The sequence below is a fragment of the Streptomyces spinoverrucosus genome (genome assembly GCF_006539505.1).
GTDB classification, from domain to species: domain Bacteria; phylum Actinomycetota; class Actinomycetes; order Streptomycetales; family Streptomycetaceae; genus Streptomyces; species Streptomyces spinoverrucosus.
In genome coordinates, this window is the sequence record NZ_BJND01000026.1 from 55,326 (window position 1) to 167,937 (window position 112,612).

The window sequence follows — 112,612 nt, forward strand, 5'->3', positions numbered from 1 at the left end:
AGGTCACCCTCAGCTTCACCGAGGCGATCGAGGGCGCGACCGTCCCGCTCAGGATGTCCTCGCAGGCGCCGTGCAAGGCCTGCTCCGGCACCGGCGACGCCAACGGCACACCGCGCGTGTGCCCGACGTGCGTCGGCACCGGCCAGGTGGCGCGCGGCTCCGGCGGCGGCTTCTCCCTGACCGACCCGTGCCCGGACTGCAAGGGCCGCGGCCTGATCGCGGAGAACCCCTGCGAGGTCTGCAAGGGCAGCGGCCGCGCCAAGTCGTCCCGCACCATGCAGGTGCGCATCCCCGCCGGGGTGTCGGACGGCCAGCGCATCCGCCTGCGGGGCAAGGGCGCACCGGGCGAGCGGGGCGGCCCGGCGGGCGATCTGTACGTCGTCGTGCACGTCGACGCCCACCCGGTGTTCGGCCGCAAGGGCGACAACCTCACGGTGACTGTGCCCGTGACCTTCGCGGAGGCGGCCCTCGGCGGCGAGGTGCGGGTGCCCACCCTGGGCGGCCCACCGGTCACCCTGAAGCTGCCGCCCGGCACGCCCAACGGCCGCACCATGCGGGCCCGGGGCAAGGGCGCGGTCCGCAAGGACGGCACCCGCGGCGATCTGCTGGTCACCGTCGAGGTGAGTGTCCCGAAGGACCTGACGGGGAAGGCTCGTGACGCGCTTCAGGCGTATCGCGAGGCGACCGCGGGCGAGGATCCGCGGGCGGAGCTGTTCCAGGCCGCGAAGGGAGCATGAGTCAAGCCATGGACACCAACGGCCGTCGACGCAACCCGTATGAGCTGACCGAGGAGACCCCGGTCTACGTCATCTCGGTGGCGGCCCAGCTGTCCGGCCTGCACCCGCAGACGCTGCGCCAGTACGACCGCCTGGGGCTGGTGTCTCCGGACCGCACGGCCGGCCGCGGCCGCCGCTACTCGGCCCGCGACATCGAACTGCTCCGCCAGGTGCAGCAGCTGTCGCAGGACGAGGGCATCAACCTCGCCGGCATCAAACGCATCATCGAACTGGAGAACCAGGTCGCAGCGCTGCAGTCCCGCGTCGCGGAGCTGCAGGCCGCGCTGGACGGTGCGGCGGCGGCGATGCAGCAGCGCGAGGCCGCCGTGCACGCCTCCTACCGGCGCGACCTGGTGCCGTACCAGGAGGTACAGCAGACCAGCGCGCTGGTGGTGTGGCGGCCGAAGCGGCAGCAGTCGGACTGACACCCGACGGCCGGGCTGACAGCAAGTGCCGGAACGGGTGCAGCATCCTGACAGCGATCCGTCTTCAGGTGCTGCCTCGGCGCTGGCAGAGTCATGGGCATGGAAAACAGGGGGAACACGCAGAAAACGTGCATCGGCAACGCGGTCAGGAAGGGTTTTCCGGCACTCGCGCTGGCCCTGCTCGTCACACTGCCGGTGAGTACGGCGGTGACCGTCCAGGGCGGGCCGTCGGTCCAGCTGTCGGTCAACGGATGGCAGTGAGACGGACGGGATGACGGATACGGAGTTCCAGGACCTGGTGCTGGTGCGCAGACCGCCGGGCACCGCGCCCGCCGCGACCGCCCTGGTCAGAATCCTCGGCAAGCTGCCCGAGGGGTGGGACCGCTCCTGGCGACTCGACGAGGACGGGGGCCGGATCCAGCTGCGGATCCGGCCCCCGGCCGGTTCGCCCTCCACGGCCGTACGGACGTGGCTGACCGAGGCCCTCGGGGACCCGGCACTGCGCGCCTGGGGCGCCGAGGAGACGGGCTGACCGGTGGTCAGATCCAGCGCCGTTCCCGGGCCAGCAGGGCCGCGTGCGCGCGGTTGCTGGCGTTCAGGGTGCGCAGGACGTTGGCCACGAGCCGGCGGTAGGTGCGCAGGGAGACGCCCAGTTCGCGGGCGCCTATCTCGTCCTTGGTGACGCGGCACATGGACTTCAGGACCTCCAGCTCCATGGGGGAGAGGGAGACCTCGTCCGGGGCCGGGTCGCCGAGCAGCCGGTCCAGGTCGGTGGCCTGGTCCCAGATCTTCTCGAACAGGGCCAGGATGCTGGCGACCAGCCCCGGTTCCTGGGCGACCAGGGCGCCGCGTGAGGTGTCCGCGGGGTCGGCCGGCACCAGGGCGGTGTGCCGGTCGTAGACGAGGACACGTTCGGCGATGCCCGGCGCGGCCCTGATCATGGCGCCCTGGGCGCTCAGTTCGCGCAGGTAGGCCGCGGTCGCCGGATCGTCCAGCGCCTCCTTCAGGACGACGCTGCGGATGCGCACACCCCGGCGCAGACAGCGGCTGTCCAGCGGCCGCGCGTGTTCGATGTTCTCCGGCGTGAGTGCCTGGTAGGGCTCGACCGAGAGGATCTCCTCGCGGGCGAAGAAGGCGAGATCGTCGATCCGGCCGCGGATCTGCGCGAGGTCCGTCATCCGCTCCACGCCGCCGCCCGCGGACGAGTGCGCGCCCTGCTCCGCGCGCAGCTCCTCGACCAGATGGCGGGGTCTGGTCACCTGCTGCAACTCGTGGTGCAGCTCGCTCAGTCTGCGGTCGGTGAGCAGTCCGACCGCGATCTCCGGGTCCGCCGCCGTCAGGGTGCCTTCCTGGCCGCCGGCCCGCAGCACGCCCAGTCCGGACAGGCGGTCCAGCGCGGCCCGGATCTCCGGCTGCGGCGCGTGGAACAGCAGATGGATGTCCTCCGTCGTCGTCCCGGGATTCCTCAGGAAGTGCCGGTAGACGCGCTCTTCCAGGGCGGTGAGCCCCAGCAGCCCCATTCTCCCCTCGTTCTTCATCCTTCCCCCGTGGTCCTCCCGTACTGCGCGGGACGGTGGAGGCGTCGCCGGGCACGGCTGGTCAGGCCGCAGCGATGCGGAATCCACCGAAATGATCAAGACACAGGGTAATGCGTTGGTCAAGACCCCGCCGCCGTCGCCCGGCAGGATGGTGCCGCCCCCGGTGCAGCAAGCTGCTGCCCGCGAAGCCCGCCCGGCCGCCCGGCTCTTGGCAGGCTGGAAGCCGTCGGACACCAACCGACACGGACGCCGGTTACGAGCCGACACAACACGACACGTCCGGACACAACCAGGGGGAAACACATGGCTGTTGTCGTGCAGGAGCACGCACCCGACTTCACCGCGCTCACCGACCGCGAGCGAGAGGTCCTGCTGCTGCTCGCCACGGGAGAGCAGAACCGCCGGCTCGCCCGCCGCCTCGGCATCGCGGAGCGCACCGTACGGGCCCACACGGCGAGCATCGTGCGCAAGCTGGCCCTCACGTCGCGGTTCGAGGCGGCGATCGTCTCGCACCTGTACGCGGACGACATCCGGGGCGCGCGCGGCTGACAGCCACGCCCCGCGGACACGCCAGAGCCCCTTCGGTACGGCACCGGAGGGGCTCTTCGTCGTGCGTGGCGCGGCCCGGGTCAGCCGGGGATCATGTCGCCGGCCGCCTCGATGGCGAGCATCCACATCGGCTGGGCCCCGGTGCCGAACGCGGCGGCGAGCGCGTAGCCCAGGGCCGCGTCCAGGGCCTCGTACTCGACGCCTTCGCGCCACTCGGCCAGCACATGCCCGTCGCCGTCGGAGGTGAAGTCCCCGATGTGCTCCTCGCCCCGCAGCAGGCGGCTGCCCGGTATGGAGTCGGGGACCAGGCGCCAGGTGCTTCCCGCGTGCCGGACGTCGACCGCGAACGAGCGCCGGGTCAGCCGCCCCTTCGCGGGGACGATCTCGGCCTCCTCGCCGTCGACGGTCAGTGTCAGCAGGCTCCCGTCCCGGGTGCCGATGGGCGTGTGGTCGTCGCCCTCCGTGCCGTCCTCGCGGTAGAGCTCGATCCGGGGGACGCGCTCGCCCTCGACGACGACCTCGCCCAGCTCGGTGTCCAGGTGGACGGTTATCGTGCCGAACCGGTCGTCCTCGGCGACGGTTTCCCGGACGGGGTCCTCTTCGGGGTCCTCGTCCCACTCGTCGTGGTCGTCGTGATCGTCGTACGCCTGCGTGTCATCGGGCCTGTCCTGGTACTCGTCGCGCTCGTCCTTCTTGGCGAGCGAGGTCGCGGGCGCCGGGTCCTTCGGCATGCGTCTTCCTTTGCTGTGCGGTTCTGACGGGTGGTCAGTACGTCAGGTGGGGGGAGGGCTCAGGCCCCCATTGCGGTCAGCTGGGTGGCCGCGAGATCCCGGTACAGCTCGTCCCTGTCCAGGAGTTCCCCGTGCCGTCCATGGTCGCGCACCCGGCCGCCGGCGAGCAGCACCATGTGGTCGGCGGAGGTCACCGTGGACAGGCGGTGGGCGATCAGGATCACCGTGCAGTGCTCCGCGGCCCGCTCCACGGTGTGCCGCAGGGCGGTCTCGCTCAGGCCGTCGAGGTGGGCGGTCGCCTCGTCGAGCAGCAGCACCTGGGGGCGGCGCAGCAGCGCGCGGGCGATGGCCAGGCGCTGGCGTTCGCCGCCGGACAGGGCGAGGCCGCGGGCGCCCACATGGGTGTCGAGGCCCTCGGGGAGCCGGGCGGCGAGCGAGTCGAGCAGGGTGTCCCGCAGTACCCGCTCGACCTCCTCGTCGGTGGCGTCGGGGGCGGCGTACAGGAGGTTCTCGCGGAGCGTGCCGGCCAGCATCGGGGTGTCCTGCTCCACGTAGGCGATCCGGCGGCGCACCTCGGCGCGGCTGAGCGTGGTGATGTCGGTGCCGTCGAGCAGGACACGGCCGGAGTCGACGTCGTAGAACCGCTGGAGCAGCGAGAAGACGGTCGTCTTGCCGCTGCCGGAGGGGCCGACGAGCGCGGTGACGCCCCCGGCCGGGGCGGTGAGGCTGACGTCGTCCAGGGTGGTGGCGCGGCCCTGGTAGGCGAAGGTGACGTTCTCCAGGGTGACCCGGGGCGGCGGGCCGGCCGGGCGGGCGGGGGTGACGTCCACGTCCGTCTCGATCTCCATGCGCTCGACCTCCTCGATCCGGGTGAGCGCGCCGAGGCCCTGCTGGAGCGAGGTGGTGCCGCCGACCAGGGAGAGCACCGGGCCGCCGAGGTTGAACAGGTAGAGCAGGAAGGCGATCAGCGCCGCCAGGTCGAGGGTGCCGGTGGCGACCAGGGCGCCGCCGAAGCCGATGACCGCAAGGAACGAGGCCTGCACGACCAGCGCCGAGAGCACCGCGATGGTGGCGTGGTAGCGGGCGCCGGCCAGGCCCGCCCGGTAGGCGTCCTCGGCGGCCGCGACGGCGCGCGCGGTCTCCGTCGCCTCGCCGCCGTTGGCCTTCACGGTACGGGCGGCGCCGAGCGAGCGGTCCAGGGCGGCGCCGATCTCGCCGACCGACGTCTGCGCGCGTGTGGTGACCCGGCGGATCCGCGGCATCACCACGCCCATGGCGACGCCGACCACCAGCAGCACACCGGAGGTGATGCCGAGCAGCGGCAGGCTCGTGATGCCCATCAGGACAATGGTGGCCAGCAGATGGACGCCGCCGTCGAGCAGTTGGATGACCCCGCTGGTCGCCGCGTGCTGCACGAGCGTGCTGTCGGAGGTCACGCGGGTCGTCAGCCCGCCGGGCTCGGTCCTGTCCAACTCGCTGGTGCGCAGTCGTATCAGACGGTGGATCAGGCCCCGCCGCACATGCAGGACGACCTTCTCCGCGGTGCGCTCGCTCACCAGCGCCTGGGTCCAGGTGAGTGCGATCGAGCCGGCCAGCAGGGCCAGCATCAGCAGGATCTCGTCGCGCAGGCCCTTGCCGGTCATGAGCGCCGTGAGCGCCGACTCGACGACCATCGGCTGGGCCAGCCCCGCCGCGCTGCCCGCGAGGGTCAGCACCAGGACCAGCAGGAGGACGCGCCGGTGCGGGCGCGCATGGGCGAGCAGGGCCCGAAGCGGCGGCCGGGGCGCGGGCCGCGGGGCCTGGGTGGTTGATGAGTCAGGTGTGTTCACCCTGTTCTTTTTACGCGGGCGGGCGGGCGCGGCGGTATTGGCGGTTGCGGCAATGCCGGGTATGGCAATGCCAGTTGCGGTATTGCCGGTTCCGGTCATGCCGTAACTGACAATAGCGGGCGGCCTTTTCAGTGAGCCATATTTCTCTCGTCCGCCGCGAACGGCAGCGGACAGCGGCTGAAAAGCGAAACAGCGGAACAGCCGTAATCCACTTTCACAAGGGAGAGACCCATGCAGTCCACGCAGAACGAGAAGGACCTGTTCGAGGGCTACACCGCCTACACCTCCGCCGAGGAGCTGGGCCTGTACGACGGCAAGGACGCCGCGCCCGCGTTCAGCCCGACCATCCCGTGGGCGATCCGCGCGACCATCATCACGGCCCGCTCCTCGCAGCAGTGCGCCGCGGCCCTGGGTTCGCTGACCGCCAAGACCATCGAGAAGAAGTGCTGACCGGACGCACCGCTCAGTGACCCGCGGGGAGGGGCCGGTGCCGGCCACCGGTCCCTCCCCGGGCAACACCCCACCGAACGTCCGGGAGGAGGACGGTCATGGAGGTCCCGGACCCCACAGGTGTCGCGGACCCCGGCTTCCGGCGGGTGCTCCTCGTCGGCACCGGAGCGCTCAGCGTGGCATTTCTGCCCTTCTGGACCAACTGGCTGAGCAACACCTTTCCGGAGATGGAGAAACGGGTCGTGCTGACCCGTTCGGCCCGTCGTTTCGTCTCGGCGGACGCGATTTCCGCGCTCTCGGGAAAGGACGTTCTCACCGACGACTGGAACGAGGCAGGCCCCGGCGCCGCGCCGCACGTGGAACTGGCCCGCTGGCCCGAACTCGTCCTCGTCCACCCGGCCACGATGCATTTCCTGAGCCGCTACGCGCTCGGCCTCACCGACACTCCGCTGCTGTGCGCCCTGCAGTCCACCTCCGCGCTGGTCGGCGTGGCACCCTCGCTGCCGCCCGGCGCCCAGCACAGCCCCGTCGTCCAGGGGCACCTCGACACCCTGCGGGCCCGCCCCGGCGTCGTCGTCGCGCCGACCGTCCCCGCGGTCAGCGCGAGCACCGGGGAGACCGAGGACGGGGGCGCGGCCCCGCTGTCGGAGCTGATGGGGCTGTGCGTCGGCGCGTACGCCCGGGCCCGGCGCGAGGAGGCGGCGGCGTGAGCGCGGTCGCCGAGTTCGCCACCGGGCTCCAGGTCACGCGGGTGCGGCGGACTCCCGACGGACGGTACGAGTGGTGGCAGGGGCCGGGGGCGTCCGCCTCCGCCCCGCCGGCCGCGCCGCTGGCGCCGTACGTCCCCCGCCACACCTCCGGCGCCGACCTGGTCGTGCCGCGGGCGTCGGGCGGCGGCCTGGCGCACCTCGCGGACGGCCCGTACTCGGCCGCCGCCTGGCTGCGCGATCCGCGTCCGGCGGTACGGCAGTTGGTGGCGCACGCGCTGGCCGCGGCGGGGACCGCACTACGGGAGCTGCACGCGGTCCCCGTACCGGACACGGCGGGCGTGCCGCCCGCCCTCACACGGCTGCGGGCGTTCCTCGACGGCGACGGCACCCCCGCCCCGGCCCTCGCGCGCCTGCGCGAGCACGCCGTACGCGCCTGGGGCCCCGCCCGCGTCGAACGGCTCCGCTCCTGGTGCGACGACCTGGCCGGGCCCGGCGGCACCGTCCTCGTGCACGGCTTCGCCTCCCTCGGCGCGCTGATCCCGCCCCTGCACCGGGGTCCGGTGGCGCTGCTGACCGGGGAGGACCTGGGGGCCGCACGGCCCGAGCTGGACCTGGGCTGGCTGCTGGGGGACCTGGCCGAACTCGGCTGGGCCGTACCGGGGTCGGAGGCGTTCGGCGGGCCGGACCTGCCGCGGGTGCTGCTCGACGCGTACGGCCCGGGTGCGGACCGGGAGCCGGCGGGGCGGGCCGCCGTCGTACGGATCGCCGCGCACATGCGGGACTTCGCCGCGTACTGCGACTGGAGCGACGAACTCACCGACTACACCGCCTTCATCGCTGACCTGATCGACGAGGAGGGCCGCCGCGCGGTCCCCGGGGGAGCCACACCATGACCACCACCACGACCGAACGGCCGCGTACCCGGCAGCGCTACCGGCCCACCGAGCTGGACACCGTCCCCGCCGTGAGCGCGCTGCTTCAGCGGCTCGGGCTCGGGCGGTTCGACCCGGAGGCGGTCACCGCGTTCGGCGGGCGCAACGACAACTGGGCGGGGCCGACCACGACCGGCGAGCAGGTGTTCGTCAAGACGGTCGCCCCGCTGCCGGACGACGGTGTCTGCCCCGAGCTGGAACGCGCCCTGAGCTTCGAGGAGCTGGCCGGGAGCCTGCCGCCCGGCTCGGCGCTGCGCTCGCCCGAGCTGCTCGGCGCGGACCCGGCCGCCGGGGTGACGGTCCACCGGCTGGTGCCCGGCGCCCGCTCGGGGGCCGAACTCGCCCTCGACGGCGAGTTCGACGAGGAGCTGTGCCGCGATGCCGGGCGGGCCATCGGCACCCTGCACGGCCTGGGGGCCGTCGACGGCCTGGACACGGGGGAGGCGCCGCTGCCGCCCCTGAAGTGGCTGAAAGCCCTGCCGTGGAGCGCCGTCCAGGAGCGCAGCATGGCGCAGATCGCCGCCTGGCAGCTCGTCCAGGACGACACCGAGGTGGTGGCGGCGCTGCACCGACTGCGGGACGCGGAGCGGACCGTGCCGCGCACCCCGGCCCACTGCGATCTGCGCTTCGACCAGTTCATCCGGGCCGAGGAGGGGACAGGGGAGCTGTACCTGGTCGACTGGGAGGAGTTCCGCCTCGCCGATCCCGCGCGGGACGTGGGCGCGTTCGCCGGGGAGTGGCTGTTCCACGCCACCTACTCCGTGTTCGCGCCGACGGAGGCGGCCCCCGGCCGGCGGGAGGACAGCGCCGGTTTCGGGCTGACGCACGAGGAGATCGTGGCGCGCGGCTCGGCGAGCCTGCGCCGGCATCTGCCCCGGATCGCCGCGTTCTGGCAGGGCTACCTGGAGTGCCGGCCGCTCGGCCGTGCGCTCGACGCCGGGCTGCCCGAGCGGGCCGCCGCGTACGCCGGATGGCACATGTACGACCGTCTGATCGCCACCGCCGAGTCGCACGCGACGCTCAACCCGGTCGCCCGCGCCGCCGCGGGCATCGGCCGCACGGTCCTGCTCGACCCGGCGTCGGCCGCGCGGACGCTCGGGCTGAGCCTGACGGAGCCTGCGGGCCCCTCGGGGCCGCTTAACGCCTCCGCCGCGTCGGCTTCTTCGGCCGTCGTGAACGCCTCGGCGGCCGTGGCCACCGCGTACGCCGTGAACGCGGTGAACGCCTCGGCCGATTCGGCCACGTCAGCTGCCGCATGCGCCGCGAGCACCGCGAACGCCGTTGAGTCCTCGGCCGCGTCGGCTTCTTCGGCCGCCGTGAACGCGCTGGCCACGTCGGCCTCTTCGGCCGTCGCGCAGGCCGTGAACGTCGTGAACGCCTCGAACGCCTCGAACGTCTCGAACGGGAGCAGCAACCGATGACCCTCCCCCTGTTGGACTCCCCGGTGCCGGGCGCATCCCCCGTCGCCCGGCACCGGGGGCTCGCGCCGCGGCTGGTCGCCGCGCTCGGTGCCGTGTCCGTCGCGCCGGGCGCCCGCGAGGCCACCGTCGCCGGGCGCCCGGTCAGCGCCGACAGTCCGCGCGACCTGCGCGGCCGGCTCACCAACGCGCTGTACGAGGAACTCCACGCCGGCCGCCACCGGGGCGGCGCCCTCCCCGACGGGCCGCCGCCACGCCGCACCCTGCGCGACCCCGCACTGGAGCGCCGGCTCTCGGCCGCCGTGCCGCACACCACCACCCCCACCCGGGGCCGGCTCGTCGAGGTGCTCCGACGGCCGGACGGCGACCAGCTCGTCGTACGCCTCCCCGAGGTCACCGCGCGCGTTCCCGCCGACCGGCTGCTGAGCCCGGCCTCCCCGCCCGAGCCCGGCGAGTACGTCGAGCTCGCGCTGGAAGCCGCCCGGCCCGCGCTGTCCCCCGGCTTCTTCTACGTCATGGGCTCCCGCCCGCTGCCCCGCCCCGCCGGTGCCGTACGCCGCCTCTTCCTGCACGCGCGGGACGCGGACGCGGCGGTCGTGCTGTGGGGCGCGGCGCTCGGGGCGTTGGAGGCGGCCGAGGCCCGGTACCACGCCAAGGTGCTCTCCGATCCGCAGGACTTCCCGCGCCGGGACGCCGTCGTGGTCTACCTGCACGGTGACCACCGGCCGGGCGAGCGCGCGGTCGCGGCGGCCGTGGCCCCGCACGCGGGCACGCTCACCGGCATCGACACCTCGGTGTTCACCGACGAACTCGCCCCGGGCGTCGCCGCCGCCTGGGACCCGCAGGACCCGCGTCCCGGACAGAGCGGCATGAGCTTCGGCCAGCACCGGGCCTTCGCGCTGGCGTCCGGGCTGATCGAGCACGCCCTGGCGGCCGACGCATCGGCCGACGCCTCCGGCGCACGTACCCGTGAGGAGTACGTCGTACGGGCCTTCCACGAGGCGGGAATCGACCCGCTGCACCCCCAGAACAACCTCGACACCCGCCCGGGAGACGGCCGATGACCACCACCGCCCCTGCCGCCGATACCGTCGGCGGCCTCGGTACCGCGCTGACCACCGCCTACAGCGACGCGCTCGCCGAGGTGTACGACGAGATCTACCCCAGCACCCCGGATCTGGAGGACATCGCCGACTTCCTGCTCACCCTCACCGCACCCGGCGCGAGCGTGCTCGAACTCGGCGTCGGCACCGGCCGAGTGGCGTTGCCGCTCGCGGACAAGGGCTTCCAGGTGTACGGCGTCGACTCCTCCGAGGGCATGCTCGCCCGCCTCGCCGAGAAGGACTCCGAGGGCCGGATCACCCCCGTGCACGCCGACTTCGCCGCCCTCGACCTCGGCCGCACCTTCGACGTCGTCCTCGCGCCCTTCAACTCCCTGTGCTGCGCGGTCGCCCCGGACGAGCAGATCGCCCTGATGCACGCGGTGGCCCGGCACACCGCGCCCGAGGGCCATGTCGTCATCGAGACGTTCGACCCCAGCGACTACCACGTCCAGAAGAAGAACGAGATCAGCACCTACCCGATCCCCGGGCGCGGAGCCATGATCGAGTCCATCGGGGTGCTGCCCGCCTCGCAGAACATGATGGTCCACAACACCCTGTTCCTCGACGGAGAGCCCCCGAAGTCCGCGACCACGGTGATGCGGTATCTGTGGCCCAGCGAACTCGACCTGCTCGCCGGCATCGCCCGCCTGGAGCTGTCCGCCCGCTACTCCGGCTGGCGCGAGCAGCCCTTCGACGGCGGCGACAGCCGCAAGATGTGCGTCTCCGTGTACCGGCCGCTGTCATGAGCGTCCCGCTGGTCGTCGAGGAGCTGCCCGGGCGCGGGCTCGTGGCCGTGGCGCTGACCGTGGGCGCGGGCGGTGACGACGATCCGCCGGGGCGGCACGGCATGGCCCACCTCGTGGAGCACCTGATGTTCCCGCGCGGCGACGAGGGCGACGCGGGCCATGTGGCCCTGGTCGAGGAGGCGGGCGGCATGTGCAACGCCGAGACCCACCGCGACCACACGGTCTTCCACACCGTCGTCCCCGCCGACGCCCTCCCCGACGTGCTGGCCTGGGAGGCCCGGCGGCTGCTGCGCTTCGATCCGGCGCCGGCGACCGTGCGCTCGGAGGCCGCCGTCATCGCCGAGGAGATCCGCGCGGCGGACGCCGGCAACCGGCTCTGGGACATCGTGCTCGCCGCGCTCCACCCAGGCGCGCGCGACGCCTACGGCACGACGGAGGAGCTGCGCGCGGCGACGGCCGGGGAGGCGGAGGCCTTCTTCCGGCGCCACTACAGGCCCGGGCGGGCGGTGCTGTCCGTGGTCGGGGACGTGACGGCGGGTCGGGTGGCGGAGCTGGTGGAACGGGAGTTCGGGGACTGGGGGACGAGCGGGGGTGCGGTCCCGCCGGGCCGGGGCTCGGATGCAGGGCCGCCGGTTCGGGAGTCGGTGGGCCGGAGCTCGGGTGCGGGGGTGCCGGTTCGGGAGTCGGTGGGCCGGGGCTCGGGTGCGGGCGTGTCGCTGCCGGAGGCCGAGCCACGGGCCGTCCCGGCGAAGGGCGTCGGCGCCCCGGCGTCCGGCACCCCTGTGCCGTACCACCGGGACGCCGTGGCGATCGGGCACGCGCTGGCCGACCCGCGTGCGGGACTCGGGCCGTACCTCGCGCAGGTCGTCCTCTGCGAGGTCCTGCTTCGCACCCGGCTCCCCCGCCTCCTCGCCGGCACCGGCGCCCTGGACGCGGCGACCGTGCGCTGCGGCTACCAGGGCCAGTGGCTCGCCTCCGCCGCCCCCGACCTCGCGCTGGTCCTGCTCGGCAGGGCCCCCGGCACCGGCACCGAGGAGGCCGTCGGCCGGTGGCTGGACGTCCTCGGCGCCCTGGCCGCCGCCCCGCCCGGCGAGGATGAACTGCGGCCCGCGGTGGCCGTCCTGCGGGCCGCCTGGCACCGCCAGGCCGACTCCCTCGCCGCCCGCGCGCTCGCCCACGGCCGCGCCGAGCTGCTCTTCCCCCGCCAGGAGGGGGCCGCACCCGACGCCGTCCCCGCGCACCTGGCCGCCGTCACCGCCGCCGACGTCTCGGCCACCGCCCGCGCCCTGCTCACCACGCCCCCGACCGTCCGCACCCTGGAGGGAGTCACCCCGTGAAGGTCCTCTCGCCCCCGCGCCCGGTGCCCTGGCGGGACACCCTCCGCACGGTCCTGGCGAACGGTCTGGACACCGTCGTCGTGCCCGCGCCGGGCGCCCCGCTGGCCGAGCTGCGCCTGGTCCTGCCGTACGCCCGCACCGGGCACGCCCGCACGCAGGAGCTGCTCGCCGCCGGGCTCGGCACCGCCACCACGTCCCGGGACCGGCGGGAGGTCGCGGAGCTGGCGGCCGGCCTCGGCGCCGAGGTCAGCACGGTGGTGACCGCCGAGCATTTGGTCCTCTCGGTGAGCGTGCTGGCGGAGGGCCTGCCGGCCGCGCTGGACCTCCTCGCCGACCTGCTCCTGCACCCGGCGTACGACCCTCCGGCCGTCCCCGGCCCGGCCGCCCCCGCGCCGCCCGGCCCCCGCACCCGCCTGCGCCGGGCCCAGCTCCGCCACGCCTTCGGTGGCCCCCACCCGCTGTCCGACGACCCGGCCGGCACTGCCGTCCCCACCGTCGAGGAGCTGCACGCCCTCCACCGGCGGGCAGTCGTCCCGCACGGAGCCGTCCTGCTGCTGATGACCGGCGAGGAGCCGGACCGGGTACTGGCCCGGGTACGCGAGGCGCTGGCGGACTGGACCGGCGGCCCCTCCGGCCTCCTCCTGCCCCCTTTCCCCCGCCGCACCCCGACCCCCGGACGCCTGGCGCTGCACGACCCCGCCGCCGACCAGGCGCTGCTGCTCACCGCGGGACCCGCCGTCCCGGCCCCCGACCCGGCGCACACCGCGCTGCACCTCGCCCAGGTCGTGCTGGGCGGCCACGCCACGTCCCGGCTGACCCAGCGGCTCCGGGAACGCCACGGCCTGGCATACGCCGTCGACGCCCGGGTCCGGCAGAACCGCGCCGGCTGCTGGCTGGAGATCGACTGCGCCGGTGCTCCCGGCACCGGCGACCGGCTGGCGGCGGAGGTCACCGCCTGCCTCGCGGAACTGGCCGCCACCGGTCCCACCCCCGAGGAGGCGCGCCGCGCCCGCCGCTACGCGGCCGGGTTCACCCGCTTCGCCCTCGCCACGCGCGCGGAGGAGGCGAGCGCGCTGGCGGGCTTCGCGGCGAGCGGCCTGCCCCTGGACTGGCTGGCGCACTACCCGGACGCCCTGGCCGAGGTGTCGGACCGGCAGATCGCCGAGTCCGCGGCGGCCTTCCTGGACCCGGCCCGCGCCCTGGTGACCACCCTCGACCGCACCGGCCCCGCACCCACAGGACGCTCCGCACCCACAGGACGCTCCGCACCCACAGGACGTTCCGCACCCACAGGACACGGACGATGACCACACCGGAACAGCAGACCGACGCCCCGGCGGTCCTCTACCCCCTCCAGCCCGACCACCCCGAACTCGTCGCCCCCTTCGCCGAGCTGGTGGCCCGCACCGGTGCCCGGCGGCTCTGGCTCTGCCAGTCCTTCCGGGCGGAACCGCACCAGGTGCTGGCGTACTTGGCCGGTATGGGCCACAGCGTCCCCGTGGGCACGTCGGTCACCCTGCTCCCGCTGCGGCACCCGTACGAGGCGGCGCTCCAGGCCCGTTCCCTCGCACTGCTCACCGGCCGGCCGGTCGTGGCCGGATACGGCATCGGCACGCCCGAGTTCGCCCAGGGGCTCACCCCCGAGCCGTACCGCAGCCCGCGCACGGCAGTGGCGGAGTACCTGACGTCCGTGCGCGCCCTGCTGAACGGCGAGGACGTGGCGCACGACGGCCCGTACCACTGCCTGCACGCTTCCCTACCCCCGGTGGGTCCGCACGCGCCGGTGGAGGTCGGCGCCGGGGTGCTGCGGCCGGGCATGGCCCGTACGGCGGGCGCGACCGCGGACATGGCGATCACGTGGATGACCCCGCCGTCCTACATCCGCGACACGCTCGCCCCCCAACTGGCTGCCGGCGCCGCCGAGGCGGGCCGTGCCACCCGCCCGCGCATCGCGACGGCCGTCCATGTGGCCGTCCGCCGCCCCGGCCGCGACCCGCGCCGCCTGGCCCGGGCCGCCGCGGGTGCGCACCTGCGCGCCCCGCACTACGCGGACATGCTCCGCCGTGCGGGCGTCGACGTGGACGCCCCCGATCCCGCCGCCGAACTGCTCCGCGCCGGCGTGGTGGTCACCGGCACACCCGAGGAGATCGCCGCCACCCTCGCCGACCACCGGGCCGCAGGCGTCGACGAACTCGTCCTCAACCCCACGGCCACACTCCTCACCGAGGGCGTCCACGCAGCGGTCACCGACCTGGAGGAAATCACCGCGGCCCTCGGAGCCGTGAGTTGAGCGGAGCGTACTGTTCCCATCTCGTTAAGTGGTTCCCCTTGACGCCGATGGTGGGTGAAGCGTTGGCTTTCCAGTCACATGGGCCGCACAACTGTGCCCACGTCCCGGAAACGCACCTGAAGTGAGCCCCCGCATGCGTCGTCGTACCGCCACAGCAGTGGCCGCCACCTCCGTGTCCGTCATGCTCGCCGGCTGCGGCGTGCTCAACGCGACGGGGAGCAGCGAGGACGCGAGCCCGACGAAGGGCAACGACATCACCGTCGGCCTGCTGCTGCCCGAGACGGCGAACACGCGGTACGACAAGTTCGACTACCCCATCATCAAGGAGCGGGTGGCCACGCTCACCAAGAACCAGGGCAAGGTTCAGTACGCCAACGCCGACGCGGACGCCAACAAGCAGGCCAGTCAGTTGCAGCAGATGATCGACGAGCAGGTCGACGTCATCCTGCTGGACGCCGTCGACGCGCACGCCATCGCGGGCGGGGTGAAGAAGGCCAAGGACGCGGGTATCCCGGTCATCGCCTACGACCGGCTCGCCGAGGGTCCCATCGACGCGTACATCTCCTTCGACAACGAACTCGTCGGCGAGGTGCAGGGCCGCTCCCTCCTCGACGCGCTGGGCAGCGAGATCGACAGCTCCGACAAGATCGTCATGATGAACGGCTCGCCCACCGACCCCAACGCCAAGCAGTTCAAGCAGGGCGCGCTGTCCGAGCTGAACGGCAAGGTGACGATCGCTCAGTCCTTCGACACCAAGGACTGGAAGCCGGAGAACGCCGAGGCCAACATGGCCCAGGCGATCCAGCAGATCGGCAAGGACAACATCGCCGCCGTCTACTCCGCCAACGACGGCATGGCCGGCGGCATCGTCAAGGCCCTGGAGGCGGCCGGGGTGACCAAGCTGCCGCCGATCACCGGGCAGGACGCCGAACTCGACGCGGTGCAGCGGATCATCGCCGGTGAGCAGTACATGAGCGTCTACAAGTCCTACCCGCAGGAGGCCGAGGCCGCCGCCGAGATGGCCGTCGCCAAGGTGCAGGGCAAGGACATCCAGTTCGACGCCCTCGCCCGCGACCGGGTGGACAGCCCGACCGACAAGGACATCCCGGCCCAGCTGGTGTCGGTGGTGGCGCTGACCCGGGAGAACATCAAGGACACGGTGGTCGCCGACGGCATCTACAAGGTGTCGGAAATCTGCACGGCCGACTACAAGGACGCCTGCGCGGCGATCGGGCTGAAGCAGTAGGCCGAGGCGCTGCGGCACCCGTAAGCGCCGGGCTGCGCACCCGACCCGCGTTGGTTCACGCCACCCGCGTGAATTCCACCGTCACCTCCGGCGGACCGCCCGTCACGCCCCGGTACACGCCCTTGTGCGGCGTGACGTCGGCGTAGTCGCGGCCGCGGCCGACCACGACGTGGGAGTCGTCGGCCCGGGTGCGGTTGGTGGGGTCGTAACCGCACCAGTCGCCCGCCCAGTACTCGATCCAGGCGTGGGACTGCCCGGCCACCGGGCGGTGCAGTTCCGCCTCCCGTTCGGGGTGGAGGTAGCCGGAGACGTAGCGGGTCGGGAGGCCGAGGCCGCGCAGGAGGGCGATCGTGAGGTGGGCGATGTCCTGGCAGACGCCCGCGCCCTGCTCCCACGCCTCGGCGGCCGAGGTGTTCACACTGGTGACGCCGGGCAGGTACGACACCTGGTCGGCGACCAGCGCGGAGACGGCGACGGCGGTCTCGTGCGGGTCGAGGGCGACGGCCGTCTCCCTCGCCCGCTCGATCAGCTCCTGCGGGACCGTCGTACGGGAGGTCGGGTGCGCGTACTCCAGCAGACGGGAGTTGGCGGCCTGGTCGGCCACCTCCGCCCAGGTCGGCGCGCCGGGGAGCGGGTCCGGCGGGGACGTCTCGACCAGGCTCGACGCCGTGATCGTCAGGTGGGCGTGCGGTTCCATCAGGTCGAAGCCGGTGACCTGGGTGCCCCAGTAGTCCCAGTACGACCAGGTCGTGGCCACCGGGCTGATGGCGACCCGGGCGTCCAGGGTGGTCTGGCCGGGCAGCGTCAGCGGTGTCATGCGGACCTCGTTGTGCGAGGAGACGGCCGCCTGGGCGTACGAGACGCGCGTGGTGTGCCGGATACGGAGGCGACGAGCCATCTCAGGCTCCTTCCTGGGCCCACTCGACGGGCCCCTGGTACGGGAAGAAGCGCTCCGCCACCGCGTCGGCGGACGCCATGCAGGACTGCTGGAGGTCGCGCAGCAACAAGGGGAGTTGGTCCTCCAGCGCCTGCGTGTCCAGGTATTCGAGCCGGGTGCGCATCCGGCCGATGGGACGCCGGGCCGGGTCCTGGCGAGGGCGGCCCAGCGCGCTCAGGCACTCCTCCGCCGTCGTCAGCGCGTGCAGCGCCGAGCGCGGGAAGTCCCGGTCCAGCAGCAGGAACTCGGCCACCCGCGGGGTGTCGCCGAAACCGCCGTACACGCGCGCGTACGCCTCGTCCGCGCCGGACGCGCTCAGCAGCGTCGGCCAGTCCGGCGCGTGCGCCGCGTCCAGCACGCGCACCGACAGCAGCCGTACGGTCATGTCCACCCGCTCAAGGCTCCGCCCCAGCACGACGAACCGCCAGCTGTCGTCCCGGCTCATCGTCGAGTCGGCCAGACCGAAGAAGAGGGCCGCCCGGCGCCGTACCAGTTCCAGATACGCGTACGGTCCCGTGCGGCGGGCCGCGAGCCGCTGGTCCTCCAGCGCGTGCCACGTCGAGTTGAGGCACTCCCACATCTCCGACGACACCGCCTCGCGGGCGCTGCGCGCGTTCAGCCGGGCGGCACCCAGCGCGCCCTCGATGGAGCAGGTGGAGCGCGCGTCGAAGGCCAGCTGGTCCAGCACCTGCTGCATGTCCACCGGATCCGTGCCGGCGTCGGTGCCCAGGATCGCGTACAACGAGCGGCAGGCGACGTCCTCGTCGCGCCAGGGGTCCTCCAGCATGCGGTGCAGATACGCGTCGAGGATGCGTCCAGTGGCGTCCGCCCGCTCCACGTACCGGCCGGTCCAGGTCAGAGCCTCGGCTATCCGGGAGAGGATCACGTCGTTCACTGCTGCTGCGCCCCTTCCTGTACGACGGTGGGGGTGCCGTCGGGGCCCAGCTGGCGCGGGGCGACCTCGACCAGCCCGTCCGAGGCCGTGCGCGCCGGGGGATCGGCGGGCCCCTCGGCCAGCACCCAGGTGTCCTTTGAGCCGCCGCCCTGGCTGGAGTTGACGATCAGGTTGCCCTCCTGGAGGGCGACCCGGGTCAGGCCACCGGGCAGCACCCAGACATCGTCGCCGTCGTTGACGGCGAAGGGTCTGAGGTCGATGTGGCGGGGCGCCATGCGGTCGCCCGCGAGGGTGGGGGAGGTGGACAGGGCGACCGGGCGCTGCGCGATGAACCCGCGCGGGTCGGCGGCCACGGCCCTGCGCGTGCGCTCCAGCGTCTTGGCGTCCGCCTTGGGCCCGATGACGATGCCCTGCCCGCCGGCCCCGTCGACCGGCTTGACCACCAGCTGGTCGATCTGGTCGAGCACGGCCTCCAACTGGCCTGGCTCCTCAGGCCGGAAGGACTCGACGTTGGGAAGAATCGGTTCCTCGGAGAGGTAGTAGCGGATCAGGTCCGGGACGTAGGTGTAGAGCAGCTTGTCGTCCGCGATGCCGTTGCCGACCGCGTTGGCGAGGGTGACGTTCCCGGCCGTGGCGGCGCTCATGATGCCCGGGCAGCCGATGACCGAGTCGGGGCGGAAGTGGAGGGGGTCGAGGAAGTCGTCGTCCAGGCGCCGATAGACGACGTGGACGGGGACCTCGCCGCGGGTCGTCCGCATCCACACCCTGTTGTTGCGGCACACGAGGTCGTGTCCCTCGACCAGCTGTACGCCCATCAGCCGGGCCAGCAGGGCGTGTTCGAAGTAGGCTGCGTTGTTCGGGCCGGGCGTGAGGACGACGACCCTCGGATCCACGGTGCCTCCGGGCGCGGCGGCGCGCAGGGCGGCGAGCAGCCGGTTCGCGTAGCCGTCCACGGGCAGGACGTGCTGCTCGGCGAAGAGGGACGGGAAGATCCGGGTCATCGCCCGGCGGTTCTCGATGACGTACGACACCCCGCTGGGCACCCGCACGTTGTCCTCCAGGACCCGGAAGTCCCCGTTCTCGTCGCGGACGAGATCGATGCCCGCGACATGGATCCGGACCCCGCCGGGCGGCTCGACGGAGTGCGCCGCCCGATGGAAGTGGGGTGAGTTCAGCAGCAGCCGCCAGGGCACCAGGCCGTCCTCGAAGGCCCGGCAGTGCCCGTAGGCGTCGGCGAGATAGGCCTCCAGGGCCCGCACCCTCTGCGCCACCCCGCGTTGTATGAAATCCCACTCCACGGCGTCGAGGATGCGCGGCACGAGATCCAGCGGCCAGGGCCGCTCCTCACCCGCGAAGGCGTAGGTCACGCCCCGGTCCGTGAACGCTCTCGCCATCTGGTCCGCGCGGAAGCGCAGTTCACTCGGCTCGATGGGCTGAAGTGCCGCCAGTACCGGCTCATAGGCGGTCCTGACCTCACCCGGCCGCACAAACATCTCGTCCCACGCGTCGGCCAACGCGTACGCGTCAAATATGTCCGCCATGGCCTGACGGTAAGTGCGGTACGTAACACAGAGATCACTGGCCGATTTCCGCCGGCTCACGCAAAGAGGGGTGCTGCCGAGCTTGCTGCCGCTGTGGCATCACTGACTGTGTACGCGCCTCCCTCATGTTGTTGCAGCGTTCCAGGCCTGAGGGGCGGATGTATATGCCCAAAATGGGTCAATAAGGGGTGCGGGTATCGCGGAGCCGTGTTGCGGAACACGGTCGGTCCGCGCATAGTTGCGCAACGGAAGCGGCAGGGAAACCGGGGGTGGGATGGCCGATGGCCGGGCACGGGACGGATGAGCATCCACACGGTGCTGACCGACTGTGCGAGGCCGGGGATCGCGTGTATTCCCGGGCCGTACGGCGGGGCCGCGTGCCGCGCCGGGACGCGGAACCGGTGCCCTGTCTGCTGGAACTCGCCCTGCTGCACCCCGACCCCGACGACATGGACTGGCTGGTGCCGACCTCTCCGCAGGAGGTCATGACCCGGCTGCTGCGCGGCGTGTACGACGAGATCAGCGCCAGCCAGCGGCGGGTGGGCTCGGCAGTGGCGGCCTTCGAGTGGTACGCCGGTCTGGGCGGCCAGGCGTCCGCCTCCTCCGAGGGCATGGCCATCCGGGTGCTGGACGGCCCCTCGCGCATCCAGGCGGCGCTGGACGAGGCGACGGCGGCGTGCACCACCGAGGTGCTCACCGTGCAGCCCGGGGGCATCCGGCGCGAGCACGAACTGTCGGAGGGCCTGCACCGGGCGCTGGCACTGCGGGGGCGGGGCGTGCGGATGCGCGACCTGTACAACCATGTGGCCCGGCACGGCCAGGGCCTGCTGAACTACCTGGAGTTGATGGGCGACGCGGTCGAGGCCCGGACCCTGGACGAGGTCATCGACCGCCTGATCCTCTTCGACCGCACGGTCGCCTTCATCCCCGCGAACGCCGACCGCACGATGGCCCTGGAGCTGCGTCACCCGGGGCTGGTGGAGTACCTGGTGACGGTCTTCGAACGCCTCTGGCGCCTGGCGATCCCGCTCACCGCGCCGCTCCCCGACACGGGCCTTGAGGGAATCTCCCATCGCGAACAGTCCATCGCCGCGCTTCTCGCCGAGGGCCATCAGGACGCGGTGATCGCGGAACGGCTGGGGATAAGCGTCCGTACGTGCCGGGCGCACATCGCGCGGTTGTCGGAGACGCTGGGGGCGGCGAGTCGTACGCAACTCGGGGTCCGTATCGCGCAGGTGGGGCTGGACCGTCCGCGGGCGTCGTCGTCCGAGGCCGAGGTGATCAGCGTTTCCGGCGTGCCACGGGTGCCTGGGGCACCTGGGGTTCCTGGTCAAGAATCCCCGACTGGCCGATGAGATAGCCGAGTTGTGCCCGGCTCTCACTGCCTGCCCAGCGTCGCCGCGAGTCTGGCGATGCGGACGCGGGCGGTGGGGATGTTCATGCCGAGGCGGTCGGCTATGACGGCGTCGGTGTGGCCCTCGATGAGGAGGCCCGCAGCAGCCGGTGCAGCGCGACGGCCGGCGCGACCGGCTCCAGCCGACTCAAGTCGTCGGCGGCCGGATACTTCCGCGTCGTGGTCGTGCCCTTCTGTGGTCACGCGCCGATCTCTCCGCTCGACGGCCGGTGATCCTGGTCCAGGATCCCCGACTGGGCTATCAGATAGCCGAGCTGGGCACGGCTGCCGCTGCCAAGGGTCGCGGCGATCTTGGCTATGTGGGCGCGGCACGTCCGGACATTCATCCCGAGGCGGCGGGCGATGGCCTCGTCGACGTGCCCCTCGACCAGGAGCTTCGCGATGGAGTGCTGAATGTCAGTGATGCCGCCTGCGGCTGCCTCGTACGGGGCGCCGGCGTTCAGCGGGACGGATCGCACCCACATGAACTCGAAGACCTTGGTCAGGTACCGAACGAGGCCTGGATGGCGTAGCTCCAGGGCGACCTGCTGGTCGTCGCGGGTGGGGATGAAGGCGACGGTCTCGTCGCAGATTATGAGGCGCTCCACCAGCTCGTCGATCGTCCGGTACTCCGCCTTTCCTTTCGAGAGCTGGGCCACGTAGGCGAGCTTCTCGGGACTGTACCGGGCGGTGTGTTGATAGAGCGTCCGGATCCGCACGCCGCGTTCGATCAGCGGCTTGTCCCGTTCCAGACCTTGGAGCAGGCTGTGCTCCGAGTAGCGGTCGTCGCTGGGCTGAACCGTGAGCATCTCGGTCCGACACTGCGCCGTGGCCAGGTTGAGGGCCGTGTTGATCCGGGCGCTGCCCTCCAGCACGGTGATCGAGTGATCGGTCGTGCCGGACTGCGCGAGAGCCAGGAACGGCTCGAAAGCGTCGGCGAGTTTGATGGACAACCGCCGGCGGTCCGCGATGTCGCGCTCTATGGGGTGCAACCGCTCCGCGAGGGCGACCGACGGGGGAACCGGGCGCAACCAGTCCGCGTCGTCAGGATCCGGGTGGAGGAGGGCGAACTCCACCAGGCAGGGAGCGGACTCCACGTCCGCGCGAGCGATACGTCCCATGCGTAGGGCATTCGCATAGAGTCGGCCACCCTCGTCACACAGTTCGGTCACCGCATGGGGATGCGCCGCCTTAGTCTGATTTGCCACGAAATCTCCACCCCCCAGGGTCCTGAACATGCAGGAACATGATGCATCGATTGTGTGGCCAGCACGTGCCTGAATGAGCCATCGTCTTATCCGACGGGGGAAGAGGAGACTCAAGTGAGGACGAAGCCGACTATGTGCAAGAGAATGCTTCGCTCGGTACTTGTCGCCGCCTTCTCCGCCGTTGTGACCTTCGGAGCGCTGAGCGGCCTGTCCGATGCGGGGAGTGTCGTCAACGCCGACAGTCACTGGCCGTCGGTCGTGGTGAGTGGCGACGGCGCGGAGACGTCGGTGACCTCTGCGGACAGTGGCTCGGGGGAGTAGATGTGACCACCCCACCCGACGACCGCTCCTTCCGTCGCGAAATGGCCACCGCCTACCGTTCCGGCTGGCACTTCATCGACCTGGTCACCGCGATCCCCCACCCCGGTGACTCGCTGATGGTGACCGTATTCGGTGAGCCGGTCGTCGTCACGCGGGACGAGGACGAGGACGTGCGGGCGTACCGGTGTCTGCGGCGGCCTCGGGGGGCGCCGCAGCCCGTGCGGTGTGCCATCCGATACGGAATGATCTTTGTCAACCTCGATCAGCGCGACCACTGGCTTGTGGAGCCGGAGGCCCCGGCACCAAGGACCATCTCGGCCACCCCCCGCAGTGCCTGACGCGATTCCCCCGTCGTAACAGATCGCTCAGGTGCTTCCCCCATGCAGCGGCGTCACCGTGACCTGAACACGGTGACGCCGCTGCGGTTTTTCAGGGACATTTCCCCGTATCCACCGGTTCCGGCGGTGGCTGAAACCGGTCGCCCTCCCCGCATCACCCGGCCGCGCATGGCCCCCTCCGCGCTCCACTTGCCCTTCACACCTCCTGCTACCACCTTGAGCGGAATAGGCTCAACTTTGTGTACGCTGATTCAGTCAGTACTGGGAGACGCTGACGCCAGGAGGAGAACGCCAACGTGGACGCCGAGCTGACCAACCGGAGCCGGGACGCGATCAACGCGGCCGGCAGCCGGGCCGTGACCGAGGGGCACCCCGACCTGACCCCCGCGCACCTGCTCCTCGCTCTGCTCCAGGGGCAGGACAACGAGAACATCATCGACCTGCTGGCCGCTGTCGACGCCGATCAGGCCGCCGTACGCGCCGGTGCGGAGAAGGTCCTCGCCCAGCTGCCCAGCGTGACCGGCTCCACCGTCGCGCCCCCGCAGCCCAACCGCGAGCTGCTCGCCGTGATCGCCGACGCCCAGGCCAGGGCCCAGGAGCTCGGCGACGAGTACGTCTCCACCGAGCACCTCCTCATCGGCATCGCCGCGAAGGGCGGCGCGGCCGGCGAGATGCTGACCCGGCAGGGCGCCGGCGCGAAGAAGCTGCTGGACGCCTTCCGCAAGGCGCGCGGCGGACGCCGGGTGACCACCGCCGACCCGGAGGGGTCGTACAAGGCCCTCGAGAAGTTCGGGACCGACTTCACCGCCGCCGCCCGCGAGGGCAAGCTCGACCCCGTCATCGGGCGGGACCAGGAGATCCGGCGCGTCGTGCAGGTCCTGTCCCGCCGCACCAAGAACAACCCCGTCCTCATCGGTGAGCCCGGCGTCGGCAAGACCGCCGTCGTCGAGGGGCTCGCCCAGCGGATCGTCAAGGGCGACGTGCCCGAGTCCCTGCGCAACAAGCGGCTCGTCGCGCTCGACCTCGGAGCCATGGTCGCCGGGGCGAAGTACCGCGGTGAGTTCGAGGAGCGGCTGAAGACCGTGCTCGCCGAGATCAAGGACTCCGACGGGCAGATCATCACCTTCATCGACGAGCTGCACACCGTCGTGGGCGCCGGCGCCGGCGGCGATTCGGCCATGGACGCGGGCAACATGCTCAAGCCCATGCTCGCCCGCGGTGAACTGCGCATGGTCGGTGCCACCACCCTCGACGAGTACCGCGAGCGGATCGAGAAGGACCCCGCGCTGGAGCGGCGGTTCCAGCAGGTGCTGGTCGCCGAGCCCAGCGTAGAGGACACCATCGCCATCCTGCGCGGACTCAAGGGGCGCTACGAGGCCCACCACAAGGTGCAGATCGCGGACAGCGCGCTGGTCGCGGCCGCGACCCTGTCCGACCGGTACATCACCTCCCGCTTCCTGCCCGACAAGGCCATCGACCTGGTCGACGAGGCCGCCTCCCGGCTCCGTATGGAGATCGACTCCTCGCCCGTCGAGATCGACGAACTCCAGCGTGCCGTCGACCGGTTGAAGATGGAGGAACTGGCCCTCAGCAAGGAGACCGACGCCGCCTCCCGCGAGCGCCTGGAGAAGCTGCGCCGCGACCTCGCCGACAAGGAGGAGGAGCTGCGCGGCCTCAACGCCCGCTGGGAGAAGGAGAAGCAGTCCCTCAACCGGGTCGGCGAGCTGAAGGAGAAGCTCGACGAACTGCGCGGCCAGGCCGAACGCGCCCAGCGCGACGGCGACTTCGACACCGCGTCCAAGCTGCTGTACGGCGAGATCCCGGCCGTGGAGCGGGACCTGGAGGCCGCGTCCGAGGCCGAGGAGGAGGTCGCCAAGGACACCATGGTCAAGGAGGAGGTCGGCTCCGACGACATCGCCGACGTCGTCGCCTCCTGGACCGGCATCCCAGCAGGCCGCCTCCTGGAGGGCGAGACGCAGAAGCTGCTGCGGATGGAGGACGAGATCGGCAAGCGGCTCATCGGGCAGAGCGAGGCCGTGCGCACGGTGTCCGACGCCGTACGACGCTCCCGCGCCGGCATCGCCGACCCGGACCGGCCCACCGGCTCCTTCCTCTTCCTCGGCCCGACGGGCGTCGGCAAGACGGAGCTGGCCAAGGCCCTCGCCGACTTCCTCTTCGACGACGAGCGGGCCATGGTCCGCATCGACATGAGCGAGTACAGCGAGAAGCACAGCGTCGCCCGGCTCGTCGGCGCCCCGCCCGGGTACGTCGGCTACGAGGAGGGCGGCCAGCTGACCGAGGCGGTGCGGCGCCGGCCGTACAGCGTCGTACTCCTCGACGAGGTCGAGAAGGCGCACCCGGAGGTCTTCGACATCCTGCTCCAGGTACTGGACGACGGACGGCTGACGGACGGACAGGGGCGGACGGTCGACTTCCGCAACGCCATCCTGGTGCTGACCTCCAACCTGGGCAGCCAGTTCCTGGTGGACCCGATCTCCAGCGAGGAGGAGAAGAAGGAGCAGGTGCTGGAGGTGGTCCGCGCCTCCTTCAAGCCGGAGTTCCTCAACCGGCTCGACGACCTGGTCGTCTTCTCCGCGCTGAACAAGGACGAGCTGAGCCGGATCGCCCGGCTCCAGATCGACCGGCTCGCCAAGCGCCTCGCGGAGCGCCGCCTGACCCTGGAGATCACCGACGAGGCCCTCACCTGGCTCGCCGACGAGGGCATGGACCCGGCGTACGGCGCCCGCCCGCTGCGCCGCCTGGTCCAGACCGCGATCGGCGACCGGCTCGCCAAGGAGATCCTCTCCGGCGAGATCAAGGACGGCGACACGGTTCGGGTGGACACCTTCGGCGAGGGGCTGATCGTGGGCCCGGCGACGACCGGCAAGACGCTGTAGGGACCCTCCGTCGCGCGTCCGCTTCAGACCGTGAACGCGGAGAAGCGGACGCGCGCGGTGTCGGCGTCCTCGTACGTCACGTACACCTGCACGGCGTCGGCCGACACCTCCGGATCCGAGTGCACCATGAAGTCCAGCTCCAGACAGAGATCCGCGTCGTCGAGGCAGAACTCGGTGTCCGGATCGGGTGCGTACAGGTAGGTGTCGGCCAGCCAGTCCCGCACCTCGGCGCGGGGCATCCGGAACTCGGCGCTGTAATGCGTGTCCAGCCAGGCCGTGACCTCGCACGCGCCGACCTGCTGAGCGCCCTGCGGCAGCCGGGCCCCGCCGAAGGCCAGCGCCTCGGCGCAGGGCACCTCCTCGGGATTGCCGCCCAGGAAGTCCCGCGACACCACGGCGGCGGACACCGCCATCCAGCCCAAGAAACCCAGGATCACCACCGGCAGCGCGGCGAGCGCCACCACCAGGCCCCACCAGCTCCGCCCCCGCCGAGCGTCGTTCATGAAAACCCACCCCCATGCGGTCCTCTCCCTGACCGGCCAGATCATGCCGACCGATCGCCGACAGGGCCCCTCGGGACTTGCCACCCCCCTCCCCGCATGGGGGAGGATGGCGGAATCCGTACGAAGGGAAATTCACGGTGACCATCGACCCGTCCTCGATTCCGAACTTCGGGGGCAAGCCCCAGCCGCAGCCCCAAGGACCGGCGGGCCCCGTCGTCCCGGATCAGGACCTTGTGAAGCAGCTCCTCGACCAGATGGAGCTGAAGTACGTCGTCGACGAAGAGGGTGACCTCGCGGCGCCGTGGGAGCAGTTCCGTACGTACTTCATGTTCCGCGGCGAGGGTGACCAGCAGGTCTTCTCGGTGCGGACGTTCTACGACCGCCCCCACCCGATCGACGAGAAGCCGCAGCTGCTCGAGTCCATCGACGACTGGAACCGGCGGACCCTGTGGCCGAAGGTCTACAGCCACACCCACGACGACGGCACCGTCCGCCTCATCGGCGAGGCCCAGATGCTGATCGGCACCGGCGTCAACCTGGAATTCTTCGTCTCCTCGACGGTCAGCTGGGTGCGCGCGGCCATCGAGTTCGACCGCTGGCTGGTCGAGCAGCTCGGCCTGGAGAAGGAGATCAACGACGCGGACAAGCCCGAGGACGAGGAGTAGTCGGGCCGCACGAGAGCCCGGTCAGGGCACCGACCCCCGCGGTCGGGTGCTCCGGCCGGGCTCTTGTCGTACCCGCGCCCGTACGCCTCACCCGGCGAGCGTCTTGAGCCGCTGCACCGCCTCCTGAAGCACCGCCCGCTGCTTGCAGAACGCGAACCGCACGAACGGCGCGCCCGCCTCCCGGTGGTCGTAGAAGACGGCGTTCGGGATCGCGACGACGCCCGCGCGCTCCGGCAGGGCGCGGCAGAAGGCGAAGCCGTCGCTCTCGCCGAGGGGGCGGATGTCGGTGGTGATGAAGTAGGTGCCGGCCGGTTTGAAGACCGTGAAGCCCGCCTCCGCCAGGCCCGCCGCCAGCAGATCACGCTTGGCCAGCATGTCGTCGCGGAACGCGGTGAAGTACGACTCCGGCAGCGCGAGGGCTTCTGCGACCGCGTACTGGAACGGCCCCGACGCCACATACGTCAGGTACTGCTTCGCCGACCGCACCGCCGTGACCAGCCCCGGCGCGGAGGTGACCCAGCCGACCTTCCAACCGGTGAACGAAAATGTCTTGCCGCTCGACCCGATCGTCACTGTCCTCTCCCGCATGCCCGGGAAGGTGGCCAGCGGCACATGCTCGGCGTCGTCGAAGACCAGATGCTCGTACACCTCGTCGGTCACCACCAGCAGATCCCGCTCGACGGCCAGCTCGGCGATCGCGGTCAGCTCCGCGCGCGTGAGCACCGTGCCGGTCGGGTTGTGCGGGGTGTTGATCAGCAGCAGACGGGTGCGGTCGGTGACGGCGGCGCGCAGTTCGTCGAGGTCGAGGCGGAACGATGCCCCTTCCTCGGCGTGTGGACGCAGGGTGACCGGCACCCGGGTGCCGCCCGCCATCGCGATGCACGCGGCGTACGAGTCGTAGTACGGCTCGAAGGCGATCACCTCGTCCCCGGGCTCGACCAGCGCCAGCAGCGCGGCGGCGATCGCCTCGGTGGCGCCGGCGGTGACCAGGACCTCGGTGTCCGGGTCGTAGGACAGGCCGTAGCGACGCTCCTGGTGCGCGGCGACGGCGGTGCGCAGCTCGGGGATGCCCGGGCCGGGCGGGTACTGGTTGCCACGGCCCTCGCGCAGGGCCCGTACGGCAGCCTCCCGGACCTCCTCGGGGCCGTCGGTGTCGGGGAAGCCCTGGCCCAGGTTGATCGAGCCGGTACTCAGGGCCAGCGCGGACATCTCGGCGAAGATCGTCGTCCCGAACTCGGTGAGGCGGCGGTTGAGGAAGGGGCGCGCGGTGGAGGTCATGGCCGTCATCCTGCGCCCAAGCTCTGGAGTTCCTCAACTCTGCTTTGGCTCGCGAGGCGGGCGGGCATCCCCTCGGCACGCAAGCGAACGAGGCGCCCACGGGGGGCCGCTTCGGGGGAAACGGAAGGAGGGTGACGCCATGGTCATCGGCATCATCCTGGCGCTCTTGATGGCCTTGGTGCTCGTCGCGGGCATCGGGGCCGTCGCGGGCCTGCGCAACGGGGGCGGTCGGGCCCGTCGGCGCAGCCGTTCGCACGGCGGCCGGGCCCGTCGGGGCAGCGGTGCGTCCGGCAGTGGCGGCGACAGCTGGTGGGGCGGCGGCGACGGGGGCTCGGGCGACTCCGGGGGCGGGCACTCCTGCGGGGGTGGCTCGTCCTGCGGAGGCGGCGGCGGTGGATGCGGGGGAGGCAGCTGACACGGGGCAGCTGAGCTCCTTGAAGGGGGAACCGCATCTCTGCCGCACGGCGCCCGCCGGGACTCCGGTCCGGGCGGGCGCCGTGGTGTGCGCCGGTCGTGCGCCGTTCGCGCTCCCTCCGGCGTGCGCCGGGCTCGCTCGGGCGTACGCCGTGGTTGAACAGTTGAACTGATAAGCCCTCTGAGGGATGGAAACCCCACGAAGTTGGGTAAAAACGCTGTGGCGTTGCCGCAGTTCATGATTCCCTCTAATTCACCAACGCGGCCCTCGGACGTCCTGCGGACCCCGCCACCGACCGGGCTCCTGACAGGGCCGCCGGGCCGATCTCCCGGTGTCGACCGGGGCGCGCCGAACCCACACCGCCTTTCTTTGCGTGCTAGCGGAGCCGATCCATGCTCACGACCCTGAATACCTCCTACACCGACACGCGCGCGGCCGACCTCGCCTGGGCGCTGGGCCGCGAACCACTGCCCGCCCTTGCCACCCTCGACCTCGAACTGGCCGACGCCAAGCTCCAGTTGCGCCTGCTCGGCGCGTCCCACCAGGTGCTCCTGAAGGAAGAGCGGAGCAGCTGCTCGGAGACCGTGGCGTGCATTCCGGGCAGCAGCACACCCCTGCCACTCGGCGTCGCCAAGCGGGTGGGCGACTGGGAGTACGAGTTCGCCGCCCGCGTCGAGGCGCTGTCACCCGGCTCCTTCGCGGGCCGCGCCCAGGAGTTGCTGGCCCTCGTCTCCGACCACCCGCACGGCCTGGTCGGCGTCTTCCCCGGCAGCCCGCACGCCTTCACGGCCCTGCTCGCCCAGCGCCACGAGGGCCAGGTGCACTGGCGCACATGGCACGCGTACCCGCAGGAGGGCCAGTTGGTCACGACGCGGACGCGGGTGGGGGTGCGGGGGCCGGTGAGCCATCAACGCGCGTCTTCCATAGGCCCGTCCGGGGATTGAGGACGAGGCCGTCCAGGCCGTAGGCGGGGGAGCTGGGGGCGACAGGCCCCCAGTGACTCTGGCTCAAACGCCCCGAGGCCCGACAACACCCGGTTCCACACGTGTGGGTGACGAAGCGTGCCACACCCGTGACGTAACGTCGCAGTCGTGATCGACCCGCACGCGCCAGCCCCGCCCGGCACCCCGCCCCCCTGGCGCGCGCCCGCGCGGATCCCGGTGCGGCAGGCAACCGGACGGTTCCTGGTGCTCGCGGGCGTCTTCGTCTGCGCGGCCTGCGGACTGGTGTACGAACTCGAACTCGTCGCTCTGGCCTCCTACTTGATCGGCGACTCGGTCACCCAGGCCTCCGTCGTGCTGTCCGTCATGGTCTTCGCGATGGGCATCGGCTCGCTCGCCGCCAAGCGGCTGCGCCGCCACGCCGCCGCAGCCTTCGGCGCCGTCGAGGCGACCCTGGCTCTGGTCGGCGGGTGCAGCGCGATGGCCCTGTACGCCGTCTTCGCCTGGACCGGCGACTGGGGCGGCCTGTGGGCCGACGGCCCGCACTGGCTGCTGGTCGCCTTCTCCCTCGCCATCGGACTGCTGATCGGCGCGGAGATCCCGCTGCTGATGGAGCTGATCCAGCGCATCCGGCGGCAGGACGCGGGCGGCGCGGTGGCCGACCTGTTCGCGGCGGACTACGTCGGCGCCCTGGTCGGCGGCCTCGCCTTCCCCTTCCTCCTGCTGCCGTTCCTTGGCCAGTTGACCGGCGCCCTGCTCACTGGCGCCGTCAACGTCGTCGCCGGCGGCTGCCTGGTGCTCGGCCTGTTCCGGCGGGACCTGACGTGCCGCGCCCGCTGGCTGCTGCTCATCGCCAACGTCGCCGTCCTCGGCATCCTCGCCTCGGCCGCCGTCCTCGTCGACGACTTCGAACGCGCCGCCCGGCACGCCGTGTACGGCAGGGACGTCCGCGTGGCCCTGCAGACGGACGTCCAGGAGATCGTCCTGACCGGCGGCTCCGACGGCCACCCCCTCGACCTCTTCATCGACGGCCGGCTCCGCGTCAGTGGCCGCGACGAACGCCGGTACCACGAGGCGCTGGTGCGTCCCGCGATGAACGGCACGCACGCGCGCGTGCTCATCCTCGGCGGCGGGGACGGCCTGGCCGCACGCGAGGTGCTGCGGCACCGGGGCGTACGGCACGTCGACATCGTCGAACTCGACCCGGCGGTCGTGGAATTGGCGGGCCGGGACCCCGCGCTGGCCGACCTCAACGACTACGCGTACGACGACCCGCGCGTCCGTGTCACCACGGCGGACGCGTTCCGCTGGCTGCGGGGCGCGCCGACGGCGGCGTACGACGTGGTGATCGCGGACCTGCCCGACCCGGGGATCACGGCCAGCACCAAGCTGTACTCCCAGGAGTTCTACGGCCTCGCCCGGCGCACGTTGGCGGAGGGCGGCCGCCTGGCCGTGCATGCAGGACCGTTCCGCTCCCGTCCGCGTGCCTTCTGGACGGTCGAGACGACGATCCGCGCAGCGGGCCTGCACACGGCCCCGTACCGGGCGTCCGGCCACGACTCCGCGTCCACCGCCGACTGGGGCTTCGTGCTGGCCGCCCATGACGGCACCCCGCCTTTGGCCGCGACCGGCCACGCCCTGACGCCCCGGATGAAGGGGTTGCCGCCGTCGACGTTGGTGCATCCGAGGTATTGAGGGGGTGAGGGGACGGGCGGCCCTTGTCGCGCCGGTCGGTATATCCAGCCCGTCCGGCGTTTGAGGACGAGGCCGTCCAGGCCGAAGCGGGGGCCTGGGGGCGGCAGCCCCCAGAGGGGCGGGCCGCAACGCCGGGCAAGTTTCTGTCCAGGGGAGCGTGCTTCCGGCCACCCACGGGTAGGCTCCGTCGGCATGGAGCATGAGGTGTTCGTTCCGGTTCCCCCCGACCGGTTGGGCGCGGCGCTGGCCGACCCCGCGCGGGTCGCCCGGGCGGTTCCCGGGCTCCAGCAGGAGGCGGGCGCCGAGCCCGTCGCCGGGCGGCTCAAGGTGCGGATCGGCAGTCACTCCATCACCTACCGCGGCACCTTGCGCATCGCCGCACAGGACGACGGTTCGTACGCCGTCGAGGGCGACGCCACCGAGACCCGCGGCACCGGCTCGGTCAAGTTCGCGCTCACCGTCCGCCTCCGCGACCACGACGGCGGCACCACACTCACCGTCCAGGGCACCGCATCGGCCGACGGCCGTATCACCGAGGAGCCCGCCGAAACGGTCCACTCGGCCGTGACGCGCCTGCTCAACCGCACGGCGGAGACCCTCGCCACCGTCGCCGCAGAGCCCCCTGAAGAACAGCCCCCCGCTCCCGACGAACCCGACCGCGTCGAGGAGGCGGCCGAAGAACCCCCCGCCGCCCAGAACTTCGCCGAGTCCCCCGAGCCCCCCGCCGAAGCCGCGCACGCACGCCGCACGATGATCGGCCGCAGCGCGGAGGAGGTCGACCACGCCCCGCCCCGCGGCCGCTACGCCCCCGTCCCGGCCCCCCAGACGATCGCGCAAAACCCCACCCTGCGCTGGGCGGCCCCGGCGGCCGCGCTGGTGGTGGCGACAGCCATCGTCCTGGGCCGCGCTTTGCGCCGCCGCCACTAGGACCTGCCGGACAGATGCCCGCGCCCGCGATGGCTGGCACGTACGCTCAATCCGGCTTCGCCCGTCCCGAGGCCGCTATCGCCTCCGTCCCGGCCCCGCAGACGATCGCGCAGAATCCCACCCTGCGCTGGGCGGCCCCGGCGGCCGCGCTGGTGGTGGCGACGGCCATCGTCCTGTGCCGCGCTCTGCGCCGCCGCCGCTAGTGCCTGTCCGGCGGATCATGGCGGCGTCGGGGGGTCTGGCATGCTCGAACTTGCTCGCGCGGGGGCCCCATCGCCCCCGCTCACCTGCGCTGATCAGGCGTCGTTCTTCGCGGCCGACCTGATCCGCCGGGCAGCACACTAGGGCCCCCATCGCCGCCGCAGGCCCCGCCCTCCGCACCGACGACGGGGCTACGTCGGACAGACCCCACCCACCGCGACCGGCCAGGCCCTCTTGATCCCCCAAGTAGGGTCGTCCCGTGAGTAACGAACCCATCACGCTGACCGCGGGTGACGCGGAAGTGATCGTGCGGCCGGACAACGGTGGTCGTGTCGCGGGGCTCCGCGTCGGCGGTACCGAACTTCTTCGCCAGGGCGACCGCTTCGGGTGCTTCCCGATGGTGCCCTGGTGTGGCCGGATGCGCGAGGGCCGGTTCCGCAGCGGCGCCGTCCAGCATCAGCTGCCGCTCAACGCCCCGCCGCACGCCATCCACGGCACCGCCCGCGACGGCGCCTGGAACACCGCCCGCGTCACGGCCGACGAGGCGGTCCTGACGTACGACCTCGTGGACCCCTGGCCCTACTCCGGCCGCGTCACCCACGCGATCGGCCTCACGCCGGACGCCCTGACGCTGACCATGGCCGTCGAGACGTACGACGACTCCTTCCCGGCGCAGATCGGCTGGCACCCGTGGTTCAACCGGAACCTCGGCGGAGCCGACGTACAGCTCGGCTTCAACCCCGCCTGGCAGGAGGAGCGCGGCGACGACCACCTCCCCACCGGCAACCGCCTCGACCCCAAGCCCGGCCCCTGGGACGACTGCTTCGGCATGCCCGGCGGCGTCGACGTCACCCTCACCTGGCCGGAACAGCTGGAGCTGAAGGTCACCAGCCCCGAGGAGTGGGTCGTGGTGTACGACGAGCAGGAGGCCGCCGTCTGCGTGGAGCCGCAGACCGGGCCGCCCAACGGGCTGAACACCCTCCCGCGCCTGGTCACGCCGCTGGAGCCGCTGGAGGCCATGACGACCTGGAGCTGGAGGCGGCTCTAAGCTGGTCGGCATGACGGACGTACGTGGCGCGCTGCTGCAGCAGATCAAGGACAAGGCCGTGGTGCACGGCAAGGTGACCCTCTCCTCGGGTCTGGAGGCCGACTACTACGTCGACCTGCGCCGCATCACCCTCGACGGCGAGGCCGCCCCGCTGGTCGGCCAGGTGCTGCTGGACCTGACCGCCGACCTGGACTTCGACGCCGTCGGCGGCCTCACCATGGGCGCCGACCCGGTCGCCGCCGCGATGCTGCACGCCGCCGCCGCGCGCGGCCGGAAGCTGGACGCGTTCGTCGTACGCAAGGCCGCCAAGGCGCACGGCCTGCAGCGGCGGGTCGAGGGCCCGGACATCGCGGGCCGCCGCGTGCTGGTCGTCGAGGACACCTCCACCACCGGCGGCTCCCCGCTCACCGCCGTCGAGGCGGTGCGCGAGGCCGGCGCCGAGGTGGTGGCCGTCGCCACGATCGTCGACCGGGCGACCGGCGCCGCCGAGAAGATCCAGGAGGGCGCCGGGGTGCCGTACCTGTACGCGTACGCGAAGGACGAGCTCGGTCTGGACTGAGCGCCGCCTCTTAGAGCATCACGGTTCGTCTGGGAAGATGGGGCCGACGATGACGTCGCACCCCAGGTCTAGGTCAGGGCCGTAAGTACGCAGAACGCCAACCCGCACATACAAGGAGCGGACAGATGCCCATCGCAACCCCCGAGGTCTACAACGAGATGCTCGACCGGGCGAAGGCAGGCAAGTTCGCCTACCCGGCCATCAACGTCACCTCGTCCCAGACCCTGCACGCGGCTCTGCGCGGCTTCGCCGAGGCCGAGAGCGACGGCATCATCCAGATCTCGACGGGCGGCGCCGAGTTCCTGGGCGGCCAGCACAACAAGGACATGGTCACCGGCGCGGTCGCCCTCGCCGAGTTCGCGCACGTCGTCGCCAAGAAGTACGACGTGACGGTCGCCCTGCACACCGACCACTGCCCGAAGGACAAGCTCGACGGGTACGTCCGTCCGCTGCTTGCCGTCTCCGAGGAGCGCGTCGCCCGCGGCGAGAACCCGCTCTTCCAGTCCCACATGTGGGACGGCTCCGCCGAGACCCTGGCCGACAACCTGGCCATCGGCCAGGAGCTGCTCGCCCGCGCCGCCGCCGCGAAGATCATCCTTGAGGTGGAGATCACGCCGACCGGCGGCGAGGAGGACGGCGTCACGCACGAGATCAACGACAAGCTGTACACCACGGTCGACGACGCGATCCGCACCGCCGAGGCGCTGGGCCTGGGCGAGAAGGGCCGCTACCTGCTGGCCGCGTCCTTCGGCAACGTGCACGGCGTGTACAAGCCGGGCAACGTCGTGCTGCGTCCCGAGCTGCTGAAGGAGCTCAACGAGGGCGTCGCCGCCAAGTACGGCCGGCCGGCCGACAGCAAGCCGTTCGACTTCGTCTTCCACGGCGGCTCCGGCTCCACGGCGGAGGAGATCCTCACCGCGCTGGAGAACGGCGTCGTCAAGATGAACATCGACACGGACACCCAGTACGCCTTCACGCGTCCGGTCGCCGACCACATGTTCAAGAACTACGACGGCGTCCTGAAGGTCGACGGCGAGGTCGGCTCCAAGAAGACCTACGACCCGCGGACCTGGGGCAAGCTGGCCGAGGCGGGCATGGCCACGCGTGTCGTCGAGGCCTGCCAGAACCTGCGGTCGGCCGGTGCGAAGCTGAAGTAGTACCCCGATTTCATCGGCCGGGCCCGGCGCACAGCGCCGGGCCCGCTGTATACCTGGGGGCATGCCTGATGTCCGGCTGGCCTCGCCCCAGGGCAAGTGGATCCTGTTCACCACCGTGCTCGGCTCCAGCATGGCCATGCTGGACTCGACCGTCGTCAATGTCGCCCTGCCCCGCATCGGCCGCGACCTGGACGCCGAACTGTCGGCCCTGCAGTGGACGGTCAACGCGTACATGCTCACGCTGGCCGGACTGATCCTGCTCGGCGGCTCACTCGGCGACACCTACGGCCGCCGGAAGATCTTCGTCGTGGGTGTGGTGTGGTTCGCGGTGGCCTCGCTGCTGTGCGGGCTCGCGCCGAACGCGGAGATGCTGATCGCGGCCCGGGCGCTGCAAGGGATCGGCGGCGCGCTGCTCACACCGGGCTCGCTGGCGTTGATCCAGGCCTCCTTCCATCCCGACGACCGGGGGCGGGCGGTCGGCCTGTGGTCGGGCTTCGGCGGCATCGGGGCGGCGGTGGGCCCGTTTGTCGGCGGCTGGCTGGTGGACGGCCCCGGCTGGCGCTGGGTCTTCCTGCTCAACGTCCCGCTCGCCCTGGTGTGCGTCCCGGTGGCCCTGCGGCACGTCCCCGAGTCGGCCGACGGGCGCAAGCACGGCCGCTTCGACGTGCTCGGCGCCGTCCTGGGCGCCCTGGCGCTCGCCCTGCTGACGTACGCCCTGATCGAGGCGACGGAGGGCACCCTCCTGGTCGCCGTGGCGGCGATCGCGGGCGTGGCGGCGGCCATCGCCTTCGTGTACGTCGAGAAGCGCCGCCCGGACCCGATGATGCCGCTGGACATCTTCTCGTCGCGCCAGTTCACGGCCGTCAACCTGGTCACCCTGTGCGTGTATGCCGCCTTCGGCGGCTTCTTCTTCCTCGCCGTGATCCAGCTCCAGGTGGTCTCCGGCTACTCGGCCCTCGCCGCCGGTACGGCCCTGCTGCCGACCACGGCCCTGATGCTGCTGTTCTCGGCCCGCTCCGGCGAACTGGGCGACCGGATCGGCCCCCGCATCCCGCTCACCGTCGGCCCGCTGCTGTGCGGGGCGGGCATGCTGCTGATGCTGCGGGTGGGGCCGGACGCCGCGTACCTGCCGGACGTGCTCCCGGCCCTGCTGGTGCTGGGCCTGGGCATGGTCACCCTGGTGGCCCCGCTCACCGCCACCGTCCTGGCCTCCGTGGACGCGTCCCGGGCCGGTCTGGCGAGCGGCGTCAACAACGCGGCGGCGCGGGCGGCGAGCCTGGTGGCGGTCGCCGCGCTGCCCCTGGTGGCCGGGATGGGCCCGGAGGCGTACCTCAGGCCGGAGGCCTTCGACGCGGCGTTCGGCCGGGCGATGGTGGTGTGCGCGGTCGTACTGGTCGCCGGGGCGGCGCTGGCCTTCGCGTTCGTACGCCGGCCGGCTCCGGGCTGTGAGCGGCCCGAGTGCCGTACGCACGGAAACGTGGTCTCGCCGCCGCTGGAGCGGCCGCGCGCGCGTAAGCGACTGTGACTGCTCTCCTTCTGCCGTGATGCACCAGACTGGGACACATGACGATTCACGAAAACCTCCTCGGGGGACCGCCCCCGACCCACCTCCCCGACGACCCGGAGCCGCGTGAGCTGCTGGCGAACGGGTCCGCGCCCGCCGAGGTCGCGGCGAAGTACCCGACGTCCTCGCTGGCCTGGGCCCAGCTGGCCGACGATGCGTTCGAACGGGGCAGCGTCGTGGAGTCGTACGCCTACGCCCGTACGGGCTACCACCGTGGCCTGGACGCCCTGCGCCGCAACGGCTGGAAGGGCCACGGGCCCGTGCCCTGGGAGCACGAGCCGAACCGCGGCTTCCTGCGCGCCCTGCACGCCCTCGCCCGGGCGGCGGGTGCGATCGGTGAGCAGGAGGAGTACGAGCGCTGTACGCAGTTCCTGAAGGACTCCTCGCCGACGGCGGCCCAGACGCTGGGTTAGTCCGATTTCTTCGCGGGCCCGTCTGTGATCAGGCGGGCCTTGCGATGTTCCGGGGCATCCCTGAGGATGCGGGGTGGGGACCGGGGCCCCCGTGTCGGTAACGGCAGGGGCGGACCGCTACCCGGAGTTACAACAGGAGACAGCGATGTCCCAAGAGGCTCAACTGACGCACGAGCCCGAGACCCCGCATCTCGATTTCCATGGCACGACGCCGTACGAGGACTACGTCAAGGCGGATGTGCTCACCCACCTCCAGCACACCCTCTCCGACGATCCCGGAGAGATGGTCTTCCTGGTCACGACCCAGGTGATGGAGCTGTGGTTCACCGTCGTCGTCCATGAGTGGGAGACCGCCGCGAAGGCGCTCCGCGAGGACGACGTGCCGGTGGCGATTGCGGCGCTGAAGCGTTCCGTCCGCGAGCTGGAGGCGCTGAACGCCTCCTGGAAGCCGCTCGGGCAGCTGACGCCGGCCCAGTTCAACTCGTATCGCTCCGCCCTGGGCGAGGGCTCCGGCTTCCAGTCGGCGATGTACCGGCGGATGGAGTTCCTGCTCGGCGAGAAGTCCGCGTCGATGCTGGTCCCGCACCGCGGCGCGCCCCGGGTGCACGCGGAGCTGGAGAAGGCGCTGCACGAGCCGAGCCTGTACGACGAGGTGCTGCGGCTGCTCGCGCGGCGCGGGCACGCCGTACCGGAGTCCGTGCTGGGGCGTGACGTGGCGCAGCGGTACGAGGCGTCGGACGAGGTGGAGGCGGTGTGGGCCGCCGTGTACTCCGGCGACCAGAACGCCGAACTCGTCCGTCTCGGCGAGGCGTTGAGTGATGTCGCGGAGCTGGTGTGGCGCTGGCGCAACGACCACCTGGTCGCCACCCGCCGCGCGATGGGCGCCAAGCCCGGCACGGGCGGTTCGGCCGGGGTGGCCTGGCTGGAGAAGCGGGCCCGGAAGAACGTGTTCCCCGAGCTGTGGACGGCACGGTCCTATGTCTGATCTCTGGGTCAGGGCCGAGAAGTTGGACGCCGAGGACCCGTTGGCCGGGAAGCGGTCGGCGTTCGTCCTCGACGACGTGGTGTACCTGGACGGGAACTCGCTGGGCGCGCTGCCGGCCGGAGTGCCGGGCCGGGTCGAGGACGTCGTCCGCCGTCAGTGGGGTGAGCTGCGGATCCGTTCCTGGGAGGAGAGCGGCTGGTGGACCGCGCCCGAGCGGATCGGCGACCGGATCGCTCCGCTGGTCGGGGCCGCGCCCGGGCAGATCGTCGTCGGCGACTCGACCAGCGTGAACGTCTTCAAGGCGGTCGTGGCGGCGGTGCGGATGGCCGGTGCGGGGCGGGACGAGATCCTCGTCGACGCCACCACCTTCCCCACGGACGGATACATCGCCGAGTCGGCGGCCCGGATGACGGGGTGCACGCTGCGGGCGGTGGTGCCGGGTGAGGTGCCCGGTGCGCTGTCCGGGCGTACGGCCGCTGTGCTGCTGAACCACGTCGACTACCGGACGGGCCGGTTGCACGACCTGCCCGGTCTGACGGCCGCGGTGCACGCGGCGGGTGCGGTGGCGGTGTGGGACCTGTGCCACAGCGCGGGCGCGCTGCCGGTGGGGCTGGACGAGCACAGGGTGGATCTGGCGGTCGGGTGCACGTACAAGTACCTGAACGGAGGGCCGGGATCACCGGCGTACCTGTATGTGCGGGCCGAGCTGCAGGACCGCTTCGATTCGCCGCTGCCGGGGTGGAACTCGCACGTGGAGCCCTTCGGTATGCGTGCTTCCTTCGAACCGGCGCCGGGTGCGGTGCGCGGGCGGGTCGGCACGCCGGACATCCTCTCGATGCTGGCCCTGGAGGCCGCGCTGGAGGTCTGGGAGGGCGTGTCGATCGAGGCGGTGCGGGCCAAGTCCCTCGCGCTGACGGACTTCTTCCTGGAGTGCGTGGCGGAGTACGTGCCCCAGGGGCGGGTGGAGTCGGTGACTCCGGACGCCCATGCCGAGCGCGGCAGCCAGGTCGCGCTGCGGTGCAAGGACGCGGGGGAGGTCATGAAGCGACTCATCGAGCGAGGGGTCGTGGGCGACTTCCGGCATCCCGATGTGCTGCGGTTCGGCTTCACGCCGCTGTATGTGGGGTTCGCGGATGTGGAGCGGGCGGGGCGGGTGCTGGGGGAGGTGCTGGCGCCCTAGGAGGTGCTGGTCCCCTAGGGGGCATCCCCGGTGACGTAGACCCCCGCCGCGGCAGCCGCATACGCCGCCCGCGCGGCGCGCTCCGCGGCGGGGGCGTCGGGGACCACCCCGGTCGTCAGCAACTGGTAGTAGAGGGGCGCCGACACCGCCCGTACGACCGCCTCCGCGTCCGTGCCCTCCGGCAACTCACCTCTGGCGACGGCCTGTTCCACGCACGGCGCCCACTCCGCGACCCGCACCTCGTAGAACCGCCGCAGCGCCTGCGCCGTACGTTCGTCGCAGGTCGCGGCGGCGATGACGGCGCGGAACAGCGCACCCTGCCGAGGGTCCGCCAACGTCCGCTGTACCAGTGCCGCGTTGGCCCGCAGGTCGCCCAGCGCGGACCCGGTCTCCTCCCGCGGCAGCGACTGCTCGGCCATGTCGGCGAGCAGGTCGGCGACGAGCCCGGTCACCGAGCCCCACCGCCGGTACACGGTGGTCTTGCCCACCTCCGCGCGGCGGGCGACGTCCGCGAGGTCCATATGAGCGAACCCCCGTTCGGCAAGCACATCCCCCGCCGCCCGCAGAACGGCCGCACGCACGCGTGCGGTGCGCCCGCCGGGGCGTACGGTGCCGGGTTCGGCGGTCATGGGGGGCTCCTAGGTCGCGTGAGTAACCTTGTCTCACCAGCGTAAACGAAACGGCAGAACCGTTTGCTTGCTCCTCACCGAGCGTGACATCCCCATGCAGCCCCACGTCACCGGCCTGATACCGTCCCCGCCAACGGCCGATTCCCCCTGGTCCGCCAAATCCTTTACATCGCTGAGAGGTTGGAGCATGCCGGACGACGCCGCAGCAGCCCGGGCCGCCGCCGAAGAGGAGTCGGCCTTCTCGCATCCGGTCGTCGACCCCGACGTCACGGCCGCGTACGGCGACCACCCCGACCAGGTGATCGACTTCTACGCCCCGCGCGGCACGGAGCCCGCGGGGCCCTCCGCCCTCGCCCCGCTCGTCGTGCTGTTGCACGGAGGGTCGTGGCGGGCGCCGTACGACCGTCGGCACGTCAGCCCGTTCGCGGACTTCCTGGCCCACCGGGGGTTCGCCGTGGCGAGCGTCGAGTACCGGCGGGGTGCGGAGGGGCCGGGCGGGGGCGCCGGGGCGGCTGCCGGGGCGGTCGCCGGGTCGGGCGCCGGGCCGGTGGCCGGTCGTTGGCCGGAGACCTTCGACGACGTCGCCGCCGCGCTGGACGCGCTCCCCGCGCTCGTACGGGAGGCCCTGCCGCAGGCCGACCCCCGCCGCATGGTCATCACCGGGCACTCGGCGGGCGGGCAGTTGGCGCTGTGGGCGGCCGCCCGGCATGTCCTTCCGGCGGACGCCCCCTGGCGCACGGACCGGCCCGCGCCGCTGCGGGGCGTGGTGGCGCTGGCCCCGATCGCGGACTTCTCGGTGGCCGACAAGCTGGATGTGTGCGGGGGTGCGGTACGGCAACTCCTGGGCGGCGAGGGACACTTCGCGGAGCGGCAGCCGTATGCCGACCCGGCGCTTCTGCTGCCGACCGGCATCGCGACGACGCTCGTCCAGGGGCGCGCGGACGTGGATGTTCCGCAGGCCGTCGCCGAGTCGTACGCGGAGGCGGCGGCGAAGGCGGGGGAGGTGGTGGGGCTGACCCTGCTGGAGGATGTCGGTCACTTTCCGCTGATCGATCCGGCGGCGGACGCGTGTGCGGTGGTGGCGGAGGAGATTGCGCAGTTGGCTTGGTGAGCCCTGACTACGCCGGTCGAGGGTTCCCCTCATACCCGTAATGTTTCCCGGTCGGGATTCCTCCGTGGATACCCCTGCCTTCAGGCGGGGGAGGAAACGGACTCCTGCGGAGCAGGGCAGGGAAAGCCGATTCGCCTCCGGGGTGGATCGGCGTCCACCATCAACTGCCCGCGTATGTTCACAAGTTGATGCGCTAGTTTGTGAGTCATGGCCACTCGCGTGAAGCGGGCGTTCAAGTACCGCTTCTATCCGACCGATGCGCAGGCAGCCGAGCTGTCGCGCACGTTCGGATGCGTGCGCAAGGTCTACAACATGGCGCTCGCCGCCCGTACCGAGGCGTGGGCGCGAGGGGAGCGGGTCAACTACAACCAGACCTCGGCCATGCTGACCGCGTGGAAGAAGACCGAGGAGCTGGCCTATCTCAACGAGGTCTCCTCCGTTCCGCTGCAGCAGGCGCTGCGGCACCTGCAGGCCGCCTTCGCGAACTTCTTCGCCAAACGCGCCAAGTACCCGCGATTCAAGGTGAAGAAGAAGTCCCGTGCCAGCGCGGAGTACACCTCGTCGGCGTTCCGGTTCCGTGACGGCTCTCTGACGCTGGCGAAGATGGCCGACCCGCTGAACATCGTCTGGTCCCGCCCCCTGCCCGAGGGGGCATCGCCGAGCACGGTGACCGTGAGCCGGGACTGCGCGGGACGCTGGTTCGTCTCGCTGCTGTGTGAGGATGCGTCCGTCAAGCCGCTCGCGGCCACCGATACGGCGCTCGGCATCGACGTCGGCCTGGACCACCTGCTCACCCTCTCGACCGGAGAGAAGATCGCCAACCCCCGGCACGAGCGCCGCGACCGCGAGCGCCTGGCCAAGGCCCAGCGGGAACTGTCCCGCAAGGCCAGGGGGGATGGCGCCAACCGGCGCAAAGCCCGCCAGAAGGTCGCGGAGATCCACGCCCGGATCACCGACCGCAGGCGCGATGTGCTGCACAAACTGACCACTCGACTCGTGCGTGAGAACCAAACGCTCGTGATCGAGGACCTGACCGTACGCGCCATGGTCAAGAACCGGAGCCTGGCCCGCGCCATCAGCGATGCCGCCTGGTCGCAGTTCCGGAGCATGCTGGAGTACAAGGCCCACTGGTACGGGCGGGAAGTGGTCGCGGTGGACCGCTTCTTCCCCTCCTCGAAGCTGTGCTCCCACTGCGGCACCCTCCAGCCGGAGATGCCGCTGAGCGTCCGCACATGGACGTGTGACAGCTGTGGCACGGCTCATGACCGGGACGTGAACGCGGCGAAGAACCTTCTGGCCGCCGGGCTGGCGGTGTCTGTCTGTGGAGCCGGTGTAAGACCTCAACGGAGAACTCCGGGCGGGCAGTCGGCGGTGAAGCAGAAAACCCCACGGCGTGAGCCGTAGGAATCCCCCTCGTTCACGAGGGGGAGGAAGTCAAACCCGTAATACCTGAGAGCTACTTGCCAGGAGAGCTCCCTGGCGTGACGCGGGCGACGAGCCCGGATCCGTAACTTCCCAACCAGACAGGCCCGATGGGCGGGCGGACTGGGAGGGAAGACGGCCATGGGCCTGGGGTTCGGGGTTCGTGCAAGGGCGGCTGGGCAAGAGGCGCGGGGCAGGAAGGTGGCCGTCCTCACCGCCCGGCGCCTACGCCGTTCCCTCCTCGCCCTCCTCATCACCGCCGCCGTCGTACTCCCGCTCTCCGCCGCGGCCCACCCCGGCATCCCAGCCCCCGCCCCCGCCGTACTCGCCCCGCTCACCGCCTCCACCCTGGACGAGGCCTACGCCGCCAACCGCGCCAACGCCGCGGAGGCGTCCCGTATGGCCGAGGCGCACGGGGACCGTGGCCGTGCCGCCGTGGACCGCGCCCTGGCCGGCCCGTCCCGCACCCTCCTCGCCTTCGACGGCCGTGGTTCCGGCCGGGTGACCGAGGTGTTCGGCGATCTGGCCCACGCCGACCGCATAGCGGTCCTGGTCCCCGGCTCCGACACCACCCTCGACACGTACGCCCGCTTCCGCGCGACGGCCACGGCCCTGTACGCCCAGCTGGTCCGGCACGCCCCGAACGGCACCCGCCCGGCGGTCGTCGCCTGGCTGGGCTACGAGACCCCGGCCACGATCAGCACGACGGTCCTGACCCCCACCCGCGCCGACCAAGCCGCGCCGAAGCTGCGCGAGTTCATACGACAGCTGCACGGCATCACCGCCCGCCAGGCCCACGTCACGCTGCTCTGCCACTCCTACGGCACTGTCGTGTGCGCCCGCGCCGCCTCCGGACCCGGCGTCGACGACATCGCGCTGGTCGGCAGCCCCGGCACGGGCGTGGACTCTGCGGCGGCGCTGCACACGTCCGCCCGCGTCTGGGCGGCTCGCGGCGGCGACGACTGGATCGCGGAGGTGCCGCACGTCAGCGCCGACCTCTTCGGCATCACCGTCGGCTTCGGCACCGACCCGGTGTCACCGGTCTTCGGCGCCCGCGTCTTCGCGGCCGGGGACGGCGGCCACAGCGACTACTTCACTCCGGGCTCGGTCTCCCTGGCCAACCTCGCCCGGATCGTCCTCGGCGACACCTCGGAGGTGACCCGTGCGTGACGTACGCGACCTACGCGACGTACAGGACATACGCGACCGGACCATCCGGTACGTCCGGAAATCCGCCGCCCGTATCGACGCGGCCACACCCCCGGAACGGGATCGCGCGGTCGACGCCCTGCGCGCCCTCGCGATCCTCGGCGTGGTGCTGGGCCACTGGCTGGTGACCGCCCTGGTGGCGGACGGCGGCACCCTGCGCGCGTCCAGCCCGCTTCAGCACATGCCATGGCTGGCCCCGATCTCCTGGATCTTCCAGACGCTCGCGGTGTTCTTCCTGGTCGGTGGTCATGTGGCGACCAGGAGCTATGCCTCGGCGCAGGCGCGCGGCACGACGTACCGCCGCTGGCTGATCACGCGCCTGGCCCGGCTCTTCGCGCCGGTGGCGGCCGTCCTGGCGCTGTGGGCGGTGGCGACGGCCGCGCTGCTGCTCACGGGCGCGGAGTTCACGACGGTCCGCACGCTGGTCAAGCTCGCCCTGTCGCCGCTGTGGTTCCTGCTGGTGTTCGCCGGGCTGACGGCGGCGACGCCGTTGCTGACGCGGGTCAACCCGCTGTGGCCGCTGGCCGTCGTCCTCCACGTGGACCTCGTGCGCTTCGGCCTCGGCGGACCGTCCTGGCTCGGCTGGGTGAACGTGGCCGCGGGCTGGCTGGTGCCGTACACCCTGGGCGCGGCCTGGACCCGGAGTGAGCTGGAGCACCGCCGCGCCGGGTGGGTCCTGCTCACCGGCGGGGCGGCGGCGACGGCAGGCCTGGTGGCCTGGGCCGGGTATCCGGCGTCGATGGTCGGCGTGCCCGGCGCCGCGGTCTCCAACCTCAACCCGCCGACCCTGGCCGCCGTCACCTTCGGCCTGGCCCAGTGCGGCCTCGCCCTGCTGCTGCGCGGGCCGCTGCGCCGGGCGATGCGCCGGCCCCCGGCCTGGGCGGCGGTCGCCCTGCTCAACCTCTCCGCGATGACGATATTCCTCTGGCACCAAACGGCCCTGATGGTCACCACAGCCACCGGCCTGCTCGCGGGCCGACTGCCCGGCCTGCACACCCACCCCGACGACCCGGCCTGGATAGCGGCGCGGCTCACCTGGCTTCCGGTCTTCGCCGTCGCCCTCGCGATCTGCTGGGCGGCCTTCCGCTCCTACGAGCAGGCCCCGCGCCGCACCACCGCCCGCCGTTCCCGAGTGATCCACGTCCACTCAGCGCCCACCCGACTGCCAACGAAGGAGACCCCGCGTGCCTAGGGTTGATGCCATGACCGGCAGAGGAGGAGAGGCCCGAGACCCGCGAGGTCCCGCACCCGCCACCGGTGCTCAGCCCTCGGATGTCCCGCCCGCCGCCGACCCCGAAGCCTCCTCCCGCCCCACCCGCTCCCACCGCCTCCGCAAAGCCCTCGGCACAGCCCCGTCCCGTCTCTCCCCACCCCTGTCCAAATACCGCTGGCTGCGCTGGCTGACCTACCTCCTGGTGGGCTGGCTCGCCCTTGGCATCTTCCTCGGCGGCGGCAGCGACATGAGTAACGACTACGGACTCAGCACCCCGCAGGGACTGCTGGCCGGCTTCGTCCAGGGCGTGGCAGTGGTCCTCGCCCTGCGCCGGCCGGGCCGCGCCTGGGCCCTGTCATTGTCCGGCGCGGTCGTGACGGCCTTGATCGTCCGCGCCAGGCTTCCGGACGCCCAACCAGGCCCCGACTGGCCGTGGAGCGCACCGGAGATCCTCGCGCACGCCGCCGTCTTCCTCTTCGTCGCCCTGCGACTGCCCACGCGCACGGCCATCGCCGCCCTGATGGCGACCGGCCTGGCGACCTTCGTCGTGCAGGGGATCATCGGCGGAGGGCAGTACGAGTCGACAGGGGTGACGGCGGTCGCCATCTTCGCCGTGGCCGTCCTCATCGGCACCGCCTTCCGGGGCCGCGCGGAGGCCCGTACCCGGCTCGTCCAGCAGGAGACGATCACCGCCGAGGAACGCTCCCGCCGCACCCTGCTGGAGGAACGCAGCCGCATCGCGCGCGAGCTGCACGACGTCGTCGCCCACCACATGTCGGTGATCTCCATCCAGGCCCAGGTCGCCCCGCACCTGGTGGAGAACCCGTCGGAGGAACTGAAGGAGAACCTCGACGGCATCCGCAAGAACGCCCTGGAGGCCCTCACCGAGCTGCGCCGCGTCCTCGGCGTGCTGCGCTCGGAGCATCCTGAGGACCCCGACGACCCGTACGGCCTGGGCGAGGCCGGCACCGGCACCGCCCCGGACGCTCCGCAGCCCACGCTCGACCGTCTCGACGCCCTGATCGACAACACCCGGGCCGCCGGACTGGACGTCGTCACCGAGATCCGGGGCGAGCCGAGCCGGCCGTACTCGCCGGGCGTGGAGCTGTCGGCGTACCGCATCGTCCAGGAGGGGCTGAGCAACGCCCTGCGGCACGCACCCGGCTCCACCGTCCGCGTCGAGATCACCCACTTCCCCGAAGGCCTCTACCTGAGCGTCATCAATTCCCGCCCGGAACACCCGGTCCAGCCCTCCCCGGGCGCGGGACACGGCCTGCTCGGCATGCGCGAACGCGCGACAATGCTCGGCGGTCACCTCACGGCGACCAGAACCCTGCACGGCGGCTTCGCGGTCTCGGCCTTCCTCCCCAGGGACGGCCGCCCACACCCGGACGGGCCCCGCAGGCCGACCACCGACCCTCGGCTCCCGGCTCCGGAGCTGCACTTCCCCCCGCCCGACGCCCCAGACCACGTAACCCTGCAACCCCCGAACCCGGCAGGAGAAGAATCCCCATGACGAGCGGCACCATCCGTGTACTCATCGCCGACGACCAGCAGATGGTCCGGCAGGGCTTCACCGTGCTGCTCAACACCCAGCCGGACATCGACGTGATCGGCCAGGCGGTCGACGGCCTGGACGCCGTGGCCAAGGTCGCCGAACTGGCACCGGACGTCGTCCTCATGGACATCCGCATGCCCGAACTCGGCGGCATCGAGGCCACCCGCCGCATCACCACCGCCACCCCGCAGATCAAGGTGCTGGTCCTGACGACCTTCGATCTCGACGAGTACGTGTACGAGGCGCTGCGCGCGGGCGCGTCCGGGTTCCTGCTGAAGGACGCATCCGCGGACCAGCTGGCCGAGGCGGTCCGGGTGGTGGCGGCCGGCGACGCGTTGCTCGCGCCGGGCATCACACGGCGGCTGATCGCCGAGTTCTCCCGGCTGGACGGTTCGCCCCGTGCCCCGCTCAAGGAGCGCGTCGGTGATCTGACCGAACGGGAGACGGAGGTGCTCGCCCTCATCGCGCGGGGCCTGTCGAACGCGGAGATCGCCCAGCACCTGGTGGTGGCGGAGCAGACGGTGAAGACTCACGTCGGCCGCATCCTGGTCAAGCTGGGCCTCCGCGACCGCACGCAGGCGGCGGTCTTCGCGTACGAGTCGGGCCTGGTCCGGCCCTCGGGCTACTGAGGGAGGTGGGGGCGGACCCGTAGTAGGGGCGGACCCGTAGTACCTGAGAGGGACCCCGTATGACCCCTCTCACTGGTGACGACCTGGACCCCCACTCGGCCGTACGGTTTTGAACGTGACCGAGACGACCCAGACGCAGAGGCCTACGACACCGCCGGGCGGTGCCGCGGCGCGCAGCCCCGAGTTCCGGCTGGCCCTGGACGCCCTGCGGGGCCTGCGCCAGGACCTGCTCCACGACGCCTTCGCCTACCGCCCGCTGCCCCGCATGAGCGTCGACGGCCCCATAACCCGCCGGCTGAAGGGCCGACTGCGGCAGTACGCGGCGTGGACGCCGCACGCGGTGGTGGCGTCGGCGGGCCTGATGGCCATGCTCGTCGGGTACGAGACGAGCCGCGGCGAGGCCCTCAACCTGTTCGTCGGCCTCCTCGCGCTGGCCCCGGTCCTGCTGACCCTCGTCCGCCCGGTCGGCGCCTTCTGGGTCTCCCTGGCCGCGGCCCCGCTCTCCGGCATGTTCTACAGCGGGTACGAGCCATGGCCGTGGCCCCCCGGCAGCTTCGTGACGCACCTGACGGTGCTGACGGTCGTCGCCGTGCGCACCCGGCCTCGTACGGCCGCGTGGATGTGGGTGCTGACCCTGGCCTACGGGCTCCTCGCGGACACCCTCCTCAGCACGGGCTACTACGACACCAACACCGGCCCGATGCTGATCCTGTCGGCGATCATCCTGCTGTTCCTCGCCGTGCTGCACATACGCCGGGAGGCCAGGCAGGAGGTGACCGCCCAGCAGACGGTCACCGAGCACGAGCGTTCCCGCCGCACGCTGCTGGAGGAGCGCACGACGATCGCCCGCGAGCTGCACGACGTCGTCGCCCACCACATGTCGGTGGTCGCCATCCAGGCGGAGGCCGCGCCCTACCGGGTGGAGAACCCGCCGCCGGAGCTGGAGCGCGCCTTCGCCACCATCCGGGAGAACGCGGTCGCGGCCCTCACCGAGCTCCGCCGCGTCCTGGGCGTCGTGCGCGCCGAGGACTACGAGGCGCCCGAGGCCCCGCAGCCCACGCTCGCCGACCTGGACGCGCTGCTCGCCAACGTGCGCGACGCGGGCCTGACGGTCGACAAGACGGTGACCGGAGCGGTGCGGGAACTCCCGCAGGGCGTGGAGCTCTCGGCCTACCGCATAGTCCAGGAAGCGCTGAGCAACACCCTGCGGCACGCACCCGGCGCGAACGCCCGCGTCGAGATCGGCTATGTCCTCGGCGGCCTGGGCCTGCGCATAGTCAACGGCCCGCCGCCGCACCCGGCCCTGGTGAAGCCCTCGCCCGGCGCCGGGCACGGCGTCACCGGGATGCGCGAACGCGTCTCGATGCTGAACGGCGAGATGACGGCGGGCCCCACGGACGAGGGCGGCTACGAGGTGGCGGTGTTCCTGCCGGTCGCCACGGTGAGCGAAGGTGAGGCATGACCATCCGCGTCCTGATCGCGGACGATCAGATGATGGTCCGCGAGGGCTTCTCGGTCCTGCTGAACGCGATGCCGGACATCGAGGTGGTCGGCGAGGCGGTCAACGGCCGGGAGGCGGTCGACAAGGTCCGCGAACTGGCCCCGGACGTCGTCCTGATGGACATCCGGATGCCCGAGCTCAACGGCATCGAGGCGACCCGCGAGATCATCGCCGCGGACGGCACGGCGAAGGTGCTGGTGCTGACCACCTTCGACCTCGACGAGTACGTGTACCAGGCACTGCGTGCGGGAGCCTCCGGCTTCCTCCTCAAGGACGCCTCGGCGCGGCAGCTCGCCGACGGGGTCCGGGTGGTGGCGTCCGGCGAGGCCCTGCTGGCCCCGTCGGTCACCAAGCGCCTGATCACGGAGTTCTCGAAGCTCTCCGAGTCCCCGGGCATCCCGGCCACCGCCCAGGCGGCATACGGAGACCTCACCGAACGGGAGACGGAGGTACTGGTCCTGATCGCCCAGGGCCTGTCGAACTCGGAGATAGCCGGGCGCCTGGTCGTGGCCGAGTCGACGATCAAAACCCACGTCAGTCGCATCCTGGTGAAACTGGGCCTCAGGGACCGCACACAGGCGGCGGTGTTCGCCTACGAGGCCCGCTTGGTGACACCGGGCTGAGCGACGGCGCTGTCCTCACGCTGCGGCGAGCTCGCGATCCGCGTCTCCCGGGCATGGCCCGCCCCCGCTGTCTGGGGCCGTTCCTGCTGTAGACCCGGATGTGCCAAACGGTCAGTTGACGCTGCGCCAGATGTGCTCCTCCGCCTCCTCGTCGTAGTCGTCCCGGCCCTCGTCGCCGCGGGGCGCCCGCTCGGGTGCCACGAGGTGGTCGTCGGCTCTGCCGATGCTGTTCTGCTGCACGGGATCATTCATGAAGGCGGTCCGTCCATCCTGTCTTCAGGGCTGTCTCACGAACGGGGGTTACGAACACCGGTTCCCGGGGCGGTTTGCCCGCGGACAAGCCCACCGCGGCGACGTATCCGCCAGGGAGCCGGAAGGCTCTGAACTCCGCCGCGGCGTAAGGGGTGCGCGCGGCGAGCGGGAAGTGGGCACCCCGGCACTCGAACCCGATGTTCCGTAGGCCGGCGCGCAGGCCCTGGCCGGTCAGTTTGGCCGCCGCTTCCTTCAGCACCCACATGGCCGCCCGGCGTTCCGCGTCCCGCGGCACGGCGTACAAGGCCGCCCGCTCGCCGGGGCCGAGGAAGGCGTCGTCGGGCAGCCGGGCCACGCGCGCCACCTGCTCCGTGTCGACCCCGACCCGGGCCCCGAGGGCCACGGCCGCCAGTGCGTACCGACCGCTGTGCGCGATGCTCAGCGACAACTGCGGCCTGCCCACCACGTACGGCTGCCCGCCGGGGTGCTGCCCGGTGCGCAGGGTCGTCCATGGAGTGCCGACGATCGATGCGGCCGCCCGGCGCGCCAGCCACCGCCCGATCAGCGAGCGGGTCCGGTCCGCGGCCAGCCGCTTGCGCAGGATCCGCTCCCGTTCGGTCGGCACCAGCACCTCGAACACCGTGCGTGCGAGCTCCTCGGTGCCCGGGGAGCGCAGATCGTGCGCGAGGAGCAGCACGCGCGGCGAGGCGGCGGCGACCGGCGTCATGCGTCCCCCAGGCCCAGCCGTCCGAGGTGGGCGGCCACCGCTGCGGCGCTGCGACCCTCCGTCGACTCCTCCTGCGGACCGGTGGCCGCGGTGCGCACCGCTCCGGGCGCGAAGATGCTCAGGGCCACCAGCAGCGGGTGGTCTGCGTCCTCGGCCATCCCGACGATCGTGTCCATCAGAGCGCTCATCGTGCACCCCCGGACCGCTCGGCCCTGCGCCACACGAGGACGCGCCGCTGCGGACGCGCGTCCACCTCCCGGGTGGCGCGGACGGTGAGGACGTCTCCGTGGAGTTCGGCGTCCCGTGACTGCTCGATGCCGATCCAGTCGGGGCGTGACGAGATCCGGATGTGGTGCACAACCTTTCCGTCCCGCACTCGCCACTCGCCCGCGTATCCCATGTACGAGGGGCCCGGTGCCGTAGCCGGTGCGGTGGGCATCATGCTCACCGAGACGTGGCCGTCGGGCGTGTAGATCAGCATGCCCGACGGGGACGGTCCCAGCGGGCCCTCTCCCACGGGCCGCCCGGCCTCGTCCACGTCGTGGAAGGCGTCCAGGTGCCACACACCGACGATGTCCTGGGTCATGTCCGGTCCTGCTTTCCTAGCGTGGGTGTGATCGGGTCGCTGGTGCAATCGGGGGTCTGTGTTCCGACTCCCGCCACCGCAGGCACTCCTCGACGAAGCCGAGCGCCCTGAGGTGGTAGGCGCGGGCCGTCCAGCCGAGGCTGATGTTGTGGCCGGCGTCGGGCTGATGGTCCGTCACTACGCGGGGCGCCGAGCTCAGCCGTGACCGCAGCCGGGCGACCGCCTGCTGGTCGTGCTGCCACCAGGCCTCGTGCTCGGCGAAGGTGAACCGGACCGGCACCCGGATCCGCCCGGCGAACTCGGCGAACTCCTCCGGCCAGCGGACGGCGTCCGCGAGCTCGCGCGGCGGAACCGAGGCGACCACGGTGCCGCTGGCCCGGAACGTCCCCGGCGGATACAGCCGCAGCGGCCCCCAATTGAGCCGCCAGCTCTGTCGCCCGCGCGTGTCCGGGGCACTGAGGGGCACTGCGTACTCGCCGCCGCAGCCGGAGACGTCGAGGCCGAGCAGATCCGGCACCATGCCGTCCGCGGCGATCCGCAGCGCCGGCTTGCCGCCGAAGGAGTGGGCGAGGAGGAAGACGCCGCTGCCCGTGTCGAACCGCGCCGACAGGAAGCGCAGGGCCGCGCTGAGCGTCGCCGCCTGCTCCGCGATCCCCTGCCCCTGGGGCAGCTGCCGGGCCGACAGGCCGTAGCCCGGGCGGTCCACGGCCACGGCCGCGAACCCGAGGCTCGTCGCGAGGTCGAGGAACGACGTGTCGGGGTGGGACGGTCCGTGGAAGTACGAGGAGCTCATCCCGGCTCCGTGCAGGGCGACGACCGTCGCCCTGCACGGAGCCTGTGACGGGAGGGCGAGCAACGCGGACAGGGTGATGCCGTCCGCGTCGAGGGTGATGCCGCGCGCTCCCGCCGTGGCGGCCGGCTGTGCCACCGTCATGGACGGTCGCCCCCGGCGCGCTCCTCGGCGAACGCCTTGGCAAGGCCGAGGGTCGCCATGCTGTTGGTGCTGAGCGCCGTGCGGACGTAGTCGATCGCGTTCTGCACGGTCGCGTCCGTTCCCAGGATTTTCGCGATGTTCTCGGTGTTGACCGTGAACGTGTGCTGCGAGGAGGCCGTGACGCCGTCCTCGGTCGGCGTGATGGTCCAGCGGCCGGTGTGCAGCGTGATGAGGGCCGGCAGGGTGACCTGCTTGTAGGCGATCCGGTGGTGCGGCAGGCACACGCGGTACGACTTCGTGGTGTGTGAGGTGCCGTCCTTGGACAGGGTGTCCATCTCGAGCGTCTGCAGCCCCGGCGCCGGCTCCTCCAGCCGCACCGCGAGGACGTGCGGCAGACGATCGGTCCACAGGTCCGCCCGGTCGATGAAGTCGTACACGTCCCGGGCGGTGCCCCTGATCGTGACCGTGTCCTCGAAGGAGCAGGTCAGCGCGTCGGTGCTGCCGTCGGATTCGGCTGTGGCCTTCAGCGACTCCAGCTCGGAGCGGGAGTTGCGGTCCACGACCTCGTCGAGCCGGGTGAGGTTCTCGTCGTCGACCGCCCGGTAGTCGTGGTCGAGGCGCACCAGCGTGTCGCCGGAGGGGAGCGCCTCGATGTGCCAGGTGCCGCCCATCGCGGCCACCGGGGGCATGCTGACCTCCTGCCGGAACCGGATGCGGAGGTTCTCCGGGTCGAGGGTCCGGTGGGACGTCCAGTTCTTCACGGTGTCGCCGGCCGTGGCCCAGATGCGGATGCGCTCCTCGCGTTCGCCGCGCTCCACATGGTCGACGTAGATGTTCGGAGGGAAGAGCCGGGGCCAGTCCTCGACATGCGCGAGCATGCGGTAGACGGTTTCGGCGGGGGCGGAGATCTTGATCTCGTGACGGGACTCGCGCAGCTCCGACGGCATGGTGTACTCCTTCGCGCTCGGTGGATGGTCAGAAGTTGCCAAGGCCGCCGCAGACGTTCAGGGCCTGGGCGGTGATGGACGCCGCCGTGTCCGTCATCAAGTAGCCGACCAGGCCTGCCACTTCCTCGGCGGTGGAGTAGCGGCCCAGCGGGATCTTGGCCTGGAACTTTTCCAGGATCGCCGCCTCCGAGGCACCGGACAGGCGGGAGTAGTTCCGCCGTACGTGCTCGGCCATCGGGGTCTCGACATAGCCCGGGCAGACGGCATTGACCGTGATGCCGGTGGGAGCCAGTTCGTTGCCCAGCGCCTTCGTGAAGCCGACGACGCCGTGCTTGGAGGCGGAGTACGGGGCGCCCAGGACGACGCCCTGCTTGCCGGCCGTGGAGGCGATGTTGATGATGCGCCCCCAGTCCTTGTGCCGCAGTCCGCCCGTGGTCAGCACCTCGCGGGTCATGCGGAACACGCTGTTGAGGTTGGTGTCGATGATGTCGTCCCACAGCTCGTCGGAGATGTCGGCTGTGACTCCGCCGCCGGGGATCCCCGCGTTGTTGACGAGCACGTCGACCGTGCCGAACCGCTCGACGGCCGCCTGGACGAATCCGCGGATCGAGTCCAGGGATCGAACGTCCAGGACGACGCCGTCCACGTCGAGCTGCTCCTCCTGGAGCTGCTTGACGGTTGTGACGACCTTGTCCTCGGTGCGGGACCCGATGAACACCCGGTGCCCCTGCCCGGCCAGCAGCCGGGTGACGGCCAGACCTATGCCGCTGGTGGCACCCGTCACCAGGACGACCCGGCTCTTCTGCTCAGTCATTTCCCCTCTTTCCCTGCGGTTTTTCACGGTGATGTCGCACTGAGTCGTCGCTCTGCGGTGGCGTGCTCAGGCGGCCTGGTCGAGCAGGTGGGCGGAGACGGCGTCGAGGAGGGCGCGGGGAGTGCTCGCCTCGCCCACGACGGTCTCGTCCAGCTCGATGCCGTACTCGCGCTCGACGCGGCTGGCGGTCTCCAGCAGGGCGAGCGAGTCGTAGCCGATGTCGGCGAAGTCGGTGTCGATGATGTCCCCTTCGAGGCCGGTGCCCTCAGGGGCGCCGGAGCCTTCGAGGAGGATCCGCTTGAGGTCGTCGAGCGTGAAGGTGCGGGACATGGGGAGCCTTCCTTCTTGTTTCTGCTTGTTCCTGATACGGCTTTCTGGGGGCGGGGGAGGGATTGGGGCGGCGCTCAGGAGCGCACGACCATGGCCGAGTTGAAGCCGCCGTGGCCCCGGGCGAGGACGAGCGCGGTGCGCAGGCGGGCCGCGCGCGGCTGGGAGACGACCAGGTCGAGGCCGTAGCGTTCGGCCGGCTCGGTGTGGACCGTCGGCGGGATCGTGTCCTCGCGCAGGGCGAGGAAGGCTGTGGCGAGATCGAGCGCCGCGCCCCCGGCGTACAGCCGTCCCGTCATCGTCTTCGGCGCGGTGACCGGTACGCCGTGCGGTCCGAAGACCTCGACGATCGCCTCGGCCTCGACGCGGTCGAGCTCCGGCTCGGCCGCCGCGTCGGCGAAGACCACGTCCACGTCGGCGGCGGTCACGCCTGCATCCGCGAGGGCGAGCTCCACGGCCTTGCGCAGGCCGGGTTCGCGTCCGTCGAAGGTGGCGGCGTACCCGGCGATCTCGCCGTACACCTCGGCGCCGCGGGCCCTCGCGGAGTCACCCGACTCCATGATGAGCAGGGCGCCGCCCTCACCGGCCACATGGCCGACGGCCCGGTCATCGAAGGGCAGGTAGGCGCGGGTCGGCTCCTCGGCCGTGCTGAGGCGGCCGCTGGTGTGCAGTCCCACCCACCCCCAGGAGCACAGCAGCGCGTCCACGGCGCCGGCGACGACGAGGGAGGTGCCCTTGCGGATCTGGCGCCGTGCCTGGGCCACCGCGTCCAGCCCGCCGGCCTGGTCCGTGACGACCACTCCGCTGGGGCCCTTCATGCCGTTGCGGATGGAGATCTGGCCGGTGTTGACCGCGTAGAACCAGGCGAACGACTGGTACGCGCTGACGTACTGGCTGCCTTTGCTCCACAGGTTCTTCAGCTCCTGCTGGCTGAACGCGAACCCGCCCGCCGAACTCGCGGTGCTCACGCCCATGCTGAACTCGGGCAGTTCGGCCGGCCGCACACCGGCGTCGGCGAGCGCCCAGTCCGCCACGACGAGGGAGAGCCGGGTGACCCGGTCGGTCTGCGGCATCAGCCGGCTGGGCAGTTGCCCCTCGGCCGTGAAGTCGCTGATCTCACCGGCGAGCCGCGCCGGGTACCCGGAGGCGTCGAAATGGGTGAGCGGGCCGATGCCGCTCTTGCCGGCGAGAGTGGCGTTCCAGAAGTCCTGCTCGCCGAGCCCGTTGGGCGCCGCCACGCCCAGACCGGTCACCACAACTGAGGCCGTCACGCCGCACTCCTTTCAGGCTGGGCCAGCACCATGGCGCTCTGGAACCCGCCGAAGCCGCTGCCGACCGTGAGGACGGCGTCGATGAGCTGATCGCGGGCGGTGAGCGGCACGTAGTCCAGGTCGCACTCGGGGTCGGGAGTGTGCAGATTCGCAGTGGGCGGTACGACGTTGTTCTGGATCGCGAGGATCGACGCGGCGATCTCGATGGATCCGATCGCGCCCAGCGAGTGCCCCACCATGGACTTGATGGAGCTCACCGGTGTGCGGTACGCGTGGTCGCCCAGGCTGCGCTTGAACGCGGCGGTCTCGTGGCGGTCGTTCTGCTTGGTCCCCGAGCCGTGCGCGTTGATGTAGTCGATGTCCGTGGGGTGCATCCGGGCCTCGTCGAGGGCGACGGTGATCGCCTCGGCCATCTCCGCGCCGTCCGCGCGCAGCCCCGTCATGTGGTACGCGTTGCTCCGGGTCGCGTATCCCGCGATCTCCGCGTAGACACGGGCGCCCCGGCGCCGCGCGCTCTCGAGTTCCTCGAGGACGAACACCGCGGCGCCCTCGCCGAGCACGAACCCGTTGCGGGTGCCGTCGAAGGGCCTGGAGGCGCGCTCCGGCTCGTCGTTGCGTGGGGTGGTGGCCTTGATGGCATCGAAGCAGGCGAGGGTAATCGGCGAGATCGGTGCATCGGTGGCGCCGGCGACCACGACGTCGGCCGTGCCCTCGCGGATCAGCTCGGCTGCGTAGCCGACCGAGTCGAGCCCGGAGGTGCAGCCCGCCGACACGACGCTGCTCGGTCCCTGCGCGCCGACCGTGCGGGCGACCTCTGCCGCGAAGGAGCTCGGCACGAAGTAGTTGTAGAAGTGCGGGTCGGCGCGGGTGTGGTCGACCAGGTCGAGGCGGCCGTCGTCGCTGACCATCCGGTAGTCCTCGTCGAGGCTCATGGTCGAGCCGACGGCGGTACCGACGGTGACGCCGATCCGGTAGGGGTCGAGCGCGTCGAGGGCCAGGCCGCTGTCGGCGACGGCGCCGCGCGCGGCGACCACCGCGAACTGGGCGGCCCGGTCCATCCGCCGGACCTCCTGCGGGGTCAGGCCGTGCACGTAGGGGTCGAAGTCGACCTCGGCGGCCACGCGGGAGCGGAAGGGGGAGGGGTCGAAGAAGGTGATGCCCCGGGTCGCGGTGCGTCCCTCGGTCAGCAGTTCCCAGAACTTCCGGGCGCCGACCCCGCCGGGGGCGATGACCTCGACGCCGGTGATGACGACTCGTCGCGCGGTCACTCCGCCGCCTCCCAGTGGTAGAAGCGGGTGGCGATCTGGTCGGCCGTGGAGCGCCAGCGCTCCGGGGCGTACTTCTTCACCAACGGGTCCAGGTCCGCGCAGATCTTCACGAAGCGCCGGTCGGCCTCCTTCCACGCCTGGTCGATGACGGCCGTGCCGTTCTCGCTCGGGAAGTCCTGGATGTGGAAGTAGACGCCCTGGTACGAGAACAGTTGCCGGCGCCGGGTGCCCATCCGGTACGGAAAGTCGGTGGCGTCCAGTTCGCCGAAGAGCCGGGCCACCTCGGGGATGACCTCGTCGGCGACCCGGTTCACGATCACCGTGCTGTGGAGGCCGGTCTCCTTTTCCACCGGCGGTTCGCCCTCCCAGTGGTAGAAGGCGACGGCACGGTCGTCGGTCATGGTCGGGTCGTAGTTCTTGACCAACGGGGCGAGCCGCTCGTGGAGTTCAGCGACCCGGAATTCCTGCGCCGCTTCCTCTGCCGCCGCGTCGGCGTTCTCCCCGGTGAAGTCCTGAATATGGATGAAAACGTCGTAGTAGGTGTACAGCTGCCGACGCTTCAGACCGGATGTCCCAGATGCGACGGCCGCGTCGAAGTCGGCGAAGATCTCGGATATCTCATGGCTGTAATCCCCGTCCAGTCTGCCCGCGCTCACCACAGTGAACATGCCCTGCCTCCCGTTCCGTCCGACGCATCGGATTACGCAATCAACTATTCACCGGGGTTCGTCGCACGCTCAACACAATCCACTTCATAACTTCTACATTTCCGATGGAGGGAACGGTCAGGTTTCCACACGCCCAATTCAACGCTATGTCAAGGAAATGTCAGAAGGGGCAGCTCAGGGCATGAAAAAGCCGCCGCCGCAGCTGAGTGAGCTGCGGCGGCGGCCAGACAAAAGCTTTTCTTTCTTTTTACGACATCATGGCCACGCCCTGCCCGATGCGAAAGCCGACGCCGCGCACGGTGAGGATCCACGACTTTCCGCCGAGTTTGTGGCGGATGCTGCTGACGTGCGTGTCGATCGTGCGGCGCGACCAGGAATTCTCCCAGACCTGGCGCATGATGTGCTCGCGCGAGACGACACTGTTGGGGTTGACCGCGAGCAGGTGGAGCAGGTCGAATTCCTTGCGGCTCATCGGGATCGTCCGGTTGTTCAGTTGCACTTCGCGGGTGAGGGTGTCGATCCGCAACGGGCCGTGCTCGATGACGTGCTCTCCCTGCCGACGCGGAGTCGCCCGTCGCATCACCGCGTCCATCCGGGCCAGGAGTTCCCGGAATCCGTAGGGCTTGACCACGTAGTCGTCGGCGCCGGCCTGGAGGGCCAGCACGCAGTCCAGCTCCGACGAGCGGTCCGTGATCACGATGATCGGGATGTCGCAGGTGGCCCGGATCGCCCGGCACACCTCCAGCCCGTCGATGTCGGGCAGATCGGGACCCAGCAGCACCACGTCCGCCTGATCGTAGACATCGAGTGCTTTCGCGCCGGTGTCGACGCAGGTCACCTCGTGAACATGCCGGCCCAGAGCCTGGCTGAGCAGCTCCCGCCGGCGCTGCTCGCTCTCCACGAGGAGCACTTGCCAGGCGTCGAACGCGGGGAACGAGACAGGGAGAGGTCGCGGCGGCAGCGTGCCGGTGCCGCCGCCGCGGTACCGCTGCTGATCGACCCCGCCGACAGCAACCGTGAGTACGCCATTTTCCGATATCGCAGGACGCTGTTCCATCCATCTACCCCCATGAACGTGGATGTGCGACAGGAGACGTCATGACCTTCTTTTTGCAAAAGCCGATCGGGATTTTTACCGGCCGGGGCTCACGGCGGCTTCATTGCCGACCGCGGCGAACCAGGCGACGCTAACACGAAAGCCTGCGGCATGGCTGAATTCATTCGTCCTGGCGCGATTCAACGCATCCGATAGCGCGCCGCAATGAGAAACTGTCGGCGCATTTACTGGGAAGGTTAAAGCGGTCACACCTCCACGTGCCGTACCGCCCGCTCGGGCAGCCACCGGGTGCACAGCGCGGCGCCCGCCACGAGCGCGACGGCCACCAGCAGCGCCGTCGAGGTCGCCGCAGTGAAGGCCGACGCCCCCTCCCCGCGCCGCCCGTTCAGGACGGAGAAGAAGACCGTGCCGAGTACGGAGGCACCGAGCGCGTTGCCCACCTGCTGGGCTGAGGTCAGGGTGCCCGAGGCGGATCCGGTCTCCTCCTCGTCGACGCCCGAGAGTGCGATGTCGAAGAACGGTGCGATGGCGAGCCCGGCACCGATACCGATCACCGCGAGCGCGGGTGAGAGCCACCAGGCGTTCACCGGACCGTCCTGGACGGCGATCGTGCCCAGCGCGGCCAGCAGACCGGCCGCCACGGCGGCGAAACCGATGAACATCGTTCGTCGCGCCATTCCGAGCGCCTGGGAGAAACCGAACCCGAGCAGCATGCCCGCCGCCTGCGCGATCGTGGCGAGGCCTGCCTTCAGTGGGCTCATCCCGAGACCGAGCTGGAAGAAGAGGCTGAAGAGCAGCGCGCCGCCCATCATCACGCTGAAGAAGAGGATGCCGATGAACAGCCCGGAGACGAAGGCCTTCTTCTTGAACAGCGAGGGGACGACGAGCGTGGGCAGGCCCTTGTCCGCCCGGTGGTACTGGTGGCGCACGAAGCCGGCAAGAGCGCCGACGCCCGCGGTCATCAGCGCGAACACCCACCAGGGCCAGCCCAGCTCACGGCCCTGCACGAGCGAGAAGACCAGGGCGGCCATCCCGGCCGCGGCGATCAGCGCGCCCATCAGGTCGATCTTGAGATCCCGTCGGCCCTGCGACCTGGGCAGCAGGGCGAGCCCGGCCACCAGGGCGAGGACGCCGACGGGGACATTGACGGCGAAGATCATCCGCCAGCTCCAGCCGAAGTAGTCCGCGTCGACCAGCCAGCCCGCCACGATCGGCCCGGCCACACCGGACAGCGCCATCACGGGCCCGGTCACACCGAAGGCCATGCCGACCTTGTCCGGCGGGAAGACGCTCCTGATGATGCCGAGCGCCTGCGGCACCATCAGTGCACCCAGCAGACCCTGCAGGACGCGTGCGGTGATCAGGGTCTCCGGGTTGGTCGCCAGCGCCGAGACCAGCGAGGTCACGGTGAAGCCGGCCAGGCCGATCAGGAACAGGTTCTTGCGCCCGTACTTGTCGCCGAGCCGCCCGCCGATGAGCAGTCCGGCGGCCATGGCGATGGTGTAGCCGGCCGCGAGCCACTGGATGAACTCCTGCGAGCCGCCCATGTCACGCGTGATCGTCGGTCCGGCAATGGTGGTGACCAGCGAGTCGAGCAGGTCCATGACCTCGCCGACCAGGATGATGCCGACGGCCGCCCATGCCCGCCTGGCAGAGACCGGAGGGTCTTCCGGCAAGGTGACGGGCTGCGGCATTTCGGTAGTGGACATGCTGACCTTCCTGGGGTCGGGACGGTTGCCAGTGCCGTCGGCTGCGCAGCGGTGGATGCGCGATGAACGCCGTTCGGTGCAGGAACACTGTTGCCAAGTGTCGAACGCTCATCTGTCAACGAACACCGTTCTACGGTAGAATGATGTTCGGCGTCAACCCGAATCAGAGCCGCCCCCGATCCGACCCGGCGCCCTTCGGCGCCTCTTCACCGGTAAGGTCTCCGTGATGCGTCAGAAGTCGAACTCCGCCGAGGTGCCCCTCCCGCCGTGGGAGGTGCGCCGGAAAACCGAGGTTCCGCAGCGCGCCCCGCTCACGGCGGAGCGGATCGTCGACGCTGCGCTCGCGGTCGTCGACACCGAGGGCAGCACTGCTGTCACGATGCGCCGGGTCGCCGGCGACCTGGGCGTGGTCGCCTCCAGCCTGTACGCGCATGTGCGCAACCGGGAGGAGTTGCTGCTCCTGGTGCTTGAGCGGGTGATGAAGGAGGTCGGCGTCCCGGAGGTCACCGGGCAGTGGGACGCGGACCTCAAGGCGCACTACACGAGGATGCAGCGCGTGCTGCAGGCCCACGGCGACATCGCCCTCTACAACTTCGCCGCCTTCCCGCCCACCGCGATCGGCGTGGCCATCACCGAGCGGCTGCTGTCGGTGCTGCTGAACGTGGGCGTCCCCGCGAAGATCGCGGCCTGGGCCCTGCACCGGCTCACCCTCTACACGACGGCAGACGTCTACGAGGGCTGGCGCCTGGCGCACAAGGACCTGGACGACTGGATCGATCCCGTCCGCGACTACTTCGCCTCCCTGCCCGCGGACCGCTTCCCGTCCATCGTCGGCAGCGTGGACGTCATGCTGGACACCGACAGCGACGGCAGGTTCGAGCTGGGCCTGGACATGCTGATCTCCGGGCTGGCGACCTTCGTCACGGACTGACGCCCGCGCTCGGGACCGGTCTTTTTCCGTCGCCGATTTTCTGCAGTTTCCAGATCCGAGAATTAACAAAGAGCTGACTCTCGTCTGACCCGCAGAGAAAAATCGCCGAGCTAACGTTCATGTCATCCCTCCTCGGCTTACCCAAAGGGAATTGTCATGAACGAGATTGCAGCCGATGCTGCCCCGGAATTTCCCATACTCCGTACCTGCCCGTTCAGTGTTCCGGAGACGTATCGGAAACTGGACGAGGCGGGCGGTCGGGTGCACCAGGTCCGCATGTCCGACGGGCGCCCCGCCTGGCTCATCACCAAGAACGAGGACGCCCGGGCGGTGCTTTCCGACGCCCGCTTCAGTTCCGAGAAACTTCGGCCTGGATTTCCCGAACTGTCTCCGGGCGGACTCAAGGCACTGACCTATTTCTCGCCGTTCCTCGTGAACATGGACGGGCCCGAGCACTCCCGGGCCCGTCGCGCGGTTCTCGGCGAGTTCTCCGTGCGCAGGATCAACGCCATGAAGCCGCGGATCCAGCGCATCGTCGACACCGCGATCGATCGGATGCTGGAGCAGCCGGAGCGGCCGGTCGACCTCGTCGCGCACCTCGCCAACCCCGTGCCCACCCTGGTGCTCGAGGCGTTCCTGGGCGTTGCGGCGGACGACCTCGACGCCATCGAGCGCAACACCGAGAAGATGCTGCGCGAGGCCCGGACGGAGGAGGAGCAGCAGGCCGCCGCCGAGGCCCTGCATGCCCACCTCGACAGGGTCATCGCGGCCAAGGAGGAGAATCCGGCCGACGACTTCCTCAGCCGTCAGATCGAGCGGTCCCGTCAGGAGCACGGCGGAGCCGCCGACCGTTTCGAACTCGCCAGCCTGGTGCAGCTGCTGCAGATCGCCGGACACGCCTCCAGCGCGGCGATGATCTCGCTGTCGGTGCTCACCCTGCTGGCCAACCCGGAGCAGCTGAAGGAGCTCACCGCCGACCCGGCTCGCACCCCGGCCGTGGTCGAGGAACTCCTGCGCTTCCTGTCGATCACCGACACCGGGCCGCTCAGGCTGGCCCTGGAGGACGTGGAGATCGGCGGCGTCCGCATCCGCGCGGGCGACGGGGTCATCATTCCCACCCTGCCGGCGAACCGCGACGCCGACGCCTTCCCCGACCCCGACCGCTTCGACATCGGGCGCGCCCCCGGCACCCGGCATGTCGCGTTCGGCTACGGGGCGCACCAGTGTCTCGGCCAGAACATCGTGCGCGCCGAGCTCCAGGTGATCCTCGACCGCCTCTTCCACCGTGTCCCGGACCTGCGGCTCGCCGCGGAACCCGGCGCCCTGCCCTACAAGTACTTCGGCCAGTTCTTCGGCCCCGTCGAACTTCCCGTCACCTGGTAGGAGAACCAGCACGTGAGCATACGTCTCGGCTACCACATCCCGTACTTCCATCACACGGAGACGGTCACGGACCTCTTCCCCGCACTGGTCGCCCAGGTACGGGCCGCGGAGGATTCCCGGTTCGACCTGGTTACGACGATGGACCACTTCTACCAGCCGCCGCTGATCGGACCGCCCGACGGCCCGATGCTCGAGGCGTACACCCTGCTCGGGGCGCTGGCGGCCGCCACCCACCGGGTGCAGCTGTCGACCATGGTGACCGGCATCGGTTACCGCAATCCCGCCCTGCTGGCCAAGATGGTCACCACGCTCGATGTGATCAGCCAAGGGCGCGCCGTGCTCGGCGTCGGCGCCGGCTGGCATGAGCAGGAACACCGCGAGTACGGCTACGAGTTCGGTACGGTCGCCGAGCGTTTCGGCCGGTTCGAGGAGGCGCTCGGCGTCATGGTCCCGATGCTGCGCGGGGCGCGGCCGCGCGTCGAGGGGCGCTGGTTCCGCGCCGAGGGTGCCATCAACGAGCCCCGGCTCCGGGAGGACCTGCCGCTGCTGATCGGAGGTGGGGGCGAGAAAAAGACGTTCGCCTTCGCCGCCCGGCACGCCGACCACCTCAACATCATCTGTACCACTTCGGAGCTGCCGCAGAAGATGGCCGCGGTGCGGGCGCGGTGCGCCGAGGTCGGCCGGGATCCGGCGACGCTTCAGACCAGCTTCGCCACGCCGCTGATCATCGACGAGGACGGCGAGCGGGCCCGCAAGCTGTTGGAGGAGGTGCTGGTCAGGTCGGGCGTGAACGTGGCGGAGCTGACGGACTCCGAGCGGGCAGCGGCGACCGACCGGTTCTTCGTCGGCACCCCGGCCGAGGTCACCCAGCAGCTTCAGGAGCGGGTGCTGTGCCACGGAGTCAACGGGCTCATGGCCAATATGCTCGCCAACGCGCACGATCCGGACGCCATCGCGCTGGCCGGGCGCACGCTGGCCCCGTTGGTCGGGCTCGCGCCGGAGGCGGGGACGACGACATGACCATGGCCGGATCGCAGCGCTTCACCGGAGGCGATGTACTGATGCAACAGCTGAGGATCGACCCCCCGGTGCAACTGCTCTGGCGGGTGCAGGGCCGGCCGGCTCCCGAAGCGTTGCGGAAGTTCCACGCCAACCTGGCCCAGGGCCCGTTGAACCGCCGGATGCGGCCGGCCCGGCTGCCACTGGCGCGTCCGGTCTGGGAGCGGCACACCGACTGCTCGCCCCTGCGTGTCTCCCCACGGACGGTCGCCCCGGAGGAGGTGATGGACTGGGCCGACGCCGCCTGCCGGGCCGATCTCGACGCCCATGCGGGCCGCGGCTGGGAACTGAGCGCGGCACATGTCGCCGACGGCACCTCCGTGGTGTCCCTGGTGGGCTCGCACGCGCTGACCGACGGCCAGGGCCTCATCGGCGCGGCCACACTCGCCGCCCGGGAGACCGCTCGGCAGTGGCGCTCCGGGCGGCCGTCGCTGGTCGACGACCTCACCGATGTGGTGACGGAAGGTCTGCGGACGTACTCCCGGCTGGCGCTGTCCCGGCTGCGCGGCAAGGTCGCCGAGGTGCCCGCCACCGCCACCCGGATGCTGCTCGGGCGTTCACCGCAGGCAGGCGGCGCGGCGCCCGTCCGCTCCCGGCTCGCCTTCACCGTGTCGGCCGCCGAGGCCGAGCGGGTGGCGGAGAGCGGCGGGGGCAGCGTGACGGGGCTGATGCTCGCCATGACCGCGAACATCCTGCGCGCGGCGCGGGGCACCACCGAGGCGGGCCGGCCGTTCACGGTCGGGCTGCCCGTGAGCTTCCGGCGGCCCGACGACCTGGAGTCCTCCAACATGGTCGGGATCGCCACGCTGCGGCTGGACGGCCTGCGCGGGCGCTACACCGACCTGGCGCACATCCGCCGACTGAGCAAGGGAGGGTACGCCGAGGTGGTCGGCCGGCACCTCACCGGCTATCCGCAGACCGACGCCGCGCTGTCCAACGCCGGCGAGATGCTGCCGGAGGCCAGGGATGTCTTCGGCCCCGCCCTGGGTGTTCTCTTCCGCACGGTGTCCGGCGCCGGAGGACCGCCCGGCAGGATGAACTGTTTCGTCCTCAGGGCCGGCGCGACGGTGTCCATCGGCTTCCAGTCCGCCGGCGTCTCGGTCGGACACGGGCTGGTCGAGGCGGAGCTGGACGCGTGGGGCATCGCCCCGACACACACCTGGTGACCCACCCGAGGTGATCGGCTCTTCTCCGCCTCGGGAGAACGGCGTACTTGTGAGAAAACATCGTTCATTGATAGAACGTTGTTCGGAACCGGAAGGCGGAGAGGAACTGTGATGGACGCTGACGTGATCGTGGTGGGCGCCGGACCCACCGGTCTGACACTGGCCCACGAGCTGGCCCTGGGCGGCGCGCGTGTGGCACTGCTCGACAAGGGCCCCGGCCGGACCGGCGAGAGCCGGGCCCTGAACCTCCACCCCCGCACCGCGGAGATGCTGGCCCTGCGCGGAATGCTCGACGGCGCGGAGGAGCAGGCCAGGGCCCGGCTGGAGACCACCCACTTCGCGCACCTGCCCGTTCCGCTGGCGCTGGACGGCTGGAACTCCCGCTACCCGTACCAGGTCGCCATTCCGCAGGCCGAGGTCGAGAAGGTGCTGGAGGAGCACCTTGCCGCCCTGGGGGTGCGGGTCCAGTGGAACTCCGAGGTCACCGGCATCGAGCAGGACGAGGAGCGGGTCCGCGTCCAGGCCGGCGGGAAGTGGGTCGAGGCACGCTATCTGGCCGGCTGCGACGGTGGCCGCAGCTTCGTCCGCAAGCAGCTCGGAGTCGAGTTCCCCGGGCTGGACGCGCGGTGGTTCGGCACCGTCTCCGACGTCGTGCTGGGCGTCACCGGCGAGGGGATCGCGACGACCTGGGACACCAAGGGCTCGCCCCGGATGCGTCCGGACGGGTCGTTCGCGAACATCTTCCCGATCGGCAAGGAGTCGGACAACGTCTACCGGATCTTCTACAGCGTCGCCGACCAGGTGATCAGCGACCAGCGCGCCAAGGTGCCGGATGACGAGGTCATCGCCGCGATCCAGGAGTTCTACGGTTCGCAGACCGAGGTCAAGGAGGTGCGGTGGGCCTCCCGGTTCAGCGACGCCTCACGCCTCGCGGAGCACTACCGCGTCGGACGGGCCTTCCTCGCGGGCGACGCCGCGCACGTCCACCTGCCGCTTGGCGGACAAGGACTCAACACCGGCGTTCAGGATGCGATGAACCTGGGCTGGAAACTGGCCGCCGAGATCGCCGGCTGGGCCCCCGAAGGGCTGCTCGGCACCTACCACGGCGAACGCCACCCGGTGGGCGCCGCCGTCCTCACCAACACCCGCGCCCAGGTGGCCCTTGGCCAGAAGGGCGTCGAGCATGACGCGCTGCGGGAGATCTTCACCCAGCTGATCAAACTGCCGGAGGCCAACCGCCTGCTCGGGGGAGCGATCTCCGGGCTCTCCATCCGCTACGACCTCGGCGGCGACGAGCCCGTCGGCGCCCGGCTCACCGACTTCGCCCTGCCGGACGGCCGCTGGGCCGGCGAACTGTTCCACCAAGGGCACGGCGTCCTGCTGACCACGCGGACAGAACTCGTCGCCGAGGCGGCGCCCTGGACGGGCCGCGTGGACGCCGTGGAGGTACCGGAACTCCCCGACCTTGCCACCGAGGCCGTTCTCGTGCGCCCCGACGGCTACATCTGCTGGGTGCCCGGCACACCGCTCACGGAAGCACTCCACCGCTGGTTCGGCGCGCCCCGGACCTGACCCACGGCCGGCCCTTGGCGTCGGCCGTGTGCGCTCCCTTTCCCCCGCATAGGAGATCCACCTCATGACCATTCTGGTGACCGGCGCGACCGGAAACGTCGGCCGCAACGTCGTCGAGCTGCTGCTCGCGGCCGGTGCCCCGGTGCGGGCCACCTCCCGGAACCCGAAGACCGCCGAACTGCCCGCCGGCGTCGACGTGCGCGCCGGGGACCTGGACGACCCCGGCTCGTTCGGGGACGCGCTGTCGGGCGTGGAGAAGCTCTTCCTGTTCCCCAACCCGTCCGGCGTCGCCGGGTTCCTGGACCTTGCCAGGGCGTCCGGGGTCCGGCAGTTGGTGCTGCTGTCGTCCGCCGCGGTGAGCGATCCCGGTGAGACCGCCAATCCGATCGGGCTCATGCACCTGGCGGTCGAACAGGCGGCGCAGGACAGCGGTCTCACCTGGACGGTGCTGCGGCCCGCCTCGTTCGCGAGCAACGCGCTGCAGTGGGCTCCCGCGATCCGCGAGAGGGGTGAGGTCCGTGTCCCGTACGCCGAGAGCACGGTCTCCCCGATCCACGAGCGCGACATCGCGGCGGTCGCCGTCCAGGTCCTGCTGTCCGATGGCCACGAGGGCGCGACGTATGAGCTCACCGGCCCGGAGTCGATGACGCAGCGCCGGCAGGTCGAGCTGATCGCGGCGGCGATCGGGCGTCCGGTCACCGTCGTCGACCTGGTCGGCGATGCCGCTCGGGCCCAACTGGAGGAGCAGTACGGCGCGTTCGGGGTGCCCGGCCTCGTCGACTCCGTCCTCGGCACGTACGCAGCATCGGTCGGCACCGCTGCCCCGCTGACGGACACGGTCGCCCGGGTCACCGGCCGCCCGCCGACGGCTTTCGCCGACTGGGCGGTGGAACACCGTACGGCGTTCATCGCTGCCTGACGGCCGGGCCTCCGCCACGAAGGAGCCGCACCCGGGACGGGTTCGGCTCCTTCTCTGCAGCCGAGAAACAGGATGCGTGCGCAACTTGATGAACGCCCTGGTCACAATCGCTGTACGTATGCCGCCCGCCACTCCGGCGACGGGTCCGAGCCCAGTTCCGTCCAGTACTCGCGGCCATCGACGATCTTCCCGTCCCGGACTGTCCAGAGCGACACGACACGGTGGACCCCTATCGCATCGTGAGGGACCTCCACCTCGGAGACCACGACCTCGCCGTCCGCCACGATCCGCAGGACTCTGATCGACCACCCCTCCGGATACTCCGCATTGATGCGCACGAAGTTCCCGCGACCCACGATCCGCTCGCCACTGACCGGCCACTCCACCACCAGGTCATCGACAAGCAAGCCGCCGAGCCCCGCCCAGTCCCGGGCCTGCATGCGATCCCAGAATTCCCGAACGACCTTCGAAGGTTTCATGCGCGCATCCTGACAGGCCCCACCGACAGTCCGACCGCAAAACCGCGGCTCGTCGAAGGCCCCGGAGCTACAACCCCCCTGGTCAGCCACCGTCCCCCCGCGTTAGCGTCCGCTCATGGCAGTCTTCGACCCCTGGGACCCCGCGTTCCTCGCCGACCCGTACCCCGCCTACGCCGAGCTGCGTGCCCAGGGGCGCGTGATCCGTTACGAGCCCACCGACCAGTGGCTCGTCCCGCACCACGCGGACGTCTCGGTGCTGTTGCGCGATCGGCGGCTCGGCCGGACGTACCAGCACCGGTTCACGCACGAGGAGTTCGGGCGGACGCCGCCCCCGCCGGAGCACGAGCCGTTTCACACGCTGAACGACCACGGGATGCTCGACCTGGAGCCGCCGGACCACACGCGGATCCGGCGGCTGGTGTCGAAGGCGTTCACGCCGCGCACGGTGGAGCGGCTCAAGCCGTACGTGGACGGGCTGGCCGGCGATCTCGTCTCGGCGCTGGTCGAAGCGGGCGGCGGGGATCTGCTGACCGACGTGGCGGAACCCCTCCCCGTCGCGGTGATCGCCGAGATGCTCGGCATCCCGGAGTCGGACCGGGCCCCGCTGCGGCCCTGGTCGGCCGACATCTGCGGGATGTACGAGCTGAACCCCTCCGAGGAGACGGCCGCGAAGGCGGTGCGGGCGTCGGTCGAATTCTCCGAGTATTTGAGGGAGTTGATCGCGCAGCGCCGGAAGGAGCCCGGCGACGACCTCATCTCCGGGTTGATCGCCGCGCACGACGAGGGCGACCGGCTGACCGAGCAGGAGATGATCTCGACGGCCGTGCTGCTGCTGAACGCGGGCCACGAGGCCACGGTGAACGCCACCGTCAACGGCTGGTGGGCGCTGTTCCGCAACCCCGACCAGCTGGCGGCCCTCCGCGCCGACCACTCCCTCGTCCCCTCCGCCATCGAGGAGCTGATGCGCTACGACACCCCGCTCCAGCTCTTCGAACGCTGGGTGCTGGACGAGATCGAGATCGACGGCACGGTGATCCCGAGGGGTGCGGAGGTCGCGATGCTGTTCGGTTCCGCGAACCATGACCCGGCGGTCTTCACCGACCCCGGCCGCCTCGACCTCACCCGCCAGGACAACCCCCACATCTCCTTCAGCGCCGGCATCCACTACTGCATCGGCGCCCCGCTGGCCCGTATCGAACTGGCCGCGTCGATGAGGGCGCTGCTGGAGAAGGCACCGACGCTACGGCTGGCGGCGGAGCCGCAGCGGAAGCCGAACTTTGTGATCCGGGGATTGGAGGGGCTGAGCGTGGAGGTGGGGTGATCACTCATTCGGCTGAGCAACGGGGAGATCCGGCCCCGGATCATCGGCGGATCGGCAAGCTGGTGCGGCCTGTGAAGGGAGATCGCGGTGATGGGCGGGTCGTGCCACATGCTGGTGGAGGAGTTCGAGCAGATCGCGGCATTCGCCGAGCGTGAGATCGAGACGGTCAGGTTCGAGTTCGTCGAGGGCCGGATCGGGGTCAGGAAGGCGACGAACGGCAACCACGGGACGGTCGTGATATGGCTGATCCGCGAGTGGATGTCGGCCCGGCCGGAGCTGGGCCTCTACCCGTGCGCCGGTTTGAAGGTGGGGCGGCAGCGCACGGGGCGGGCCGTGCCCGACGGCGTACTCGCGCCGATCGGGCACTTCGCCGGCCAGGGCGACTGGGCGGAGCCGGACGGTGTGCTGATGACCGTCGAAGTGACGTCGCACGACTCGGACACGCACCACCGCGATCGTGTGGCAAAGCCCTCGGCCTACGCCGCGGCGGGCATCCCCGCCTATCTGCTGATCGACCGCGACAACCGCACTGTCACCCTTCACAGAGAACCGCACCCGGAGATCGGTTACCGCAGGACCCGCAAGGAACCCTTCGGCGCCAAACTCTCGCTCCCCGAGCCCCTCGGCATCGAACTCGACACCGAAGAGCTCAAGCAGTACCTCGACTGACCCCCACCGTCAGCTGCTGATCACGTCCCGCCGACGCAGCCCCGCCAGCCCCGCCCCCACCAGCACCACCGCAACGCCGGTCAGCACGGACACCGCCCCCCACTCCATCTCCCCACCCGGCAGCTTCGGCAGATGCCCGAACGGTGACACATCCAGCACCGCCTGCGGGACATCCAGCGCCGGGCCGATCCACCCGATCAGCAGGACCGCCCCGGCGACTCCCCACGCCGCCGTCGCGACCCGTGGCGATACTCCGTGCAGCAGTACCGCCAGCCCGCCGATCACCCAGATCGCCGGGAGTTGCACCAGGCAGGCGGCCAGGATCGGGCCCGCCGACTTGCCGTAGCCGAGCGCGAGGCCCAGTGCCGCCAGCAGCATGAGCAGCACCGAGCCGCCGAAGGCGACAAACAGGTGGCCCGCCGCCCAGCGCAGGCGGCCCACCGAGTTCGCCAGGACCGGCTCCGCCCGCCCCGACGTCTCCTCGCCGTGCAGCCGCAGTACCGACGCCACGATGTAGAGGGCGGCGACCAGGCCGAGCATCCCCACCATCGCCGCGAGGAACGCGTCCGTCAGGCCCGACTGGCCGCCCATCCGCTGGAAGATCTCCCGGGCGTTGTCGTTGTCGCCGACCAGATCGGCCGCGCCCTCGGTCATCCCGCCGTACACCACCCCGGCGAGGAGGAACCCGATGCTCCAGCCGAGCACACTGCCCCGCTGCAACCGCCAGGCCAGCGCCCCGGCCGTGGCCAGCCGCCCCTCGGCCGGGCCCGGTCGGCTGGGCAGGAAGCTCATGCCGACGTCCCGCCGCCCGGCCAGCTCGTACGCCACCGCCCCCTGCACCACCGCCGCCCCGGCGAACAGCAGCAGCACCCACCACCGTTCGTCCGCGAACGCCCGCAGGTTCTCCAGCCAGCCGATCGGTGACACCCAGGTCAGCACCGACGAACCGTCGTCCGTCGCCGAGTCGCCCGCCGCGCGCAGCACGAACGCCGTGCCGAGCAGCCCGGCCGTCAGCCCGCGGGCCAGCCGCGCGCTCTCCGTGAACTGGGCGACGATCGCCGCCATCGTCGCGAAGACCATGCCGACGCCCGCGATCCCGAGCCCGAAGGCCAGCGCCCCACCGGCACCCTGACCGGCCAGGCCCCCGGCGACCAGCAGCGCCAGCACCGCGTTGGCGACCGCCGCCGTCAGCAGCGCCGCCGTCAGCGGGGCCCGGCGTCCCACCATCCCGGCCGAGATCATCTCCTGCCGGCCGCTCTCCTCCTCGTCACGCGTGTGCCGTACGACGATCAGCAGGCTCATCACCGCGGCGAGCGCACCGGCGTAGACGCCCGCCCGCCAGGCCGTCAGCGCGCCGAGGGAGTCGTCGAAGACCGGGCCGGTCATGGCGCGCAGGGAGGCGTTGGTCTCCATCTGGCGGAGCAGATCGGCGCGTTGGGCGGCGGTGTCGTACAGGCCCTTGAGGGTGTTCGGCATGGACAGCACCATCAGGGCGTTCACGCCGACCCAGATCGGGATCATGGCCCGGTCGCGGCGCAGCGCGAAGCGCAACAGCGTGCCGGTACCGGCCAGTTGACGGGACCCGGTGCCCCGTACCGCGAAGGTCGCTGCGGTCATCGTGCGGCCACCTCACTGATCTCGCCGGTCTCGCCGGTCTCGTCCTGGTAGTGCCGCAGGAACAGCTCCTCCAGGGTGGGCGGCGTCGAGGTCAGGGACCGTACGCCGGAGTCGCTGAGGGACTTCAGTACGTCGTTCAGCTTGTCGGTGTCGACCTGGAGGCGGACCCTGCGCCCCTGTACGTCGAGGTCGTGCACGCCGGGCAGATGCGACAGCCCGTTGGGCGGACCGGCCAGCTCGGCGGTCACGCTGGTGCGGGTCAGGTGGCGCAGGTCGGCGAGCGAACCGGTCTCCACCGTCCGGCCCTTGCGGATGATGCTGACCCGGTCGCACAGCTCCTCCACCTCGCTCAGGATGTGCGAGGAGAGCAGGATCGTCCGGCCGCGCTCACGCTCCTCGGCGACGCAGCGCTGGAAGACCTCCTCCATCAGCGGGTCGAGGCCCGAGGTCGGCTCGTCCAGGATCAGCAGGTCGACGTCCGAGGCGAAGGCGGCGACGAGGGCGACCTTCTGCCGGTTGCCTTTCGAGTACGTCCGCCCCTTCTTGGTGGGGTCCAGCTCGAACCGCTCGATGAGTTCCGCCCGGCGGCGCTTGTCGAGACCGCCGCGCAGACGGCCGTACAGGTCGATCACCTCCCCGCCGGAGAGGTTGCGCCACAGGGTCACGTCGCCCGGGACGTACGCGATCCGGCGATGGAGTTCGACCGCGTCGGCCCAGGGGTCGCGGCCGAGTACCTGTGCGGCGCCGGAGTCGGCGCGCAGCAGGCCGAGCAGGACGCGGATGGTGGTGGACTTGCCGGCGCCGTTCGGGCCGAGGAAGCCGTGTACCTCACCGGACTCGACGTCCAGGTCGAGGCCGTCGAGCGCATGGGTCCGGCCGAAGGACTTGTGCAGGCCGGAGACGGTGATTGCCTTGGTCATGGTTCAGAACGTACGTGGACTTCACAAATTTGTGAAGTTAAGGAAGCGTATAAATCGTCGGTACACTCGGGGGGTGGGCGCTGAGCAGGGGAGATGATGCCGGGATGGCCGAGCGGAGTGAGAGCGCGAGCGCGCAGGCGGGCGTGAACGGGGTGGAGGGGCGGGATCCGGAGGACATCTCCCGTTTCGTCGAGCACTTCGCGGCGCAGCTCGTCGAGGCCGGTATGCCGAGGATGCCCTCCCGCGTCTTCGCCGCGCTGCTCGCCTCCGACGCCGGTGCGCTGACCTCCGCCGAACTGGGCGAACAGTTGCAGATCTCGCCGGCCGCGGTCTCCGGCGCGGTGCGCTATCTGGCCCAGGTCCATATGGTCTCGCGCGAGCGGGAGCCCGGTTCGCGCCGGGAGCGGTACCGGGTGCACGGCGACCAGTGGTACGAGGCGCTCACCAACCGCGAGGCCGTGCTGAAACGCTGGGAGGACGCCCTGCGCGACGGCGTCGACAGCCTGGGCGCCGACACCCCGGCCGGCCGCCGCCTCGCCGAGACGCTCGCCTTCTTCGAGTACCTGGAGGGGGAGCTGGCGTCCCTGATGGAACGCTGGCGGGCGCATCGGGAGCGGGTGTTCGGGCGAGGGTGAGGCCCGCCCCGGGGCTGGCGTCCGCGTCCGGGGGCTGACATCCGCGCCTCGCGGCTCACATCCGGCGACCCGCGGCTGGCGCCCGCGCCCGGGTCCTGGCTGGCCGCCCGCGTCGGGGTGCTGACGCCCGCGCCCCGCGGCTGACACCCCGCGTCCGGGCGCTGGCGCCGTGCCCCGGCGCTGACATCCGTGCCTCACGGCTCGCATCCCGTGCCTCGCAGCTGACATCTGCCCCCGCGCTCGGGTCTTGGCGCCCGTGTCGGGGTGCCGACGCCCGCGCCCCGGGTGCTGGCGTCCGCGCTCAGGGTGCCCGCGTCCGCGCCCCGGGTGCCGGCGCCGTACCCCGGAGCTGACATCCGTGCCTCACGGCTCGCATCCCGCGCCCCGCGGTTGACGCCCGCGCCCCGCAGCTGACATCCGCACCCCCGCGGTTCGCATCCCGCCCCCGACGCGGCTCGCGAGCCGTGTGTGAGGGGTGCTGGAGGTGCGGCGGTCGTATCGCGGAAGTCGCGCGCTCAGTCGTAGGGGTGTACCTGGCCGTACCCCATGGCCGTCACCGCTTCCGCCCCGCCACGCTGGGTCCACGGTCACCCGGAGTGTCGCTTCGGCGACACGGAGTGAGAAGAGGTCCAACGTGAAGCGGATCATGCGCAAGGCCGTGACCATGCTGGCGGTCACCGCCGCTGCGGCCGGGGCGGCGTTGCTGCCGGCGGGTGCGGCGCAGGCGGACGAGCCCGTGAACTGTCCCCGAGTCATCGCCTTCTGCACGTTCGAGGAGCCGGACGGGTACGGCCAGATGAGGCTGTACTTCCGGGATGAGGCCTTCGCCGACCCGTCCTTCTACACCGCACAGAACCAGACGCCCGAGCCGTGGTGCGTCTACGAGCTCCCGGGCTACAGCGGCCTGTCGTACGAGGTGCCCGCCTGGGAGACCCTGCGCCAGCTGCCCTTCCCGGCCCGCTCGCTGCACCGGGGTCCCTGCTGACCCGGTGATCCGGCAGGCCCCCTGACCGGGCCTCGCTCCGCGACCGACACTGCCACCCCGCACGCGGAGCGAGGCCTTCCACCCGGCCCTTCACCTGCCCCCTGGCCCTCCACCTGGCCCATCGCCTGGCCCATCACTTGGCCGGGCCTGAATCCCGCCGGGGCCCTTCACCCGGCCTGGCCCTTCACCCGGCCCTCCACCCGGCCGGACCCTGAACCCCGCCGGGGCCCTTCACCCGGCCTGGCCCTGCACCCGGCCCTCCACCTGGCCGGGCCCTGAACCCCGCCAGGGCCCTGGCGGGGTGCAGGGCCCTGGCCGGGCCCTGAACCCCGCCAGGGCCCTGCACCCGGCCCTCCACCCGGCCGGGCCCTGAACCCCGCCAGGGCCCTTCACCCGGCCATCCACCTGGCCGGGCCCTGAACCCCGCCAGGGCCCTTCACCCGGCCATCCACCTGGCCGGGCCCTGAATCCCGCCGGGGCCCTTCACCCGGCCTGGCCCTCCACCCGGCCCTCCACCTGGCCGGGCCCTGAACCCCGCCAGGGCCCTTCACCCGGCCCGGCCCTCCACCTGCCCGCGCCCTGAACCCGGCCCGGCCCCTCACCCGCCCGGCAACCCTTCACCCACCCGGCAACGTCAACCCCCAAGCCCCCTCCCACACCCGCCAAGTCCGCGTCCGCACCGGCCCGCTCACCCCCGCGTCCGACCGGTACCGGAAGTCCGCTCCCGATACGGTCACCGTGCGCCCCTCCGCCCGTACCGGCGTGGCCTCCGCGCCCAGCGACAGTGGGCGTACCTCGACCTCCGCCGCGCCCGAGCCGCCCGGGGCGAGGGACACGGCCTCGACCGGCTGGTCCAGATCCACCAGCGTCGACCCGTCGACCTCGACCCGCAGCCGCGCGGGCCCGGGCGCGGGCACCGACGGCGCGCGCGCCGGACGGGCCGCCACCAAGGTGCGTACGAGGGACTGGCACGTCCGCAGCCACGGAGCCCGCGTCGAGGCCGAGCCCGCCTCGCTCAGCGGCACCGGCGGGATCCGCAGCGCCCCCAGCACCACGCCGTCGCTGTCGTCGACGAGCAGATCCAGCCGCCGTTCGACACCCTCCAGCACGGCCCGCGCCGCCGACACCGCGCTCGACGGCACACCCAGTGCCGTCGTGAGCCCGACGGCGGACCCCACGGGGACGACCGACAGCACACTTCCGGCCAGCTCCCGCTGCCGGTGCAGCAGGGACACCGCCCGCACCAGGGCGCGGTCGTCGCCGATCACCACCGGCCGCCGAGACCCCCTTCGCTGAAGCGCCCGGGCGAACTCCTCCGGCCCGTCCGGCAGGCACACCTTGGTGGCCGCACCCGCGCTGAGCACGTCTTTCGCGATGCGGACGGACTCCCCGTCCGTCCTCCGAGCGACCGGATCGATGATCACCAGCAGCTGATCGGACATCGCGGAAGTCGCCACCTCGGTCATGCCTCGCTTCCTCGGGTAGCATCTTTGTGCAAGAGCCCCTTGCGCTATTGCGCCAGGGGCTTCGTCTATTCCGGGGCACCCGGTCCGACGGTCGCGGCCAACGACGGCCGCGGGGCACGCGGCGGCACGACCCACCGCGTACGCCCCTGACCTTGGACATGCCCCGCCCGGAAGGGGTGTACGCGCGTGCCCGCACTTGTGCTGCTCGGTGCTCAGTGGGGTGACGAAGGCAAGGGAAAGGCGACGGACCTGCTAGGCGGGTCGGTCGACTACGTAGTGCGCTACCAGGGCGGCAACAACGCCGGCCACACCGTCGTCGTCGGCGACCAGAAGTACGCACTGCATCTGCTCCCTTCCGGAATCCTGTCCCCCGGCTGCACGCCGGTCATCGGCAACGGCGTCGTCGTCGACCCATCTGTCCTGCTCTCCGAGCTGAGCGGGCTGAACGAGCGTGGCGTCGACACGTCCAAGCTCCTGATCAGCGGCAACGCGCACATCATCACGCCGTACAACGTGACGGTCGACAAGGTGACGGAGCGCTTCCTCGGGAAGAGGAAGATCGGGACGACCGGGCGCGGTATCGGCCCGACGTACGCCGACAAGATCAACCGCGTCGGCATCCGGGTCCAGGACCTGTACGACGAGTCGATCCTGACCCAGAAGGTCGAGGCGGCGCTCGACGTCAAGAACCAGATCCTCACCAAGCTCTACAACCGCCGTGCCATCGCGGTCGAGCAGGTCGTCGAGGAGCTGCTGGGTTACGCCGACCAGATCCGCCCGTACGTCGCCGACACGGTGCTGATCCTGAACCAGGCGCTGGACGACGACAAGGTGGTGCTCTTCGAGGGCGGCCAGGGCACGCTGCTCGACATCGACCACGGCACGTACCCGTTCGTGACGTCGTCGAACCCGACCGCGGGCGGCGCCTGCACGGGCGCCGGTGTCGGCCCCACGAAGATCAGCCGCGTCATCGGCATCCTCAAGGCCTACACGACCCGCGTCGGCGCGGGCCCCTTCCCGACGGAACTCTTCGACGAGGACGGCGAGGCGCTGCGCCGGATCGGCGGCGAGCGGGGTGTGACCACCGGCCGTGACCGCCGTTGCGGCTGGTTCGACGCGGTGATCGCCCGCTACGCGACCCGCGTGAACGGTCTGACGGACTTCTTCCTCACCAAGCTCGACGTCCTCACCGGCTGGGAGCAGATCCCGGTCTGCGTGGCGTACGAGATCGACGGCGAGCGCGTCGAGGAGCTGCCGTACTCCCAGACGGACTTCCACCACGCCAAGCCCGTCTACGAGATGCTGCCCGGCTGGTCGGAGGACATCAGCAAGGCGAAGACCTTCGCCGACCTGCCGAAGAACGCGCAGAACTACGTCAAGGCCCTGGAGGAGATGTCCGGCGCCCCGATCTCCGCGATCGGCGTGGGCCCGGGCCGGGACGAGACGATCGAGATCAACTCGTTCCTCTGACCTCCGGTCACTCCGGTGGCCTCCGGTCATTCACCAAGCATCCCCAACTGCCCCGTATGCACGGGTAGTTGGGGATGTTAGTTTCGTAGCGGCAGTTGCTGTTGGGTACTGGTGTTCCCCGGAAGGAGCAAGGTGCGCATCACACTGGCTGTTGCGACGGAGACCGCGGACCGGGCGAGCGCGGCCACGGACGACCTGTACGACTGGCTGCGTCAGGACCCCGAGCTGCGCGGGCTGGTCCGGCGGGAGTCCCCGGTCGGCGCCCCGGCGGGAGCCATGGGCGCGTGGAGCGAGGTGCTGAGCCTGGTGCTGGCCCCGGGCGGGCCGACGGCGGCCGTCGGGGCGGCGGTCGTGGTGTGGCTGCAGAACCGCCGGGGCAACCAGACGGTCACCATCAACCAGCCCGACGGCACCCAGATCGTCGTCACCTCCGAGAAGGTGCGCGGCCTGACCGCCGAAGGCACCAGCGACCTGGCCCAGCGGGTGGCGCAGGCACTTCAGCAGCCGCCCTCCCCCGACACTATTGAGGGACGCACCGGCCGCCCGGCCGGACCGGAGAACTGACCGTGCCGTCACGGGGGAGACCGGACCTGACCGGGCCCGGCTGCCACGCCGTGGTCGTGGGCACCGGGAACCACCCCGGGGATCTGCTGCACCCGCTGCCCTCCGCCGTACCCTCGGCGCGGGCCCTGGCCGAGGTGCTGGCCACGGAGTGCGGCATGGGCGACCGGGTACGGCTGCTGTGCGACCCGCGGTCGCCGAGCGAGGTGCTGGCGGCTCTCGCCGAGGCGGTGGACCGCGCCGGGCCCACCGAGGGGCGGTACGAGAGCGGAGTCGTCGTCTTCTGCCACGTCGGCCACGGGCTGCGCGGCCCGGGCGGGCGGCTGTATCTCGCGACGGCCGCGACCAGCTCCCTCACCGACACCGCGCACTCGGTGCCGTACTCCGAGATCGAGCGCTATCTGAGCGACGGGCCCGCGGATCCGCTCATCGTGCTCGACTGCTGTTTCGCCGGGAACGCGCGCGAGCCGAGCCGTCCGACGACCTCGGACCCGTTCGGCGGCAGCCGCCCGCAGGGCAGCTATCTGCTGGCCTCCGCGCAGCGCGACACCCTCGCCTACGCCCCCACGGGCGCCGAGTACACCCTGTTCACGGGCCATCTGCTGAGCCTGCTGCGGGAGGGCGACGCGGGCGGGCCCCGCCTGCTGACGCCGGGCAGCCTCTACCGGCTCCTCGACCAGCGCCTCCAGGGCGGCCCCGCCCGGCCGTACGGCGGCGGCACCGCGCGGATGGCGGAGCTGGTCCTCACCGTGAACCGCCGCTACGCGCCCCGTCCCGAGGACGCCGCCCCCGCCGCGGACCCGGACGCGGTCAGCCCGTATCCGGGCATCGTGCCCTTCCTGCCCGAGCAGCATCACCTCTTCTTCGGCCGCGAGAAGGTGACCCGCGAGCTGCTGCGGCGCGTGGCACACCGGCCCGGTGAGCCGCTGGTGGTGATCGGCACCTCCGGGGTCGGCAAGTCCTCGCTGCTGCGGGCGGGGCTGACCGTGGCGGCCGAGGAGGCGGGGCTGGGGCCGGTACGGATCGTGGCGGCCCCGGGGGCGCATCCGTTCCGGGCGCTGGCCACGGCCTGGGCGGCGGCGGTGGGGCGGCCGGTCGCGGAGGTCGTACGAGACCTGGAGCAGGGTGTCTTCAGGGCGGCCGACAACGATGCCGGGGCGCCGCCCGGCGTCCTCGTCGTGGACCAGCTGGAGCAGTACTTCACGCACGCCGCCGACCCTGCTGAGCAGCGGCTTTTCGCCGCCGCGCTCACCGCGTCCCACGGTCCCCGGATCGTGCTTGCCCTGCGCGCCGACTACCACGACGACGCCCTGCGCGACCGTCACCTCGGCCCTCTCGTGGCGCGCGAGCACTTCACCGTGCCCGCGCTCGACGACGCCGAGATCGAGGCGGCCATCGTCGGACCGGCGCGGTACGAGGGGCTGGAGTGGGAGAAGGGCGTCCCGCAGATCCTGCGGCGCGAGGTGAGCGAGGAACGGGCGGGCGACGGGCCGGGAGACGCCGCCGCGCTGCCGTTCCTGGCCCACGTCCTGCGCGAGATATGGCTCCGGCGACGCGGTACGACCCTCACCTACGCCGCCTACCAGGAGGCCGGCGGCATCCGTGACGCCGTCGCCCGCACCGCCGAGCGGATCTACGCCGACCTCGACGACGAGGGCCGGACCCGACTGCGGGAGCTGACGCTGGCCATGGTCAACGTGGCCGACGGCGAGGGACGGCTGGTGCGCCGCCGGGTGCCACGGGAGGAACTGGTCGGCTCCGAGGACCTGCTGCGCCGCCTCGCCGACGCCCGCCTCGTCGTCGTCGACGAGCAGGGCGGGGCACAGCTCGGCCACGACTCGCTGCTGTACGCCTGGCAGCGGCTGCACGACTGGATCGACGAGGTGCGCGGCGATCTGCTCCGGCTGCGGCGGCTGACGGAGGCGGCGGAGTCCTGGTTTGAGCACGGCAGCGGGCTGTGGACGGGCACGAGCCTGGACGAGGCGAGGGCGCTGGTGGCGGCCGAAGGGGCGGCGGCCCGCCCGCCCGTCCGGCAGGTGGTACGGGACTTCGTCACCGCCGCCGACCGGGCGCGGCGCCGCAGACGATCGGTCACCCGGGCCTGGATCGCCGGGCTGTCGGCCCTCGCCCTGGTGGCGGGGGTGCTGGCGGGCTGGGGGTTCTACGAGAACGGGCAGGCGGCGGATCGGGAGCGCAGCCTGATCGCCCGCGAGCTGGCCGCGCAGGCCGACATCATGCGCGAGCGCGACCCGCGGACGGCGCTGCGGCTCAGCCTTGCCGCGTACCGCGCGGCACCGACACCCGAGACCCGGTCGAGCCTCTACTCGGCGGCGACGACAGTGGCGCCCACCCACCTCACGCCGGCCGATCGCAAGCGTGAGCCGGTGCTCAAGCTGGCCTACAGCCCGGACGGGAAGGTGCTGGCCGCCGGCCACCGGGGCGGCAGGGTGCGGCTGTGGGACGTCACGAAGCCGACCGTTCCGGTGGAGGCGGGGCAGTTCGAGCTGGACGGCACCGGGGCCATCGCCCACCACCCGAGCAAGCGGCTGCTGGCCGCGCAGACGGCGAGGTCGCTGACGCTCTGGGACACCACCGACCCGCGCGCACCCAGGCGGGTGGCCCGGCTGCCGATCACCAAGAGCGTCACCTTCACCCTGGCGTTCAGCGGGGACGGCAGGACCCTGGCGGCGGGCGGCGAGGCGGGCCGGCTCCGGCTGTGGAACGTGAGCGACCCGGCGCACCCCGCGCTGCGTGCGGAGCGGACGATCGCCGACGCGGAGCTGATCTCGCTGGCGTTCACCCGCGACGGACGTCACCTGATCACCGGAAACGGCAACGGGCAGGGAGACAGTGAGCAGCCCGCTCAGGTGCGGCTGTGGGACCTGACCGATCCGGACCGGCCCGCGCTGCGGGACACCGAACGGGCCGAGACGGTCATGGCGGTCGCCGCGCACCCGAAGCGCGACCTGGTGGTCGCGACCGGGGCCAGTGGGAAGGTCGCCTGGTGGGAGCTGGTGGGCGGCCGGGAACTGCGGCGCGTCGAGGTGGAGGAATTCCGCGACTACTGGGGCAGCGACCCGGACGGCATTCCCTCGCTCAGCTTCAGCGGGGACGGCAGACTCCTCGCGGGAGCGGAACGGGACAACGGCGTTCAACGGGGCGACGTGACCGGAAAGGTGTCGGACCTCGAGAACTGGCAGGACCTCGCCGCGCTGCCGTCGGGCGAGCCCGCACAGTCGGTCGCCTTCAGCCCGGACAGCCGGTACCTGGCGGCCGGTGACGTGGGCGGCGAGATACGGCTGTGGCCCGGCCAGAGCTGGGCGCCCGCGATCGAGGGCACCGTGCCGTCCTTCGTCGAGGCGGGCACCAGCGCCTTCAGCGGCGACGGCAGGCTGGTCCTCGCCCAGACCGACAACGCCGACTACACGACCCTGACCCGGGTGTGGGACATCAGCGACGCCCGCGCTCCGAAGGTCCGCTACACCCTGCCGAAGGGCTGGGAGGCCAACTACTTCCTCAACAGCCACAAGAAGCCCGTGCTCCTTGCCCACTACTGGACCGAAGGACTGGAGCACACCTTCCAGTTCTGGACGTTCGACTCCGACGGCGAGCCGGTCAGGGGCCGCGGCATCCACCTCACCGCCGACGTCCCGCGCGTCGTGGTGAGCCCGGACGGCCGACTGCTGGCCGCGGGCTCGGCGGAGGAACAGGGCATCGCCCTGTACGACATCGAGGACCCGGCGAAGCCGGTGCGCGTCGGCACGGTCGACGCACCGATCAGTGGGGATCTCTTCACCACGGGAGAGCTCTGGTTCGCCGGGGACCGCGCCCTGGCGACCATCGAGGACCGTGCGGATCTCGTCCTGTGGGACCTCTCCGACCCGGCTCGGCCCCGCAAGGCAGGGCGCGTGAAGGACGTTGCGCTGATGAAGAGGGCGATGTACGACGCCGGGTCGCGGCAGCTCGTCACGGAGGAGGTCGGGGACGTCATCCGCGTGTGGGACCTGTCCCGGCCCGCGCGCCCGGCCGGCGGCGGCCGCATCCCGGGCGCTCCGGGCGCCTACTTCCCCACCGGCAAGGGGGAGTTGGCGACAGCACTCAGCGACGGCACCGTCCAGTTCTGGGACGTCACGGACCCGGCCCGTCCGCAGAAGAAGCGGGACCTACGGCTCGACCGCGCGGTCTCCTTCATCGCCATGACCCCGGACGGCCGCCACGCGGTGACGGGCAGCCCGTACCGCATCTGGACCGTCGGTCCCGACGGCGAGTGGGACTTCCCGGAGTTCGTGGAGCTGGCGAACGCGGAGGACCTCCACCTGCCCCGCGCGGACTCGCCCGAGGGCCTCTCCTGGCTGGCGGTCACCGTGGAACGCACCTGGGGCAGCTCCCTCGCCGACCGGAGCACCTACGTCCTGGACTTCGACACCGATCAGCTCTACCAGGAGATGTGCAAGGCGTACCCCCAGAGCGTCCCCAAGGACCAGTGGGAAGGCCTCTTCCCACACCTGTCCTACCGCACCTCCTGCGCCTGACGCTCCGCCCTTCACTCCCCTGAGTGAAACAAGCGAACTTCCGCCTGGGAAAAGCCGGTTCCGGCTTGCGCTCGTCGCTCTGCGTGCCCTTAGAGTCACGCCAGTAGATCAATGAAACGCCCCCGCGGTGCGGCAACACCCGGGGGCACGACACCAGGAGCTAACCCTCCAGATGCGCGTTCATCGTACGGCGCCCATGCGCGCCTTTTCAGCTCTCTCTCACACTCTTCTCTCCGACCGGAGCATCTCCTGGTGCGCGGTGGGCGTACTGGCGTACCTATTGAGCCTCCCGGGCGCGACCCGCGTCACCGTCCGCGCGCTCGCCGAGCAGCGCAGGGAAGGCCTGGGGCGGATCGCTCGGGCCCTGCGTGAGCTGGAGGAATCGCGGTATCTGCGGACGGTGCTGCGGGGGGACCGGGAGACGGGGCAACTCGTCGCCGTCTACGAGGTGTTCGACACTCCGTACGAAGACGAGTCACGTGCGGGTGAACCTGAAAAAGTTCGGAACCTGACCTCCGGCGAGTCCGCCTCGTCGGGCCATCAGCGCACGGTGCTCGCCGCGAGGCTGCTCGGCTCGCTCGGTATCACGCATCCCTGCCTCATGCTCGGCGCCTCCCAGGTGTGGCGGCTCGCGCCGCTGGTGGTGGAGTGGTGGGACGCGGGGCTGAGCAGCGCACAGGTGCGGGCGGCGCTGACCGAGGGGCTGCCGAGGCGCGTGCACTCACCCGCCGCCCTCATCGAGAACCGGCTCCGGCACAAGCACCCGGCACACCCGGCGGTGGCCGCGTAGGTCTGGAAAGACTCCCGGCTCGCATCCGCGTGCCGGGCCCTTCGAAAGAAACGGAGTGTCGATGACCGTCGCACTCGTACGCCCTGAGGTGGTATACCGCCGGTATACTGTGCTCATGGCTGACACCACGATCAAGGTCGACCCCGCAGTCCGAGACCGCCTCCAGGAGCTGGCCCGGGATCGCGGCATGAGCATGCGGGACCTCGTGGGGGAGCTGGCCGGCGCCACGCCCACCAAGGAAGAGCTGCGCAAGCGGTACGAGGAGACCAAGGCGTACGTGGAGGAGCACTTCCTCGGCAGGCCGTACACCGAGGAGGACGAGAAGGCCGGCGAGAAGCTGTGGGCCGACCTGGAGGCCGGGCGCATCGGGGAGGTCCAGTGACCGAGAAGGGTCAGTATCCGCTGCCGCGGGCCGTCGTCTTCGACGACACCGCCGCCCTCGCGCTCGGCGCCGGGAACAGCATGGCCTCCCGGCTCGTCGTCGAGGCCGAGAAGAACCCCGCCCTGCGCGTGTACATCCCGGCGCTCAGCCTCGCCGCCGCCGAGCGGGAGCGGGCGGGGGTGGCCGAGCACCTCGGCGCCCTGCCGTCCGTCACCATCGAGGGGCTCGACTTCGCCGCGGCGACCGCCGTGGGAAAGCGCCTGCGGACAGCGACCGCCGGGGACGACGGTGTGTACGGCAAGGATGAGCCGGACTGGAGCGGCGCTCACGTGCTGCACCTCGCCCTGCCCACCGTCGAGTGGCCGCACGGCCGCCCCGTACTGACCAGGACGCCCACCCGCTACCGCGGCACAGGCATCCGTACCATCCGCGTCGTCGAGCAGAGCTGACAGCCGTCCTGGCGGGGAGGGCGTCGGCTCCCGTGTCCTCCCCGGCAGGGAAATCCCTGCAAACCAGGCATATCCTGACGCCGTACGCGCCCTCTGCCAGAAGAAGGTGAAGAGCGATGCGCGTCATGCTCAAGGCCACACTCGACATCGACAAGGCGAACGAGGCCCTCCGCAGTGGCAAGCTGCCGGAGTTTCTGAAGGAGGCCGTCGAGCCGCTGAAGCCGGAGGCCGCCTACTTCGGGCCGGCGGAGGGGCGCCGTACCTGCTTCATCGTGTTCGACCTTCAGGACAGCTCCGAACTGCCGCGCAAACTGGAGCCGTTCCTCACCCAGTTCAACGCCCGGACCGAGATCTTTCCGGTGATGACCGCCGACGACCTGCTGAAGGGGCTCGCGCAGTCTCGCTGAGCGGGCCTCAGCTGAACACGATCATCGAGCCCTGCGCGAGGCTCCGCGTCGCCGCCGCGTGCAGCCCCAGCCAGACGTGCCGTTCGCGGGCGAACGGGCTCGGGTCGTACGGGGCGGGTACGGCGGGTTCCTCCAACTCTGTGGGGACTAGAGGGGGTTGCGGCGCCGCCGGAGGGTTGGCCGGGTCGATGCCGATCGACGGGGCCACGAACTCCAGCTCACGCAACAGGGCCTGCGAGGAGCCCAGCGGGCCGCCCCCCGCGAGCAGTTCGTCGTCCGACAACGGGTGCGGGAAGTCGACGGGGACGTACGCTCCCGCGTGGTCGTAGTGCCAGACGAGATGTGACTGCTGGGCCGTTGTCTCGAACATTTCCAGGAGCTGCTCGTAGTCTCCGCCCAACTCGTCGACCGGGGTGACCGGCAGGCCGCACACCTGGAGCAAGTACGCGCGGCGCAGGAAGTGCAGCGCGTCGTAGTCGAAACCGGCCACCGGGGCGACGTCGCCGGACAGTCCCGGCATGTACTGGTACACCGGCACCGGCGGCAGCCCGGCCTCGGCGAGCACCTTGTTGTAATGCGCGAGTTCCTCGGCGAACGGGTTGTCGGGCGTGTGGCACAACACGTCGACGAGCGGTACCAGCCACAGGTCACAGGCCAAAAGAGGGCTCCTCACAACGCAGGCGGCGCGGGGTGATGACGGGGGCAGCGCATAGCACGGTGGTCGAAGAAGGGTAATCCGTGTGGTGCGGGGCGGGACCGCTTATGCAGTCCCCGTGTGCAGGTCCCATACCCACGTCAGCCGGTGGCCAGCCGCTCGATCAGAGCCAGCGCGTGCGTGTTGTGCCCGGCGATGATGCAGCGCGCGGCGTCGGTGTCGCGCCGGGACAGCGCATCGATCAGTTCGGTGTGGCCGGCCCACAGCAGACCGCGCAGATCCGTGACCCGGCGCAGATGCTGCACCGCGCACACCCAGGACTGCACACGCAGCCGGTGCAGAAAGTCCACCAGGTAGGGGTTGCCGAACAGGCTGCTCAGCTCGCGCCAGAAGCGCAGGTCGTAGCCGATCAGCACGGTCAGGTCCCCGGCGCAGGCGGCGCGCTGCGCCTCCTCGCCGCGCCGGCGCACGCCCGCGAGCGCGGCGGCCGTGTACGGGTCGTCGGGGTCCTGGACGTGCGGCGGGCCGCCCCGGCCGCGGTCGAGGGCGTGGAACATGCCGTCGATGACCAGGCTGCGCGCCTCGACCAGCCCGCGGAAGTCGGCGAAGGAGTACTCACGCACCCGGAAGCCCCGGTGCTGGAGCGCCTCCAGCAGGCCCTGCGCGGACAGGTCGACCAGCGCCTCACGGACCGGCGTCGCGGAGACGCCGTACTGGTCGGCGATCTCCTTGACCGTGAACTCCTGCCCCGGCTGCAGCCGTCCGGCCAGCACCTCGTCGCGTAGCGCGTCCGCGATCTGCTGCCGCAGGGTGCTGCGGGTCACAGCGCCGTTGCCGCTGGTGCCGGGCATGGTCGGGGGTCTCCTCGTCGCGTGCGGATGGCGTGCTCGTGGTGGGTCCCCGTGGTGTGGGTCCCCATGGTGGGGGTCCCCGTGGTGGGGGTCCCCGCGGTGGGGATCCCCGCGGTGGGGGTCCACGAGCACGCCACCTTACGCGCTCGGATGCCGGGCCGTGATTACTCGGTGTGCTCGTCGGCCACCGACAGGGCCGCGTCCAGCGCCGCCAGCCCCTCCTTCAGCTCGGCCTCGGTCACATTGCACGGCGGCACGATGTGCGTCCGGTTCATGTTCACGAACGGCCACACCCCGCCCGCCTTCGCCGCCGCCGCGAACGCCGCCATCGGGGCGTTGGCCGCACCGGTCGCGTTGTACGGCACCAGCGGCTCGCGCGTCTCCTTGTTCTTCACCAGGTCCAGCGCCCAGAACATGCCGACGCCGCGCACCTCGCCCACGCACGCGTGCCGCTCGGCCAGCTCCCGCAGCGCGGGCTGAACGACCTCGGCGCCCAGCCGGGCGGCGTTCTCGACGACGCCCTCCTCGGCCATCACGTTGATCGTCGCGACGGCGGCGGCACAGGCGAGCGGATGGCCGGAGTACGTCAGTCCGCCCGGGTACGGCCGCTTGCCGAAGGTCGACGCAATCTCGCCGGAGATGGCGACCCCGCCGAGCGGTACGTATCCGGAGTTCACGCCCTTCGCGAAGGTCATCAGGTCCGGCACGACGTCGAACAGGTCCGCCGCGAACCACTCACCGGTCCGTCCGAACCCCGCCATCACCTCGTCGAGGACGAAGGCGATCCCGTACTTGTCGCAAAGTTCGCGCACGCCCGCCAGATACCCCGGCGGCGGCACCATGATCCCCGCGGTCCCGGGGATCGTCTCCAGGACGATCGCGGCGATGGTCGCCGGGCCCTCGAAGGCGATCGTCGTCTCCAGGTGCTCCAGCGCCCGCGCGCACTCCTGCTCCTCGGTCTCGGCGTAGAAGCGCGAGCGGTACAGGAAGGGCGCCCAGAAGTGCACGACTCCGGCCGTGCCGCTGTCGTTGGCCCAGCGGCGCGGGTCGCCGGTGATGTTCACCGCCTGCTGGGTGCCGCCGTGGTAAGAGCGGTACGCCGACAGCACCTTCGGGCGGCCGGTGTGCAGCCGCGCCATCCGCACCGCGTGCTCGACGGCGTCGGCGCCGCCGTTGGTGAAGAAGATCTTGTCGAGGTCGCCGGGGGTGCGCTCGGCGATCAGCCGGGCGGCCTCGGAGCGGGCCTCGATGGCGAAGGCGGGCGCGAAGGTGGACAGGGTTGCGGCCTGTTCCTGGATCGCGGCGACGACCTTCGGGTGCTGGTAGCCGATGTTGGTGTAGACGAGGCCGCTGGTGAAGTCGAGGTAGTGGTTGCCTTCGTAGTCCCAGAAGTACGACCCCTCCGCACCGGCGACGGCGAGCGGGTCGATGAGCTCCTGCGCGGACCAGGAGTGGAACACATGCGCACGGTCCGCGGCCTTCACGGCTGCACCGGCGGCGGGATGGGGCTGAGGGGTCATGCCGCCGAGGGTAAATGTCCGGGATGCGGACGCGACATCGGCGTCCTGTATGGGGTCTCGCACATTCCGCGACAGATTGTCGACGGGCACACCCTCGCATGGCATTGACAGGATGCTGTCGAAAGTGACAGCATCCTGTCATAGGGATTCGCCGCATGACCCAGGAGGCGTCATGAACAGCAGCCGCAAGCCCGTCCATCTGGCCGTCTACGACACCCTCGCCGACTGGGAGACCGGCCACGCGACGGCGTATCTCGCCCGCGCCGGGTACGAGATCCGCACCGTCGGTCCCACCACCGCCCCGGTCACCAGCATCGGCGGCCTGCGCGTCCAGCCGGACCTGGCCCTGGACGACGTACGGCCCGAGGACAGCTCGCTGCTGATCCTCCCGGGCGCCGACCTGTGGGACACGAGTGACGACCTCGCACCGTTCGCCCGCAAGGCGCGCGCGTTCCTGGCCGCCGGGGTGCCCGTCGCCGCGATCTGCGGGGCCACCGCCGGGCTCGCCCGCGAGGGCCTGCTCGACGACCGCGACCACACCAGCGCGGTCTCCTTCTACCTCGCCGCGACCGGCTACCAGGGCGGCGCACGGTACGTCGACGCCGACGCGGTCAGCGACGGCGACCTGATCACCGCCGGGCCGACCGAGCCGGTCGCCTTCGCGCGGGAGATCTTCCGGCTGCTCGGGGTGTACGAGGGTGAGGTGCTGGACGCCTGGTACCGGCTGTTCCACGACTCCGACCCCGAGGCGTACGCCGTCCTCGAACAGGCGGGCGCGCGGTGAGCCGCCGGCGGCAGGACCTGTTCAGCCGTGGCGCGCTCGGCGTCTTCCGGCTGAACGGCCAGTTCCTCGCGGTGGCGGAGGAACTGGCCCGCCCGGCCGGGCTCACCGCGGCCTGGTGGCAGGTCCTGGGCGCGGTGCTGCCCGAGCCGCTGCCCGTCGCCGGGATCGCCCGCGCGATGGGCATCACCCGGCAGAGCGTCCAGCGCATCGCCGACCTGCTGGTCGAACGGGACCTGGCCGAATACCGCCCCAACCCCGCCCACCGCCGCGCCAAGCTCCTGGCGCCCACGGAGGCGGGCCTGGCGGCGGTGCGCCGCATCGACCCCGGGCACGCGGACTTCGCTGACCGGCTGGCTCGTGCGCTGGGGGAGGAGGGCTTCGAGGAGACGGTACGGGTGCTGGAGCGGCTGTCGCGGGTGCTCGACGAGGTGGGGATGCCGACGGCCGCGGGGGAGCCGTAGGAACCGCGGATGGCTCGCTTCCGTTACGGAACCGTAGAAAGCGGCCCGGCCGTCTCCCCCTATCGCCGGATTATTCTTCGGTCATCTCACAGGGGCGGATGGGGGAAGGCGGGTTCGCCGTGGACAGACTGGGGCCTGGGGATCCACCGCGGATCGGTGCCTACCGGCTGCTGGCGCGGCTCGGCGCCGGCGGCATGGGGCATGTGTATTTGGCGCGGTCGGACCGGGGGCGGACCGTCGCGGTCAAGCTGGTGCGCAAGGAACTGGCCGCGCAGGAGGAGTTCCGGGCACGGTTCCGGCAGGAGGTGCGGGCCGCCCGGGAGGTCGGCGGTCACTGGACCGCGCCCGTGCTCGACGCCGACACCGAGGCGGCCGTGCCGTGGGTGGCCACCGGGTACGTCGCCGGACCGAGCCTGCAGCAGGTCGTCGGACGGGACCACGGGGCGCTGCCCGAGCGTTCGGTACGGATCCTGGCGGCCGGGCTCGCGCACGCGCTGAAGGACATCCACGCCGCCGGGATCGTGCACCGGGACCTCAAGCCGTCCAACGTGCTCGTCACCATCGACGGGCCCCGCGTCATCGACTTCGGGATCGCGCGGGCGATGGAGACCGTCACCGACGGGGGCCTGACCCGGACCGGCGCGCTCGTCGGCTCGCCCGGTTTCATGGCGCCCGAGCAGGTGCGCGGCGACCGCATCACGCCCGCCTGCGACGTCTTCTGCCTCGGCTCCGTCCTCGCCTACGCCGCCACCGGCCACCTCCCCTTCGGCGGCGCCGACAGCGGGGTGCACGCCCTGATGTTCCGCATCGCCCAGGAGGAACCCGACCTGGACGGCGTACCCGAGGGCATCGCCGATCTCGTACGGCACTGCCTGCGCAAGGACCCGGCCGCCCGGCCCACACTGGACGACATCCTTCGGCGCACGGGCGCCGAGGACACCCTCACCGGCGGGCGGTCCCGGGAGCCCTGGCTGCCGGGCGGGCTGGTGGCCCAACTCGGGCGGCACGCGGTGCAGTTGCTGGAGAGGGAGGATCCGGAAGGGGCCGGGGGCGCCGACGCCGACCGGGGTGCCTCGCCCGAGCACGCGTCCGCCGCCGACGAGGCGGCACCGGCGGCCGCGGGGCAGCAGCCCGGAGCGCAGCCCCTGGACCGGATGCCCACGGTGGCCGCGGCCCAGGGCGCCGCACCACCGGCCCCGCCGCACCCGGCGTACGGCTCTGCGCAGCAGGGGCAGAGCCATCCCCAGCAGGCCCAGGGCCAGGGCTCCGCGCAGAGCGCGGCGCCGCCACCGCCGTACGTCCCCATGTACGGACCCGCCAACGGCGGCGCGTACCCCAACGGACCGTACGCCGCCACTTCGCACACCCCCGGCCCCTACGGCGGTCTCGGCCCCACGCGTCCCTACGGCTCACCCCCCGCCTTCCCTCCCGAGGAGCCGCCCCGCAGAAGCGGCCGCACCACCGTCGCGCTCCTCGCCATGGCGCTGGTCGTCGCGCTCGCCGCCGGTGGGACGGTGTACGCGCTGATGGACGGCACCGAGACCCCGCAGGCCGGCCCGACCGCCTCCACGCCCGCCGGCTCCTCCGCCCCGACCACCCCCGACGCCCCCACCACGACCCCGGAACCGTCGGCCTCGTCCACGCCCGCCGACGGGGCGATACCCAGCGGCTATCTCGGCACCTGGACGGCCACGATCGACAACGCGAGCGGGCAGCACACCCGGCGGCTGACCCTTCAGCAGGGCGAGGTCGGCGACACGGTCCTGTCCCTCGTCGCGGACGGGCCCGTGGACGGCGGCGGCAGCTATCACTGCGTGTTCCAGGCAGGGTTGGCGGCGGCGCCGGGTGCGGACGGCCCGGTGCGGGTCGGCCCGTCCACGGTGACGGTCGGCGAACCGGCCACCGCCTGCACACCGGGCGCGGCCACCGAGATCACCCTCCTGCCGGACGGCAGCCTGCAGCGCGTGAACGGGACCACCGGGGAGAAACTGACGTACCGGCGCCAGTGACGTGTGCCCGGCCACGGCCGAAGTCCCGTTCCCTGTAGGTAAGTTGAACGTACAGCGAACTTTGCGGGCACGGCCCTGACGGGCTGTTCGGACAGACGTACGGTGACCCCACCATCTGAGCTCTGGAGTGGCGGGGGACCACCAGTGTGGGAGTGGCTGAACAACGAGAACGTCATCGCCGTCGGCACGTCCGTCCTCGGTGTCGCCGCGGCCCTCGCGACGTTCCTGTACGACCGCTGGGTGCCGCGTCGCAAGCTGATCGGCTACCGCGTACAGATGGACACCCCCATAGGTGACGGGGTGTCGTCCAACCCCCGCCTCGGGGACTTCGACGTACCGAACATGGCCCGCGCCTCGCTCGTCCTGCTGCGGATCGAGAACGACGGAGGACGGAGCATCGACCAGGGCGACTACACGTCGTCCGACATCCACGGTCTGACCGCCGAGTTCACGGGGCGCACGGTCCAGGCCGTCGCGGTCACCCAGCCGTCCGGCATCGATCATCTGAACAGCCACTTCATCCGCCGGAACGGGTTCGACCACCACGACAACAAGGTGACCATCCCGCGGGTCCCGCTCGAACCCGGCGACCACTTCAAGCTGCTCGTGCTGCTCTCCGGCGGTCAGGTGGAGGGGGAGGTCAAGCTGATCGGTGGCCTCCACGAGGGCAAGGTGCACCAGAACAGCTCCCCCACGCCGGACGAGAAGCAGCGCCTGTTCAGCCTCCCCGCCCGGCTGCTCAGCGGCGCGCTCATCCTCGCCCTCCTGGGCCTCGCCGGCATCATCGTGTTGCGTGACGGCAACCCGATCGAGTGCGAGCGGGGCGAGCTGACCGTGATCGGCTCGACCGCCTTCGAGCCGGTCGTCCGGACGCTCGCCGACCGGTACGAGAACAAGTGCGAGGGCGCCCACATCTCGGTCGAGGCGCGGGGCAGCGAGGCCGGTGTCACCGAACTCGCGCACCTGGACCGGGACGACGCCCGGTCGGTGATCGCCTTCTCGGACGGGCCGATGGGCGAGCGCTGGAAGCTGAAGGGGAAGAAGGTCGCGCTGTCCGTCTTCACCGTCGTCGTGCACAAGGACATCGACCTCGGTTCGCACGGTCTGTCCCTGCAGGAGGTGCGGGACATCTACGCGGGCGAGTACCAGCGCTGGGGGCAGGTCGTCCCCGAGGTGAAGGAGATCGCCGACCTGCCGATCGTCCTGGTCAGCCGGGGCGATGAGTCGGGTACCCGGCAGGTCTTCCAGGAGCGGGTGCTGAACGCGTGGGAAGGGGCGCCGAGCACGTCACTGGACTGCACGCCGCCCGAGCGGCCCGGTGACACCGTCACCCGCTGCGAACTCCCCGGCACAAGGGCCGTGTTGGACAAGGTCGAGGAACAGCCCGGCGCCATCGGCTACAGCGAACTCACCCTCGCCGAGGCGCGGGGTGACGACCTGCGCAGGGTGCCCCTGAACGGTGACCAGCCCGACGACGAGCAGATCGAGCTGGGCAGCAGCCGCTACCCGTACAAGGACGTCGAGTACGCCTACACCTACGGCACTCCCCGCCCCGGCTCCCTAGCCGCCAGCTTCCTCGCCTACTTCGACGAGTCCACCAGCCAAAAGGTGATCCGGGACGAGGGCCATCTTCCGTGCCTGCGGGTGCCGGTGCAGTGCGAGTGACGCTCTTGCGGGAGTTTGATGTGTCCACGACCATGGACGCTCACGTGTGTGCGCGTCGGCCCAGGAGGACACATGCGTCCCAGCCCCAGCAGGCGAACGGTACTCACCGCGACCGGCGCGACGGCGCTGGGAGTCGCGGCGGCGACTGAGGCCGAGGCCGCGGCGCCGTCGGGCTACCGCCCACCGGCGACCGCTCAGCGCCCCACCCGCGAACTGCGCGCCCTGCTCCGGGAGATCGACTCCGACCGCATCGAGGCTTCCGTCCGCAGTCTCGTCTCTTTCGGCACCCGGCACACCCTCTCCAGCCAGGACGACCCGCGGCGCGGCATCGGCGCCGCCCGCGACTGGCTGCTCGCCGAGCTCCGCTCCTACGCCGCCGCGTCCGGCGGCCGGATGACGGCCGAGCTCCAGTCGTACGTCCAGGAACCCGCCCCGCGGATCCCGACGGCGACCCGGATCACGAACGTGGTGGCGACGCTGCGGGGGTCGGTGACACCGGAGCGGGTGTACGTCGTCTCCGGGCACTACGACTCCCGCGTCACCGACATCATGGACGCCACCTCGGACTCGCCGGGCGCGGACGACGACGCGTCCGGGGTGGCGGTGGTGCTGGAGCTGGCGCGGGTGATGGCGACGCGGCGCCCGGCGTCGACGATCGTGTTCGCGGCGGTGGCGGGGGAGGAGCAGGGCCTGTACGGCGCCGCGCACATGGCGCAGCAGCTGAAGGCGGCGGGCGCGGACGTGCAGGGCATGTTCACCAACGACATCGTCGGCAGCCCGACGGCGGACGACGGTACGCGCGACCCGTACACGGTCCGCCTGTTCGCCGAGGGCGTGCCCACGTCGGAGACTCCGGAACAGGCCGCGATCCGCCGTTCGGTCGGCGGCGAGAACGACTCCGCGACGCGCCAACTGGCCCGTTTCGTACGGGATGTGGCGGACAACGACGCCACAGGCATGCACGTCCGTGTCATCTACCGCCGCGACCGCTATCGCCGGGGCGGCGACCACATCCCGTTCCTGGAACGCGGCTACCCGGCCGCACGCTTCACCGAGCCGGCCGAGGACTTCGCCCACCAGCACCAGGACGTACGCGTCGACGAGGACGGCAAGCAGTACGGCGACCTGCCGGAGTTCTGCGACTTCCGGTACGTCGCCCGAGTGGCCCGCGTGAACGCGGCGACCCTCTGGACCCTCGCCCAGGCCCCCGGCACCCCGCGCGACGCCCGGATCATCACCACCACCCTCACCAACTCCACGCAGCTGGTGTGGACCCGGGGCACGGAACCCGACCTGGCGGGCTACGAGGTGGTCTGGCGCGAGACGACGTCCCCGGAGTGGACCCACGTCGTCCCCGTGGGCGATGTGACGACCCACGAGGTGGACCTGTCCAAGGACAACGTGTTCTTCGGGGTGCGAGCGGTGAACCGGGCGGGGCTGCGCAGTCCGGTGGCGTTTCCGCGACCGGAGGCCTAGCCGCCGGTCACCTTGGCTCCGGGGGTCGCTGACGAGGCATATTGGGCCGAGCCCCTGCTCCCGGCGGCAACGGAAACCTCCCCTGTCCGCCCGCACCCTCCGGCCGCCCCCCGGACGCCACCGCCGACTGGATCCCTAGCGGCGCGGACCCGGTCCGGAACTCCACCATCCAGTCCGCCGTCTCCGTCCGCACCAGCTCCGTCACATCCTCCGAGAACCTGCGCAGCACCCCGAGGCACCGCTCAGCCGCCTCCCCGGCCGTCCCCTCGGTGGGCCCCAGCACCTCCCGCACACTCTCCGACGCCCAGTCGAACTGCAATGCCTGCAACCTCCGCTGCACGGCCTGCGCGGTCGCCACGTCCCTTATCCACCCGGACGTCACCCCGAAGTACCGGTCCACCGCCACACAGGACACCGCCAGCAACAGCGCCAGATACCCCCAGGGCGCCACCCCGCGCACCACACCGGCCAGGTCGAGGAACGGCAGCGCGGCCCCGGTCACCGCCCCCACCGCGGTCCCGCACCGCAGCGCCCGAGCACCCCGCCGCTTCCAGACCCGGTCGGCGAGGTACCAGGCCGCCGTCTCCAGCGCCCCCCGCTCCACCCACTGGTACAGCTCGTGCAGCCGCACCGCGGGCTCCGTCCAGTCCCCGAGCGGAAACTCCCGCCCGGCCAGATCGCCCGGCCGCAGCCCGGCCGCGCCCTCGCCGCGCCCGTCCTGAGGCGGACCCTCGGGCTGCATCTCCGGCTGACCCACCCGGCACTCCCTATCGACCACAGCTGATCACGGTGCGTGACACGTCGTGTCGTACAGCTCGTACAGCGCACGCGTCGTCACGACGTCCCGCCTGATGGTGACGCCGATGCGCCGGAACCCTTCCTACCGCCCAATGGGTGGCGAAGGCCCTGCTTTCCCCTGTTTTCCGCCCGGAAGGGGGCCTTGATCAGGTATAGGACACGAGGTTCTCTCACTCGAAAGAGTGCTGGGGCGACGGCCGCGTGGAGCACGTAGGCTCGTGCTGAGCGGGAAAAGCCCGTGCCTCATGAGCCCCGGAAGAGGAGCTGATCGTGATCCCCGGTGGTGGCCAGCCCAACATGCAGCAGCTGCTGCAGCAGGCCCAGAAGATGCAGCAGGACCTGGCGAAGGCCCAGGAGGAACTGGCGCAGACCGAGGTCGACGGCCAGGCGGGCGGCGGCCTGGTGCAGGCCACGGTCACCGGCGCCGGTGAGCTGCGCGCGCTGCGGATCGACCCGAAGGCGGTGGACCCGGAGGACACCGAGACGCTCGCCGACCTGATCGTGGCGGCGGTACACGCGGCCAACGAGAACGCGCAGACCCTTCAGCAGCAGAAGCTGGGCCCACTGGCCCAGGGCCTGGGCGGCGGCGGTATCCCCGGACTGCCCTTCTAAGTCGGGCCGCGGGAAACTACCGTACGTACTGAACGACACCCAGGAAGGGCGGCAGTCCGTTGTACGAAGGCGTGGTCCAGGACCTCATCGACGAACTGGGGCGGCTGCCCGGCGTCGGTCCCAAGAGCGCCCAGCGGATCGCCTTCCATGTGCTGCAGGCGGAGCCGGCGGACGTCCGTCGGCTCGCGCACGCGCTTCTGGAGGTCAAGGCGAAGGTCCGGTTCTGCGCCACCTGCGGCAATGTCGCCCAGGAGGAGCTGTGCGGGATCTGCCGCGACGGCCGCCGCGATCCGGCGGTGATCTGTGTGGTCGAGGAACCCAAGGACGTCGTCGCCATCGAGCGCACGCGTGAGTTCCGCGGCCGCTACCACGTGCTGGGCGGCGCGATCAGCCCGATCGAGGGCGTGGGCCCGGACGACCTGCGTATACGAGAGCTTCTCGCGAGGTTGGCCGACGGGACGGTCACGGAGCTCATCCTGGCCACGGACCCGAATCTGGAGGGCGAGGCCACCGCGACGTACCTCGCCCGCATGATCAAGCCCATGGGCCTGAAGGTCACCCGCCTGGCCAGCGGCCTCCCGGTGGGTGGCGACCTGGAATACGCGGACGAGGTGACCCTCGGTCGCGCCTTCGAGGGGAGACGACTCCTAGATGTCTGACGCCACGCTGCACTCCACGACGCAGGACCCGGACGACTTCGCGGTCCAGATCGCGGACCAGGTAGAGAGCTTCCTGGTCGCCGTCACCGAGGTGGCCAGGGGAGACGAGCCGGACTCGGCCGTCCCCTTCCTCCTGCTGGAGGTCTCCCAACTCCTCCTGGCCGGCGGCCGCCTGGGCGCCCACGAGGACATCGTCCCCGACGAGCGCTACGAGCCCGACTCGGGTCCCGAGCCCGACGTCGACGAACTCCGTGAGAACCTCGCCCGGTTGCTGGAGCCGATCGACGTCTACTCCGAGGTCTTCGACCCCTACGAGCCCCGCAAGGCCCGCGTCCCGGCCCGTATCTCCGACGACCTGGCCGACGTCATCACCGACCTGCGCCACGGCATGGCCCACTACCGCGCGGGCCGCACCACGGAGGCCCTGTGGTGGTGGCAGTTCTCCTACTTCTCCAACTGGGGCTCCACGGCGTCCGCCACCCTGCGCGCCCTGCAGTCGGTCGTCGCCCACGTCCGCCTCAACCAGCCCCTGGAGGAACTGGACGGCCTGGACACCGACCAGGGGATGGGCGACGACACCCTGGAAATCGAGGCCGGGAAGGTCATGCAGCAGGAGATCGCGGGGCCGCTGGGGGTGCGGGTGAAGTAGCCGATGCGGCCTCCAGCGTGTCCCAAGCGACACCTCGGCGTTGCCCTTCCGAAGCAGGCGCCCCCCTACCGTGACGGGACCTTGATCGAGCCTAAGCGGACAAACGGGGGGCGACCAACACAGTGGCACGCGTACGGAGAAGATCTACGAGGGCAACGGCACCGGTGGCCCTGACCCTGGCCGCACTGCTCACGGGTTGCGGTCCGACGGACGCGGACGCCGACGGGGGAACGCGCCCTGCGGGACCAGCGTCCACGACCACGGCGCCGGCATCACCGCCGGAACCGACGACAGCGACGCCCACCCCCACCCCCACATCGACCGCGTCCCCGTCCCCGACGCGCACCACACCCACGCCGAGGCCGACCCCGAAGCCGTCCACGGCGCCCCCGACGCGGTCGCCCCGACCGGCCGCTCCCACCGTCATCGGCATGTACGCCTCCACGGCGGGCGGCCGGATCGCCCTCGAACGGGGCGGTGCGGGACAGGAGTTCACGGTCTCCGTCCACAACGGCAACACGCGCGCGTACGCCCACATCCGCGTCGCCTTCCAGATGGAGATGATGATCGACACGGAGGCCGCCGCGGACTCCAACGGCCTGGTCCTGGAACGCCGCGACCCCTCCACCGGCACCTGGCAGCGCGCCGACCTGCGCGTAGCCAACGACGTCTACCCGCACTACCTGTATCCGGACGGCACCCAGCTGCCCCGCGAGGCCTCCCGAGTCGACCGCTACCGCCTACGGGCCCTGCCCGAGGGCCCGACCGGCTCCACCCCCCTCCTCATCCACCTCGTCGACACCAGTGCCCCCGAAACCGCTCCCCACAGCCAGGGCGTACCCTGCCGCACCTCACTGATGGTCACCGTGAACTCCGTTACCTAGGGGTGCGCGTCGCGCTACGCTCGGTAGCGGTCACCTTCCGGAGGGGGTCGCGTGTCGGGTACGCACAACAACAACCAGCCGCCCGTCGCCTGGCGTTACATCGGCGACCAGATGAAACGCTGGCGCATGAAGGCCGACGTCAGCCGCGAGAAGCTCGCCTCCGCCTCGAACTACTCCCCGGACACCATCGCGTCCATGGAGCGCGGCGTACGCAGGCCGACGCCGCGCGTGCTCGACGTGGCGGACGAAATGTGCGGCGCGGAGGGGATGTTGAGCGCGGGCAAGCCGTTCCTGGACCGGGAGCGGTTCCCGGCGCGAGCGCAGGACTTCATGGAGCGGGAGAAGGAAGCGATCAGCCTCTGGTCGTACGAACTCTCGCTCGTACCAGGGCTGTTGCAGACGAAGGGGTACGCGCGCGCCCTCATCGACAGCCGTATCCCGCCGCTGGACGAGGAGACGGTGGAGGAGCGCATCGCCGCCTGTATGGAGCGGCAGTCCATCCTCACCGAGCGGAAGCCGCCGGTCGGCCTGAGCTTCGTCCTCTACGAGGCCGTACTGCGCGCCCCGCAGGTGGACGCCGAACAACTGCGCCACCTGCTGGAGGTGGGGCGGCTGCGAAACGTCGTATTGCAGGTGCTCCCTTTCGAACGGGCCATTCCTGCCGCACTCCTGGGCCCCATGGTGCTGCTGGAGACCCGTGACCACGAGCGCTTCGCCTTCATGGAGGGGCAGTTCGCCAGCGAGCTTTCGGCCGATCCGGGGGTTGTCAGCCGCATCACCGAGCGGCTTAGCATGATCCGGACGCAGGCTCTCGGACCCGAAGAGTCGGCCCGTTTCATCGAGCGGATGGTGAACAGCCGTGAGTGATCAGCTGAAGTGGTTCAAGTCGAGCTACAGCGACGACGAGGGCGGCAACTGCGTCGAAGTCGCTCTCTCCAGCACCATCCACGTCCGCGACTCCAAGGTCCCCACCGGACCCGAACTCCATGTCACCGCCCCCGCCTGGACGGCGTTCATTTCCGCAGTTCGGCCCGGAGCTTGAGCCTCGGGCTTCAAGCCCTTCCCGCGTGACGTCCCGGCACCGGGGCCTCGACCTACGCATCGAATCCGGTACAAGGCGATCGCGGCCGCACACCCCCGTTACGGCCAGCAGGCCCTCCCCCAGGTCACCGGAGTGGTGGGGGAACTTCGCGCGCGAGCGTCACGGCAGGGACGTCACCGAGCACTACCAGTCCGGCCTGGCCCGGGCCGAGGAAGAAGCAGCGGAACCCGAGCAGGTCGAGCCGGAGACCCGGAGCGTGGCGCCGCATATCCCCCTTCCCCTGACGTTGGACAAACCCTGTTCCCGCCCTGCACGACCGTTGGACGTGCCCTAACCAGTGCAAAGCGAGTCTTGAGTCACTCCCGCAGCGCAGGTCGCTGAAGGAGCAACTCCTCTCGATTGCACTGGAGATGCCATGACCCGCAAGACCCGTATACGCGCCGCCGTTGTCACCGCCACCGCGCTCGTCACCGCCGCCACCGTCACGGTGGGCGTCAGCGCCGCGGGGTCGGAGCGGGCCGCCGCGCCGAGCAAGAAGCAGGTCGCCGGTCTCTTCGACCGCTGGAACGCCGCCCTGCAGACCGGTGACCCGGAGAAGGTCGCGGACCTGTACGCCAAGGACGCCGTGCTGCTGCCCACCGTGTCCAACAAGGTCCGTACCGACCGGGCCGGCATCGTCGACTACTTCGAGCACTTCCTGCAGAACAAGCCGGTCGGCACCAAGGTCCAGACGATCGTCAAGGTCCTGGACTCCAACTCCGCCATCGACACCGGCGTGTACAAGTTCGCCCTCACCGACCACGAGACCGGCGAGAAGAGCACGGTCGTCGCCCGCTACACCTACGAGTACGAGAAGCGCGGTGGCGAGTGGAAGATCGTCAACCACCACTCCTCTGCGATGCCCGAAGGCTGATCGACACGCAGAGCCCGCCTCCGGGGGCGTCGGTGAGGGTCACGGTTCCGCCGTCGTCGGTGACCAACTGCTTGACGACGGCGAGGCCGAGGCCGGAGCCGGACTTTCCGGTCAGGCCCTTGCCCCGCCAGAAACGGTCGAAGGCCCGGGACTTGTCGGCGTCCGACATGCCGGGTCCCTCGTCCAGGACGGCGACCGTCACTTCGTCGCCCCTGTGCTCCACCCGGACGGTGATCGTCCCGCCGTCCGGTGACACCTCCAGGGCGTTCGAGAGCACGTTGTCCAGCACCTGGTCCAGATGACCGGGGCTGGCCAGCACGAGCGGCCGGCCGCCGGCACTCCCCCTGAGCGCGATGGTGACTCCGCGCTCGTCGGCGGCCGGTCTCCACACCGCGAGGCGCTCCTGAACGATGTCCATCAGGGGGAGCGACTCGGCGTCCGTCACCTTGGCCTCGGCCCGCGCCAGCACCAGCAGGCCGTTGACCAGCCGGCTCATCCGGACCACCTCGGCCGTCGCCTGCTCCACGTCCTCCCGGACGAAGTCGTCGTCCACACCGTCCGCGATGTTGTCCAGGGACAGGCGCAACGCGGTCAAGGGGGTTCTGAGCTGGTGCGACGCGTCCGCCACGAAGATGCGCTGTGCCGCGATGAGAGTGTCGAGGCGTTCCGCGCCCTGGTTCAGGGTGCGGGCGAGCGTCTGGGTCTCGGGTGGGCCCGTCACCGGGGAACGGGCCGTCAGATCGCCGTCGCTGAACCTGCTCGCCATGTCGTTGAGCTGGCGCAGCGGGCGCGTGATGCGGCGGGCGGCCGCGACGCCGATCAGGGCGGCGACGCCCAGGACGGCCACCGCGAGGCCGGCCCGGAAGCCCCAGATGGTCCACAGGCGGTGGGTCATCTGGGCGGTCGAGAACTTGATGCGTACGGCGCCGACGACCTCGCCGTCGTCGCCTGCGTGGGCGGGAACCGTGACCACCAGCTCCGGGCCCCAGACGAAGGAGGAGCCCCAGTCGGTGGTGACCCGGTCCTCGTCGAGGGCCCTGTTCAGGGCCGCGTCCCGGTCCGGGCGGGGCAGGGGCGGCGCGCACTCCTGGGTGGTGGTCGTCTGGACCGCGCGCGTCTCGCCGTCGTCGTCGTACGCCCGGGCCATCCGCTCCAGGGCCATGCACGAGGCCGGGTCCCCGTTGCCCAGCAGCACCGCCATGGTCGCGGCCTTGCGCTGCACCGAGGAACTGGTGTCGTCCCGCAACTGGTTCGTGAGTGAGAACGCCACCGGCACGGTGAACAGGGCGATGGCGATCGCGACGAGCAGGATGTAACTGCGGACGAGCTGGCGGATCATCGGCCGTTGCCGCCGTTGCCGCCGTTGCCGCCGTTGCCGCCGTTGCCGCCGTTGCCGCCGTTGCCGCCGTTGCCGCCGTTGCTTCCGCCGCCGTTCTCGACGATCTCCAGCCGGAAGCCCACTCCCCGCACCGCCTCGATCGTGATCGCCCCGGCCAGCTTCCGCCGCAGCGCCGCCACATGGACGTCGAGGGTCTTGGTCGGCCCGAACCAGTTCGCGTCCCAGACGGCCTCCATGATCTGCTCCCGCGACATCAGCGCCCCGGGCTCCTCGGTCAGGAAGGCCAGCAGGTCGTACTCCTTGGGCGCGAGCGCGATCTCCTCGCCGTCGAGGCGGACGCGGGCCGCCTTGCGGTCGATCGTCAGGCGCGGGCCGTACCGGTCGGGGCCGGACTCCGCGGGCGTACGAGGCTTCAGGCGCCGCATCACCGCTCGTATCCGTGCGATGACCTCCCGTACCCCGAACGGCTTGGACACATAGTCGTCGGCGCCCAGCTCCAGCCCGACCACCCGGTCCGTCTCGTCGCTGCGGGCGCTGATCACGATGATCGGGACGTCGCCGCGCTCGCGCAGCGCCTTGCAGACGTCGAGACCGTCGGTGTCGGGCAGGCCGAGATCGAGGAGTACGACGTCGTACGGCCCCTGGTGCGCGAGGGCGGCGCCGCCCGTCGTCACCCACTCGACCTCGAAGCCGTACCGCTTCAGGCCGCGCCGGAGCGACTCGGCGACCGGCTCGTCGTCTTCCACCAGAAGTACTCGCACGGCGGCACCCTAGTCCTTGAAACTTAATGATCAGGGGCGCTTGTGACCCGCGGCACTTTTCCGAGTGCCAGCAGCGCATGCGGGCATATGCAGTCCGAGAACGAGCGGCCGGACATCTCACCATGCGATACCTGGGAAGGGAATTTCGGACGCTCGTTAAACTGAGCCGACACACACGGACTGAGCGAGGAGCGCACGTGGGCCTTGTCGTGCAGAAGTACGGAGGCTCCTCCGTAGCCGATGCCGAAGGCATCAAGCGCGTCGCCAAGCGAATCGTCGAAGCCAAGAAGAACGGCCACCAGGTGGTCGCCGTGGTTTCCGCGATGGGCGACACGACGGACGAGCTGATCGATCTCGCCGAGCAGGTTTCCCCGATCCCTGCCGGGCGCGAGCTCGACATGCTGCTGACCGCCGGAGAGCGGATCTCCATGGCCCTGCTGGCGATGGCGATCAAAAACCTGGGCCACTCGGCCCAGTCCTTCACCGGCAGCCAGGCAGGTGTCATCACCGACTCGGTCCACAACAAAGCCCGGATCATCGATGTCACGCCGGGCCGGATCCGGGACTCGCTGGACGAGGGCAACATCGCCATCGTCGCCGGATTCCAGGGCGTCAGCCAGGACACCAAGGACATCACCACGCTGGGGCGCGGCGGCTCCGACACCACGGCGGTCGCGCTGGCGGCCGCGCTCGACGCCGAGGTCTGCGAGATCTACACGGACGTCGACGGTGTGTTCACCGCCGACCCGCGCGTGGTGAAGAAGGCCCGGAAGATCGACTGGATCTCGTTCGAGGACATGCTGGAGCTGGCCTCGTCCGGGTCGAAGGTGCTGCTCCACCGCTGTGTGGAGTACGCCCGTCGCTACAACATCCCGATCCATGTCCGGTCCAGCTTCAGTGGGCTGCAGGGCACCTGGGTCAGCAGCGAGCCGATCGAGCAAGGGGAACAGCAGGTGGAGCAGGCCATCATCTCCGGTGTCGCACACGACACCTCCGAGGCCAAGATCACGGTCGTCGGCGTGCCGGACAAGCCGGGCGAGGCCGCCGCGATCTTCCGCACGATCGCCGACGCCGAGATCAACATCGACATGGTCGTGCAGAACGTGTCCGCCGCCTCCACGGGCCTGACGGACATCTCCTTCACGCTGCCGAAGACCGAGGGCCGCAAGGCCATGGACGCGCTGGAGAAGAACAAGGGCGGCATCGGCTTCGACTCGCTGCGCTACGACGACCAGATCGGCAAGATCTCGCTCGTGGGCGCCGGGATGAAGACCAACCCGGGCGTCACGGCGGCCTTCTTCGAGGCGCTGAGCGGCGCGAGCGTGAACATCGAGCTGATCTCGACCTCCGAGATCCGCATCTCGGTCGTCACCCGCGCCGACGACGTCCCCGAGGCCGTACGCGCCGTGCACACCGCCTTCGGCCTCGACTCCGACAGCGACGAGGCCGTTGTCTATGGAGGCACCGGCCGATGACCGTGCCCCCGACGCTCGCGGTCGTGGGAGCGACCGGAGCTGTCGGCACGGTGCTGCTCCAGATTCTGTCCCAGCACGCGGACATCTGGGGCGAGATCCGTCTTGTCGCCTCGCCGCGCTCGGTCGGCCGCAAGCTGGCCGTGCGCGGTGAGGAGGTCGAGGTGGTGGCCCTGTCCGAGGAGGTCTTCGACGGGGTCGACGTCGCCCTGTTCGACGTACCCGACGAGGTCGCCGCGCACTGGGCGCCGATCGCCGCGGCCAAGGGCGCGGTGGTGGTGGACAACTCCGCCGCCTTCCGGATGGACCCGCACGTGCCGCTGGTCGTGCCGGAGGTCAATCCGCACACGGCGCGGGTCCGGCCGCGCGGAATCATCGCCAACCCGAACTGCACCACGCTGTCGATGATCGTCGCCCTGGGCGCGCTGCACGCCGAGTTCGGGCTGCGTGAGCTGGTGGTCTCGTCGTACCAGGCGGTGAGCGGCGCCGGACAGGCGGGCGTGCGGACACTGCGCGAGCAGCTGTCCCTGGTGGCCGGTACGGAGCTGGGGACCAGCCCCGGTGACGTACGGCGGGCCGTGGGGGACAACACCGGGCCGTTCCCGGAGCCGGTCGCGCTGAACGTCGTACCGTGGGCCGGGTCTCTGCGGGAGGACGGCTGGTCGTCGGAGGAGATGAAGGTGCGGGACGAGTCCCGCAAGATCCTCGGTCTGCCGACGCTGCCGGTCGCCGTGACCTGCGTGCGGGTGCCGGTGGTGACCGCGCACTCGTTGACCCTGCACGCCCGCTTCGAGAACGAGGTGACGGTGGACCGGGCGCGGGAGATCCTCGCCACGGCGCCGGGCGTGGTGCTGTGCGACGATCCGGCGGCCGGGGAGTTCCCGACGCCCGCCGACGTGGTGGGCACGGATCCGACGTGGGTCGGGCGGGTGCGGCGGGCGCTGGACGACCCGACGGCCCTCGAACTCTTCGTGTGCGGGGACAATCTGCGCAAAGGTGCCGCGCTGAATACCGCTCAGATCGCGGAGCTGGTGGCGGCCGAGATGTCGTGAGGGAAAATTGCCCCTGGCGATGTCCTGATCTGTTTGTAGGATCAACGTAAGGGATTTCCTCCCCGTCCTCCGCAACCGTGCGAAGGGCGGGGAGCGTCTATGCGGTCGCCCTTCCGGGGTGTGGGACGTGTTGATCCAAGGCGTGGGGACGCCGATGAACGAGCGTGGGGACGCCCGTTCATATGGGACATAGGGGAAGAGCGGGACGCATGAGGGCATATGAGGCTCCGTCAGTCGTGCTGCCTGACGCGAGACGAAGAGTGACGTCCGGCACGTACAACCCTGACGGGTTCAGGCGTGTCCAACTGGCGTGGCAGAGGTACTCGACTTCCCCGCGGTGGCCCGCGGCACGGCCCTACGGCCGCCCCGGCGGCCCGTCCGCACCCGCATGCCCGGCGCGCCCGGCGGCATGCCGGTGATCGCGCCCATGCCCGCAGCGCGGCCCGCCCGCATCCCCAGCCCGCGTGACGGCGCCGATGACGTCGTGGCCGCCGGCACCACCGTCGACCACCTCACCGAGACCTACCGCACGCACTACCGCTCGCTGCTCGGTCTCGCCGCGCTCCTCCTCGACGACACCGCCTCCTGCGAGGACGTCGTCCAGGAGGCCTTCATCCGCGTCCACTCGGCCCGCAAACGCGTCCGCGACCCGGAGAAGACCCTCGCCTATCTGCGCCAGACGGTCGTCAACCTCTCCCGCTCCGCGCTGCGCCGCCGCATCCTCGGGCTGAAGCTGCTGTCCAAGCCGATGCCGGACATGGCGAGCGCCGAGGAGGGGGCCTACGACCAGCTGGAGCGGGACTCCCTGATCAAGGCCATGAAGGGCTTGCAGCGCCGGCAGCGCGAGGTGCTGGTGCTGCGCTACTTCGCCGACATGACCGAGGCCCAGGTCGCCGAGACGCTCGGCATATCGCTGGGCTCGGTGAAGGCGTACGGCTCCCGCGGTATCGCCGCGCTGCGGATCGCCATGGAGGCGCCGGCATGACGAACGGCAAGTCGCACGAGCCGTACGAATGGCGTGAGCCGATCGAGGCGCACGACCAAGAGCCGAAGCAACCGCAAGCTGGGAACGAAACTGTGAACGACCGCCTCGACGACCAGAGCTCCGAGGGGCTCGACTCGGACGAGCTGGCGCTGCGCAGGATGCTGCACCAGGCGGTGCAGGACATCGAACCGCGCGACGGCACGCTGGATCACCTGCGCCGGGCGGTGCCCGCACGCCGGGCGCGCAAGCGGCAGGCCGCTGTCGGCATGGCGGCCGCGGCGCTGTTCGTCTGCACCGCCGTACCCGCCCTGGTGCACGTCTCCAACTCCACCGGCCCCGACGCCAACCCCACCATCGCCGGCCACGGCGCGCAGGCGCAGGGCGGCGCGAGCGAGGGCCTGAGGACCGACGGCACGGGCGCCACCTCGGGCGGTTCCACCGGCACGGGCGAGAACCAGGGCAAGGCCAGCCCGACCCCGAACGAGAGCCCCGGCTCCACCCCGAGCAGCGGTGTCGTCGACGACACCACCGACGACGTCTACCCCTCGGCGACCAGCGCGGTCGCCGCCCCGGTGTGTACGGCGGCCCAGCTCGGCTCGGCCACCGCGACCGCCGACGTCCCCGACTCCGCCGGCACGGTGTACGGCACGTTCCGGATCACCAACGTCTCCACCGCCGGCTGCACCGTCGGCGGCGCCGGCGCGGTGACCCCGCTCGCGCAGGGCGCGGCGGACGCCACCAAGATCAGCGTCGTCGCGCACACGGCGGGCGACGAGGCGACCGGCCTGCCCGACCCGGCCAAGGAAGTCCCGCAGCTGGTCCTGGAGCCGGGGGCGGCGTACGAGGTGAGGTTCGCCTGGATGCCCTCGGAGACCTGCCCCACCGACAACTCCGGCGACACCGGCGGCGGCACCGCCGACCCCTCGCCCGACGCGTCGCCCAGCACGGACGCGGGCACCACCACCGAGGGCAGCTCCACGGGTGGCGACACGGGTACGTCTACGCAGCTGATGACCGAGGAGGGCACGAAGGACGGAAGCGTCGTCGTCTCCTACACGGCGGAGGCGGGAGCGCCGACGGTGTCGGCGACGGTGTCGAACGCGTGCGCGGGGACGGTCTACCGGACGGGCGTGCTCTCGGCCTCGTGAGCGGCGGCCGCGTCCGCCGAGTTGAGCCCCATCTCGGCGTCCCGCGCGAACTCCACCTCGCGGCGGAACAACCGGAACCACATGAAGACCACGAACCCGGCGAAGACGAACCACTCCCCGGTGTAGCCCAGGTTCTGGAAGGCCTTCAGGTCGAGCCCGGTGTCCGGGGGCGCGCTCACCGGCACGGCCTGCATCCCGGAGTCGCCCTTGTTGAGGGTGACCCAGGCGTCGTAGACGTCGTACGGCACGAGATTGACGAGTGAGGCCGCGCTGATCGCCGCTGTCTGGCCCTTCGGCAGTCCGCTGCGCGCGCTGACGCCGTTCTCACCGGGGTTCTCGGAGGCCTGGAGCGCACCGGTGACGGTCACCTCACCGCTGGGCGGAGCGGGCGCCTTCGCGGCGTCCGGCGCACCGGGCAGCCAGCCCCGTACGACGGGCAGGGCCTTGCCGCCGTCGGTGTGCAACAGGGTCAGCACGTAATAGCCCCGCCTGCCGTCCAGCTCCCGGTCCGGCACGAGCAACTGCTCCCCGTACCGCCCGCTGACCCTCGTCTGGTCGCCGGTGGTCTCCTTGTCCACGGGCAGCAACGCGTCCAGCGGCCGGGCGGCGCCCTTCTCGTCGGAGGCGGCCTGCTCCTTGGCGCTCTGATGATCCTCGACCCGCGCCTCGAACCGGCTCAGCTGCCAGGACCCCATGAAGACGCAGAAGGGGATGGCGAGCAGCACGAAGAGGTTGATCCCCCACCATCGGGGCGTCAGCAGAAACCGGTACACGCCCTCAAAGGTACGGGGGGTGGCAGGAAGCACGGGGCGCGGGGTCCCGAAGTTATCCACAGGCTGGGGACCCTGGAAGCGCGATGTCGGTGTGAGCGGGCAGTATGGGGTCATGACTGAGAGCAACGGGTCCCCCTCGCCCGAGCGGCGCGAGGACATGCCGGACTGGGAGAAGCGCTTCCGGGCGCCGCGGGTGTCGCTGCCCGACTGGGCGGAGGACGCCCCCGACCGCTCCTTGTTCGTGTCGAACGCGACGGGGACGTACGAGCTGTACGCCTGGGATCGCGCGACGGGTGAGCAGCGCCAGGTGACGAACCGGCCGAACGGCACGACGGACGGTGTGCTCTCCCCGGACGGCGAGTGGATCTGGTGGTTCGACGACAAGGACGGCGACGAGTTCGGCGTCTGGCGCAGGCAGCCCTTCGCGGGAGGCGAGGACGAGCTCGCCGTGCCGGGGCTGGATCCGTCGTATCCGGCGGGACTCGCGCTCGGGCGGGACGGGCGCATGGCGGTGGTGGGGCGGTCCACCGACGAGGAGGGTACGACGATCCATCTCGCGCGCGTGAGCGATGCGCCGGTGGAGCTCTACCGGCACCGCGAGTCGGCGGGCGTCGGTGATCTGTCCCACGACGGCTCGCTGATCGCCGTCGAGCACACCGAGCACGGGGACGCCATGCACTCGGCGCTGCGGGTGCTGCGCCCCGACGGCACGACGGTCGCCGAGCTGGACGACACCAAGGGCGGCACGGTCGAGCTGGGCCTGGAGGTGCTCGGCTTCGCGCCGGTCCACGGGGACACGCGGCTGCTCGTCGGGCACCAGCGGCGCGGCCGCTGGGAGCCGCTGGTGTGGGACGTCGCCACGGGCGAGGAGACCGACCTGGCGCTGGAGCTGCCGGGTGATGTGAGCGCCGAGTGGTATCCGGACGGCTCGGGGCTGCTGATCGGGCACAGCTACGAGGCGCGCGGCGAGCTGTTCCGCTACGACCTGCGCACGCGCGAGCTGGTGAAGGTCCCGACCCCGACCGGCACGGTGTCGGGGGCGACGGCCCGGCCGGACGGCAGCGTGGAGTACCTGTGGTCGTCGGCGGCCGAGCCGTCGTCCGTGCGCTCGACGGCGGGCGGCGTGGTGCTCGACCCGCCGGGCCTGAAGTCGCCGGGCTCGGTGCCGGTGGAGGACGTGTGGGTGGAGGGGCCCGGGGGGCGTATCCACGCGCTGGTGCAGAAGCCGGTGGGGGCCACCGGTCCGCTGCCGACCGTCTTCGACATCCACGGCGGCCCGACCTGGCACGACAGTGACTCGTTCGCGGCGGGCCCGGCGGCCTGGGTCGACCACGGATACGCGGTCGTCCGGGTCAACTACCGGGGCTCCACGGGCTACGGCCGGGCCTGGACGGACGCGCTGAAGCACCGGGTCGGCCTGATCGAGCTGGAGGACATCGCGGCGGTCCGGGAATGGGCGATCGGCTCGGGGCTGGCGGACCCGGACCGGCTGATCCTGACCGGCGGTTCCTGGGGCGGGTATCTCACGCTCCTCGGCCTCGGCACCCAGCCCGACGCGTGGACGCTGGGCATCGCCGCGGTCCCGGTGGCCGACTACGTCACCGCGTACCACGACGAGATGGAAGCGCTGAAGGCCATGGACCGCACGCTGCTCGGCGGCACCCCGGAGGAGGTCCCGGAGCGCTTCGAGGCGTCGTCGCCACTGACGTACGTGGACCAGGTCAAGGCGCCGGTCTACATCTCCGCGGGCGTCAACGACCCGCGCTGCCCGATCCGGCAGATCGAGAACTACGTCAAGCGCCTTCAGGCGCGCGGCGCGGTCCACGAGGTGTACCGCTACGACGCGGGGCACGGCTCCCTGGTCGTCGACGAGCGGATCAAGCAGGTGGGGCTGGAGCTGGACTTCGCGGAGCGGCACCTCAAGGGCAGGGGGAGCAGGGGGGACTAAGGGCCTCACTGGTTGCGCTGTGTGGTGCGCTGCGAGTCGTGGTGGGCTGGTCGCGCAGTTCCCCGCGCCCCTTTTGGGCGTGCAGTCCCGCGTGTTATGTGCGTGCCGTCGGGGCGGCGGGTTCTCACGCCCCCGCCCGATCCCGGCGCCTGCGCCCCAGCAGTTCCGCAAGGCCGCGTCGGGTCGCCGCCAGGACCACCCGGTCCTCGGCACGCAGCACGTACGTGGGCGGCAGGTCCCACACGAGGTCAGAGGCCGGCCCGGGCATGCCCCGGCCGTCCGTGTCCGTCGGGCTCGTCGCCAGGTCCGGCCGGCGTTCCCCCGGGGCCGCCGTGTCCAGGGCCAGCACCCGCCAGGAACCGGCCCGGAAGGCCTCGGCCACCGTCTTCCCCTCCAACTGCCGGATCCCGCGCACCTCCACGGCCGCGAACAACAGCACCCGCCGCTCGACCGGTATCGCCCCCAGCACCTGCCGCCCCATCATCGCCCCGGCGAACGAGGGCGCCGCGAGATGGGTGACGCTGCGGCTGCGGGTGAGGGCCCGGGGGTGCGCGGCGCGCAGGGTGCGGTAGACGGCGGCGGCGAAGTCGTCGTCGTAGAGGCGGAGTACGACCCGCAGGTCGGGGCGGACGGAGCGGGCGTAGAGGACGGCCTCCAGGTTGGTCGTGTCGACGCTGGTCAGGGCGAGCAGCGTGCCGGCGCGGTGGATCTTGGCGGCCTCCAGGACGCCCTCCTGCGTGACGTCCCCGAGGACCACCGGCACCCGCAGCCGCCGGGCCGTGGCCATGCCCCGGGCCTCGGGATCGGCCTCGACGCAGACCACGGGGATGTCCAGTTCGCGCAGCCGGGTCAGCACTCGGGTGCCGATCTTGCCGAGGCCGAGCAGGACGACATGTCCGCTGAGCCCGCGCGGCGGCCTGCGCAGCGCGGACGCGCTCCGGAAGGTGCCGAGGGCCTCCAGTACGGCGGCCAGCAGCACCGGCAGCAGCAGTAATCCGACGACGGCGGAGAGGAGTTGGAGGATCTGGCGGCCGACGGACGCGTCGGTGGCCGGGTCGTCGATGCCGAGGATGTCGAGCAGGGTGAGGTAGGTGGCGTGCAGCGGATGGTCGCCGGTGAGGACGGTCAGCGCGATCGCCAGCGCCACCACGGCCCCCACCAGACCGGCGAGCGACCAGCGCAGCCGCCGGGAGAACAGGGAGGCGAACGGCGGTACGACACCGACCGCGCGTCCGGCGGAGCGGGATGAGCCGGCGTACGACACCTGTTCCAGGACGACCGTGCCACGCCCGGTGGCCGCCGCGACCTCCTCCTCGTCCGGCAGCAGTCGGGGCCCGCGCTCCCCGCTGCCCTCCGACCCGTCGGCACCGGCGGGATCGCTGCTCGTCGCCGAAAGCAGTGCCAACGTGCACAGCCCCGGATCGGCGACCTGACCCGGCGCCGGGGGCGTCCGCTCCACCGCGCGCAGCAGCAGCCCGTCGGTCTGGACGACCTTGCTGGTGCCGACGACGGCGGTCGCGGCCAGCGCGGGCGCGGCGGTGTCGGCGTCGGACAGCACGGTCGTGGCGGCGTCGAAGCCGCTCGTCCCGTGCGCCTCGCCGGTCGCCAACGCGGCCGCTTGGTCGAGGAGTTCCTCGATGTGCTGGCCCAGCCGCCGGTTGTACAGGCGCAGGACGATCCGCAGCCGGGGGTTGAGACGGCGGGCGGTGAGGGCGGCGCGGATGTTGGTCTCGTCGTCGTCGTACACGAGCGCCAGCGCGGTCGCCCGCTCCACGCCCGCGTCGGCGAGCACCGCCTCGGTCGGCTCGGCGGCCTCCACGAGCCGTACGTTGCCGCCCGCCTCGCCGTTGGCCAAGGAGCCGTTGCCCGCAGCCCGGCCCGCCGCGTTCACCATCCGGTCCAGCAGCGCCGCCGACGCGGCCCGAGCCCGTCCGGCGACCGGCTGGGGCACCTGGCGCTCGGAGGGCGGCACGACGAGCGTCACCTGCTCCTCGTACACACCCCTGAGTTCGGCCGCCAGCCGGTGCGCGAGCCCGTCGTCGCCGCACACCACCATGTGTGCGGGCGCGTTGCCCGGCCGGCCCTGATTCGGAACGCTCGCCACGAGGGAAAAGACTGCCCCAAGAAGAAGGATGGTTCCAGCAACTGATTGAACGTCCGTTCCGGGTCGGCCGTATCGAGGGGGAGGCACCCCGCGCACCGGAGGACCGACCCGTGGCCGTCACCGTCCCCAAGACACAACCCCCGCCCCCAGTCCGCGAGAAGGACGACGGCTGGCACCTCAGCTCCCCCCTGGTCCTCACCGTCACCCTGCTCCTCCTGCTGCTCGCCCAGGCCCCGATCCGCCGGGCGCTGTCCGCGCCGGTGATGCAGAGCTGGACGACGGTTTTCGTCGCGGTGGTCGTGCAGGCGCTGCCGTTCCTGGTGCTCGGGGTGCTGCTGTCGGCGGCCGTCGCCGTGTTCGTACCGGCGTCCGTCTTCGCCCGCGCGCTCCCGGCCCGGCCCGCCGCGGCGGTACCGGTCGCGGGGCTGGCGGGAGCGGTGGTCCCCGGCTGCGAGTGCGCGTCGGTGCCGGTGGCGGGTGCGCTGATGCGGCGGGGAGTCACCCCGGCGGCCGCGCTGGCGTTCCTGCTCGCCGCGCCCGCGATCAACCCGATCGTGCTGACGGCGACGGCGGTCGCCTTCCCCGGCCAACCCGAGATGGTGCTGGCCCGTTTCGTCGCGAGCCTGGCCGTGGCGTGCGCGATGGGCTGGCTGTGGCAGCGGCTCGGCCGCGCCGACTGGCTGCGTCCGCCGACTCGTCCGGCGTACGAGGGGCAGGGCAGGGGAGCGGCGTTCTGGGGGTCGGTGCGGCATGACGTGATGCACGCGGGCGGCTTCCTGGTGATCGGTGCGATGGCGGCCGCGACGCTGAAGGCGGTCGTGCCCGAGCCATGGCTGCGGGCGGCGGCGGACAACCCGGTGGTGGCGGTGCTCGCCCTCGCCGTACTGGCTGTCCTGCTGTCGATCTGCTCGGAGGCGGACGCGTTCGTGGCGGCGTCGCTGACGCAGTTCTCGCCGACGGCCCGGCTGGCGTTCCTGGTGGTGGGGCCGATGGTCGATCTGAAGCTGTTCGCGATGCAGGCGGGCACGTTCGGCCGCGGCTTCGCCCTCCGCTTCGCACCGGCGACCTTCGCCGTCGCGGTCGGTGTGTCCGCCCTGACCGGGGCGGTGCTGCTGTGAACCGGCACGCGCAGGCGGCGGTGCTGTGCCTGCTCGGCGCGTCCCTCGTGCACGCGGGGGCGACGGAGCTGTCGCTGCGGTACGTCAAGTCCGGGCTGCGGCCGCTGTTGCTGCTGGCGGGGGTGGTGCTGGTCGCGGCGGCGGTGGCGACGGTCTGGTACGAGCGCCGGTCCCCGGCATCCGGTCACCACCACGAACCCCGCGTCTCCTGGCTGCTGTTGCTGCCCGTCCTCGCGCTCGTGCTGATCGCCCCACCGGCGCTCGGCTCGTACAGCGCGATGCGCGCCGGTACGTCCCTTCAGGAGCCCCCGGCCTACCCGCCGCTGCCCGCCGGTGACCCCGTCCGGCTCGGCCTGGCCGACTACGCGGCCCGGGCGGCGTACGACCAGGGGCGCTCGCTGCGCGACCGCGAGGTGAGGATCACGGGCTTCGTCGCGCTGGACCGGGCAGGAGATGCCTACCTGGTCCGGATCGCCCTCAACTGCTGTGCCGCCGACGGCCGGCCGGTCAAGGTCGGCCTGACGGGCGGTGTGCCGCCGGTGCTCCAGCCGGACACCTGGCTGGAGGTCACCGGCACGTACACCCCGCGCCGGACGCGGGATCCGGTCAACGCCGGGCCGATCCCGTTCATCGAGGTCACCGCGGCCAAGCCGGTGACGGCGCCCAGCGACCCGTACGACGAGAGCTGGAACAACTGAGAAGGGGCGCATCCTGGGTGCGCCGCGTCATCGCACCCCCTCGCACAGCGCGGTGTCCATCAACCGCTGGAGGGGGCGCTCGGCGCGCAGCAGCGGGCCGTTCTCGGGGACCTTGCCCGAGGCGGTGATGACGATGCTGCGCCGGCCGTCCGCGGTGAAGCCGTTCCTGACGAAGTCGCCGTCGTCGTCGCCGCCGTGGCCCCACCGGTAGCCGCCGCAGGGCAGCGGCTGGCGCATCAGGCCGAGCCCGTAGCGCAGGTGGGGGAAGGGGATCTCGTAGTCCTTGCTGACGGGCACGACGTGCCGCATCTCGGCCAGTTGGGCGGGCGGCAGCAGGCGGCCGGTGAGCAGGGCGGTGAAGAAGCGGTCCAGGTCGCGCTGGGTGGTGACGAGTGAGTGGGCGGCGTCGGCCCGGGACATGTTCCGCACGGTGGTGTCCGTCCAGCCGTCCGAGTCGGGGAAGCGGTGGTACGCGTGCGCGTGCGGCTCGGGGAGGAACGGGTCGTCTCCGGGCGCGTACGTGCCGGTCAGGTTCAGTGGTTCGATGATCCGGTCCCGGACCTCCTCGGCCCAGGGCCGGCCGGTGACGCGCTGGATGACCAGGCCGGCGAGCACGTAGTTGGGGTTTCGAACTGCTGCCGATTTAGTGAGCGGTAGCGATTTTTGGTGCGTGTGAGTGAGTGCCGGGGGCCGGAGGTGTGGGTCTGGTCATCCGCAGTGTGCCGGGGGTGTTCTCCGCTGCCGTGGCTGTGTTCTATGTCCGGCTTCCGGAGGGGAACGGGAGTTCTTGGGGCGAACGGGTGACCTTTGCGGGTGGTGCTCGTTGACTGCGGTGGCGAGGGTCTTCGAGTCGCGAACGGGGTGAACGGGTGGGCGGGTTGGGGGAGTTGGCGGCGCCGTTCGTGGTGCCCGGTCCGGCCGGGGTTG

The 112,612-nt window shown here is 71.4% G+C and carries 111 protein-coding genes and 1 pseudogene (1 of these 112 running past the window's edge); 75 read left to right on the forward strand and 37 right to left on the reverse strand.

From position 1 onward, the window contains the following. The 4 genes from dnaJ to SSP24_RS19370 all read left to right on the forward strand — a co-directional run. Positions 1-737, forward strand: the 3' portion of a protein-coding gene (gene dnaJ, locus SSP24_RS19360; RefSeq protein ID WP_141310904.1) for a molecular chaperone DnaJ. Its footprint begins 442 nt before the window's first position; the window shows 737 of its 1,179 coding nt (coding positions 443-1,179); its start codon lies beyond the left edge, outside the window; the stop codon is at positions 735-737. Positions 738-745: 8 nt separating this feature from the next. Then, positions 746-1,201 carry a heat shock protein transcriptional repressor HspR gene (locus SSP24_RS19365; protein WP_141311006.1) on the forward strand — a complete coding sequence of 152 codons (456 nt, stop codon included), beginning with the start codon at positions 746-748 and terminating at the stop codon, positions 1,199-1,201. 99 nt (positions 1,202-1,300) lie between these two features. Then, entirely contained in the window at positions 1,301-1,462 is a 162-nt protein-coding gene (locus SSP24_RS42885; RefSeq protein WP_167529631.1) for a hypothetical protein, read from the forward strand. 10 nt (positions 1,463-1,472) lie between these two features. Continuing rightward, the gene (locus tag SSP24_RS19370) at positions 1,473-1,733 is read left to right on the forward strand and encodes a hypothetical protein (protein ID WP_141310905.1); all 261 of its coding nucleotides are present in this window, start codon (positions 1,473-1,475) and stop codon (positions 1,731-1,733) included. Positions 1,734-1,740: 7 nt separating this feature from the next. Here the strand turns inward: SSP24_RS19370 and SSP24_RS19375 are convergent, their stop codons facing one another. Next, positions 1,741-2,739, reverse strand: a complete 999-nt coding sequence (locus SSP24_RS19375) for a helix-turn-helix transcriptional regulator (protein WP_141310906.1) — start codon at positions 2,737-2,739, stop codon at positions 1,741-1,743. A 303-nt stretch (positions 2,740-3,042) separates the two neighbouring features. Here SSP24_RS19375 and SSP24_RS19380 point away from each other — a divergent pair, with 303 nt between their 5' ends. After that, entirely contained in the window at positions 3,043-3,288 is a 246-nt protein-coding gene (locus tag SSP24_RS19380; RefSeq protein WP_141310907.1) for a helix-turn-helix domain-containing protein, read from the forward strand. Positions 3,289-3,368: 80 nt separating this feature from the next. Here the strand turns inward: SSP24_RS19380 and SSP24_RS19385 are convergent, their stop codons facing one another. Next, entirely contained in the window at positions 3,369-4,019 is a 651-nt protein-coding gene (locus SSP24_RS19385) for a hypothetical protein (RefSeq protein ID WP_229865506.1), read from the reverse strand. 59 nt (positions 4,020-4,078) lie between these two features. Then, positions 4,079-5,848 carry an ABC transporter ATP-binding protein gene (locus SSP24_RS19390; RefSeq protein ID WP_141310908.1) on the reverse strand — a complete coding sequence of 590 codons (1,770 nt, stop codon included), beginning with the start codon at positions 5,846-5,848 and terminating at the stop codon, positions 4,079-4,081. 231 nt (positions 5,849-6,079) lie between these two features. On the opposite strand from SSP24_RS19390, the gene lxmA reads away from it, so the two are divergent. From lxmA to SSP24_RS19440, 10 genes are all read left to right on the forward strand, one after another. Beyond that, positions 6,080-6,298, forward strand: a complete 219-nt coding sequence (lxmA, locus tag SSP24_RS19395) for a lexapeptide family class V lantibiotic (protein WP_141310909.1) — start codon at positions 6,080-6,082, stop codon at positions 6,296-6,298. A gap of 98 nt (positions 6,299-6,396) precedes the next feature. Next, positions 6,397-7,008, forward strand: a complete 612-nt coding sequence (gene lxmD / locus SSP24_RS19400) for a peptide terminal cysteine decarboxylase LxmD (RefSeq protein WP_141310910.1) — start codon at positions 6,397-6,399, stop codon at positions 7,006-7,008. Next, entirely contained in the window at positions 7,005-7,901 is an 897-nt protein-coding gene (locus tag SSP24_RS19405; protein WP_229865512.1) for a hypothetical protein, read from the forward strand. The genes lxmD and SSP24_RS19405 overlap by 4 nt, the downstream gene beginning before the upstream one ends. Further along, entirely contained in the window at positions 7,898-9,361 is a 1,464-nt protein-coding gene (lxmK, locus tag SSP24_RS19410; protein ID WP_229865515.1) for a class V lanthionine synthetase subunit LxmK, read from the forward strand. Before SSP24_RS19405 ends, lxmK begins: the two co-directional genes overlap by 4 nt. Next, on the forward strand, positions 9,358-10,422 hold the full coding sequence (locus SSP24_RS19415; protein WP_141310912.1) for a T3SS effector HopA1 family protein: 1,065 nt from the start codon (positions 9,358-9,360) through the stop codon (positions 10,420-10,422). The genes lxmK and SSP24_RS19415 overlap by 4 nt, the downstream gene beginning before the upstream one ends. Further along, entirely contained in the window at positions 10,419-11,207 is a 789-nt protein-coding gene (locus tag SSP24_RS19420; protein ID WP_229865523.1) for a class I SAM-dependent methyltransferase, read from the forward strand. Before SSP24_RS19415 ends, SSP24_RS19420 begins: the two co-directional genes overlap by 4 nt. Continuing rightward, a complete protein-coding gene (locus SSP24_RS19425) occupies positions 11,204-12,544 on the forward strand; it encodes a M16 family metallopeptidase (RefSeq protein ID WP_141310913.1) in 1,341 nt (446 codons plus the stop codon). The genes SSP24_RS19420 and SSP24_RS19425 overlap by 4 nt, the downstream gene beginning before the upstream one ends. Continuing rightward, complete coding sequence (locus tag SSP24_RS19430) at positions 12,541-13,851, forward strand: M16 family metallopeptidase (protein WP_229865525.1); 1,311 nt, start codon at positions 12,541-12,543, stop codon at positions 13,849-13,851. The genes SSP24_RS19425 and SSP24_RS19430 overlap by 4 nt, the downstream gene beginning before the upstream one ends. Next, entirely contained in the window at positions 13,848-14,834 is a 987-nt protein-coding gene (lxmJ, locus tag SSP24_RS19435; RefSeq protein WP_141310914.1) for a F420-dependent peptide dehydroalanine reductase LxmJ, read from the forward strand. Before SSP24_RS19430 ends, lxmJ begins: the two co-directional genes overlap by 4 nt. A gap of 133 nt (positions 14,835-14,967) precedes the next feature. Beyond that, positions 14,968-16,080: a sugar ABC transporter substrate-binding protein gene (locus tag SSP24_RS19440; RefSeq protein ID WP_141310915.1), complete on the forward strand. Its 1,113-nt coding sequence runs from the start codon at positions 14,968-14,970 to the stop codon at positions 16,078-16,080. A gap of 55 nt (positions 16,081-16,135) precedes the next feature. Here SSP24_RS19440 and SSP24_RS19445 read toward each other — a convergent pair whose 3' ends face one another. The 3 genes from SSP24_RS19445 to SSP24_RS19455 are packed head-to-tail and all read right to left on the reverse strand — an operon-like array spanning position 16,136 to position 19,453. Further along, the gene (locus SSP24_RS19445; RefSeq protein ID WP_141310916.1) at positions 16,136-16,978 is read right to left on the reverse strand and encodes a transglutaminase family protein; all 843 of its coding nucleotides are present in this window, start codon (positions 16,976-16,978) and stop codon (positions 16,136-16,138) included. Position 16,979: 1 nt separating this feature from the next. Further along, a complete protein-coding gene (locus tag SSP24_RS19450; protein ID WP_141310917.1) occupies positions 16,980-17,912 on the reverse strand; it encodes an alpha-E domain-containing protein in 933 nt (310 codons plus the stop codon). Continuing rightward, a complete protein-coding gene (locus tag SSP24_RS19455; RefSeq protein WP_141310918.1) occupies positions 17,909-19,453 on the reverse strand; it encodes a circularly permuted type 2 ATP-grasp protein in 1,545 nt (514 codons plus the stop codon). The genes SSP24_RS19450 and SSP24_RS19455 overlap by 4 nt, the downstream gene beginning before the upstream one ends. Positions 19,454-19,734: 281 nt before the next feature. Between SSP24_RS19455 and SSP24_RS19460 the strand changes: the two genes are divergently transcribed. Further along, complete coding sequence (locus tag SSP24_RS19460) at positions 19,735-20,808, forward strand: helix-turn-helix transcriptional regulator (protein ID WP_141310919.1); 1,074 nt, start codon at positions 19,735-19,737, stop codon at positions 20,806-20,808. Here SSP24_RS19460 and SSP24_RS19465 read toward each other — a convergent pair. Then, positions 20,735-20,954, reverse strand: a pseudogene (locus SSP24_RS19465) (helix-turn-helix domain-containing protein); the annotation flags it as partial. The gene SSP24_RS19460 and the pseudogene SSP24_RS19465 overlap by 74 nt on opposite strands. 92 nt (positions 20,955-21,046) lie before the next feature. Next, positions 21,047-22,084 carry a helix-turn-helix domain-containing protein gene (locus SSP24_RS19470; RefSeq protein ID WP_141310920.1) on the reverse strand — a complete coding sequence of 346 codons (1,038 nt, stop codon included), beginning with the start codon at positions 22,082-22,084 and terminating at the stop codon, positions 21,047-21,049. A 293-nt stretch (positions 22,085-22,377) separates the two neighbouring features. Here SSP24_RS19470 and SSP24_RS19480 point away from each other — a divergent pair, with 293 nt between their 5' ends. Beyond that, the gene (locus SSP24_RS19480; RefSeq protein WP_141310922.1) at positions 22,378-22,713 is read left to right on the forward strand and encodes a Rieske (2Fe-2S) protein; all 336 of its coding nucleotides are present in this window, start codon (positions 22,378-22,380) and stop codon (positions 22,711-22,713) included. Between the two features lie 296 nt (positions 22,714-23,009). Next, a complete protein-coding gene (gene clpB, locus SSP24_RS19485; protein WP_141310923.1) occupies positions 23,010-25,610 on the forward strand; it encodes an ATP-dependent chaperone ClpB in 2,601 nt (866 codons plus the stop codon). 23 nt (positions 25,611-25,633) lie between these two features. On the opposite strand, the gene SSP24_RS19490 is transcribed toward clpB, so the two are convergent. After that, a complete protein-coding gene (locus tag SSP24_RS19490; protein WP_141310924.1) occupies positions 25,634-26,113 on the reverse strand; it encodes a hypothetical protein in 480 nt (159 codons plus the stop codon). 137 nt (positions 26,114-26,250) lie between these two features. Here SSP24_RS19490 and SSP24_RS19495 point away from each other — a divergent pair, with 137 nt between their 5' ends. Continuing rightward, complete coding sequence (locus tag SSP24_RS19495; protein WP_141310925.1) at positions 26,251-26,778, forward strand: type III secretion system chaperone family protein; 528 nt, start codon at positions 26,251-26,253, stop codon at positions 26,776-26,778. Positions 26,779-26,865: 87 nt separating this feature from the next. On the opposite strand, the gene SSP24_RS19500 is transcribed toward SSP24_RS19495, so the two are convergent. Continuing rightward, positions 26,866-28,065: a pyridoxal phosphate-dependent aminotransferase gene (locus SSP24_RS19500; protein ID WP_141310926.1), complete on the reverse strand. Its 1,200-nt coding sequence runs from the start codon at positions 28,063-28,065 to the stop codon at positions 26,866-26,868. 130 nt (positions 28,066-28,195) lie between these two features. Here SSP24_RS19500 and SSP24_RS19505 point away from each other — a divergent pair, with 130 nt between their 5' ends. The 12 genes from SSP24_RS19505 to kynU all read left to right on the forward strand — a co-directional run bounded on the left by SSP24_RS19505 (position 28,196) and on the right by kynU (position 39,141). Further along, positions 28,196-28,471, forward strand: coding sequence for a hypothetical protein (locus SSP24_RS19505; protein ID WP_141310927.1), 276 nt, complete (start codon positions 28,196-28,198; stop codon positions 28,469-28,471). A gap of 392 nt (positions 28,472-28,863) precedes the next feature. Next, positions 28,864-29,415, forward strand: coding sequence for a DUF2617 family protein (locus SSP24_RS19510; protein WP_141310928.1), 552 nt, complete (start codon positions 28,864-28,866; stop codon positions 29,413-29,415). Positions 29,416-29,562: 147 nt separating this feature from the next. Then, entirely contained in the window at positions 29,563-31,107 is a 1,545-nt protein-coding gene (locus SSP24_RS19515; protein ID WP_141310929.1) for a polyamine aminopropyltransferase, read from the forward strand. Between the two features lie 192 nt (positions 31,108-31,299). After that, complete coding sequence (locus SSP24_RS19525; protein WP_141310931.1) at positions 31,300-32,034, forward strand: SRPBCC domain-containing protein; 735 nt, start codon at positions 31,300-31,302, stop codon at positions 32,032-32,034. Between the two features lie 29 nt (positions 32,035-32,063). Further along, the gene (locus tag SSP24_RS42890; RefSeq protein ID WP_167529632.1) at positions 32,064-32,237 is read left to right on the forward strand and encodes a hypothetical protein; all 174 of its coding nucleotides are present in this window, start codon (positions 32,064-32,066) and stop codon (positions 32,235-32,237) included. Positions 32,238-32,494: 257 nt separating this feature from the next. Then, the gene (locus SSP24_RS19530) at positions 32,495-33,283 is read left to right on the forward strand and encodes an aldose epimerase family protein (protein ID WP_141310932.1); all 789 of its coding nucleotides are present in this window, start codon (positions 32,495-32,497) and stop codon (positions 33,281-33,283) included. A gap of 10 nt (positions 33,284-33,293) precedes the next feature. After that, positions 33,294-33,842 carry an orotate phosphoribosyltransferase gene (pyrE, locus tag SSP24_RS19535; RefSeq protein ID WP_141310933.1) on the forward strand — a complete coding sequence of 183 codons (549 nt, stop codon included), beginning with the start codon at positions 33,294-33,296 and terminating at the stop codon, positions 33,840-33,842. A gap of 125 nt (positions 33,843-33,967) precedes the next feature. Continuing rightward, positions 33,968-34,999: a class II fructose-bisphosphate aldolase gene (gene fbaA / locus SSP24_RS19540; protein ID WP_141310934.1), complete on the forward strand. Its 1,032-nt coding sequence runs from the start codon at positions 33,968-33,970 to the stop codon at positions 34,997-34,999. Positions 35,000-35,060: 61 nt separating this feature from the next. Then, entirely contained in the window at positions 35,061-36,524 is a 1,464-nt protein-coding gene (locus SSP24_RS19545) for an MFS transporter (RefSeq protein ID WP_141310935.1), read from the forward strand. Between the two features lie 38 nt (positions 36,525-36,562). Continuing rightward, a complete protein-coding gene (locus SSP24_RS19550) occupies positions 36,563-36,976 on the forward strand; it encodes a DUF3151 domain-containing protein (protein WP_141310936.1) in 414 nt (137 codons plus the stop codon). 145 nt (positions 36,977-37,121) lie between these two features. After that, positions 37,122-37,961 carry a tryptophan 2,3-dioxygenase family protein gene (locus SSP24_RS19555; protein WP_141310937.1) on the forward strand — a complete coding sequence of 280 codons (840 nt, stop codon included), beginning with the start codon at positions 37,122-37,124 and terminating at the stop codon, positions 37,959-37,961. After that, the gene (kynU, locus tag SSP24_RS19560; RefSeq protein WP_141310938.1) at positions 37,954-39,141 is read left to right on the forward strand and encodes a kynureninase; all 1,188 of its coding nucleotides are present in this window, start codon (positions 37,954-37,956) and stop codon (positions 39,139-39,141) included. The genes SSP24_RS19555 and kynU overlap by 8 nt, the downstream gene beginning before the upstream one ends. A 14-nt stretch (positions 39,142-39,155) precedes the next feature. Here the strand turns inward: kynU and SSP24_RS19565 are convergent, their stop codons facing one another. Further along, positions 39,156-39,770 (reverse strand): TetR/AcrR family transcriptional regulator, encoded by a 615-nt coding sequence (locus SSP24_RS19565; protein WP_141310939.1) that lies wholly within the window; start codon positions 39,768-39,770, stop codon positions 39,156-39,158. A 187-nt stretch (positions 39,771-39,957) separates the two neighbouring features. Here SSP24_RS19565 and SSP24_RS19570 point away from each other — a divergent pair, with 187 nt between their 5' ends. From SSP24_RS19570 to SSP24_RS19605, 8 genes are all read left to right on the forward strand, one after another. Next, entirely contained in the window at positions 39,958-40,881 is a 924-nt protein-coding gene (locus SSP24_RS19570) for an alpha/beta hydrolase (RefSeq protein WP_141310940.1), read from the forward strand. Between the two features lie 207 nt (positions 40,882-41,088). Next, positions 41,089-42,285, forward strand: coding sequence for an RNA-guided endonuclease InsQ/TnpB family protein (locus SSP24_RS19575; RefSeq protein WP_141310941.1), 1,197 nt, complete (start codon positions 41,089-41,091; stop codon positions 42,283-42,285). Between the two features lie 219 nt (positions 42,286-42,504). Next, a complete protein-coding gene (locus tag SSP24_RS19580) occupies positions 42,505-43,473 on the forward strand; it encodes an alpha/beta hydrolase (RefSeq protein ID WP_229865533.1) in 969 nt (322 codons plus the stop codon). 28 nt (positions 43,474-43,501) lie between these two features. After that, the gene (locus SSP24_RS19585) at positions 43,502-44,704 is read left to right on the forward strand and encodes an acyltransferase family protein (protein WP_167529637.1); all 1,203 of its coding nucleotides are present in this window, start codon (positions 43,502-43,504) and stop codon (positions 44,702-44,704) included. 10 nt (positions 44,705-44,714) lie between these two features. After that, positions 44,715-46,241, forward strand: a complete 1,527-nt coding sequence (locus SSP24_RS19590) for a sensor histidine kinase (protein ID WP_141310944.1) — start codon at positions 44,715-44,717, stop codon at positions 46,239-46,241. Continuing rightward, the gene (locus tag SSP24_RS19595; protein ID WP_141310945.1) at positions 46,238-46,912 is read left to right on the forward strand and encodes a response regulator; all 675 of its coding nucleotides are present in this window, start codon (positions 46,238-46,240) and stop codon (positions 46,910-46,912) included. Before SSP24_RS19590 ends, SSP24_RS19595 begins: the two co-directional genes overlap by 4 nt. Before the next feature lie 115 nt (positions 46,913-47,027). Continuing rightward, positions 47,028-48,374, forward strand: a complete 1,347-nt coding sequence (locus SSP24_RS19600) for a sensor histidine kinase (RefSeq protein WP_141310946.1) — start codon at positions 47,028-47,030, stop codon at positions 48,372-48,374. Next, entirely contained in the window at positions 48,371-49,036 is a 666-nt protein-coding gene (locus tag SSP24_RS19605) for a response regulator (RefSeq protein WP_141310947.1), read from the forward strand. Before SSP24_RS19600 ends, SSP24_RS19605 begins: the two co-directional genes overlap by 4 nt. A gap of 111 nt (positions 49,037-49,147) precedes the next feature. On the opposite strand, the gene SSP24_RS42895 is transcribed toward SSP24_RS19605, so the two are convergent. The 13 genes from SSP24_RS42895 to SSP24_RS19665 all read right to left on the reverse strand — a co-directional run bounded on the left by SSP24_RS42895 (position 49,148) and on the right by SSP24_RS19665 (position 59,596). Further along, a complete protein-coding gene (locus SSP24_RS42895) occupies positions 49,148-49,288 on the reverse strand; it encodes a hypothetical protein (RefSeq protein ID WP_167529633.1) in 141 nt (46 codons plus the stop codon). Continuing rightward, on the reverse strand, positions 49,281-50,015 hold the full coding sequence (locus SSP24_RS19610; protein WP_141310948.1) for a 4'-phosphopantetheinyl transferase family protein: 735 nt from the start codon (positions 50,013-50,015) through the stop codon (positions 49,281-49,283). Before SSP24_RS19610 ends, SSP24_RS42895 begins: the two co-directional genes overlap by 8 nt. Beyond that, the gene (locus SSP24_RS19615) at positions 50,012-50,191 is read right to left on the reverse strand and encodes a hypothetical protein (protein ID WP_189986317.1); all 180 of its coding nucleotides are present in this window, start codon (positions 50,189-50,191) and stop codon (positions 50,012-50,014) included. The genes SSP24_RS19610 and SSP24_RS19615 overlap by 4 nt, the downstream gene beginning before the upstream one ends. Before the next feature lie 8 nt (positions 50,192-50,199). Beyond that, positions 50,200-50,601, reverse strand: a complete 402-nt coding sequence (locus tag SSP24_RS19620; RefSeq protein ID WP_141310950.1) for a lipocalin-like domain-containing protein — start codon at positions 50,599-50,601, stop codon at positions 50,200-50,202. Positions 50,602-50,617: 16 nt separating this feature from the next. Next, positions 50,618-51,535 (reverse strand): alpha/beta hydrolase, encoded by a 918-nt coding sequence (locus SSP24_RS19625; RefSeq protein ID WP_141310951.1) that lies wholly within the window; start codon positions 51,533-51,535, stop codon positions 50,618-50,620. Further along, positions 51,532-52,482, reverse strand: a complete 951-nt coding sequence (locus tag SSP24_RS19630) for an aromatase/cyclase (RefSeq protein WP_141310952.1) — start codon at positions 52,480-52,482, stop codon at positions 51,532-51,534. Before SSP24_RS19630 ends, SSP24_RS19625 begins: the two co-directional genes overlap by 4 nt. Positions 52,483-52,510: 28 nt before the next feature. Continuing rightward, complete coding sequence (fabG, locus tag SSP24_RS19635; RefSeq protein WP_141310953.1) at positions 52,511-53,296, reverse strand: 3-oxoacyl-ACP reductase FabG; 786 nt, start codon at positions 53,294-53,296, stop codon at positions 52,511-52,513. A 66-nt stretch (positions 53,297-53,362) separates the two neighbouring features. Continuing rightward, a complete protein-coding gene (locus SSP24_RS19640) occupies positions 53,363-53,626 on the reverse strand; it encodes an acyl carrier protein (protein ID WP_141310954.1) in 264 nt (87 codons plus the stop codon). A 74-nt stretch (positions 53,627-53,700) separates the two neighbouring features. After that, positions 53,701-54,894 carry a ketosynthase chain-length factor gene (locus tag SSP24_RS19645; RefSeq protein ID WP_141310955.1) on the reverse strand — a complete coding sequence of 398 codons (1,194 nt, stop codon included), beginning with the start codon at positions 54,892-54,894 and terminating at the stop codon, positions 53,701-53,703. Then, on the reverse strand, positions 54,891-56,162 hold the full coding sequence (locus tag SSP24_RS19650) for a beta-ketoacyl-[acyl-carrier-protein] synthase family protein (protein WP_141310956.1): 1,272 nt from the start codon (positions 56,160-56,162) through the stop codon (positions 54,891-54,893). Before SSP24_RS19650 ends, SSP24_RS19645 begins: the two co-directional genes overlap by 4 nt. Continuing rightward, positions 56,159-56,830, reverse strand: a complete 672-nt coding sequence (locus tag SSP24_RS45130; protein ID WP_167529634.1) for a TcmI family type II polyketide cyclase — start codon at positions 56,828-56,830, stop codon at positions 56,159-56,161. The genes SSP24_RS19650 and SSP24_RS45130 overlap by 4 nt, the downstream gene beginning before the upstream one ends. 247 nt (positions 56,831-57,077) lie before the next feature. Beyond that, entirely contained in the window at positions 57,078-57,887 is an 810-nt protein-coding gene (locus tag SSP24_RS19660; RefSeq protein ID WP_141310957.1) for a response regulator transcription factor, read from the reverse strand. 245 nt (positions 57,888-58,132) lie between these two features. Beyond that, a complete protein-coding gene (locus SSP24_RS19665; RefSeq protein ID WP_141310958.1) occupies positions 58,133-59,596 on the reverse strand; it encodes an MFS transporter in 1,464 nt (487 codons plus the stop codon). A 226-nt stretch (positions 59,597-59,822) separates the two neighbouring features. Here SSP24_RS19665 and SSP24_RS19670 point away from each other — a divergent pair, with 226 nt between their 5' ends. The 6 genes from SSP24_RS19670 (at position 59,823) to SSP24_RS19695 (ending at position 66,626) form a co-directional block, all read left to right on the forward strand. After that, the gene (locus SSP24_RS19670) at positions 59,823-60,527 is read left to right on the forward strand and encodes a TetR/AcrR family transcriptional regulator (RefSeq protein ID WP_141310959.1); all 705 of its coding nucleotides are present in this window, start codon (positions 59,823-59,825) and stop codon (positions 60,525-60,527) included. 156 nt (positions 60,528-60,683) lie between these two features. Next, positions 60,684-61,910, forward strand: coding sequence for a cytochrome P450 (locus SSP24_RS19675; RefSeq protein WP_141310960.1), 1,227 nt, complete (start codon positions 60,684-60,686; stop codon positions 61,908-61,910). A 12-nt stretch (positions 61,911-61,922) separates the two neighbouring features. Next, on the forward strand, positions 61,923-62,930 hold the full coding sequence (locus tag SSP24_RS19680; protein ID WP_141310961.1) for an LLM class F420-dependent oxidoreductase: 1,008 nt from the start codon (positions 61,923-61,925) through the stop codon (positions 62,928-62,930). Next, a complete protein-coding gene (locus tag SSP24_RS19685) occupies positions 62,927-64,135 on the forward strand; it encodes a hypothetical protein (RefSeq protein ID WP_141310962.1) in 1,209 nt (402 codons plus the stop codon). Before SSP24_RS19680 ends, SSP24_RS19685 begins: the two co-directional genes overlap by 4 nt. Before the next feature lie 111 nt (positions 64,136-64,246). After that, a complete protein-coding gene (locus SSP24_RS19690) occupies positions 64,247-65,707 on the forward strand; it encodes an FAD-dependent oxidoreductase (protein WP_141310963.1) in 1,461 nt (486 codons plus the stop codon). A 64-nt stretch (positions 65,708-65,771) separates the two neighbouring features. Further along, the gene (locus SSP24_RS19695) at positions 65,772-66,626 is read left to right on the forward strand and encodes an NAD(P)H-binding protein (RefSeq protein ID WP_141310964.1); all 855 of its coding nucleotides are present in this window, start codon (positions 65,772-65,774) and stop codon (positions 66,624-66,626) included. Positions 66,627-66,727: 101 nt separating this feature from the next. Here SSP24_RS19695 and SSP24_RS19700 read toward each other — a convergent pair whose 3' ends face one another. Further along, a complete protein-coding gene (locus tag SSP24_RS19700; RefSeq protein WP_141310965.1) occupies positions 66,728-67,105 on the reverse strand; it encodes a nuclear transport factor 2 family protein in 378 nt (125 codons plus the stop codon). Positions 67,106-67,220: 115 nt separating this feature from the next. Between SSP24_RS19700 and SSP24_RS19705 the strand changes: the two genes are divergently transcribed. After that, positions 67,221-68,426 (forward strand): cytochrome P450, encoded by a 1,206-nt coding sequence (locus tag SSP24_RS19705; protein WP_141310966.1) that lies wholly within the window; start codon positions 67,221-67,223, stop codon positions 68,424-68,426. Positions 68,427-68,516: 90 nt separating this feature from the next. Beyond that, entirely contained in the window at positions 68,517-69,095 is a 579-nt protein-coding gene (locus SSP24_RS19710; protein ID WP_229865535.1) for a Uma2 family endonuclease, read from the forward strand. A gap of 9 nt (positions 69,096-69,104) precedes the next feature. Here the strand turns inward: SSP24_RS19710 and SSP24_RS19715 are convergent, their stop codons facing one another. Together SSP24_RS19715 and SSP24_RS19720 are read right to left on the reverse strand one after the other, a co-directional pair. Then, positions 69,105-70,712 (reverse strand): ABC transporter permease, encoded by a 1,608-nt coding sequence (locus SSP24_RS19715; protein WP_141310967.1) that lies wholly within the window; start codon positions 70,710-70,712, stop codon positions 69,105-69,107. Beyond that, positions 70,709-71,632, reverse strand: coding sequence for an ABC transporter ATP-binding protein (locus SSP24_RS19720; RefSeq protein WP_141310968.1), 924 nt, complete (start codon positions 71,630-71,632; stop codon positions 70,709-70,711). Before SSP24_RS19720 ends, SSP24_RS19715 begins: the two co-directional genes overlap by 4 nt. Positions 71,633-71,736: 104 nt before the next feature. On the opposite strand from SSP24_RS19720, the gene SSP24_RS19725 reads away from it, so the two are divergent. Both SSP24_RS19725 and SSP24_RS19730 read left to right on the forward strand, forming a co-directional pair. Further along, on the forward strand, positions 71,737-72,267 hold the full coding sequence (locus SSP24_RS19725; protein WP_141310969.1) for a GbsR/MarR family transcriptional regulator: 531 nt from the start codon (positions 71,737-71,739) through the stop codon (positions 72,265-72,267). A 634-nt stretch (positions 72,268-72,901) separates the two neighbouring features. Continuing rightward, positions 72,902-73,252: a peptidase inhibitor family I36 protein gene (locus tag SSP24_RS19730; RefSeq protein ID WP_141310970.1), complete on the forward strand. Its 351-nt coding sequence runs from the start codon at positions 72,902-72,904 to the stop codon at positions 73,250-73,252. 617 nt (positions 73,253-73,869) lie between these two features. Here SSP24_RS19730 and SSP24_RS19735 read toward each other — a convergent pair. Beyond that, positions 73,870-74,718 (reverse strand): diacylglycerol kinase catalytic domain-containing protein, encoded by an 849-nt coding sequence (locus tag SSP24_RS19735; protein WP_141310971.1) that lies wholly within the window; start codon positions 74,716-74,718, stop codon positions 73,870-73,872. Positions 74,719-74,904: 186 nt separating this feature from the next. Between SSP24_RS19735 and SSP24_RS19740 the strand changes: the two genes are divergently transcribed. The 7 genes from SSP24_RS19740 (at position 74,905) to SSP24_RS19770 (ending at position 83,309) form a co-directional block, all read left to right on the forward strand. Then, the gene (locus tag SSP24_RS19740) at positions 74,905-76,188 is read left to right on the forward strand and encodes an adenylosuccinate synthase (RefSeq protein WP_141310972.1); all 1,284 of its coding nucleotides are present in this window, start codon (positions 74,905-74,907) and stop codon (positions 76,186-76,188) included. Between the two features lie 132 nt (positions 76,189-76,320). After that, on the forward strand, positions 76,321-76,752 hold the full coding sequence (locus SSP24_RS19745) for an effector-associated constant component EACC1 (RefSeq protein WP_141310973.1): 432 nt from the start codon (positions 76,321-76,323) through the stop codon (positions 76,750-76,752). A gap of 56 nt (positions 76,753-76,808) precedes the next feature. Then, positions 76,809-81,281, forward strand: a complete 4,473-nt coding sequence (locus tag SSP24_RS44940; RefSeq protein WP_141310974.1) for an nSTAND1 domain-containing NTPase — start codon at positions 76,809-76,811, stop codon at positions 81,279-81,281. A 259-nt stretch (positions 81,282-81,540) separates the two neighbouring features. Then, positions 81,541-82,071: a hypothetical protein gene (locus SSP24_RS19755; protein WP_141310975.1), complete on the forward strand. Its 531-nt coding sequence runs from the start codon at positions 81,541-81,543 to the stop codon at positions 82,069-82,071. 115 nt (positions 82,072-82,186) lie between these two features. After that, positions 82,187-82,453 carry a cupin domain-containing protein gene (locus tag SSP24_RS19760; RefSeq protein ID WP_229865537.1) on the forward strand — a complete coding sequence of 89 codons (267 nt, stop codon included), beginning with the start codon at positions 82,187-82,189 and terminating at the stop codon, positions 82,451-82,453. Then, the gene (locus SSP24_RS19765; RefSeq protein ID WP_141310977.1) at positions 82,450-82,902 is read left to right on the forward strand and encodes a PIN domain-containing protein; all 453 of its coding nucleotides are present in this window, start codon (positions 82,450-82,452) and stop codon (positions 82,900-82,902) included. The genes SSP24_RS19760 and SSP24_RS19765 overlap by 4 nt, the downstream gene beginning before the upstream one ends. Before the next feature lie 116 nt (positions 82,903-83,018). Then, positions 83,019-83,309: a DUF3303 family protein gene (locus tag SSP24_RS19770; RefSeq protein WP_141310978.1), complete on the forward strand. Its 291-nt coding sequence runs from the start codon at positions 83,019-83,021 to the stop codon at positions 83,307-83,309. Between the two features lie 7 nt (positions 83,310-83,316). Here SSP24_RS19770 and SSP24_RS19775 read toward each other — a convergent pair whose 3' ends face one another. The 3 genes from SSP24_RS19775 to SSP24_RS19790 form a co-directional block, all read right to left on the reverse strand. After that, positions 83,317-83,967, reverse strand: coding sequence for a putative DNA-mimic protein (locus tag SSP24_RS19775; protein ID WP_141310979.1), 651 nt, complete (start codon positions 83,965-83,967; stop codon positions 83,317-83,319). Positions 83,968-84,104: 137 nt separating this feature from the next. Next, a complete protein-coding gene (locus tag SSP24_RS19780; RefSeq protein WP_141310980.1) occupies positions 84,105-84,815 on the reverse strand; it encodes a GntR family transcriptional regulator in 711 nt (236 codons plus the stop codon). A 164-nt stretch (positions 84,816-84,979) separates the two neighbouring features. Beyond that, on the reverse strand, positions 84,980-86,335 hold the full coding sequence (locus SSP24_RS19790; RefSeq protein ID WP_141310981.1) for an aspartate aminotransferase family protein: 1,356 nt from the start codon (positions 86,333-86,335) through the stop codon (positions 84,980-84,982). Positions 86,336-86,507: 172 nt separating this feature from the next. On the opposite strand from SSP24_RS19790, the gene SSP24_RS19795 reads away from it, so the two are divergent. The 5 genes from SSP24_RS19795 (at position 86,508) to SSP24_RS19815 (ending at position 92,730) form a co-directional block, all read left to right on the forward strand. Next, positions 86,508-87,119, forward strand: coding sequence for a type 1 glutamine amidotransferase family protein (locus SSP24_RS19795; RefSeq protein WP_141310982.1), 612 nt, complete (start codon positions 86,508-86,510; stop codon positions 87,117-87,119). Then, entirely contained in the window at positions 87,116-87,580 is a 465-nt protein-coding gene (locus SSP24_RS19800) for a MarR family winged helix-turn-helix transcriptional regulator (protein WP_141310983.1), read from the forward strand. The genes SSP24_RS19795 and SSP24_RS19800 overlap by 4 nt, the downstream gene beginning before the upstream one ends. 119 nt (positions 87,581-87,699) lie before the next feature. Beyond that, on the forward strand, positions 87,700-89,589 hold the full coding sequence (locus tag SSP24_RS19805; RefSeq protein WP_141310984.1) for a serine/threonine-protein kinase: 1,890 nt from the start codon (positions 87,700-87,702) through the stop codon (positions 89,587-89,589). A 144-nt stretch (positions 89,590-89,733) separates the two neighbouring features. Beyond that, a complete protein-coding gene (locus SSP24_RS19810) occupies positions 89,734-91,254 on the forward strand; it encodes a PstS family phosphate ABC transporter substrate-binding protein (RefSeq protein WP_141310985.1) in 1,521 nt (506 codons plus the stop codon). A 72-nt stretch (positions 91,255-91,326) separates the two neighbouring features. Continuing rightward, positions 91,327-92,730, forward strand: coding sequence for a M28 family metallopeptidase (locus SSP24_RS19815; RefSeq protein WP_141310986.1), 1,404 nt, complete (start codon positions 91,327-91,329; stop codon positions 92,728-92,730). A 7-nt stretch (positions 92,731-92,737) separates the two neighbouring features. On the opposite strand, the gene SSP24_RS19820 is transcribed toward SSP24_RS19815, so the two are convergent. Next, positions 92,738-93,487, reverse strand: coding sequence for an SLATT domain-containing protein (locus SSP24_RS19820; RefSeq protein WP_141310987.1), 750 nt, complete (start codon positions 93,485-93,487; stop codon positions 92,738-92,740). Between the two features lie 311 nt (positions 93,488-93,798). Here SSP24_RS19820 and SSP24_RS19825 point away from each other — a divergent pair, with 311 nt between their 5' ends. From SSP24_RS19825 to SSP24_RS19860, 7 genes are all read left to right on the forward strand, one after another. Beyond that, entirely contained in the window at positions 93,799-94,140 is a 342-nt protein-coding gene (locus tag SSP24_RS19825; RefSeq protein ID WP_141310988.1) for a YbaB/EbfC family nucleoid-associated protein, read from the forward strand. 59 nt (positions 94,141-94,199) lie between these two features. Further along, the gene (gene recR / locus SSP24_RS19830; RefSeq protein ID WP_141310989.1) at positions 94,200-94,799 is read left to right on the forward strand and encodes a recombination mediator RecR; all 600 of its coding nucleotides are present in this window, start codon (positions 94,200-94,202) and stop codon (positions 94,797-94,799) included. Further along, on the forward strand, positions 94,792-95,448 hold the full coding sequence (locus SSP24_RS19835; RefSeq protein WP_141310990.1) for a DUF5063 domain-containing protein: 657 nt from the start codon (positions 94,792-94,794) through the stop codon (positions 95,446-95,448). Before recR ends, SSP24_RS19835 begins: the two co-directional genes overlap by 8 nt. Before the next feature lie 431 nt (positions 95,449-95,879). Next, positions 95,880-96,332 (forward strand): hypothetical protein, encoded by a 453-nt coding sequence (locus tag SSP24_RS42910; RefSeq protein WP_167529629.1) that lies wholly within the window; start codon positions 95,880-95,882, stop codon positions 96,330-96,332. Positions 96,333-96,443: 111 nt separating this feature from the next. Next, a complete protein-coding gene (locus tag SSP24_RS19845) occupies positions 96,444-97,199 on the forward strand; it encodes a helix-turn-helix domain-containing protein (RefSeq protein ID WP_141311011.1) in 756 nt (251 codons plus the stop codon). After that, the gene (locus SSP24_RS19850; protein ID WP_141310992.1) at positions 97,192-97,374 is read left to right on the forward strand and encodes a DUF397 domain-containing protein; all 183 of its coding nucleotides are present in this window, start codon (positions 97,192-97,194) and stop codon (positions 97,372-97,374) included. The genes SSP24_RS19845 and SSP24_RS19850 overlap by 8 nt, the downstream gene beginning before the upstream one ends. Positions 97,375-97,789: 415 nt before the next feature. Continuing rightward, the gene (locus SSP24_RS19860) at positions 97,790-98,287 is read left to right on the forward strand and encodes an SgcJ/EcaC family oxidoreductase (RefSeq protein ID WP_141310994.1); all 498 of its coding nucleotides are present in this window, start codon (positions 97,790-97,792) and stop codon (positions 98,285-98,287) included. Here the strand turns inward: SSP24_RS19860 and SSP24_RS19865 are convergent. Both SSP24_RS19865 and SSP24_RS19870 read right to left on the reverse strand, forming a co-directional pair. Continuing rightward, positions 98,253-99,626, reverse strand: coding sequence for a sensor histidine kinase (locus tag SSP24_RS19865; protein WP_141310995.1), 1,374 nt, complete (start codon positions 99,624-99,626; stop codon positions 98,253-98,255). The genes SSP24_RS19860 and SSP24_RS19865 overlap by 35 nt on opposite strands. Then, positions 99,623-100,387, reverse strand: coding sequence for a response regulator transcription factor (locus SSP24_RS19870; protein WP_229865545.1), 765 nt, complete (start codon positions 100,385-100,387; stop codon positions 99,623-99,625). The genes SSP24_RS19865 and SSP24_RS19870 overlap by 4 nt, the downstream gene beginning before the upstream one ends. Positions 100,388-100,584: 197 nt before the next feature. Between SSP24_RS19870 and SSP24_RS19875 the strand changes: the two genes are divergently transcribed. The 4 genes from SSP24_RS19875 to SSP24_RS19890 all read left to right on the forward strand — a co-directional run bounded on the left by SSP24_RS19875 (position 100,585) and on the right by SSP24_RS19890 (position 105,044). Then, positions 100,585-101,862: an aspartate kinase gene (locus SSP24_RS19875; RefSeq protein WP_141310996.1), complete on the forward strand. Its 1,278-nt coding sequence runs from the start codon at positions 100,585-100,587 to the stop codon at positions 101,860-101,862. Continuing rightward, positions 101,859-102,911, forward strand: coding sequence for an aspartate-semialdehyde dehydrogenase (locus SSP24_RS19880; protein ID WP_141310997.1), 1,053 nt, complete (start codon positions 101,859-101,861; stop codon positions 102,909-102,911). Before SSP24_RS19875 ends, SSP24_RS19880 begins: the two co-directional genes overlap by 4 nt. A 388-nt stretch (positions 102,912-103,299) precedes the next feature. Continuing rightward, complete coding sequence (locus SSP24_RS19885) at positions 103,300-103,896, forward strand: SigE family RNA polymerase sigma factor (protein ID WP_141311012.1); 597 nt, start codon at positions 103,300-103,302, stop codon at positions 103,894-103,896. Beyond that, positions 103,893-105,044, forward strand: coding sequence for a hypothetical protein (locus SSP24_RS19890; protein WP_229865550.1), 1,152 nt, complete (start codon positions 103,893-103,895; stop codon positions 105,042-105,044). The genes SSP24_RS19885 and SSP24_RS19890 overlap by 4 nt, the downstream gene beginning before the upstream one ends. Here SSP24_RS19890 and SSP24_RS19895 read toward each other — a convergent pair. Further along, a complete protein-coding gene (locus SSP24_RS19895) occupies positions 105,014-105,817 on the reverse strand; it encodes an SURF1 family protein (RefSeq protein WP_229865551.1) in 804 nt (267 codons plus the stop codon). The two genes, SSP24_RS19890 and SSP24_RS19895, sit on opposite strands and share 31 nt — an antisense overlap. Positions 105,818-105,929: 112 nt before the next feature. On the opposite strand from SSP24_RS19895, the gene SSP24_RS19900 reads away from it, so the two are divergent. Continuing rightward, positions 105,930-107,765: a S9 family peptidase gene (locus SSP24_RS19900; RefSeq protein ID WP_141310999.1), complete on the forward strand. Its 1,836-nt coding sequence runs from the start codon at positions 105,930-105,932 to the stop codon at positions 107,763-107,765. A gap of 124 nt (positions 107,766-107,889) precedes the next feature. Here SSP24_RS19900 and SSP24_RS19905 read toward each other — a convergent pair whose 3' ends face one another. Then, on the reverse strand, positions 107,890-109,821 hold the full coding sequence (locus tag SSP24_RS19905) for an NAD-binding protein (protein WP_141311014.1): 1,932 nt from the start codon (positions 109,819-109,821) through the stop codon (positions 107,890-107,892). 158 nt (positions 109,822-109,979) lie between these two features. On the opposite strand from SSP24_RS19905, the gene SSP24_RS19910 reads away from it, so the two are divergent. Together SSP24_RS19910 and SSP24_RS19915 are read left to right on the forward strand one after the other, a co-directional pair. Continuing rightward, positions 109,980-110,987 (forward strand): permease, encoded by a 1,008-nt coding sequence (locus tag SSP24_RS19910; RefSeq protein WP_141311000.1) that lies wholly within the window; start codon positions 109,980-109,982, stop codon positions 110,985-110,987. After that, the gene (locus SSP24_RS19915; protein WP_141311001.1) at positions 110,984-111,685 is read left to right on the forward strand and encodes a TIGR03943 family putative permease subunit; all 702 of its coding nucleotides are present in this window, start codon (positions 110,984-110,986) and stop codon (positions 111,683-111,685) included. Before SSP24_RS19910 ends, SSP24_RS19915 begins: the two co-directional genes overlap by 4 nt. A 27-nt stretch (positions 111,686-111,712) precedes the next feature. On the opposite strand, the gene SSP24_RS19920 is transcribed toward SSP24_RS19915, so the two are convergent. Then, positions 111,713-112,300: a serine hydrolase domain-containing protein gene (locus tag SSP24_RS19920; RefSeq protein WP_141311002.1), complete on the reverse strand. Its 588-nt coding sequence runs from the start codon at positions 112,298-112,300 to the stop codon at positions 111,713-111,715. Positions 112,301-112,612 lie beyond the last annotated feature (312 nt).

Coding starts and splice junctions, on each gene's coding strand:
- SSP24_RS19365 (WP_141311006.1), top strand. CDS start 746: ATGGACACCAACGGCCGTCGACGCAACCCGTATGAGCTGACCGAGGAG.
- SSP24_RS42885 (WP_167529631.1), top strand. CDS start 1,301: ATGGAAAACAGGGGGAACACGCAGAAAACGTGCATCGGCAACGCGGTC.
- SSP24_RS19370 (WP_141310905.1), top strand. CDS start 1,473: ATGACGGATACGGAGTTCCAGGACCTGGTGCTGGTGCGCAGACCGCCG.
- SSP24_RS19375 (WP_141310906.1), bottom strand. CDS start 2,739: ATGAAGAACGAGGGGAGAATGGGGCTGCTGGGGCTCACCGCCCTGGAA.
- SSP24_RS19380 (WP_141310907.1), top strand. CDS start 3,043: ATGGCTGTTGTCGTGCAGGAGCACGCACCCGACTTCACCGCGCTCACC.
- SSP24_RS19385 (WP_229865506.1), bottom strand. CDS start 4,019: ATGCCGAAGGACCCGGCGCCCGCGACCTCGCTCGCCAAGAAGGACGAG.
- lxmA (WP_141310909.1), top strand. CDS start 6,080: ATGCAGTCCACGCAGAACGAGAAGGACCTGTTCGAGGGCTACACCGCC.
- lxmD (WP_141310910.1), top strand. CDS start 6,397: ATGGAGGTCCCGGACCCCACAGGTGTCGCGGACCCCGGCTTCCGGCGG.
- lxmK (WP_229865515.1), top strand. CDS start 7,898: ATGACCACCACCACGACCGAACGGCCGCGTACCCGGCAGCGCTACCGG.
- SSP24_RS19415 (WP_141310912.1), top strand. CDS start 9,358: ATGACCCTCCCCCTGTTGGACTCCCCGGTGCCGGGCGCATCCCCCGTC.
- SSP24_RS19420 (WP_229865523.1), top strand. CDS start 10,419: ATGACCACCACCGCCCCTGCCGCCGATACCGTCGGCGGCCTCGGTACC.
- SSP24_RS19425 (WP_141310913.1), top strand. CDS start 11,204: ATGAGCGTCCCGCTGGTCGTCGAGGAGCTGCCCGGGCGCGGGCTCGTG.
- lxmJ (WP_141310914.1), top strand. CDS start 13,848: ATGACCACACCGGAACAGCAGACCGACGCCCCGGCGGTCCTCTACCCC.
- SSP24_RS19440 (WP_141310915.1), top strand. CDS start 14,968: ATGCGTCGTCGTACCGCCACAGCAGTGGCCGCCACCTCCGTGTCCGTC.
- SSP24_RS19445 (WP_141310916.1), bottom strand. CDS start 16,978: ATGGCTCGTCGCCTCCGTATCCGGCACACCACGCGCGTCTCGTACGCC.
- SSP24_RS19455 (WP_141310918.1), bottom strand. CDS start 19,453: ATGGCGGACATATTTGACGCGTACGCGTTGGCCGACGCGTGGGACGAG.
- SSP24_RS19460 (WP_141310919.1), top strand. CDS start 19,735: ATGGCCGGGCACGGGACGGATGAGCATCCACACGGTGCTGACCGACTG.
- SSP24_RS19470 (WP_141310920.1), bottom strand. CDS start 22,084: ATGTTCAGGACCCTGGGGGGTGGAGATTTCGTGGCAAATCAGACTAAG.
- SSP24_RS19490 (WP_141310924.1), bottom strand. CDS start 26,113: ATGAACGACGCTCGGCGGGGGCGGAGCTGGTGGGGCCTGGTGGTGGCG.
- SSP24_RS19500 (WP_141310926.1), bottom strand. CDS start 28,065: ATGACGGCCATGACCTCCACCGCGCGCCCCTTCCTCAACCGCCGCCTC.
- SSP24_RS19505 (WP_141310927.1), top strand. CDS start 28,196: ATGGTCATCGGCATCATCCTGGCGCTCTTGATGGCCTTGGTGCTCGTC.
- SSP24_RS19510 (WP_141310928.1), top strand. CDS start 28,864: ATGCTCACGACCCTGAATACCTCCTACACCGACACGCGCGCGGCCGAC.
- SSP24_RS19525 (WP_141310931.1), top strand. CDS start 31,300: ATGGAGCATGAGGTGTTCGTTCCGGTTCCCCCCGACCGGTTGGGCGCG.
- SSP24_RS42890 (WP_167529632.1), top strand. CDS start 32,064: ATGGCTGGCACGTACGCTCAATCCGGCTTCGCCCGTCCCGAGGCCGCT.
- pyrE (WP_141310933.1), top strand. CDS start 33,294: ATGACGGACGTACGTGGCGCGCTGCTGCAGCAGATCAAGGACAAGGCC.
- fbaA (WP_141310934.1), top strand. CDS start 33,968: ATGCCCATCGCAACCCCCGAGGTCTACAACGAGATGCTCGACCGGGCG.
- SSP24_RS19545 (WP_141310935.1), top strand. CDS start 35,061: ATGCCTGATGTCCGGCTGGCCTCGCCCCAGGGCAAGTGGATCCTGTTC.
- SSP24_RS19550 (WP_141310936.1), top strand. CDS start 36,563: ATGACGATTCACGAAAACCTCCTCGGGGGACCGCCCCCGACCCACCTC.
- SSP24_RS19555 (WP_141310937.1), top strand. CDS start 37,122: ATGTCCCAAGAGGCTCAACTGACGCACGAGCCCGAGACCCCGCATCTC.
- kynU (WP_141310938.1), top strand. CDS start 37,954: ATGTCTGATCTCTGGGTCAGGGCCGAGAAGTTGGACGCCGAGGACCCG.
- SSP24_RS19565 (WP_141310939.1), bottom strand. CDS start 39,770: ATGACCGCCGAACCCGGCACCGTACGCCCCGGCGGGCGCACCGCACGC.
- SSP24_RS19570 (WP_141310940.1), top strand. CDS start 39,958: ATGCCGGACGACGCCGCAGCAGCCCGGGCCGCCGCCGAAGAGGAGTCG.
- SSP24_RS19575 (WP_141310941.1), top strand. CDS start 41,089: ATGGCCACTCGCGTGAAGCGGGCGTTCAAGTACCGCTTCTATCCGACC.
- SSP24_RS19590 (WP_141310944.1), top strand. CDS start 44,715: ATGACCGGCAGAGGAGGAGAGGCCCGAGACCCGCGAGGTCCCGCACCC.
- SSP24_RS19595 (WP_141310945.1), top strand. CDS start 46,238: ATGACGAGCGGCACCATCCGTGTACTCATCGCCGACGACCAGCAGATG.
- SSP24_RS19605 (WP_141310947.1), top strand. CDS start 48,371: ATGACCATCCGCGTCCTGATCGCGGACGATCAGATGATGGTCCGCGAG.
- SSP24_RS42895 (WP_167529633.1), bottom strand. CDS start 49,288: ATGAATGATCCCGTGCAGCAGAACAGCATCGGCAGAGCCGACGACCAC.
- SSP24_RS19610 (WP_141310948.1), bottom strand. CDS start 50,015: ATGACGCCGGTCGCCGCCGCCTCGCCGCGCGTGCTGCTCCTCGCGCAC.
- SSP24_RS19615 (WP_189986317.1), bottom strand. CDS start 50,191: ATGGACACGATCGTCGGGATGGCCGAGGACGCAGACCACCCGCTGCTG.
- SSP24_RS19620 (WP_141310950.1), bottom strand. CDS start 50,601: ATGACCCAGGACATCGTCGGTGTGTGGCACCTGGACGCCTTCCACGAC.
- SSP24_RS19625 (WP_141310951.1), bottom strand. CDS start 51,535: ATGACGGTGGCACAGCCGGCCGCCACGGCGGGAGCGCGCGGCATCACC.
- SSP24_RS19630 (WP_141310952.1), bottom strand. CDS start 52,482: ATGCCGTCGGAGCTGCGCGAGTCCCGTCACGAGATCAAGATCTCCGCC.
- fabG (WP_141310953.1), bottom strand. CDS start 53,296: ATGACTGAGCAGAAGAGCCGGGTCGTCCTGGTGACGGGTGCCACCAGC.
- SSP24_RS19640 (WP_141310954.1), bottom strand. CDS start 53,626: ATGTCCCGCACCTTCACGCTCGACGACCTCAAGCGGATCCTCCTCGAA.
- SSP24_RS45130 (WP_167529634.1), bottom strand. CDS start 56,830: ATGTTCACTGTGGTGAGCGCGGGCAGACTGGACGGGGATTACAGCCAT.
- SSP24_RS19660 (WP_141310957.1), bottom strand. CDS start 57,887: ATGGAACAGCGTCCTGCGATATCGGAAAATGGCGTACTCACGGTTGCT.
- SSP24_RS19665 (WP_141310958.1), bottom strand. CDS start 59,596: ATGTCCACTACCGAAATGCCGCAGCCCGTCACCTTGCCGGAAGACCCT.
- SSP24_RS19670 (WP_141310959.1), top strand. CDS start 59,823: ATGCGTCAGAAGTCGAACTCCGCCGAGGTGCCCCTCCCGCCGTGGGAG.
- SSP24_RS19675 (WP_141310960.1), top strand. CDS start 60,684: ATGAACGAGATTGCAGCCGATGCTGCCCCGGAATTTCCCATACTCCGT.
- SSP24_RS19685 (WP_141310962.1), top strand. CDS start 62,927: ATGACCATGGCCGGATCGCAGCGCTTCACCGGAGGCGATGTACTGATG.
- SSP24_RS19690 (WP_141310963.1), top strand. CDS start 64,247: ATGGACGCTGACGTGATCGTGGTGGGCGCCGGACCCACCGGTCTGACA.
- SSP24_RS19695 (WP_141310964.1), top strand. CDS start 65,772: ATGACCATTCTGGTGACCGGCGCGACCGGAAACGTCGGCCGCAACGTC.
- SSP24_RS19700 (WP_141310965.1), bottom strand. CDS start 67,105: ATGAAACCTTCGAAGGTCGTTCGGGAATTCTGGGATCGCATGCAGGCC.
- SSP24_RS19705 (WP_141310966.1), top strand. CDS start 67,221: ATGGCAGTCTTCGACCCCTGGGACCCCGCGTTCCTCGCCGACCCGTAC.
- SSP24_RS19710 (WP_229865535.1), top strand. CDS start 68,517: ATGGGCGGGTCGTGCCACATGCTGGTGGAGGAGTTCGAGCAGATCGCG.
- SSP24_RS19715 (WP_141310967.1), bottom strand. CDS start 70,712: ATGACCGCAGCGACCTTCGCGGTACGGGGCACCGGGTCCCGTCAACTG.
- SSP24_RS19720 (WP_141310968.1), bottom strand. CDS start 71,632: ATGACCAAGGCAATCACCGTCTCCGGCCTGCACAAGTCCTTCGGCCGG.
- SSP24_RS19725 (WP_141310969.1), top strand. CDS start 71,737: ATGGCCGAGCGGAGTGAGAGCGCGAGCGCGCAGGCGGGCGTGAACGGG.
- SSP24_RS19735 (WP_141310971.1), bottom strand. CDS start 74,718: ATGACCGAGGTGGCGACTTCCGCGATGTCCGATCAGCTGCTGGTGATC.
- SSP24_RS19760 (WP_229865537.1), top strand. CDS start 82,187: ATGGCTGACACCACGATCAAGGTCGACCCCGCAGTCCGAGACCGCCTC.
- SSP24_RS19770 (WP_141310978.1), top strand. CDS start 83,019: ATGCGCGTCATGCTCAAGGCCACACTCGACATCGACAAGGCGAACGAG.
- SSP24_RS19780 (WP_141310980.1), bottom strand. CDS start 84,815: ATGCCCGGCACCAGCGGCAACGGCGCTGTGACCCGCAGCACCCTGCGG.
- SSP24_RS19790 (WP_141310981.1), bottom strand. CDS start 86,335: ATGACCCCTCAGCCCCATCCCGCCGCCGGTGCAGCCGTGAAGGCCGCG.
- SSP24_RS19795 (WP_141310982.1), top strand. CDS start 86,508: ATGAACAGCAGCCGCAAGCCCGTCCATCTGGCCGTCTACGACACCCTC.
- SSP24_RS19815 (WP_141310986.1), top strand. CDS start 91,327: ATGCGTCCCAGCCCCAGCAGGCGAACGGTACTCACCGCGACCGGCGCG.
- SSP24_RS19835 (WP_141310990.1), top strand. CDS start 94,792: ATGTCTGACGCCACGCTGCACTCCACGACGCAGGACCCGGACGACTTC.
- SSP24_RS42910 (WP_167529629.1), top strand. CDS start 95,880: ATGTACGCCTCCACGGCGGGCGGCCGGATCGCCCTCGAACGGGGCGGT.
- SSP24_RS19845 (WP_141311011.1), top strand. CDS start 96,444: ATGAAACGCTGGCGCATGAAGGCCGACGTCAGCCGCGAGAAGCTCGCC.
- SSP24_RS19860 (WP_141310994.1), top strand. CDS start 97,790: ATGACCCGCAAGACCCGTATACGCGCCGCCGTTGTCACCGCCACCGCG.
- SSP24_RS19865 (WP_141310995.1), bottom strand. CDS start 99,626: ATGATCCGCCAGCTCGTCCGCAGTTACATCCTGCTCGTCGCGATCGCC.
- SSP24_RS19880 (WP_141310997.1), top strand. CDS start 101,859: ATGACCGTGCCCCCGACGCTCGCGGTCGTGGGAGCGACCGGAGCTGTC.
- SSP24_RS19885 (WP_141311012.1), top strand. CDS start 103,300: ATGCCCGGCGCGCCCGGCGGCATGCCGGTGATCGCGCCCATGCCCGCA.
- SSP24_RS19890 (WP_229865550.1), top strand. CDS start 103,893: ATGACGAACGGCAAGTCGCACGAGCCGTACGAATGGCGTGAGCCGATC.
- SSP24_RS19900 (WP_141310999.1), top strand. CDS start 105,930: ATGACTGAGAGCAACGGGTCCCCCTCGCCCGAGCGGCGCGAGGACATG.
- SSP24_RS19905 (WP_141311014.1), bottom strand. CDS start 109,821: ATGGTGGTGTGCGGCGACGACGGGCTCGCGCACCGGCTGGCGGCCGAA.